The sequence below is a fragment of the Stutzerimonas degradans genome, assembly GCF_024448505.1.
GTDB classification, from domain to species: Bacteria; Pseudomonadota; Gammaproteobacteria; order Pseudomonadales; family Pseudomonadaceae; genus Stutzerimonas; species Stutzerimonas degradans.
Genome location: NZ_JAMOHV010000012.1, coordinates 1 through 114,269, shown reverse-complemented (window position 1 = coordinate 114,269; position 114,269 = coordinate 1). Strand labels below are relative to the sequence as shown.

The window sequence follows — 114,269 nt, the reverse complement described above, 5'->3', positions numbered from 1 at the left end:
CGACCAGCCATCGGCCAGTTCGCGCTCGATGCCTTCCACCGTGCGACGGATATAGGCCGGGCTGCACTGCTCGGTCAGCAGGTCGAACGAATAGGCCATGTGCAGCGTGTCGCCGCCGCTGGTGTAGGCGGCCATGGTGCGCAGCGATTCGTCGCAGCCGATCTCGGCCACCGAGGAGGCACCGGGATAGCGCTGCAGCAAGGCACGCAGACGGCGGAGGAATTCCAGATTTTCCGGCCGCGTCTTGTCGTAGATGTGCCGCTGATAGGCGTAGGGGTTGTCGGCGCGCACACCGATGCTGCCCTCGCGGATTTCACTGTTCGGCGGGTTGTCGCGCAGCTCGGCGTCATGGAAGTAGAAGTTCGCCGCGTCCAGGCGGAAGCCGTCCACGCCGAGCTTGAGCCAGAACTCCATGTCGTCGAGCAGCTGCGCCTGCACGGCCGGGCAGTGGAAGTTCAGGTCCGGCTGGCTGGCGAGGAAATTGTGCAGATAGTACTGCCGGCGCCGGCTGTCCCAGCTCCAGGCCGGGCCGCCGAATACCGACAGCCAGTTGTTCGGCACGCTGCCGTCCGGCTTGGGGTTGGCCCAGACGTACCAGTCGGCCTTGTCGTTGTCGCGGCTGGAACGGCTCTCGACGAACCAGGGGTGCTGGTCCGAGGAATGGTTGAGCACCTGGTCGATCAGCACGCGCATGCCGCGTTCGTGGCAGGCCTCCACCAGCCGGACGAAGTCATCCAGCGTGCCAAACAGCGGATCGACGCCGCGGTAGTCGGCCACGTCGTAGCCGAAATCCTTCATCGGCGAGGTGAAGAACGGCGACAGCCAGATGGCGTCGACGTTGAGGCTGGCGATGTAATCCAGCTTGTGCAGCACGCCGGGCAGGTCGCCCACGCCATCGCCGTTGCTGTCGAAGAAACTGCGCGGGTAGACCTGATAGATCACCCCGCCGCGCCACCAGTTCTGAAGTTGCTCGGACATACCACGTACCTTGAGTGAGCGTGAAGACGGGGTCACTCTAGGTGCGGCAAGCGGTCGCAACATCCTCCGGCGGCGGGCTCCTGCAGGCGTAAGGGCCGGGCGTAGACGGTCCGCTGGCCGAGGGCGTAGACGGCAACAGCGAGCCGGTCAGCGCACCCGCGCCGGGTTGCCGACCACGGTGGCGCCGGCCGGCACGTCGCGGGTGACCACGCTGCCGGCACCGATCACCGCATCGTCGCCCACCGTCACACCCGGGAGGATGATCGCCCCGCCACCGACCCAGACGTTGCGACCGATATGGATCGGCCGACCGAACTCCACACCCGAACGACGCGCCTCGGGGTCACGCGGATGGTCGGCGGTGTAGAGCTGCACCGCCGGGCCGATCTGCGCACCGGCGCCGATGTGCACCTTGACCACATCGAGAATCACGCAGTTGAAATTGAGAAAGGCGCCTTCGCCTAGGTGGATGTTGTAGCCGTAGTCGCAGTGGAACGGCGGACGGATCACCGCGCCGGCACCGACCGAGGCCAGCCGCTCGGCCAGCAGCGCCCGGCGCTCGTCTGGCGAGGCCGCCAGCGCCGCGTTGTAGCGCACCATCCAGGCCTTGGCCGCGGCCTGGTCGGCGAGGATTTCCGGGTCGCCGGGGCGGTACAGCTCGCCGGCCAGCATCTTCTGCTTTTCGCTCATCGTCATCGTGGCGCCTCCATCGCGGGAAGCCTCGAAGATGCCACAGACGGGCGCCGCTCTCCTCCTCCCCGGGCGTCCACTCGCGGGGAGGACGACCGGCGGTCAGCCAGACCAGCTAGTCGCCCTGAATCTTGCTCAGCAAGTCGCGCGCCAGCTGCACCGCTTCGCTGCGATGGGTGATGTTGAGCTTCTGGTAGAGGCTGCGGATGTGCGTCTTGATGGTGGTCGGCGCGACGTTGAGGTGATCGGCGATCTGCTCGTTGGACTGCCCGGCGTGGATCAGGCTCAGCACCTGCCATTCGCGCCGGGTCAGCGGCGAACGGCGGATCAGCTCGGGCACGTCGGGGCGGTTGATGATGTCCTGGATCACCGCCTCGTCCAGCGTGATGCGAATGGCGCGGCTGAAATCGCGCTGCTGCTGCGCCAGCTGGATCAAGCGCGCGGCGCGCTGGGCCTCGGCTTCATCGAGGGTGCGCTCGTGCAGCAGGCACTTGAGCATGCCGATGATCGGCTTGCCGACGCGCAGGAAGCTGCCGATGGCGCCGCTGCCGCTGGCCAGGGTCATGGCCCGCTGCAGGTGATCCAGCGCCTGCTGGCGCTCCTCGCGCAACCAGTGCAGCTGCGCCAGGAGGATGTGGTTGCGGTTGCGATCCATCTCCAGACCGTGGCGCTCGGCGTCGGTCAGCAGCTGGCGCAGGATCGGCAGCGCGCTGTCCAGCTGCCCCAGCGCCACGTGGGCACGGGCATGGTTGCGCGCGTTGAGCTGGGAGAAGTGGTTGGCGCCGGCGCTGACCGGCGGCGCGCTGATCAGCCATTGGCGAATCGCCTCACGATCCTGGCTGGAATCCCAGTAGGCGAGCATCACCGCATGGGCATTGGCCAACCAGTCGATGTGGTAGCGGTCGTCGGCGAGCATCGTCTGCATCTGGCTGATGTAGTCGGCACAGGCGTTCTGCTGGCCGCGGGCGTAGGCGACGCCGGCCAGCAGTGCGTGGCTCTGCAGGCGCCAGCGCTGGTCGCCGAGCTCGTCGAGAATCTGGATGCCCTGCAGCGCGCACTGCTCGGCAGCATCCAGCTGGTGCCATTCCAGCAGCACCTGGCCGCGCACCCGGTAGATGAACTCGACGATCGGCGTGGCCTGCAGGTTCTGCTGTTCGATGTACTGGATGGCGCGCTCCTGCAGGGTGTAGGCCTTCTGCAGATGCCCCTGGGCGATGGCGATTTCCGACAGCTGCCCGAGACTCCAGACCACCAGGTGCGAGGCATTGATCTCCCGCGCGCGGCGCTCGGCTTCCTCGTACTGTTTCTGCGCCTGCGGCAGTTCGCCCTGGACGAAATGCGCCTCGGCCAGGCCCGACATCGCCGCTACCCGTGAGGTGCGCATGATCAGCGGCTCGCGGGTCAACGCCTCCCGCGCCAGGGCGATGGCGCGCTGCTCGTCGCCCTGGTTCATCGCCACCTGCGCGCGTACGGCGTTGAACTCGCAGACGATGCGCGCCCAGTCCTGCTCCGAGCAGCTGCGCTGCAGCGCCAGCTCGCCGGCCTTGAACCAGCGCTCGACATGATCGAACTGATAGGAGTTCTGCGACACCCAGGCCTGCAGCAGGGTGAGCAGCGGCGAGCCGGCGATCACCGGTTCCGGCAGGGTTTCCAGGCACTGTTGCAACAACCCGAGACGACCCTGGCGATAGAACGCCCGGCCGTGGCGCTGCAGGATCTCGTCGACCTGCTGCGGGTCGCCGGCCTGCACGGCATGGCGCGCGGCTTCCTCGGGCATGTTCTCGGCCAGCAGCGCGGAGGCCGCACGCAGGTGCAGCTGGTTGACCCGCTGCGGCTGGTGGGTGCGCAGCTCGCCCTGCAGGAACACGGCGAACAGCGGGTGATAGCTGTACCAGCGGCGCAGGCTGTCCAGCGGCTGGATGAACAGGCCACCACGCTCGAGCCGTTCGAGCATCTCGCGGCCGTGACAGGCTTCGGTCAGACGATCGGCCAGGGCGGCGTCGAAGCGGTCGAGCAGGCAGGTCGCCTCGAGAAAACCGCGCAGGTCCTCGGGCAGCCCCTCGATCACCTGTTCGCGCATGTAGTCGCGGATGTCCGGGTGGCCGAGCTGCAGGTTCTCCAGGAACAGGTCCATGCCGCGGCTGGTCTGCACCTCCTGCAGGGCCAGCTGCAGCGCGCAGGGCCAACCACCGATGCGGCGGTTGAGACGCTCGACCTGCTCGCGATTGATGCTGACCGGCACGCCCAGCTCCAGCAGCGCCTGCACTTCATCATCCTCGAAGGCCAGCTGGCGCGCGTCGAGCAGCAGCAGCTGATGCTTGACCCGCAGCTCGGCGACTCCCAGTTCGGGCAGGCGTCGGCTGCATACCAGCAGGGTCATCCAGCTCGGCATGTGGCGCAGGAAGAAGCGCAGGCCGGCGATCAGCTCGGCGTCATTCAGCACCTCGAACTCGTCGAGCACGATCAGGATGGCCTCGTGCTCGTCCGGCAGCTCGGCCAGCAACTGGGTGAACAACGCGTCCAGCGATACCCGGCCCTGCTCGGCCAGCGCCACGGACAGAGGACAGCCGGCGTCCAGCTGGCGGTCCAGCGCCTGGGTCAGGTAGCGACCGAACTGCAGCCCCAGGTTGTCGCTGGCATGCAGCTGGAACCAGGCGATGCGGCCGTCGAAGGCTCGCGCCCACTGCACCGCCAGGGTGGTCTTGCCGAAACCGCTGGCGGCATGTAGCACCGCCAGGCGCACCTGCGGCAGGCGCTGCTGCCACTCGTCCAGGCGCGGCCGTTCGAGCAGGCCCGGCGGCAACATGGGAATCGCCAGCTTGGTGGGGATCAATGGCAGCAGTGGTGGCATCGCGGCATTCATGGGCGGTTCCCTGTTCTTGTTCTGCTCTTCTTATGGGGCCTGGCGCACCGGTTCGCATGGCATCCGCTCCCCGGTCTCGCGCCTCGTTTCAACTCACACGTCAGCCCTTCACCCCGCCGGCGGTCAGGCCACCGACGATCCACTTCTGGCAGTAGAGGAACACGGCGGTGATGGGCAGCCCGGAGAGTACCGCGGCGGCGGCGAAGTCGCCCCACAGGTAGTTCTGCGGATAGAGGTACTGCTGCGCGCCGACTGAGAGGGTGAGCTTGTCGACGTCCATCAGCAGCACCGAGGCGATGGGGTATTCGGTGACGCTGGTGATGAAGGCGAGGATGAACACCACCGCCAGGATCGGCACGCTCATCGGCAGCAGAATATGGAAGAACGCCTGCCAGGTGGTCGCCCCATCAACGATGGCAGCCTCCTCCAGCGAGGCGTCGATGCTCTCGAAGTAGCCCTTTATGGTCCAGATGTGCAGCGCCATGCCGCCCAGCGAGGCGACGATCACCGCGCCGTGGCTGTTCACCCCGAGCCAGCTGACGTGCTGGCCGAGCTGGTCGAACAGGGCGTAGATCGCCACCAGCGAGAGCACCGGCGGGAACATCTGGAAGATCAGCATGCCTTTGAGGATCGGCGCCTTGCCGCCGAAGCGCATGCGCGCGAAGGCGTAGGCGCTGGTGGTCGACAGGAGCAGGATCAGCGCCGAACTGACCAGGGCGATCTTCACCGAGTTCCACAGCCACAGCAGCACCGGGAACGGCGGGTTCGTCACGCTGCCGTCCTCGTGGGTGTAGGGAATGCCGAGGGCCAGCGACCAGTGCTCCAGCGTCGGGTTCTCGGGAAACAGGCTGCCGGTGGCGAAGTTGCCCTCGCGAAAGGAGATCGACACCACCATCAGCAGCGGGAAGAGGATTGCCGCGACGAAGGCCAGCAGCGCCGCGTGGGTCGCCCAGAGCCGGTAACGCGCGGATTTCGGTTGCACCATGGCCATGACCGTCTCCTTATACCTTCACTTTCGAGAGTTTGAGATTCAGCAGCGCCATGGCACCGACGAGGATGAAGATCATCGTGGCGATGGCCGCGGCCAGGGCGAAGTCCTGCCCGGAATCCTGGAAGGCGATGCGGTAGGTGTAGCTGACCAGCAGGTCCGTGGTGCCGGCCGGTGTGGTCGCGCCGATGATGTCCGGTCCGCCACGGGTCAGCAGGGTGATCAGCACGAAGTTGTTGAAGTTGAAGGCGAAGCAGGCGATCAACAGCGGCATCAGCGGCTTGATCAGCTGCGGCAGGGTAATGCGCAACAGGTTGTCCAGCGGACTGGCGCCATCGATGGCCGAGGCCTCGTACTGATCCCGCGGGATGGCCTGCAGCAAGCCCATGCACAGCAACAGCATGTAGGGGTAGCCGAGCCAGGTGTTGACGATGAGGATCATCGTGCGTGCCAGGGTCGGGTCGCTGAACCAGTCCGGTCGGATGCCGAACAGCCCTTCCAGCAGCAGGTTGATCTCGCCGAAGTTCTGGTTGAACAGGCCGCGGAACACCAGGATGGAAATGAACCCCGGCACCGCGTACGGCAGGATCAGCATCAGCCGGTAGAAGGCCTTGCCGCGCACCAGTTCCCATTGCAGCAGGCTGGCCAGCACCAGCCCCACGGCGAGGGTGAAGACCACGGTGAGCCCGGCGAAGGCGAAGGTCCAGGCGAAGATCTGCACGAAGGGTTCACGGATGCTCGGCTCGCTCAGCACCCGGGTGAAGTTGGCGAAGCCGGCGAACACGGTGAAGCCCGGCGGCACCGCCTTGCCCGTCTCGTCCACATAGAAGCCGCGCTCCATGTCGGCAGTCAGGCGTGCACCGCTGCGGGTGTCGACCAGCACACCGGGGCCATCCTGACGATAAACCGGCTCGACCGCCGCCACCTCGCGCAGGCCGTACAGCCGCAGCAGGCTGCCGTCCGGTGCCTGTAGTACCCATTGCTCCAGCGCCTTGCGCCGTTGGATCACCTCGCGCAACGGCAGCGCCTCGCCCAGCCCTTCGACGCTTTCAGCCGGCTGCAGCACCAGCGGCGCTTCCGCGTCCGGCTCGCCGGTCAGCGGCGGGCTGACGAACACGCCCTGTTCGCCCTTGTCGATGCGCAGGCGCTCGCCATCAGGGCTTGGATGCAGGCTGAAGCGGAAGCGCTCGCCGGCCAGGTAGGTCTGGCTCAGGTGATAGCGCTCGACCTGGGTCTGGCTGAGCAGGTGGCTGCCGCTGTAGTTGGTGAAACCGATGCCCACCGTGTAGAGCAGCGGAAAGATCACGAACACCAGCATGCCCGCCACCGACGGGAAGATGTAGCGCTGCGCGTACATCCGCCGGTTGATGAACAGGTAGCTGGCGATCGCGGTGATCACCAGCCCGAGCAGGGCGAAGGCCATCTGCTTCTGGACGTAGAGGGCGACCACCAGGTACAGCGCGAAGGCGTTGAAGGCAAGCCACGCCAGCCAGCGCGCGCCAGTGGTCAGGGAGCGGGGCAGGCCCCGGGAGGTCGTACGGGTCATGGCTGGGCTGGGCAACTCGGCACGGGCATTCACGGGAGCGAAACCTTTGAGAACGGAGCATAGTCCGCCGGCGCGCCCGAGGCGGCGGCCGGCGACGGGGTCAACGGACGATGCGCTTGGCGGCGGCGTCCAGGGCGGCATCGACGTTCTGCCGGCCGGATGAGATGTTGGTCAGCGCGGCTTCCATCGCCGACCAGAACGCGCCCATCTCTGGCACGTTGGGCATCGGCTCGCCCATCTGCGCGTTCTCGAAGGTCGCCTTGATGTGCGGGTTGGCGGACAGCTCTTCCATGTAGGCGGTGTTGGCCACCGCACCCAGCGGCACGTCGGCGTTCACCGTCTTCAGGCCGTCGACCTCGAGCAGGTAGTTCTCGAGGAATTCCACGGCCAGGTCCTTGTTCGGGCTGGCCGCGTTGAGCAGCGCGGCGGCGACACCGACGAAGGGCTTGCTCGGCTCGCCATCGACCGCCGGGATCGGTGCCACGCCGAAGTCGATACCGCTTTTCTCGATGTTCGACCAGGCCCAGGGGCCGCTGATCATCATCGCCGAGTCACCCTTGTTGAAGGCTGCCTCGGCCACGCTGTAATCGGCACCCTTGGGCATCACGCCCTTGTCGATCAAGTCGCGCAGCACCTGTGCACCGGCCTTGGCGCCGGCGTTGTTCACCCCGGTGGATTTGACGTCGTAGCCGCCGTCGGTCTGCTCGAACACATAGCCGCCCTTGGCCGACAGCAGCGGCCAGGTGAAGTAGGTGTTGTTGTAGTCCCAGAGGATGGCGCGCTTGCCCTGGGCGGCGAGCTTCTCGTTGAGCGCGAGAACGTCGTCGAAGGTCTTGGGCGGAGTGTCCACCAGCGCCTTGTTGTAGATCAGGCCGATGGTCTCCACCGAGATCGGGTAGCCCCACAGCTTGTTGTCGTAGGTCACCGCCTGCCAGGAGAAGTCGGCGATACCGGACTTGGTCTCGGCGCTGGGTGTGACCGGGGTGAGCAGGCCGCTCTTGGCCCATTCGCCGATGCGGTCATGGGCCCAGATGAAGATGTCCGGGCCGTTGCCGGTGGCCGCCGCCTGCTGGAACTTGTCGGTGGCGCTGTCCGGGTGGGCCACTTCCACCGGAATACCGGTCTCGGCGGTGAACCGCTTGCCAACCTCTGCCAGGCCCTTGTAGCCCTTGTCGCCGTTGATCCAGACGACCAGCTTGCCTTCTTCGATCGCTGCCAGCGCCGGCAGCGGCAGGCTGAAGGTGGCCGCCAGGCCAATGGTGGCGAGACACCAGAATTTCGTGTTCATGCTTCGCGTTCCTCGTGGCTTCTTATTAGTTGTTCCACCTGCTGCCGGCCTGAGGCTCTGACAGTCGTTCCATCCTCGGCATGTCCTGCGCCAAGTGCATCCTCCTCCTCTAGGGGGCGAAGGGCGTAGAAGCGGGGCGTAGATCGCCGCTGGCGACATCGCAAAATACGCTGCCAAGCCTAGCGCTTACGCCTGTTGCGGGCCGCCGATGCGCAGTCAAATGCAGCGAAATCATCACGGAGCCGCCTCGATGCCTGCCAATCTCTCGTTCGACCTGCTGCTAGCCCGCATGGAGCCGGATACTCGCCGCACCAGCCACGCACCAGGCACAGACAGCTGCCACCGCAACGAAGTGCCGCAAGCCGGTGAGCGCGGCGAGGCACGCCGCCAATGAGCGCTGCCTCGCTGAGCGCTTGGGCGCGGCGCCAGACCCAGCTCACCTTTCTCGCCAGCGGCACCGAATTTCGTCTGGGCCGTGCCGAGGATTGCCCGCTGCCACCGGCCGCGCTGGCCGCCGTCAGCGGCGATGAGCCCTGGGTGCGCGCCTGCCTCGATGATGGGCTAACGGCTCGCGTCTACCGCCTCCGGCTGGCTGGCCGCGACTGGGCGCTCAAGGTTGCCCGCCGCCCCTGTCGGGTGCAGAACCCCGACGGCCAGACGAGCTTTCTCAACGAACTGCAGCGCCGCCGCGACTTCGCCCGCTTGATGCGCACGCCGGAACAGGCCGAGCGTCTGGCCGGCATCGTGCCGACGCAATACGCCTCGCTGCAGCAGGGCATCATCCTCTCGCCGTGGGTCGAAGGCCGACGCATCGAGCGCTGGGACGAGCGTCAGCTCACCGAGCTGTTCGACCTGCTGATCGCCCTGCTGCTCGCCGGCCTGTTCGAGTGGGACCTGGCCGCCGGCAACACGCTGGACGACGGTCGCATCCGCCTGTTCGATTTCGGCTACCTCTACCCCTTCGACCCACTGCGCCAGTACAACAGCGACGGCCTGGCCTCACCGGGCTTCCACGTCGCCGAACGCTTCGAGACGCGGCAGCTGTTCGCCTGCCTGCTGCGGCTGGAGCGCGAGAGCGAGGCGCAGGCACTGGCCGATTTCGAGCTGGAGAAACGCATCGCGCTGGATGCCTACCAGCGCCTGCAGCAAGAACTCGCCGCCCGCGGCGCCAGCCAAGGGGTGCTGGACTGGCTGGACGACATCATGCGTCGCTGGCGCGCGGCGCTGACCGGCAATCTGGGCGCGCTGTACCTGCAGGAGGCCTGGCGCTCGCACTGGCTGGACGTGAAGGACGACCTCAGCGGGCAGAGCTGCACGCCGCTGACCCTGCAGCGTCTGGCCTGGCTCAGAGACAAAGCCACCACCCAGCATGCCGAGCTGCTCGCCGGCGGTGCGCTGGCCAACGAACGACGACCCGACCGCGAGGCGCTGCTCGACGACCTGCGCCAGGCCGAAGCGCAGGCGATTCGCTGGCAGCTGCGCGATACGCGGAGCGCCGAAGGGGTGTGAGCGGTGCGCAGATTGCGCCCCGGCGGAAAGGTATTGCGGCGGTGGGCTGAAGCCCACCACAACGGCCCCGGAAACAGCCGCGACCTTATCCACAACCCGCCGCTGCGCCCATGAGGCCCAAAAAAGCCCGCCTCCTATCGGCGAGGCGGGCCATCGCTACCGCTTAAGGCTAGAACCGCCCGGCCGTGGTGGCACCTTCGCTCGGCGTCAGGCTGTTGTTCGCCCCGCTCTGCCATTGCCGCACCTGGGTGGCGTTGGCCTCGTTGCGGATCAGGCATTTCCATTCCACCGTCTGCCCGGCCGGCACGGCGATGCTGCCCTTCCAGGTCGGATAGCTGCTGGTGTCGGTCAGCCGTACCGCGGAGGCCGGGCTCCAGTTGCCGAGCTGGCTGACGTTGCCCACCGCGTAGACGCTGTCGCCCATCTGCGTCACGCCGTTGTCGCAGCGAAAGTTCACATTGACCAAGCCACCCTCGCCGCCGTCATTCCCGCCGCCATCGCCGCTACCGCTGCGCCAGACGCGCACCTGGCCGTTGCTGGCGTTGACCGCCTCGCTGAAGCTGCCGCTAGCCACCTGGCCGGGGTTGGCCAGATCGGAGTTGAGCGCCACCACCAGGGTCTGCTGGCTGCCGCTGACGGTAGCGACCAGACCGCTGTAGCCGCTATGGAAGCTGATCGCCGAATCGGCGCGCACGCCGGCGGTGCGCCGCACCTGGATCAGTTGGCGGATGAAGTCGCGGTAGCCCCAGTCGTACATGTGCGACCAGTACACCACCGGCGTGCCGGGGCTGGTGAGGATGTAGGCGTAGGCCTGGCGGATCAGCCCGTCCTGCAGTGCCCAGTGGTGTTGCCCACCGTTCTGCCCGGGTGAGTAGCCGGTGTCGTGGTTGTCGACGAAGGTCACCGCCACCTCGCGCCAGCGCGGATCGGGGTTGCCGTTCAGGCCGTGCTTCCAGTCGGCGACCGAGCCGTTCTGCATGCGCTCCTTGAGGGCGAAGTCGAACACCGGGCATTTGGCCCGGTCGGACCAGTCCTTGATGATTTGCTGCCAACTGGCGGTGTTGCGCCAGTCCCAGCTCGGATATTCAGAGGGGCCTTTCCACAGCTCGCCGACGCAGAAGCTGCTGTCGGCGCTGTCGCTCATCCAGCTGTCGACCCGCTCGGGCGCGTAGCCACGGACGAAATCGAAACGAAAGCCGCCAGCGCCGTACTGACCGCGCAGGTTGGCGAGTTCGTCGCGGAACATGCCGTAGACCTGCGGATGACTGGTATTTAGGTCCGCATCGCCGCCGATGAAGCGGTCGCCGTCGTCGCAGTCATTGGGGTAGTTGCCCGGGTCGGCGCAGTCGTTGCGCCAGAAGCCCTGGCCGGCCGGCAGGTTGATTTCCTTGTTCGGGTAGCCGCGGTTCATGTGGTTGGGCACCACGTCGTAGAGCACCTTCACCCCGGCACCGCCGAGCGCGCCGGCGGCCTGGCGCAGCTGGGCGTCGCTGCCGTAGCGGCCGTTCTTGTTGAAGTCGTGCCAGAAGTAGCCCTCACCGCCGCCGGACTTGCCGCCGTCGGTCCAGCTGGAGAAGTCACGCCAGGGCACCGGCATCCAGATTGCCGAGAAGCCGTCGGCGGCGATGGTCGCGGCCTGCTGGCGGAGGATGTTGTACCAGTCGTTCGGCGCCTCGCGGACGACGTTCCAGTGGAAGCCCTGGAGGATGATTTCGTCGCCGCCGTGGTAGCGCACGGCGTTGGGGCTTTTGCCGGCCTGATCGGCCATTGCCGGCAACGGCAGCAGGATTGCCGCCAATACGGCGGCACGCAGGATGTGGCTCATCGCAATACTCCGGTTCTTGTGCTTGTACGGGTAGCCGACGGCAAAGCCGCCGGACGAGGATGAACGCCGGTCGGAGCATCGACCGGCCCGCGCAGGCTGCTCCTGCACGCCCCCGTCACCAACCTCCCCCGCCCAGTTGCCGGCGGCGTAGTGGCCAGGCCGAAGGCGGCTGGCAATCATCTGCGCCCCTCTCGTCCCAGCCCCGCCCCGGGGATTACGCCGCTCTCATGCTGATTACGCCCTGGCGCTGCGCCAGCGAAATCCGCGCCGCGGAGGATGCCGCCCCCGGTGCCATCCCCGAGGCTTTCGCCACCGCGCTGCACCGCCACCGGCCGACAGCGAAGGCGTGAACGTTCGGCATTAACAAGAAAAACAAGGACCTCGTCATGAAGCACACCGCGCACCCCAGCTTTGTTCTCAAACCCGCCTGCCTGCTCGCCGCCCTGCTGGTCGGCGGCCCGGCCCTGGCGGTCGATTTCCACGGTTACCTGCGTTCGGGCGTCGGCGCCACGGCCGGCGGCGGCGATCAGGCCTGCTTCCAGGCCGCTGGCGCACCGGCGAAATATCGCCTGGGCAACGAATGCGAAACCTACGCCGAGATCGGCCTCGGCCAGGAGGTGTGGAGCGAAGGCAACCGCAGCTTCTACGTCGACAGCATGATCGCCTACCGCTCCGACCAGGGTAACGACTGGGAAGCCACCGGCACCGATACCGATGGCGACGAGAACAACCCGTTCGACGAGGCCGGCACCACCTCCATCCGCCAGTTCCACGTGATCGGCAAGAACCTCATCCCGAGCCTGCCGGGCGCGGCGATCTGGGCCGGCAAGCGCTACTACAAGCGCCACGACGTGCACATCAACGACTACTACTACTGGGATGTCTCCGGCCCCGGCGCCGGTATCGAAGACATCGACCTGGGCTTCGCCAAGGCCAGCGTGGCGTGGATTCGCAACACCGACGGCGACTGGGTCTACCAGGGCTCGGGCACCGGCACCAACCTGGCCAACGACACCCTCGACTTCCGCCTCGGCGGGATCGACGTCAACCCGGGCGGCAAGCTGGAGATCGGCTACGACTACGGCAAGGCCAACCTCACCGACGAGCAGGAACGCGACCCCGGCTACGAGGACCAAAAGGGCCATCTGGTCACCCTCGAGCACACCCAGAGCAACTGGTTCGGCGGCTACAACAAGCTCGCCCTGCAATACGGCACCGACGGCATCATCGGCAGCAGCGGGCGCAACAGCACCGGTAACAGCGACGGCAAGATGTTCCGCCTGGTCAACCAGGGCGTGGTCGGCCTGACCGACAACATCGAGATGATGTACGTGCAGATCTACGAGGATCGCGATTTCGACAACGACTCCGGGCAGACCTGGGCCAGCTTCGGCGTGCGCCCGGTGTACAAGTGGAGCGACGTGATGAGCACCGCACTGGAGTTCGGCTACGACCGCGTCGATCCGCAGGCCGACGGCGAACGCACCCGCGACCTGAAGAAACTCACCCTGGCCCAGCAGTGGTCGGCCGGCAACAGCTTCTGGGCGCGTCCGCAGATCCGCGTGTTCGCCACCTATGCGCAGTGGGACGGCGGCCGCTATCAGGCCGCCAGCGAATCTATCGACGCCGGTGACGACGACGGCATCACCTTCGGCATCCAGGCCGAGGCCTGGTGGTAACCCGCGCCGGCTGAACGCCGTTGCAGGCAACGGCAGCCTTTCCGCTCCCACCGTCCAGACGGTGCCTTTGCCCCGGCTCTGGCAGGTCGGGGCATTTTTTATCCGGAGAATCGCCATGCACCCGTTATCTCTTCTCGCCGCCGGGCTGATCGCCCTGGCGCTCGCCGGCTGCAGCAGCGAACCGCTGCGCCGGGTCGACGCCCTCACCACCAGCCCCAAGCCACTGGAACGACCGATCGAACAGGCCCGTGCCGCACTGGCCGCCGCGCCGTCCTGCTGCAGCGGCCTCGACCAGCTGCCGTACGAGCCGCTCGAAGCCGGTTTCGCCGGTGACGTACTGATCGACAGCCAGGCACCGGCCTACCGCTTCGAGACCGGCAAAAGTTTCCTGCGCGCCTTCAAACTGCCGGCCGGCGGCCCGTCATTCGAGCTGCGTCTGTACAGCCAGGCCGGCAGCAGCGTGCTGGCACCCAATGCCATGCTGCTCGACAGCCGCATGCGCCCGACCCGCCTGCTGGATGCCGACGACTTCGTCTACGTGCCGCCGACCGGGCTCAAGGGCGACAGTCTGGACGCGCGCCTGCGCATCGACCGCTCGCAGCCCGAGCATCCGGGCAACGAGCGCTACCTGATCCTCTACACCAGCGACGCGCAGATGGCCGGCCAGACCACGCTCGAACACCCGGCCAAGGCCTACGCCAAGGCGCTGGGCAACGAACCGCCGAGCATCCCCGACCCGGTGGCGCAGCACTCGCCAGTAGGCGTGATCAAGCTGGTGATGATCCCCGACAGCGCCGCCGGCTCAACCGCCAAGGGCTACGTACCGGGTTACAGCATCGGCCAGGAGATGGGCAACGAACTGCCCGTCGCGCCGGCCCCCGCGGTGCTGCCGGAGACTTCGGCCTACTACCGCCAGGCGATCGATGCCGCGCTGGCGCAGAAGGATCTCGAGCGCGCGCTGCGTCTGGCCGACGAAGCGGCACGGGTGGGTGACAGCGCGGCGAAGCAGCACCTGCTCGAACGCATCGAGATTCGCTGATCGGTCAGCCGTCGCCGGCTGGGTAACGGTGCAAGGCCACAGCCGCCGGTAGCTGTGGCCTGACGTTCATTCGCCGCGGATGTACTGTTCGAGCTGCTGGATCAGGTTGTCCTGCTCGGCCATGGTTTCCTTGACCACGTCACCGATCGACAGCAGGCCGACGGTGCGGCCCTCGTCCAGCACCGGCAGGTGGCGCAGGTGCTTCTCGGTCATGATCTCCATGCACTCGCGGATACTCTGACGCGGCTCCACGGTGATGACCTTGCTGGTCATGATGGCGCTGACCGGGGTGACGAACGAGGAGCGCCCTTGGAGCACGATCTTGCGCGCGTAGTCGCGCTCGCTGACGATCCCCACCAACCGCCCCGAAGCATCGGCAACCGGCAGGGCACCGACGTTTTTCTCGGCCATCAGCTTGAGCGCGTCGAATACCGAATCCTCGGGGGCGATCATCACGATGCCTTGCGTCTGCTTGGCACCAATCACCTGCGCAACCGTTTTCATGGGACAGCTCCTTCCTGTTGGTTTTGGCGGAAATGCGGCCCATGCATCCCGCTTCGAGCAAGCCTGAGACAGAACATATAGCGTGGCCGCGAGCGCGGCAAAGCGTTTCCGCTCGCGCCGCGGCAAGCCTGTATGCAAATGCTTCCGCCGAGTCAGGCGCTCAGCTTCAGGCCGACCAGTCCGGCGAGCAGCAACAGCGCGCTGAGCAGTCGCGCCGGCGAAGCACTCTCGCCAAAGATGACAATGCCCAACGCTACGGTGCCCAACGCACCGATGCCGACCCATATCGCGTAGGCCGTACCAACCGGCAGCACCTGCATGGCGCGGGCGAGGAGGAAGAAGCTGCCAGCCATGGCCAAGACGGTGAGCACACTGGGCAGCGGACGGGTGAACCCTTCGGAAGCCTTGAGGCCAATGGCCCAGCCTACTTCCAGAAGGCCGGCAATGATCAGCATGATCCAGGCCGAATGCATGAGGATGACTCCATCAAAACGGCAGGGTCGTCCCCGCATGATCCGACACGCCGGCGGGTCGTCCCGCGGCGAATGCGACCCTAGCACAGCGGCGCACGGTGTTGGGCCGTTCAAAGCGGCCGTTGACCGTTGGCATTAGCGGCGTGACTGCGAAAGCACGGGCACGAACGAACATCGATGGATGGTACTTTTGGATCGGGTAAACGCCGACTCTCATCCCGGCGCAAATGCCATGCGGTGGATGGGTGAAGCGTCATCCACCCTACGAACCGCTCGCGTAGGGTGGAAAACTGCGAAGCATTTTCCACCGTTCCGCCCTCGCCAGCAGAGGGACGCCCTCTCCGCAAACAGTCTCAGGCCACAGCATGCCCGCGGGCCGCTTCGCTGAGGTAGAACCAGGCGGGACGCTCCAGCTCCAGTTCAGCGCCCAGCAGCGCCTCCTCGATTCGCTCCCAGCGCAGGCTGCCGAGGATCGGCACCGGCCGACCGGGCAGCTGCCGCAGCCAGGCCAGCGCCACCTGGTTGGGCGTCACGCCCAGATCGGCGGCGACTTCATCGAGTGCGCTGCACAAGCGTTCACCGAAGCGTCCTCCGCCCATGGGCGACCAGGCCAGCACCTGCAAGCCGGCAGCCTGCAACGCATGCAGACTGCCATCCCATACCCAGTGCTGGGCCTGCAGTGACAGCTCGATCTGGTTGCAGCGCAGCGGCACGCACTGCGCCAGGGCCTGGCAGTGCAGGATGCCGGCGTTGGACAGCCCCACCCAGCGGACCTTGCCGCTGGCGACCAGCCCGTTCAGCGTCTCGGCTACCTCGTCGACCTGCAGCAGCGGGTCCGGGCGATGCAGCAGGAAGCCATCGAGTCGTTCCACTCCCAGCCGCGCCAGGCTGTCGTCCACCGCTCGGCGCAGGTAGCGAGAACTGGAGTCGTAGTGCTTGACCCGCCAGCGCGAACGGTCCTGCCCCGCCGGCACGATGTCGGCCTTGCCGATGATCTGCAGGCGCTGGCGCAACCCGGGTGCCTGGCGCAGGGCCGCACCGAAGTGCGCCTCGCATTGCCCGCCGGCATAGATGTCGGCATGGTCGAAGCCGTTCAGCCCGCGCTCGATACAGCGTTCGATAAAGCCCAGCAGCGCCTGGGGTTCGCCCAGCTCGGGATATTCCAGCAGGCGCATCATGCCCAGCAACAGCGGCTGGGCGAGCACGGGTGCGGCCATCGTGGCGCTCCGTCAGAAGATGTAGTCGGTGGTCAGGAAGCTCGACTGGCGGTCACGAATGATCCGGTCGACCAGCTCCTTGTTGGCCTCGTTGAAGCGCGTCGCCACCAGGGTACGGATGGAGAACACGCGCAGGGCGTCATGTACCGACAGCGTGCCTTCGGCGGAATTCTTGCGACCATTGAACGGATAGCTGTCCGGCCCGCGCTGGCACTGGGCGTTGATGTTGATGCGCCCGACCTGGTTGACGAAGGCATCCACCAGCCGGCCTACCTGCGCCGGGTCGTTGCCGAAGATCGACAGCTGCTGGCCGTAGTCGGAGGCGGTGACGTAGTCGATCACCTCCTGCAGGTCGCGGTACGGCACCACCGGCACCAGCGGGCCGAACTGCTCTTCGTGATAGACACGCATGGTCGAATCCACCGGGCTCAGCACTGCCGGCTGGAAGAAGGTCTGGTGCGATTGGCCACCACCGGCGTTGATCACCCGCGCGCCCTTGGCTACGGCGTCTTCGAGTACGGCATGCAGGTAATCGGTCTTGCCCGGCTCCGGCAACGGCGTCAGCGCCACGCCCGGCTCCCAGGGCATGCCCGGCTTGAGCGCATTGACCCGCGCAGCAAGGCGTTCGAGGAAATCATCGAGTACCGTTTCGTGCACGAAGAGGATCTTCAGCGCCGTGCAGCGCTGGCCGTTGAACGACAGCGCGCCGGTCACCGCCTCCTCCACCGCGTTGTCCAGATCGACCTGCGGCAGGACGATGCCCGGGTTCTTCGCGTCCAGCCCCAGCGCGGCGCGCAGGCGGTGCGGACGCGGGTGCAGTTTCTTCAGGTCGGCGGCGCCCTTGTGCGTGCCGATAAAGGCGAACACGTCGACCTTGCCGCTGGCCATCAGCGCGCTGACCGTCTCGCGACCGCGGCCGTAGATGACGTTGATGACCCCCGCCGGGAAGCTGTCGCGGAAGGCTTCGAGCAGCGGGCGGATCAGCAGTACGCCGAACTTGGCCGGTTTGAACACTACGGTGTTGCCCATGATCAGCGCCGGGATCAGCGTGGTGAAGGTTTCGTTCAGCGGGTAGTTGTACGGCCCCATGCACAGCGCCACGCCCATGGGCACGCGGCGGATCTGCCCGAGGGTGCCCTGCTCCAGCTCGAAGCGGCTGGAGCTGCGGTCCAGTTCCTTCAGCGCATGGATGGTGTCGACGATGTAGTCGCAGGTGCGGTCGAATTCCTTCTCCGAATCCTTGAGGTTCTTGCCGATCTCCCACATCAGCAATTTGACCACCGCCTCGCGCTGCTCGCGCATACGCGCCAGGAAGGCCTCGACATGGGCGATACGCTCGGCCACGCGCATGGTCGGCCAGGCGCCGCGGCCGTTGTCGTACGCCGCGACCGCCGCATCCAGCGCCTCGAGCGCAGCGTCGGCATCCAGCAGCGGCGTGCTGCCCAGCACGACCTGGCGCTCGCTGCCGTCCGCCTCGCGCAGGAACACCGGGCTGCGCACTTCGGCCAGCGGGCCGTGCCAGTGCTTCAGCTCGCCATCGAGCAGATAGTCGCGCTGCTCGACCGGTGCATCCGGTTGGTAGGCAGCGGGAATCTCATCGAGACGGGGAAACAGCTCGGCAAGCGGGCGCGCGGTAGTCATGGAACCTCCAGGTAGCGAATCGGGATGATCGCGGCAGGCCCCACGCCCACCGCGACGGGGTCGGACGGATTACAGCTCGCGCTGTTCGGCGCGCTCGGCACGCAGATCGAAGTCGCGCGGCAGTTCGGCAGGCGCTGCGCTGTCCAGCGCCTGCAGGGCCTGGCGCGTGGCGCTTTCGATGGCGGCCCAGTCGCCGGCACGCACGGCCTTGGCATCGACCATCCAGGTGCCGCCGACACACATCACGTTGGACTGCGCCAGGTAGTCCCTGGCGTTGCGCGCGTTGACGCCACCGGTCGGACAGAAACGGATATTGCCGAACGGCCCTCCCAAGGCCTTGAGCGCGGCGACGCCGCCACAGACCTCGGCCGGGAACAGCTTGAAGCGGCGGTAACCCAGGGTGTAGCCGAGCATGATTTCCGAAGCGCTGGCCACGCCCGGCAGCAGCGGCAACGGGCTGTGCAACGCGGCATCCAGCAGCTCGCCAGTGCTGCCCGGAGAGACGATGAATTGCGCACCGGCCGCCTCGGCCTGGGCCAGCATGGCGGCATCCAGCACGGTACCGGCACCGACGATCAGTTCGGGGCGCTGCTCGCGCAGCAGGCGGATGGCACTCAGACCCAGGGCCGAGCGCAGAGTGATTTCCAGCACCTTGAGGCCACCGGCGGCCAGGGCGTCGGCCAGCGGCAGGATGTCCGCCTCACGCTCGATGGTGATTACCGGCAGGATGCGCGCAGCGCTGCACCACTGGTCGATCAGGGCGATCTTGTCGGTCATGCTGACGGCGCGGGTTTGGGTAGATGTCATAAAAGATTCCTTGCGGCCTCAGGGGCACCAGTAGATTTCGAGGGGACGGGCGAGGAAGGCGCGGATCGGCATCGCTTCGTAGGATTCGCCGGCCAGGGCCTGGTTGAGCGTGGCCAGCTTGCCCGGGCCGTGCAGGGCGAGCAGGGTCAGCCGCGCGCTGGCCAGCAGCGCCAGGGACATGCTCAGGCGCTGGCGCGGTACGCTCGTCGCCTGCATCGGCAGGCAGCGCCGCGCACCACGCAGGTCGAGCGCCGCTTCCAGGTTCGGGCTGTCAGGGAACAGCGAGGCGGTGTGGCCGTCCTCGCCCATGCCCAGCACCAGCACGTCGATCGGCGGCAATTCGGCCAATACGGCGTCGGCGCGTTCGGCGGCCTGCTCCAGGCTGGCCGCGCTCTGGTACAGGCCGACCAGGCGCGCCGCGGCGGCCGGCCCCTGCAGCAGATGGCGGCGCAACAGGCCTTCGTTGCTGTCGGGATGGCTGACCGGCACCCAGCGCTCGTCGGCGAGGCTGATGGTGACCTTGGCCCAGTCCAGTTCCTGCTGTGCGAGGCGATCGAAGAACGCGATCGGGCTGCGGCCGCCGGACACCACCAGGGTCGCCGCACCGCGCTCGGCGATCGCACTGCGCAGGGCGTTGCTCACCGTCAACGCCAGTTCGCCGGCCAGCTGGTCGGCGTTGCCGAGGCTGAAACCGAGGGTCTGCACAGGCAGATCGAGATTAGAGATCGTCATACCAACTCCTGCCGTCACGGCTGATCAGGGCAATCGAGGCAGCCGGTCCCCAGCTGCCTGCTGCGTAGGGTTTGGGAGGCGCGCCGACGCGTTGCCAGCCGTCGATCAGCTGGTCGCACCACTTCCAGGCGAATTCGATTTCGTCCTTGCGCACGAAGAGGTTCTGGTTGCCCTTCATCACTTCCAGCAGCAGACGCTCGTAGGCGTCGGGGATGCGCGGGCTCTTGTAGGTTTCCGAGAAGTTCAGCTGCAGCGGGCCGCTGCGCAGCTGCATGCCCTTGTCCAGGCCCTGGTCCTTGGTCATCACCAGCAACGAAATGCCCTCCTGCGGCTGCAGGCGGATGATCAGCTTGTTGCCGATCAGCTGGCGCTGCTCCGGGGCGAAGATGTAATGCGGCGGCGCCTTGAAGTGGATGACGATCTGCGAGAGCTTCTGCGGCATGCGCTTGCCGGTCCGCAGATAGAAGGGCACACCCGCCCAGCGCCAGTTGCAGATCTCGGCCCGCAGGGCGACGAAGGTCTCGGTGTCGCTCTGGGTGTTGGAGTTTTCCTCCTCCAGATAGCCCGGCACCTGGCGCCCGAGGATGCTGCCGGCCACGTACTGGCCGCGCACCAATTGCTGACCGAGGTGCTCCGGCGCAATGGGCGCCAGCGCCTTGAGCACCTTGACCTTCTCGTCGCGGATGCTGTCGGCTGAGAGGTCGCTGGGCGGGTCCATGGCGATCAGGCAGAGCAGCTGCAGCAGGTGGTTCTGGATCATGTCGCGCAGCTGGCCGGCCTGGTCGAAGTAGCCCCAGCGGCCCTCGATGCCGACGGTTTCGGCGACGGTGATCTCCACATGGGAAATGTGGTTCTGGTTCCACTGCGTCTCGAACAGGCTGTTGGCAAAGCGCAGGGCGATGAGGTTCTGCACCGTGTCCTTGCCCAGGTAATGATCGATGCGGTAGGTGCGGTCTTCCGGGAAGAAACGCGCCACCGCGTCATTCACCTCGCGGGACGACCCCAGGTCATGGCCGATGGGCTTTTCCAGCACGACGCGGGTGCGTTCGGCCAGCCCCGCCTCCGCCAGCCCGGCGCAGATCGCGCCGTAGACGGAAGCCGGCGTGGCGAAGAAGGCGACGATACGTTCGGCCTGGCCGGCCTTGTCCGCCAGCGCGGCGTAATCCTCGCGGCGGCCGAACTCCATGCTCAGGTAGTCCAGACGGGCCAGGAAACGCTGCAGAACGCTTTCCTCGAGTTCGCGCTCGGCCACATGGCGACGCAGGTGCTCGGCGATCAGCGCCAGATGCGAAGCCGGCTCGCCGCCGTCGCGGGCGAGGCCGAGAATGCGGGTGTCCGCCGGCAGCAGGCCGGCACGGTCGAGCTGATAGAGCGCGGGAAACAGCTTGCGCAGGGCCAGATCACCGAGGGCGCCGAACAGCGCCAGGGTGCAGGGTTCGACAGATAATGGCGTCATGATGTTTGTTCTTCTACTAACACTGCACTATGAATACACGCGAAGCCGCGTTTATTCAAGGATGATGTAGTAATAAAAACAACATTTAGCCAGAAAAGGAGATTCCGGTAGTCGCTCCGCAGCCCGCTCAGTAGCATAGGGCACCTCTGACCCGCCGCATCAGGATCGTCATGGACCGCGTACACAACCTGCTCGAGCAGATCCAGCGTCGCATCGAAGACCTCAACAAGGCCGAGCGCAAGGTGGCCGAAGTCATCCTGCGCAACCCTCAGCAGGCCACCCGTTTCAGCATCGCCACGTTGGCGCAGACCGCACAGGTCAGCGAGCCGACGGTGAATCGCTTCTGCCGCTCGTTCGGCGTTAGCGGCTACCCGGAACTGAAGATGCAGCTGGCGCAGAGCCTGGCCAGCGGCGCCGCCTATGTCAGCCAGGCGGTAGAGCCCGATGACGGCCCAGCGGAATACACACGCAAGATCTTCGGCTCGGCCATCGCCTCGCTGGACAGCGCCTGCCAGAGCCTCGATCCGCAGCTGGTCAGCCGCGCCGTGGACCTGATGATCCAGGCCCGCCAGATCCACTTCTTAGGCCTTGGCGCCTCGGCCTCGGTGGCGCTGGATGCGCAGCACAAGTTCTTCCGCTTCAACCTGGCGGTGACCGCGCATTCGGACGTACTGATGCAGCGCATGCTGGCCTCGGTGGCGCACACGGGCGAGCTGTTCGTGATCATTTCCTACACCGGACGCACCCGCGAACTGGTGGAGGTGGCACGCATCGCCCGGCAGAACGGCGCCTCGGTACTCGGCCTGACCGCCGCCGGCTCGCCGCTGGCGCAGGCCAGCACGCTGAGCCTGAACATTCCGCTGCCCGAGGACACCGACATCTACATGCCGATGACCTCGCGTATCATCCAGCTCACCGTGCTCGACGTGCTCGCCACCGGCATGACCCTGCGCCGCGGCGTGGATTTCCAGCCGCACCTGCGCAAGGTGAAGGAAAGCCTGAACGCCAGCCGCTACCCGGCGGATGAAGAGCCGAGCTGACGAAACCAGTACGAACGCAGGATGTTGCTATAACAACATCCTCCCATCACACACCCGAACCACCAGATCAGCGCACCAGCGCCTGCTCCAACGCCACACCGGCACCCTCCAGCCCCGGATAGTCCGCGGTAACCAGCCACACCGGCACATCGGCGAGATAGCCGCTCATGCAGCCCTTGCTGGTAAAGCCGCGGGCGAAACCACTGGCCGCGAAGAAATCAGCGAAACGCGGCACCACACCACCGACGATATACACCCCGCCGCGCGCACCGAGCGTGAGCACGTTGTTGCCGGCAACCCGGCCGAGCCACACGCAGAACTGCTCCAGGGTCGCCACCGCCACATGATCGCCCGCGAGCGCGGCCGCGGTGACTTCAGCCGGCGACGCCAGTCGCGGCGACAAACCAGCCAGGGCACAGACCGCCCGGTAGAGCAGCAACAGGCCACCGCCGCTGAGCACGTCTTCGGCACGCACATGGCCAAGCTGCGCGAAGAGCATCTGCCACAGCGCCGCCTCGTGCGCATCCGCCACGGGCAGATCGACGTGCCCGCCCTCCCCCGGCAACGCACGCCAGTTGCCATCAACCAAGGGCATCAACGCGGCGACGCCAAGCCCGGTGCCCGGCCCGATCACCAGCGCCGGCGCATCCGGCTCTGCCTCGCCCGCACAGATCGCGCGCCGCCCCGCTTCACCTACTCGCGTCATGCCTAGCGCCATCGCGGCGAAGTCGTTGATCAGCAGCAGCTCATCCAGCTGCAGAGCGCCGCAGAAGTCGCTTCGCGTCAACCGCCAGTGATTGTTGGTGAAGGTGAACTGCTCACCCTTGACCGGCCCGGCACAGGCCAGGCAGGCCGCACCGACGCTGCCCGGCGCAAGACCGAGCGATGCCAGGTAGTACTCGACTGCCAGCTCGGGCGTGGCGAAATCCGCCGTCGCCAGCACCCGCACCGACTCCAGCCGCGAGTCGCGCCACAGCGCGAAGCGCGCGTTGGTGCCACCGATGTCACCGACCAGCGCCAGCCTCATCGCAGCGCCTCCAGCCCAGCGGTGAACACGCTGGCGCCCTGTTCGGCGGAGCTGAACGACGCCCGCATGAAGCCGAACAGCTCGCGGCCGCAACCCTGCACGCCCGCCGCCGGCGCAGCAACAGGTGAGCGGTCAGCCAGCTCGACGGCATCCACCAGCACCTCGAGCACACCGGCCTGCCCATCCACACGCAACAGATCACCATCACGCAGCCGCGCCAGCGGCCCGCCATCGATCGCTTCCGGGCATACATGGATCGCCGCCGGCACCTTGCCCGACGCACCGGACATGCGCCCGTCGGTGACCAGCGCGACCTTGAAGCCGCGATCCTGCAGCACGCCGAGATAGGGCGTCAGCTTGTGCAGTTCGGGCATGCCATTGGCGCGCGGCCCCTGGAAACGCACCACGGCGACGAAATCAAGCTCCAGCTCGCCAGCCTTGAACGCCTCGACCAGCTCCAGCTGATCGGCAAAGACCCGCGCCGGCGCCTCCACCACCCGATGCTCCGGCGCCACGGCAGACACCTTCATCACGCCACGACCGAGATTGCCGCTCATCACCCGCAGCCCGCCTTCGGCCGAGAACGGCCGCGCCACCGGCCGCAGGATGCTCTCATCCAGACTCGTCGCAGCCCCTTCACGCCAGGTCAGCCGCCCCTCCTCGAGGAAAGGCTCCTGCGTGTAACGCCTGAGTCCTCGCCCCATCACGGTCTGCACGTCCTCGTGCAGCAGGCCGGCGTCGAGCAGCTCGCGCACCAGCAGCGCGACGCCGCCGGCAGCATGGAAGTGGTTGATATCGGCCGAACCGTTGGGATACACGCGCGCCAGCGTCGGCACCACCTCGGAGAGGTCGGCCATGTCCTGCCAGGTCAGCTGGATACCGGCGGCCTGGGCGATGGCCGGCATGTGCAGGGTGTGATTGGTCGAGCCGCCGGTGGCATGCAGGGCGACGATGGCATTGACCAGCACACGTTCATCCATCAACTCACCCAGCGGGGTGAAGCTGCCACCCTGCGGCGTCAGACGGGTGACCTGGCGCGCCGCCTCGGCAGTCAGCGCTTCGCGCAGGGACGTGCCCGGGTTGACGAAGGAGGAGCCCGGCAGGTGCAGGCCCATCACCTCCATCAGCATCTGGTTGGTGTTGGCGGTGCCGTAGAAGGTGCAGGTGCCGGGACTGTGATAGGCCTGCATCTCGGCAGCGAGCAACTCGTCGCGACCAGCCTTGCCTTCGGCGTAGCGCTGGCGCACCGCGGCCTTGTCCTTGTTGGCCAGGCCGGAGGGCATCGGCCCGGCCGGCACGAACACAGCGGGCAGATGACCGAAGCGCAGCGCACCGATCAGCAGGCCAGGGACGATCTTGTCGCAGATGCCGAGCAGCAGCGCCCCATCGAACAGGTTGTGCGACAGCGCCACCGCAGTGCTCATGGCGATCACTTCGCGACTGGCGATGGCCAGCTCCATGCCGGGCTCGCCCTGGGTGACGCCATCACACATCGCCGGCACGCCGCCGGCCACCTGCCCCACCGAGCCGATCTCGCGCAGCGCCTGGCGCAGACGTTCGGGATAGTCCTCGTAGGGCTGGTGCGCCGAGAGCATGTCGTTGTAGGCGGTGACGATGGCGACGTTGGCCGCATCAGGCAGGCGCAGGCGCTGCTTGTCCTGCGCGCCACAGCCGGCGACGCCGTGGGCGAAGTTCGCGCACTGCGCGCCGCTGCGCGCCGGTCCCCGCGCCGCCGCTCCTCGAATCAGCGCCAGATAGCGCTCTCGGGTTGGGCGACTGCGGGCGATCAAGCGCTCGGTAACGGCGAGAACACGAGGATGCATGCGGCTGACTCCAGATTATTTTTGTTGGTTTTATACCAACATAAGCCGAAGCCAGCAACGATTTACCGCATGCACAAGCAAATATATTGTTTTTATAACAAGATCATCGATTCAGCAGTTCGAGCTTTCGACGCAGCTGCGCCGCATGGGCCTTTTCCGCACGCAGCCCCGCAAAGAACTCGGCCTTCTCCCGCTCAAGGCGCTCGATGATCGCGCCAACGTTCATCAGCAGTTCGCGCAACACACGCAACTCGCTCTGCTGCCGGCGATAGCCGAACCCGAGTGCGCAAAGCGCGATCAGCACTACCAGAACGACACACAGCGACACTCCCATCACCAGCCAGGACATGCTCAGCGCTTCCATCTCTCCACTCCTTGTGCATTGGCAAAACGCCATCTTCGAGCGAGACGATATGTAGTCTCACAAGACAGGTCGATAATGTTTACTTGCACAGGTAAAGGAATGCAGCAGGTTAGCCAGGCCCAGGCGTGCCATCAGGCCCAACCCTGGAAGTCGCCGGCCGGCGGACGGCGCCGGCTGCCGGCATCAACGCCCACGCGTCGGCATACGCACGGATATGTCAGAAAACCGGACAGATGATTGACCGCCGCAGTGCCGTGCCTAGTCGCCCATCGGCAGCGCGCCGCGCCCCTCGCGGGGCTGGCTGCCGTCATGCCGCTTCAACTGCAGGAAAATGCCCGCGCCCGCCAGGCTCATGCCGCCGAGGCAGAGGAACGTCAGCTCGAAGGCATGCAGCACCTCGGCGCCCTGCGCACCCGGCACGGTGAAACCGCCCAGCAGCGCGCCTGCGGTCGCGACCCCGAGACTCATCGACAACTGCACCACCACCGAAAGCAGGCTGTTGCCGCTGCTGGCGTTGGCGTTGCTGAGGCCGATCAACGTCACGGTGTTCATCGCGGTGAACTGCAACGAGTTACCCACGCCGATCAGCCCCAGGTGCGCCAGCAGCAACAGGTAGGGCGTATCGGCATCCACCGTCGCCAGCCCGGCGATCAGCATGCCGAGCAGCGCGGTGTTGCCGATCAGCAGGTTGCGGTAGCCCAGGCGGTCGAGCAGCCCCTTGGCCAGCGGCTTGACCAGCATCGCGCCCACCGCCAGCGGAATCATGCTCATCCCCGCCTGCGCCGGCGAGTAGCCCAGCGCGACCTGCAGCAGCAGCGGCAGCAGGAACGGCAACGCACCGCTGCCCAGGCGGGCGAACAGATTGCCGCAGATGCCCACCGCGAAGCTGCGCGTATGGAACAGCCGCGGACTGAACAGCGGCGCCGGGATGCGTGCGGCACGCAGCCAGTACGCCGCCAGGCAGGCAGCGCCGGCAAACAGCAGCACCAGCACCCGTGCGTGCGGCATGTGCAGCTCGCCGAGCCCTTCCAGGGCGATGGTGATCAGCAGCATCGCCGCGCCGAACAGGATGAAACCGAGGGTATCGAAGCGCATCCGCTTGTCCGCGCGGAAATCAGGCATGAAGCGGAACGCCGCGATGCAGCCGATCACCCCGACCGGCAGGTTGATCAGGAAGATCCAGTGCCAGGAGGCGTACTGCACCAGCCAGCCGCCGAGCGTCGGCCCGAGCAGCGGCCCGACCATGCCGGGCAGCGCGATGAAGGTCATCACCCGCACGAACTCGCTGCGCGGGAAGGCCCGCAGCACCACCAGCCGTCCGACCGGCAGCATCAGCGCACCGCCGATAGCCTGCACGACGCGGGCGCCGATCAACTGATCGAGGCTGACCGACAATGCGCAGAGCAACGAGCCGAAAGTGAACAGCACCAGCGCCGAGAAGAACGTCTTGCGCGTACCGAAGCGGTCGGCGATCCAGCCGGATGCCGGAATCAGCAGCGCCACGGTGAGCATGTAGGCGATCACCACGCCCTGCATGCGCAGCGGGTCCTCGGCCAGGTCACGCGCCATTGCCGGCAGCGCCGTGTTGAGAATGGTGCCATCCAGCGTCTGCATGAAGAAGGCGATGGCGACCAGCCAGGGCAAGACACGGGCGGTGCGGGCATCCAGAACGGAGGTCGGCGGCATGGCGGACTCTACGGCGAAGGGTTCGTCATCTTAGAGGATTCGCCCGCGCAAGGTGCGCCGCGACCAGCGCCCGACGGTCGCGGCGCAGTTACCTGCGCCACGCTGCGACAACCGGACGCGGCCCGGCGCCAGCTCCCGTCGCTGCTGCGATCGCCGCTCGACAGCAGCTCGCCCGGCGCGGCCGTAACAAAATATTTCTTGGGAAATTGACACGAATCATTATCATTAGAAGCTGCAAGTGCGAGTCTGTTTCCGTACTTATCCCTACCGGAGGCTTCCATGCGTATCCCCGCCACCCTCGCGATCACCACCCTGCTGCTCACCCCGCTCGCCCAGGCCAAGGAATATCCCATCGGCGAGCCGCAGCAATGCGGTGGCATGGAAGTCGGCGCGGTCTATCTGCAGCCGGTGGAAATGGACCCGGCCGGCATGATGCTCGCGGCGGCCAAATCCGACGTGCACCTGGAAGCGGACATCTCCGCCACCGAAAACAACCGCAACGGCTGGCAGGAAGGCAGTTTCGTGCCCTACCTGAGCATCCACTACACGCTGCGCAAGAAGGGTTCGAGCGAAGTCATCGAAGGTGACTTCCATCCGATGGTCGCCAACGACGGTCCGCACTACGGCGACAACGTCAAGCTGCTCGGCCCGGGCAAGTACCAGCTGACCTACAAGATCCTGCCGCCGGGTTCGGGCCACGCCATGTTCGGCCGCCACGTCGACAAGGAAACCGGCGTCGCCCCGTGGTTCGAAGGTTGCGAGCTGAACTACGAGTTCACCTACGCCGGCATCGGCAAGAAAGGCGGTTACTGAGGCGGAGAAGGCCCATGCGTACATTCCTGCTCGGCGCCCTGCTGCTGACCGGCGCTGCCGGCAGCGCCCAGGCGGCACTGCCGACTTACGAGCTGACCATCCGCGACGGCCACTTCGAACCGGCCTCGATCGAAGTGCCGGCACGCCAGCGCTTCAAGATCGTCGTGCACAACGCCGGCAGCGGCCCGACCGAGTTCGAGAGCACGCCGCTGCGGGTGGAGAAGGTGCTGTCGCCGGGGGTGACCTCGTTCGTCGTGATCCATCCGTTGAAGCCGGGACGCTACCCGTTCTTCGACGAATTCCATCTGGACCTTCCCGAAGGCGAGATCGTCGCCAAGTAGTTCGCAGGAGCTAGTCATGGGCCAATCCATGTTCATCGTCTGGCGCGAGAGCGTCGAGGCACTGCTGGTGATCGGCATCCTGCATGCCTGGCTGCGCCAGCAGCCGGGCGCGGGCCACGCGCTGCGTATGCTCTGGGGCGGCGTCGCAGCCGGCCTGGGCCTGGCGGTCGCGCTGGGCTGGGGCGTGCTGCGCGCCGGCGACTGGCTGGCCGGCAGCGGCGGCGAGTGGTTCCAGTGCGGCATGCTGCTGGTGGCGAGCATGCTGATCCTGCACATGGTCGGCTGGATGCATCACCACGGTCGCACCCTCAAGAGCAGCCTGCAGAACAGCGCGGCGCAGAAGCTCAGCCAGGGCAGCGGCTTCGGCCTGTTGCTGCTCGCCATGCTCGCGGTCGGGCGCGAGGGCAGCGAAACGGTGGTGTTCCTCTACGGCATCGGCAACCAGCAGCAGGGCCACGACCTCACCGGATTCATCATCGGCGGCGCGCTGGGCTTCGTCCTTGCGCTGCTCAGCTACGCGGCGCTGCAGGCCGGTAGCCGCTTCTTCAGCTGGCGGCGCTTCTTCCAGGTCAGCGAAGTGCTCCTGCTGCTGCTCGGCAGCGCGCTGCTGATGGCCGGGCTGGATCGCTTCAGCGGCCAGCTGATGGGCATGGACGTGCCGGAGCAGTTCTACAGCTTCTTCGGCGATCCGCTGTGGGACACCTCGGCCTGGCTGGACGACGGCAGCGCGCTGGGCAGCACCATCGCCGGCCTCACCGGCTACCGCGCGATGCCGTCGCTGGCCGCGGCGCTGACCCTGCTGCTGTACTGGCTGGCGGTGTGGGCCTGGCTGCGCCCCGCGCGGCCGGTGGCGCTGGCGACGAGGCCGGCATGATCGCCCAGGCGCCCTGGCTGACGCGCGTCGGTGACTGGCTGCGCGAACACGCCAAAATCATCCGCGCGGTGCAGTGGCTGGTGGTGGGGTTCTACCTGGTGTTGCTGGTGATCCCCGCCGTGCTGCCGCTGCCGCCCGCCCAGGCGGGCATGCTCGATAACCTCACGCTGCTGGCGCAGTTCGTCTTCTGGGGCCTGTGGTGGCCCTTCGTGCTGCTGTCGATGGTGCTGTTCGGCCGCATGTGGTGCGGCGTGCTCTGCCCGGAAGGCTCGCTGAGCGAATGGATCAGCTGGCGCGGGCTGGGCCGCGGCACGCCACGCTGGATTCGCTGGGGCGGCTGGCCGACCGTGGCGTTCATCCTCACCACCGTCTATGGCCAGCTGATCAGCGTCTACGACTACGCCCAGGCTGCGCTGCTGATCCTCGGCGGCTCCACCGTCGCGGCGATGCTGGTGGGCTACCTCTACGGCCGCGGCAAACGCGTCTGGTGCCGTTACCTGTGTCCGGTCAGCGGCGTGTTCTCCCTGCTCGCACGCCTCGCTCCGCTGCATTACAAGGTCGATGAACAGCGCTGGCTGGAGAACAGCGGACCGCACCTGGCCACGCCCAACTGTGCGCCGCTGCTGGACATCCGCCGCATGCAGGGCGCCAGCGACTGCCATGCCTGCGGCCGTTGCAGCGGCCAGCGCGGCGCGGTGCAGCTCAGCGCCCGCTCGCCGAACCAGGAAATCCTCATCGTCGGCAACCAGCCGCAGCACAGCCACTGGGACAGCACCCTGCTGCTGTTCGGCGTGCTCGGTCTGGCGATGGGCGCCTTCCAGTGGACGGTCAGCCCGTGGTTCATCGCCCTCAAGCAGGCCGCCGCGGAATGGCTGGTCGATCACGAACTGTTCTGGCCGCTGGAAGCCGATGCGCCCTGGTGGCTGCTGACGCACTATCCGCAGGTCAACGATGCATTCAGCTGGCTCGACGGCGCGGCGATCCTGGCCTACATCGGCGGCAGCGCCGTGCTGGTCGGCGGCGCCCTGTGGCTGCTGGTGCAGGCCGCCGTACGGCTGATGGGCCGCAGCGGCAACGTGTTCCACCATCTGGCGCTGAGCCTGACGCCGCTGGGCGGCGCCGGGCTGTTCCTCGGCCTTTCCGCCACTACGGTCAAGCTGCTGCGCTACGAAGGCCTGCTGCTGAGCTGGGTACCGCTGGCACGCGCGGCGCTGCTGGTCGGCGCGATCATCTGGAGCCTGTATCTGGCCTGGAAGGTCATCGGCCGCCACGGCGCCAACGGTCTGCGCCGGCTGCTGGCATTCAGCTGCATGAGCGGCGCGGCCGCGCTGATCGGCTATGGCTGGTGGCTGCAGTTCTGGGGCTGGAACTGAGGCGCGCGCCCCGCACCCGCGCCGGCCACCTCAGCGCGCCGACAGCGGCGCGTCAACGGGGATGCCCTGCACCGGCGTGCCGAGCCCCAGCGCCCGCTCGGTGAACCAGCCGCGGTTGGTTTCCAGCGCGTAGCGCGCCGGTGCCTGGGCGCAACGCATCTCCCGGCTGAGCGGCTCGAGGTCGATCAGGTCGACGATCACGCCTCGCTCATCGAGGAATGCCGCCGACAGCGGCAGCGGCGTGTCCTTCATCCACAGGCAGTTGTGCCGCACCTCGTCGAAGCGGAACAGCATGCCGCTGTCGGCGGCCAGCTCGTGGCGCCCCATCAGGCCGAGCTGGCGCTGCTCGGCGGTCACCGCGTACTCGGCAGACAACTCATGTTCCCCCAGGCGCAATGCCAGCGGTTCGGCCGCCTGTACCAGCGGCGCCAGCAGCGACAACACAAGCGCAACACGCATCGAACATCCTCCCAAACCCGTAACGAATCGGCCGTGCCTGCCGACACCGACGTCCATGGCAACGCCGGCGATATTGGCCAGCATAGCCAGTGCGCAGACAGCCTGCGCTGCCCGCCGCGGCCGGCGCATGTCCATCCTGGCGGACATATGGGTCCAGTCCGGCGGACATCAAGGCCTGTCCGGATAACTGAACACCCGACCGAAAAGCCAGTCGGATCAAGCAGTTACCGATCTGGCACGGAACTCGCTAAATCGTTCGGGCGGCATCGTCCGCACGCCGAACAATAAAAACAACATGCCTGTCACCGCCGCGAAACTCCCGAATGCCCCGGCAGCATCCGGTCGCACGGCAACAGGCCAGGAGATCGTCCCGATGAGCGTCGTCATCGCCCTCGCCGCACTGGCCCTGCTGATGCTGGCGGCCTACCGCGGCTACAGCGTCATCCTTTTCGCCCCCGTCGCCGCCCTCGGTGCGGTGCTGCTCACCGATCCATCCGCCGTGGCCCCAGCCTTCACCGGCGTGTTCATGGAGAAGATGGTCGGCTTCATCAAGCTGTACTTCCCGGTATTCCTGCTCGGTGCCGTGTTCGGCAAGCTGATCGAGCTGTCCGGCTTCTCGCGCTCGATCGTCGCCGCGGCGATCCGCCTGCTCGGCACGCGCCAGGCCATGCTGGTAATTGTGCTGGTCTGCGCGCTGCTGACCTACGGCGGGGTTTCGCTGTTCGTCGTGGTGTTCGCCGTGTATCCGTTCGCCGCCGAGATGTTCCGCCAGAGCGACATGCCCAAGCGGCTAATTCCGGCGACCATCGCGCTCGGTGCGTTCAGCTTCACGATGGATGCCCTGCCCGGCACTCCGCAGATCCAGAACATCATCCCCACCACCTTCTTCGGCACCACCTCGTGGGCGGCGCCCTGGCTGGGCTTGATCGGCACGCTGTTCGTGTTCAGCGTCGGCATGTTCTATCTGCATCGCCAGCTGCGCAAAGCCAAGGCGCGCGGCGAAGGCTACGGCACCGAGCTGCGCAATGAGCCGGAGACCGCCGAGGACATCGCCCTGCCCAATCCCTGGCTGGCGCTGTCACCGCTGATTCTGGTGGGCGTGGCCAACCTGCTGTTCACCCGCTGGATTCCCGAGGTCTACGGCAAGACCCACAGCCTGCAACTGGCCGGCATGGCGCAGCCGGTGACCAGCGAAGTGGCCAAGCTGACCGGCATCTGGGCGGTGCAGGCGGCGTTGCTGCTGGGCATCCTGCTGGTGCTGATCTGCGGCTTTCGCGCAATCAAGGCCAAGCTCGCCGAAGGCACCAAGACTGCGGTCGGCGGCGCCCTGCTGGCGTCGATGAACACCGCGTCGGAATACGGCTTCGGCGCGGTGATCGCCTCGCTGCCGGGCTTCCTGGTGCTGGCCGACGCGCTGAAGAACATCCCCAACCCGCTGGTCAACGAAGCGGTCACCGTCACCCTGCTGGCCGGCATCACCGGCTCGGCCTCGGGCGGCATGAGCATTGCCCTGGCGGCCATGTCCGACACCTTCATCGCCGCCGCCAATGCCGCCAACATCCCGCTGGAGGTGCTACACCGAATAGCGTCGATGGCATCCGGCGGCATGGACACCCTGCCGCACAACGGCGCGGTGATCACCCTGCTGGCGGTGACCGGCCTGACCCACCGCGAGGCCTACAAGGACATCTTCGGCATCACCCTGATCAAGACCCTGGCGGTGTTCGTAGTGATCGGCGTGTTCTACGCCACCGGAATCGTTTGAGCCCGCGCGGCGAGGAGAGCAACACATGAATCTGCAAGGCAAGACCGCCCTGGTCACCGGCTCCACCAGCGGGATCGGCCTGGGCATCGCCCTCAAGCTGGCCGAGGCCGGCGCCAACCTGGTCCTCAACGGCTTCGGCGACGTCGACGCGGCGCTGGCGGCAATCCGCGCATGCGGCGGGCAGGCCATCCACCATCCGGCCGACGTGAGCGATCCCGAGCAGATCGCAGCGATGGTCGCCGCGGCCGAACAGCAGTTCGGCGGCGTCGACATTCTCGTCAACAACGCCGGCATCCAACACGTCGCGCCGGTGGAGCAATTCCCGGTCGAGCGCTGGGACGCGATCATCGCCATCAACCTGTCGTCGGCCTTCCACACCACGCGACTGGCGCTACCGGGCATGCGTCAGCGCGGCTGGGGGCGGATCATCAACCTCGCCTCGGTGCATGGCCTGGTGGGTTCGGCGCAGAAGGCCGCCTACGTGGCGGCCAAGCACGGGCTGGTCGGCCTGACCAAGGTGGTGGCGCTGGAAACCGCCACCACGGCGATCACCTGCAACGCCATCTGCCCCGGCTGGGTGCTCACGCCGCTGGTGCAGCAGCAGATCGACGAACGCGCCCGCGTCGATGGCGACACCCAGCGCGCGCGCCACGACCTGCTGGCCGAGAAGCAGCCGTCGCTGGACTTCGTCACCCCCGCGCAGCTCGGCGCACTGGTGCTGTTCCTCTGCAGCGAAGCCGGCGAGCAGGTGCGCGGCGCGGCGTGGAACATGGACGGCGGCTGGGCCGCGCAATAGCCGCTTTTCGCTGACCTGCGACAACGTCGCGGCGGGCCCGGCCCCGCTGCGGCTTGGCAAGCGCCCGGCGGCTGAGGCTAGATAGCCAGCATCTCCCAGCGAAAGTCCGCGCATGACCACCATTACCAGCGAAACGCCGAACAGCGGCAAAGCCCCGGTGCATCTGGCCCTGCGCCGGGTCGCCATCGACACCTACCGCGAGAACGTCGCCTACCTGCACCGCGATTGCGCGGCCTGCCGCGCCGAAGGTTTCCAGGCGCTGGCCAAGGTCGAGATCCGCGTCAACGGCAAGCGCATCCTGGCCAGCCTCAACGTCGTGGACGACTCCGCCATCGTCGGCTGCAACGAACTCGGGCTGTCGGAGGACGCCTTCGCCCAGCTCGGCGCAGAGCCCGGCGTGCCTGCCTCGATCTCCCAGGCCGAGCCGGCACCCTCGATCCCCGCGCTGCACCGCAAGATCGCCGGCGAGCGCCTGCGCCGCGAGGACTTCCACGCGATCATCCGCGACATCGCCGAGCACCGTTACTCGAAGATCGAACTGACCGCCTTCGTCGTCGCCTGCAACCAGGGTGAGCTGGACCGCGAGGAGGTGTACTTCCTCACCGACGCGATGATCCAGGTCGGCCGCCGCCTCGACTGGCGCGAGCATCCGGTGGTGGACAAGCACTGCATCGGCGGCATCCCCGGCAACCGCACCTCGATGCTGGTGGTGCCGATCGTCGCCGCCCACGGCATGCTCTGCCCGAAGACCAGCTCGCGGGCCATCACCTCGCCGGCCGGCACCGCCGACACCATGGAAGTGCTGGCCAACGTCGAGCTGCCCTTCGAGCGCCTCTGCGAAATGGTCCGCGAGGAACGCGGCTGCCTGGCCTGGGGCGGCAGCAGCGACCTCTCCCCGGCCGATGACGTGCTGATCGCCGTCGAGCGGCCGCTGTCGATCGACTCGCCGGGACAGATGGTCGCCTCCATCCTGTCGAAGAAGATCGCCGCTGGTTCCACCCATCTGCTGCTGGACATTCCCATCGGCCCGACCGCCAAGGTGCGCTCGATGGCCGAGGCGCAGCGCCTGCGCAAGCTGTTCGAGTTCGTGGCCACGCGCCTGGGCCTGACCCTGGACGTGGTCATCACCGACGGTCGCCAGCCGATCGGCAATGGCATCGGCCCGGTGCTGGAAGCGCGTGACGTGATGCAGGTGCTGCAGAACGACCCGGCAGCGCCGATCGACCTGCGTCAGAAGGCCCTGCGCCTGGCCGGACGCATGCTCGAGTTCGATCCCGATGTGCGCGGCGGCGACGGTTATGCGATCGCCCGTGACATCCTCGACTCGGGGCGGGCGCTGAAGAAGATGCACTCGATCATCGCCGCGCAGGGTGCCAAACCCTTCGACCATAACCAGCCGCCGCTGGCACGGCTCAGCTTCGACGTGCTGGCCGACCGCGACGCCGTGGTCACCGGCATCGACAACCTGCAGCTGGCGCGCATCGCCCGGCTGGCTGGCGCGCCGAAGGTACAGGGCGCCGGCGTCGACATCCTGCGCAAGCTCGGCGAACCGGTGCAGGCCGGTGACTGTCTGTATCGCGTTTACGCGGATTTTCCCGCCGACCTCGCCTTCGCCCGTCAGGCCACCGAACGCGCCAGCGGCGTCAGCCTCGGCAGCGCCGAGCAGGTCCCAACCGTATTCGTGGAGTTCTGATGCAAAGCCAACTGCTGTATTTCGATGACGAACGCGCCGCTGCCCTACGCCTGGCCGAGGCCTGTGGCCTGCCCGCTGCCGCGGTCGAGCGCCACCGTTTTCCCGATGACGAGCTGCGCCTGCGCCTGCCGCTGGCCGAAGGCGAAGCGATCGCCGAGCAACTGGTGCTCTACCGCGGCCTCGACCACCCCAACGAAAAGCTGGTCGAGCTGCTGCTGGTGGCCGGCGAAGCGCGCCGCCTGGGCGCCAAGCGGCTGATCCTGGTCACGCCTTACCTCGCCTACATGCGCCAGGACATCGCCTTCAACCCGGGCGAGGTGGTCAGCCAGCGGGTGATCGGCCAGCTGCTGGCCGACCAGTTCGACGCACTGATCACCGTCGACCCGCACCTGCACCGCGTCGCCACCCTGCAGGAGGCGGTGCCGCTGGCCGATGCCGTCACCCTCTGCGCGGCCCCGGCGCTGGCGCGACTGATCGCCGAACGGCATCCCGATGCGCTGCTGATCGGCCCGGATGCCGAGGCGCTGCAATGGATCGAGGCGGCCGCCGCCGAGCATGGTTTCGACTACGGCGTGTGCCGCAAGGTACGCCACGGCGATCATCAGGTGGACATCGCCCTGCCCGATCTGACGTTCGCCGTACGCCCCGTGGTGCTGCTCGATGACGTCGCCAGCTCCGGGCGCACCCTTGCCGAGGCCGCGCAGAAACTGCTGGCCGCCGGCGCCGCCTCGGTGGACGTGGCCGTGACCCACGCGCTGTTCGCCGGCGATGCGCTGCAGGTGATCCGCGCCGCCGGTGTCGGGCACGTCTGGAGCACCGACTGCATCGCCCATGAAAGCAACGCGGTGTGCATGGCGCCGCAGCTGGCCGAGGCGCTCAGGCCGCTGCTGCGCTGACAGGCAGGGTGAAAAACGCGCAGCTTTTCCACCGATACCCGGCGAGCCACCTCGGTGGCGACGGATCAACCGCGTGGACAAGGCTGCGCCGTTGTCCACCCTACGCCTCATCCATGGCCCTCGGTTCGTCGGCTCCGACCTGCGCGGAATCGCCGTAGCGCTTCTGGCAGCGCTCGCAGAAGAACGCCCGGCGCCGGCTGCGCCCCAGTTCTTTCACCTTCACCAGCGCAATCCGGCAGCGCACGCAGGTGCGCTTGCCGTGCGCCAGCCAGTTGGCCTTGAGCACGCCGGCCCGCTTCCAGTCGAGGAACTGGAAGCTGTAGGTACGCGCCTCGCGCACCAGTTCGCGTAGCTTGGCCGGCGGCAGTTCGCCGATCAGCGACAGCGGGTGCACGCGGATGCGATAGAGCACCTCGTTCTTGATGATGTTGCCGGAGCCGGCGAACAGCGTCTGGTCCAGCAGCGCATCACAGGCCAGCAACCGCGGGCGTTCGCGCAGGCGCTTGAGCGTCGTGCGCGGGCTCCAGGCCTCGCTCATCACATCCATGCTCCAGTCGTAGGCCGCATCCAGCGGCCCCTCGATGAACTGCACCGAACAGGCATAGAAGTTCAGCTCGCCGTTGGCGAAGCCGAGGCTCAGGCGCGGCGTGGAGTCCTTGCGCTCGTTGATGCGGTAGCTGCCGAACAGCAGCAGATGGATGCGCACGGACACATCCTCCAGTTCGATCAGCAGATGCTTGCCCCAGCTGTGAAAGCCACGCACCACCTGGCCGGCCAGCCGTGCCTTGTCCACCTTGGCACTGCCTTCGGCGCGCTCGATGCGTTGACCGGTGAACGCCGCGACTTGCTCGCGGAGAATGACGATGGATGGACCTTCGGGCATGGAGGCACCAGTGGCTGGCCTGTCTCGGTTGAGACTCGCCCCGGCGCTGAAGGTGCGTCCGCCGCCGTCACCACTCCAGCTGCAGGGTGCTCTCGAACTCGCGAAGTTCACCACTCAGCGGATCGCGAAAGCGCAATCCGCGCGCCAGTAGCTTGAGCGGCCGCGCGTAGTCGTCGGCCTCGCGCGCGCAGCGTTCGAGCAACTCGGGATAGAACGGATCGTTGCAGATACCGGCACCGAGGGTCGCCATGTGCAGGCGCAGCTGATGCTTGCGCCCGCTGATCGGCGTCAGCCCGTAGCGCCAGAGATCGCCGCGGCGTTCGAGCACCTCGATCAGCGTTTCGCTGTTGGGCTCGCCCTCACCTTCGCGCATGAGGAAGAACGGCTCGCCCGGCACCATGCGCAGGCGTCGGCGCAGCGGAAATTCCACATGCGGCAGCGCCGGGCAGATCGCCTCGTAGCGCTTGGCGATCTCACGCTCGCGGAACAGCGCCTGGTAGACGCCGCGGCTGTCGCGATTGGCGGAGAACAGCACCAGCCCGGCGGTGAGGCGGTCGATGCGATGAATCGGCACCAGATCGGCATTGCCCAGGCGTTTGCTCAGGCGCGCCAGCAGGGTTTCGTTGACGTATTCGCCGGCCGGCATCACCGAAAGAAAGTGCGGCTTGTCCGCCACCACCAGGTGCTCGTCGACATGGAGGATGCGCTCCTCGAACGGCACCGGCGTCTCGTTCGGCACCTCGCGGAAGTAGTGGATGCGCAGGCCGGCCCGGTAAGGCTGGTCGAGCGCAATCGGCTGCATGTCGGCGTCCAGCACCCGCTGGCGGTTTATGCGGTCGACCCAGGTTTCACGGTCGATGGCCGGAAAGTGCGCGCACAGACAATCGAGCACGCTGCGCCAGTCGCCCTGGGGCAGGTGCAGCGTGCTCGGTCGGGAATGGGAGGTGGACATGATGCGTGGCGCGGCAGTCGGGGGTGCAGATGATACCCGCTGCGCGCACCGCGCGATGGCTGGATGCGGCTGGAATCACTCCTGCTTGTCGCGAGTCACTTCGCCGGTCTTGCCGTCGATGCTGAACTCGTACTTCTTGCCGTCCTGCTTCATGCCCTCGCCTTCCCAACCATCGTCATCGGCCTCGATACCGTGCAGCTCGGTGTAGCCGGCGGCCTTGGCCTTCTCCACCGCCTGTTCGAGGGTGATCCAGTCGGCGCCCGGCTTGTCGGCGGCAATTGCGGCAGCGGAACCCGAACCGAGAATGGCGACGGCCAGGGCGGCGGTGAGTTTCTTGTTGTACATGGCGTTCTTCCTTCAGTAATGACGGACACTGAATCCGAGCCCAACCGCCGCGCTGAAGTTCAACCCGCGCGCCCGGCTACTGTTTGCGAATCGTGACAATGCGCGGGTCCATCTCGCCGTTGGTGAACTCGAACTCCACCGCATCGCCGACCGCCAGGCCCTCGAGCTGCCGCGCATCGATGCGAAACGGCATGACCATCGCCGGCCACTTCAGCTCGGCCACCGGGCCGAGGGCGATGGTCACGCTGCCCTGCGTCGCGTAAATGGCGCGCAGCGTGCCGCTGGCGCGGTGCGTGACTTCGGCCTCCAGGCTGCCGCTCGCGGCGCTGTCGTCGATGGGCGGCGGCACGGTTTCAGGCTTGAGCAGGTCTTCGGCCAGCGCCGGCTGCGTCAGGCAGAGCGCGGCGAGCATCGCGACGAGGTAGTTCATGAACGGGCTCCAATGACCGAGGCAACAGCAAGCCTAGTCCTTGCGCCTGCGCCCGCCCTCGCCCGAACGATGCAAAAAACCGCCGTGGATGACATTCAGTTTCATTTAAGCCAAGGCGCATAACCTGTGAACCGTCGAAACCAACCACAGGAATCCAGACATGAAAACCCTCACTACTCTGTTCACCGCTGCCACCCTCGTCTTCGGCGCCAACCTGGCCATGGCCAAGGACCTGGGCCCGGACGAAGCCCTGAAACTGCGCGACGCCGGCACCATCCAGTCGTTCGAGAAGCTCAACGAAGCGGCGCTGGCCAAGCACCCGGGCGCTACCATCGAGGACACCGAACTGGAAGAAGCCTACGGCCGCTACGTCTATCAGCTTGAACTGCGCGACGACAAAGGTGTGCAATGGGACGTAGAACTCGACGCCAAGACCGGCGAAGTACTGCAGGACCAACAGGACGACTGAATCCAGCCATGCGTGCCCCTCTCCTCATGACGCTCCCCTTGGCACTGCTGCTCGCCGCCAACCCGGCGGCGAGCCGCGACCTGGATCAGGACGAAGCCCTGCGCTTGCGTCGGGACGGCCTGATCCAGCCGCTGGAAAACCTCCTGCAGCAGGCGTTGCAGCGGCATCCCGGCGCCAGCCTGCTGGAAGCCGAACTGGAGGAAGAGGAAGGCCGCTACGTCTACGAAATCGAACTGCTGACCCGCGACGGCGTGGCCCGCGAACTGGAACTCGATGCGCGCGACGGCACGCTGCTCAAGGATGAGGTGGACTGATGCGCCTGCTACTGGTCGAAGACAGCGTACCGCTGGCCGACGAACTGACCGCCAGCCTCACCCGCCAGGGCTACGCCATCGACTGGCTGGCGGACGGTCGCGACGCCGACTACCAGGGCACCAGCGAACCCTATGACCTGATCATTCTCGACCTCGGTTTGCCCGGCAAACCGGGGCTGGAGGTGCTGCGCGACTGGCGCGCACGCGGCCTCGCCACACCGGTGCTGATCCTCACTGCACGCGGCTCCTGGGCCGAGCGCATCGAAGGGCTGAAAGCCGGTGCCGACGACTACCTGACCAAACCCTTTCATCCCGAAGAACTGCTGCTGCGCATCCAGGCGCTGTTGCGCCGCGCGCATGGCGTGGCCAATCAGCCGCTGCTGCAGGCCGGTGGCCTGGCGCTGGACGAAGCGCGCCAGAGCTGTCGCAAGGATGGCCAGGAGATCGAACTGACAGCCGGCGAATTCCGTCTGCTGCGCTATTTCATGCTGCATCCCGGCCAGCTGCTGTCTAAGACACAGCTGACCGAGCACCTGTACGACGGTGAAACCGAGCGCGACTCGAACGTCATCGAGGTACACATCAACCGGCTGCGCGGCAAACTCGGCCGCGAGCTGATCGAAACCCGCCGCGGCCAGGGCTACCGCTTCGGCAGTGCGCCTTGAAATCGATTCAGCGCAGTCTCAGTTTCGGCATGGTGGCGATCCTGGTGATCGTCGGCCTGCTGCTGTTGCAGACCAGCCTGTGGCTGTTCGAAGCCGGCCTCAAGCGCAGCCTGGAAACCGACCTGCGCGAAGAGGCCGAAGGGCTGCTGGTGGCCATGGTGCGCGGCCCCGATGGCATCCAGCTCGACACCAAGCGGCTCAACCCGCGCTACCACCGGGCCTTCTCCGGGCACTACTTCCAGATCGAGCTGCCGGATCGCCTGTGGCGCTCGCGCTCGCTGTGGGACGCCACGCCGGCGTGGCCAACCGAGCCCGGCATGGCCGCCGACCTGCTCGACGGCCCGCAGGAGCAACGCCTGCTCGCCTACCGCGCCGAGTATCAGCGCGACGGCCAGCCGATCGTCATTGCCGTGGCGCAGGACTACACACCGATCCTCGACAGCTTCGCCCGCGTACGCCTGAGCGGCCTGGGTCTGGTCGGCGTGGCGCTGCTGGTGTTCCTGCTGCTGCAACGCTACGCGGTGAGCCTGGCGCTGCGGCCGCTGGAGCGCGCCCGCCAGCAGATCGCCCAGCTGCAGCAAGGCCAGCGCCAGCAGCTGGAAGGCAACGTGCCACTGGAGCTGCAACCGCTGGTCGAGCAGATCAACCATCTGCTGCAGCACACCGACGACACCCTCAAACGCTCGCGCAACGCCCTGGGCAACCTCGGCCACGCCCTGAAGACTCCGCTGGCGGTGCTCGGCAGCCTGACCCAGCGCGATGAATTCGCCGCCCATCCGGAGCTGCAGTCCGCGCTGCAGGAACAGCTCGCGCAGATCCAGCAGCGCGTCAGCCGCGAACTGGGCCGTGCACGCCTGGCCGGCGACGTACTGCCCGGCGCGCATTTCGATTGCGACGTCGAGTTGCCCGCGCTGTTCGACACCCTGGCGACGATCCACCGGTCCGACCTCGACCTGCGCTGGCAGGCACCGGCGAGCTGCCGCCTGCCGTGGGACCGCGAGGACATGCTGGAGCTTCTCGGCAACCTGCTGGACAACGCCTGCAAATGGGCCGGCCACAAGGTCACGCTGAACATCACGCGCAGCGGCAGCGACTGGCAGATCGAAGTGAACGACGACGGCCCCGGCATCCCCGCGCCGCTGCGCGCCAAGGCGCTCGGCCGCGGCATGCGGCTGGACGAAGCGGCGCAGGGACATGGTCTGGGGCTGGATATCGTCGGCGACATCATCGCCGCCTGGCGCGGCAGCTGGGAGCTGGGCGAAAGCCCGTTGGGTGGCCTGCGCGTGACGATTCGTCTGCCGGCCGCGCAGCCAGCAGGCCGTAGCGGCTGACGGCGCGCTCAGCCCGAGCGGGCCAGCTCGTTGCGAATGTCTTCGAGCAGCGTCTCGACCAGCAGGGTGTTCTGCACCTGCCGCCCGCCAATCACACGGATCGCCTCGACGCCATTGATGGGATAGGACACCCGCACCAGCAGCTGTCCATCGGATTGCGGCTCCACACGCGTGCGGTATTGCGCGGAAAAATTCTCTGCCAAGTGGCGCGACATCGTTTTCATGCAGCATCTCGACACGGGAAGCCTGCAGACAAAGACCACGCGTTCTACTCGGAATCTCCCGCCGCTCATCGGGAAGCCACAACCACTCGTTCAACTGTCACCTAACGGCTCTAGGCAAGGGCTATCCGCCCTCGCGCTCGGCATACGCCAGCCAGGCCAGAAGCCCCATCGCGACCAGGGCGACGGATGACATACCCACGGCTTGCCACAACAGACTCATCGCGACCTCCTTCGGCTGAATCGGCTTGAATCACGCCCCGAATATATGTAGCGTCCGACGACACGTCGAGCATGCAGACATAGGCATGTAAAGTTTTCGAACGGAACCGCCACCATGAAAAGGGAACAATCGCTCAGCCACATCCGCTGGGACCTCGCCCTGCGCTACCGCCTGATCGAAACGGTCGCCTGGTGGGAAGGCCGCCTGACCACGGGCCATCTGATGCAGAGCTTCGGCATCAGCCGTCAGCAGGCGTCGAAGGACATCAACACCTACCTCAACGAACATGCGCCGAAAAACCTGACATATGACCGTCACCTGAAGGGCTACAAGCCGGCGAAGAACTTCCGCCCCCGCTTCATCGACGCCAGCGCCAGCGCCTACCTGCATCTGCTCGACCAGAACCGCATGCGCGCGCCGCACATCGAAGGCCTCGCGCTGGCCTACGCACACACCGAGGTGCTGCAGGTGCCCGACCGCAGCATCCGTCCGGAAGTGCTGCGACCGATCCTGCTGGCCTGCCGCGAGGGCCTGCGGCTAGAGACCGAATACGTTTCGCTGGCCAACCCGGCGGTGGAAATCCGCGTGATGGCGCCGCACACGCTGGTATTCACCGGCATGCGCTGGCACGTGCGCGCCTACTGCGAGAAGAACCGCGCCTACCGCGACTTCGTCCTCAGCCGCTTCCGCGGCGAGCCGGACCTGATGGACGCAAGCGAACACACCCGCGAGCAGGATGAGGCGTGGAACACGCCGGTGACCGTGCTGATCGAGCCGGACGCACGGCTGAGCGCCGCGCAGAAGGCGATCATCGAGGTGGACTACGGCATGGCCGACGGCCAGCTGCCGGTGGAGACGCGTGGCGCGCTGGTGCAGTACGTGCTGCAGCGCTTCGGCATCGACCCGAATACCGTGCAGGCCAATGCGGCGGCGCAGCAGCTGCAGGTGGGGAATCTGCAGGCGTTGAAGGGGTGGTTGTACTCGTGAGGGGTTGGCTTAGCTCGGCAGCGGCCACAGATTGCGCCTTGCACGACGCGTCACTTTTTCCAGTCATGGAAGCGGTCGTAGGGTGGAAAACGCCACACCCCAACATCGAACACCGCGCCCCGCCCCCCAAAATCTCCAAACAAATTGCGTCCCGTCCCAACGTCACGGCGCGCCCACCTTCGCTCAACGAGAGCCCAAAGCGCATGCGCCTGATCCATACCTCCGACTGGCACCTCGGCCAGACCCTCCACGGCCAGGACCGCGACTACGAACACGCGCAGTTTCTCGCCTGGCTCCTCGACCAGCTGATCACCCAGCGCGCCGACGCCCTGCTGATCGCCGGCGACGTGTTCGACACCGTCAACCCGCCACTCAAGGCTCAGGAACGCCTCTACGACTTCATCGTCCGCGCCCACGAAAAGCTCCCGCAGCTGGACATCGTCATGATCGCCGGCAACCACGACTCGGGCGGGCGCATCGAACTGCCGGCGCCGCTGATGAAGCGCCTCAATGCCCATGCCGTGGGTCGCATCAGCTGGGTCGCCGAGGGCCAGCTCGACCATCAGCGCCTGCTGGTGCCGCTGCATGACGCCAATGGCAACACCGCCGCCTGGTGCCTCACCCTGCCCTTCCTGCGCCCGGCCGAAGTCACCGGCGTGGAACTGGGCGACGACTACATGGCCGGTATCCGCCAGGTGCATGAGCGGCTGATCGCTGCCGCTGAGGCCACACGCCAGCCCGGCCAGGCGCTGGTCGCCATGAGCCATGCGCACATGGCCGGCGGTGCGGTATCGGAGGAGTCCGAGCGCAACATCGTCATCGGCAACGCCGAAGCGCTGCCGGCCAGCCTGTTTCCCGAATCGGTCGCCTACGTAGCCCTCGGCCACCTGCACAAGCCGCAGCAGGTGGCCGGGCAGGCGCGCATCCGCTACAGCGGCTCGCCGCTGCCGCTGTCGTTCGCCGAGGTCAACTACGCGCATCAGGTGTTGCTGGTCGAGCTCGAAGGCGAGACGCTGAAACAGGTCGACAGCCTGCCGGTGCCACGTGCGGTGGAGATGATCAGGGTCGGCCGCGCGCCGCTGGCCGAGGTCATCACCGCGCTGGAGGCGCTGCCGCCCACCGGGCTGTTCGACGAAAACCTGCCCTGGCTGGAAGTACGCGTGCTGCTCGACGAGCCGCTACCGGACCTGCGCCAGCGCATCGAAACCGCGATCGCCGGCAAGGCCTGCCGGCTGGTACGCATCGCCAGCGAATACGCCGGCCGACGCGGCGAAACGGAATCGGACGTGCTGCTCGGCCTCGACCAGATCAGCCCGCAGGAGCTGTTCGCCCGCGCCTGGGAAGAACAGTACGGCAATCCGGCGGACGAACAGGCGCTGGACGACTTCGCCACGCTGCTGCAACGGGTCGAGTTCGCCAGTGAGGAAATTGAGCGATGAAAATTCTCGCCATCCGCCTGAAGAACCTGGCCTCGCTGGCCGGCGAACAGGTCATCGACTTCACCGCCGAACCGCTGGCCAGCGCCGGGCTGTTCGCCATCACCGGGCCGACGGGCGCCGGCAAGAGCACCATTCTCGACGCCCTCTGCCTGGCGCTGTTCGGCAGCACGCCGCGGCTGGACAGCGTCTCGCCGCTGAACAAGGTCCCCGACGTCGAAGCCGAGATCGGCGGCGGCGACGAGCGCAACCTGCTGCGCCGCGGCTGTGGCAGCGGCTATGCCGAGGTGGACTTCGTTGGGGGCGACGGCCACCGCTACCGCGCCCGCTGGGAGGTCAAACGCGCCCGCGAAAAGGTCGACGGCCGCCTGCAGGCCAGCAGCCAGAGTCTCACCGACCTGGACAGCGGCACGCTCCTGGCCAGCGGCAAGAAGCGCGAGTTCAAGGAATTGCTCGAAGCCCGCCTGGGCCTGACCCTGGCGCAGTTCACCCGCGCCGTGCTGCTGGCGCAGAGCGAGTTCTCCGCCTTCCTCAAGGCCGACGACAACGAGCGCGGCACCCTGCTGGAAAAGCTCACCGACACCGACCTCTACAGCCGCCTCGGCCAGGCCGCGTTCGAGGCCGCCAAACAGGCGAAGGAAAGCCTGACCCGCCTGGAACAGCAGGCCGGCGGCTTGAAGCCGCTGGAACCGGAGCAGCGTGAAGCACTGCAGTGCGAACATCAGGCCCAGCTCGACGAACTGAAGCAGCTGCAACAGCAGCTCAAGATGCTGGAAGCCCAGCGGCAATGGCTCAGCGAGCTGCAGCGCCTGGAAGGCGAGCGCGAAACCGCCCGCCAGCAGTTGCAGGACGCTGAAGACGAGCGCGAGAGCCTGGCCGAGGCCCGCCGTATTCTCGAGCTGTTCGAATTGCTCGCGCCGCAGCGCCATCGTTTTCTGCGTCAGCAGGAGCTCGATCCGCTGCTGGGCAAAGCCGCCGAGAGCCTGACGCGCCTGCAGCACGAGGAAAAAAGCCTGCAACAACGTCTCGACAGCTTGCAGAGCCAATGCGCAGCAGCCGGCAATGACCTGCGTGCAGCCGAACAGGCGCGGCAGACGGCCGAGCCCAGGCTGGCGCAAGCGCGCCGTGAAGAGGAGCGCCTCAGCCATCTGAATGCCGACCTTGCCGCGATCCGCGAAGAAAGCGCCCAGGCCGATGCCGCAGCCAGCGCCGGCGAGGCAACGCTCAAGCAGCTCGGTGAACAGCAACAGCGCGCCGCCGAACAGCTCGCGACGCTGACCCAGCAACTCGAAACGAGCGCAGCGCTGCAACCGCTCTGTGCCGCCTGGGGCGGTTACCGACCACGGCTGCAACAGGCCGTACAGCTGGCGGCGCGGCTGCAGCAAGGTCAGGGCGAACTCCCCGCGCTGCAAGCGCAGGCCGAGGCTGCCGAAACCCAGCAAAGCCAGGCGCGCGCGGCGCTGGATAGCCTGCAAGGCGAACGCGACAGCGAGATCGGGCTGGCCGAACAGCTGGCCCGGTTGCATCGCCAATTCGACGATTGGCGCCAGGCCGAGCGCGAAACCGATGCGCTGCACCAGCTCTGGTCGCAGCAGCTCAGCCTCGTCGCCAGCCAGCGCGAACTGAGCGACGCCAACAGTCGCCAGCAGACCGAACTGGACAGCCTGGTGCCGCTGGGCAAACAGGTCCGCAGCGAGCGCGACGCCGCCGAGCAGGCGCTCAAGGTCACTCTCGCCCTGCTCGAACGCCAGCGCCTGGCGCGCAGCGAGAATGTCGAGGCGCTGCGCGCGGCGCTGGTCCCGGGCGAACCCTGCCCGGTCTGCGGCAGCGGCGAACATCCCTGGCACCAGACCGATGCGCTGGTCGCCAGCCTCGACCGCCACGATGACAGCGAGGCCGAGCGCGCACGCAAGGTTCTGCAGGAACAGGATCAGCGTCTGCAGGAACTGCGTGACCGCCACGTCGCCCTCAGCACGCAGTTGCGCCAGACGCAGCAGCGCCAGGGCGAAGTCGACGCGCAGCTGCAGGCTCTGGCACCGCGCCTGCTCGCCCTGCCCGCCCACGCCCAGCTACTTGAACAGCCGGAAGCCGAGCGTTCGCAATGGCTGGAAGCTCAGCTGACCAATCTCAAAGACCAGATCACCAGTGCCAGCCAGCGTCAGCAGCAACTGCTCGCCCTGCAACAGCGCAGCGAAACCCTGCAGCAGGCCTGGCAGGCCGCGCGCGAAGCCTGTGTCGAAGCAACTCAACAACTCGCCCGCCAACGCGATGCGCTCGCCCGCGACACTCAACAACTCGACGAGGAACTGCAGGCGTTTGCCGAACTGCTGCCCGCCGAGCACCTGCAGCGCTGGCGCGAAAACCCGGCGCAGACCTTCATGCAGCTGGACGCCAGCATCGACACGCGATTGCAGCAACTGCAGACGCAAGCCGAGCTGGCCGAGGAGCTGCGCCAGTGCGAGCAGCGCCGCAGCGACGAACAGCTGCAGCAGCGCCATCGTCAGGAGAAACAGGCAGGCTGCAGCGCGCGGCTGGCTGAGCGCGAAAAGCTTCTGCTCGCCTGCCAGCAGGCGCTGCGGACCAGCCTTGGCGAGCATGGCAGCGCCAGCGCCTGGCAACAGCAGCTGGACGCAACCATCCAGGCTGCGCGGCAAACCCAGGCCGAGATCGACCAGCAACTCAACGAGAGCAAACTTGGCCTGACGCGCCTGCACAGCGAGCAACAGAACTGTCGCCAGCGCCACGCCGAATTGCAGCAGGAACGCGACGCGCTGAACGCGGAACTGGACGCCTGGCGCGCCGCCCATCCGGCGCTGGACGACACCACCCTCGCCCAGCTGCTGCAGATGGACGACGCGCTGCTGGCCGAGGCGCGCCAGCGCCTGCAGCAGAACGCCGAAACCCTGACCCGCTGCCGCGAACGGCTGGATGGCTGCCTCAATCGGCTGGCCAGCCACCAGCAGCAACAGGCCGAGGCGCCGGAAGCCGAGCAGCTGCAACAGGCACATGCCGAACAGCTGCAGCGCTGCGAACAGGCCGAGCAGCGCTGCGCCGAAACCCGCGCCGCGCTGCTCGACGACGACAAGCGTCGTAGCCAAAGCCGGGCGCTGCTGGCGCAGATCGACGCCGCGCGGGCCGAGCATCGGCGCTGGGGCCGCATCGCCGCCTTGATCGGCTCAAGCGACGGCGGTGCCTTCCGCAAGATCGCCCAGGCCTACAACCTCGATCTGCTGGTGCAGCACGCCAACGTGCAGCTGCGCCAACTGGCGCGGCGCTACCGGCTCAAGCGCGGCGGCAGCCCGCTGGGGTTGCTGGTGATGGATACCGAAATGGGTGACGAGCTGCGCTCGGTGCATTCACTGTCCGGCGGCGAGACCTTCCTCGTCTCGCTGGCGCTGGCGCTGGGCCTGGCCTCGATGGCTTCGAGCAAGCTCAGAATCGAGTCGCTGTTCATCGACGAAGGCTTCGGCAGCCTCGATCCCGAGTCGCTGCAGATCGCCATGGATGCGCTGGACTCGCTGCAGGCCCAGGGCCGCAAGGTGGCGGTGATCAGCCATGTCGCGGAGATGCACGAACGCATTCCGGTACAGATCCAGGTGCAGCGCCAGGGCAACGGCCAGAGCGCGCTGAAAATCGTCGGTTGAGGTGCGCTGGCGCGGCAGGCCGGCTAAGTTTCGCTTAAGTTTCGCCGTCTAGAATCACCCTCCGTTACCCCTACGTGGAGCAGGTGAAATGAACGGTAAAACGGGTGTGGCGAGCTACGGACGGCTGTCCATCGGCTTGCACTGGTTGATGCTGCTGTTGATCGCGGCGGTCTACGCGACCATCGAGCTGCGGGTCAACTTCGCCAAGGGCAGCGAGCCGCGCGAGTTGCTCAAGCACTGGCACTTCATGCTCGGCATGGCAGTGTTTGCGCTGGTCTGGCTGCGACTGCTGGCGCGCTGGCTGCACCCGGCGCCGAAGGCAGTGCCGGGCGCCGGCTGGGAACAGGCGCTGGCGAAGCTGATGCACCTGGCGCTGTACGCACTGATGATCGGCCTGCCGCTGTTGGGCTGGCTGACGCTGAGCGCGGCCGGCAAGCCAATTCCGTTCTTCGGCCTTGAGCTGCCGGCGCTGATCGACGCCAACAAGGACCTTGCCGGTCAGTTCAAGGAGCTGCATGAAACCCTGGCGGTTGCCGGCTACTGGCTGATCGGCCTGCACGCCGCCGCCGCGCTGTTCCACCAGTACGTGCGCCGCGACGGCACCCTGCAGCGGATGCTGCCGCAGCGCCACCGGGCCTGACCCGCCGACGCCAAAACGCCCGGTCGACTCGTCATCGACCGGGCGTTTTCGTGTCTCAGCCGAGCAGTGCGCTGAACGGCAGGTACTCGACGGTTTCGCCCTCCTCCAGCGTGCGCTCGCGCTCGACGATGGCCAGGCCATCCGCCCAGCTGGCGGAGGTCAGCATCGCCGAGCCCTGACGCGGATGCAGGCAGACGCGCAGCTCGCCATCGACCTGCTCCAGCCGCGCGCGCAGGTACTGGCGACGGTTGTTGCGCTTGCGCCAGGCGAAGCCGGCGGTCAGGCGCAGCGGCGTCGGCAACACATCGCGACAGCCCTGCGCACGCAGCAGGAACGGCCGCGCCACCACCAGCGAGGTGATCAGCGCCGCCGCCGGGTTGCCCGGCAGGCCGATCCACGGCTTGCCGTTGACTTCACCGAAGGCCAGCGGCTTGCCCGGCTGGATCGCCAGGCGCCACAGGTGCAACTCGCCGAGCTCGCGGATCGCCTGCTTGAGGTGATCCTCCTCGCCCACCGAAACACCGCCGGAGGTGATCAGGATGTCCCACTCGGCTGCCGCCTGCGCCAGGGCCTTGCGACTGGCGTCGAGGTCGTCGACCAGCACTTCGTAGTCGTGCACTTCCAGCCCGAGGCTGCGCAGCACGCCGAGCAGGCAGTAGCGGTTGGAGTTGTAGATCTGCCCCGGTGCCAACGGCTGGCCGGGTTCGCGCAGTTCGTTGCCGCTGGACAGCAGGCCGACACGCAGACGCCGGTAGACCGACACGCGGGCGACGCCGAAGCTCGCCAGCAGCCCCAGCTCCTGCGGACGCAGGCGTTTGCCGGCTTCCAGCACCGGCGCACCGGCTTGCAGTTCCTCGCCCTGGCGCCGTACATGGGCGCCGAGGCTGACGCCGGGGAAATGCACGCGCTCGGCCTCGATCTGGCAATCCTCCTGCGCCACCACAGTGTCGGCACCCGGCGGCAGCGGCGCGCCGGTGAAGATACGCACCGCGTGGCCGGCCGGCAGTTGCTGGTCGGCGGCATCACCCGCGGCGATGCGCCCGGCGAGCGGCAGCCAGCCACCTTCGGCCGGCAGATCGGCGGCGCGCAGGGCGTAACCGTCCATCGCGCTGTTGTCCCACGCCGGCACCGGGAACGGAGCGGCGAGCGGCTCGGCCAGCACCCGACCGAGCGCATCGGAGAGCGCCACGTGCTCCACCGCCGGCAGCGCCGGCACCCGCGCCAGCAGCGCCTCGATGGCCTCGTCGACCGGCTTCAGTCCGCTGGTGTCGCAGCCGCAGGCGCTCATGAGCGTGGCCCGCAGTAGGCGACCGCCGAGGCCTTGAGGTGCGGCACGAAGTTGCACGGCTTGGTCCGACTGTCCAGCTGCTCGACGAGAATCTTGTTCCAGGCGGTGCGGCAGGCGTTGGTCGAACCCGGCAGGCAGCAGACCAGCGTGCCGTTGCTCATGCCGGCCAGCGCGCGCGACTGCACGGTGGAGGTGCCGATCTCGCCCAGCGAAAAGTGGCGGAACAGCTCGCCGAAACCATCGACGGACTTGTCCAGCAGCGGCTGCACCGCCTGCGGGGTGTTGTCGCGGGCGGTGAAGCCGGTGCCGCCGGTGATCAGCACGACCTGCACGTTCTCGCTGGCGATCCAGCTGCAGACGCGGGCACGGATCTGCCAGATGTCGTCCTTGACGATGGCGCGTTCGGCCAGGGTGTGGCCAGCGCTCGTGAGGCCGTCGATCAGCGCTTGGCCGGAGGTATCGGAATCGATGTTGCGGGTATCGCTCACCGTGAGCACGGCGATGTTCAGCGACTGAAACTCGGTGTTGGACAGGTGAGCCATTGCTCGAAACTCCATAGAAGAAGAGGTGGCGCAGGCCAGGCCTGCGGCTGCCCGGGGACCGTTCCCCGTGGCGGGTGGTTCGTGTCGCCGGCCTCGTTCGCGGGCCACGCGAGGTGTCGCTCAGCCGCCAGTGACCGGCGGAAAGAAGGCGATCTCATCGCCATCGTGCAACGTCTCGGCGCTGCTGCACAGCGCCTGATTGCGCGCGCACAGCAGATTGCGTTCGGCGAGCAGCGCCCAGGCGTGCCCGCGACGCTGCAGGTAGCGACGCAGGTCGTCGATGGTGGCGAACTCCGGCCGCCAGGGCAAACGTTCGAACTCGCAGCCAAGCAACTCACGGTAACGGGCGAAGTAGCTGATGCGCAGCATGGCACCCTCAGCCGCCGCTGGCGTTCATGAAGCGCAGCACCTGCACCTCGCCGCTGCTGGCGAACTCGTGGCGCAGCGGTTTGCGCTGCAGCGCGGCGTGGATGGCGTCGATGATCGGCTGGTCGCTGGTCGGATGGCGCCGCAGCAGACCGCGCAGGTCGATGGAATTCTCGTGGCCGAGGCACAGCAGCAGGCGGCCTTCGACGGTCAGCCGCACGCGATTGCAGGTGGCGCAGAAGTTGTGCGAATGCGGCGAAATGAAGCCGATGCGCGTCTGCGGATGCGCCGGCAGGCGCACGTAACGCGCCGGGCCGCCGCTCTGCTCGGCCGAATCGATCAGCGCATGGCGTTCGGCGATCAGCGCGCGCACCTCGTCGCTGGAGCAGAAGCTCTCGCCGCGCGAGCGACCGACGTCGCCCAGCGGCATTTCCTCGATGAAACTCAGGTCCAGCCCGCTGGCGATGGCGAAATCCACCAGATCGGCGACTTCCTCGGCGTTGCGACCCTTCATCACCACGGCGTTGAGCTTGATCCGCTCGAAGCCGGCGGCACGCGCCGCGGCGATGCCGTCGAGTACCTGCTGCAGCTCGCCGGTGCGGGTGATGGCATGGAATTTCTCCGCGTCCAGGCTATCCAGGCTGATGTTCAGCCGCTTGACTCCGGCGCGGGCCAGTGGCTCGGCGAGCTTGACCAGCTGCGAGCCGTTGGTGGTCATCACCAGTTCACGCAGGCCGGGCAATGCCGCGATGCGTTCGCAGAGGCCGACGATGCCCTGGCGCACCAGCGGCTCGCCGCCGGTGAGGCGAATCTTCTTCACCCCCAGGCCGACGAAGATCCGCGCGATGCGCTCCAGTTCCTCCAGACCGAGCACCTGCTGGCGCGGCAGGAAGGTCATGTCCTCGGCCATGCAGTAGACGCAGCGAAAGTCGCAACGATCGGTCACCGACATGCGCAGGTAGTCGATCTGGCGGTCGTGGGCATCGCGTAGTTGAGTCATCGCCAAGCTCTCTGTACGTCGTGGGGGATGGCGCGTCGCGAGACGGTGGATGGTCGAAACGCCATCCACCCTACCCGCCGTTACTGCATCAACGGCGTTTCCGCACCCTGGATGCGAATGCCTTCGATGTTCGCCGCAGCGACCAGGTTCTGCAGGTATTGGCTGACGCCGATCTGCCAGACGCGCTGATTGAGCTCCGCGCGGATGGTGCCGGCTACCGCCTCGTAAGGCAGTTGCTGGCCCTCGATGCGCTGGTCGACGAACACCAGATGGAAGCCGTAGCGGCTCTCCAGCGGCTGACCGCACAGCCCCTGCGGCAGGCGGAACAGCTGGCGCTCGAACTCGGGCACGGTCTGGCCCTTGCTGATCTGACCGAGCGCACCGCCCTGAGCCTTGGATGGGCAGGCCGAGTGCGCCTCGGCCAGTTCGGCGAAGCGCTGCGGCGCCTGCGCCAGTTGCTCGAGCAGTGCCTGCGCCTGTTCGCGCGCCAGGCTGCGGGCTTCGTCGTCATCCGCCGGGCAGGCGAGCAGGATGTGCCGCACGGCCAGCAGGGGGGCGCTGAAGAAGCGCGACTGGTTGCTCTGGTAATACTGCTGGCAGGTCGCGTCATCGGCCAGCGGTAGTGGAATCTCTTTTTCGATCAACGCACGGGTGGCGGCTTCTTCTTCGCTCTCACCGTTTTCTGCAGTCACCTGCAGGCCCAGCTCGGCGATGCGTTGCTGCAGCAGCTCGCGCAGCACCAGCGCCTGGGTGGCGAGGAATACCGCTTCGTTGCGCGTATCGGCCGGGTGGTATTGCAGTTCACGGGCAATCGCCTCGGGGCTGATCGCCACGCCGTTGACCTTGGCCCGCGGCCATTCCTGCTCGCTGGTGGCGATCAGCACCGGTGCGCCTTGCTGCACCTCATCGGCCTGTTCATCGCTCTCGTTGGGCAGCTCCTCGAACAGGGGCGCCTCCACCGGTAGTTCGACCGCTGGCCGCGTTTCGCCGCCGCAGCCACCGCCGCCACCCGTACCGCCGCATCCACAACCCATGATGGTTACCTCACTCAAGCTCGAAATTCGGTTCAGCCGTGGCGGCCGGTGTCAGGCACCGGCCGCCCATCGACTCAGTTCACGCCATCCTTGAGTTTGCCTGCGGCGAAGCCCGGCTGCGGAGCAGCCACACCGCTGGTGGCTGCCGGTGCCTCATAGCCACGCGGCCGCTGCGGGCGCGGCATGGCCGGCTTGACGCCCTTCTGCCGGACGATCTGGTAGCGCCGGCCCAGGTACCACACCGGCGCACTGACGATGTGTACCAGGCGGGTGAAGGGGAACAGCACGAACAGGGTCAGGCCGAGGAATACGTGCAGCTTGTACACCACGCTGACCGTCTCGATGGCGCCCGCGGCCTTGACCGGCTGCAGGGTAACGATGCTCTGCGCCCAGGTGCCCAGCAGCACCATCACCGAGCCGTCGAGGTGGCCGAGCGAGGCGATGATGGTCAGCAGGCCGAGGACCAGCTGAGCCAGCAGCACGAAGAGGATCGCGATGTCGGAACGACTGGACGAGGCGCGCACGCGCGGATCGCCGAGGCGGCGCTGGATCAGCATGACCAGGCCGATCAGGCAGAGGATGCCGAAGAAGCCACCGGAAACCATCGCCACCACCTGCTTCTGACCGCTGGTGATGAAGGAGTGGTACAGCGCTTCAGGCATCAGCAGGCCGACGAAGTGGCCGCAGAGGATGAAGATCACCCCGACGTGGAACAGGTTGCTCGCCAGACGCATGCCCTTGGGCTGGAGCATCTGGCTGGAGCCGGCCTTCCAGCTGTACTGCGACAGATCGAAACGCGCCCAGCTACCGATCAGGCAGATCGCCAGGGCGATGTAGGGATAGACCCCGAACAGCAGGAAATTGAAGTTAGACATTAACGCACCTCCTGGGCCAGCGCGGCTTGCCCGTCATGCTTGAAATCGGTCCAGTGCAGCGGCACCGGGCTTTCCTCGCGGACCTTGCCCGGCCCGCTCGGCATGGATGGACACCGGTCCTGCTGCTCGGCCTGGAGGAAGTTGACCTGCTCCTCCTCCCAGACCTTGTCCAGCGCTTCCAGCGAGTCGTCGCGCTCCTCCGCGGCGACCAGCTCGCGCAGTTCGCCGACGGCCTGTTCGACGGCCTCGCCAGCAATCTGCAGCAGCGCGTGGAAGCACGCCGCATGCGGGCTTTGGCGCTCTTCCAGACGCGCGGCGAGCAATGCCAGCAGGTGTGCCACGTCGGCCAGCCCCTCGCGGGCCTCGAGGTCCTCGCGGGTGGCGAGGTACTCGAGGTACAGCGGGATGTAGTCGGGCAGCTCGCGCACGCCGATGGCGAACCCGGCGGCCTCGTACTGCGCCATCAGGTCGACCATCGCCTGGCCACGGTCACGCGATTCGCCGTGCACGTGCTCGAACAGCAGCAGCGACAGCGTGCGACCGCGGTCGAACAGCTCGGTGTAGCGCTCCTGCACGTCCATCAGATCGCCGGCAGCCAGCTCGTCGAGCAGGCTGCGCAGCGCGGCGCGCTGCGCCGGGCTGATCTCGCGAGCCGCGGCGATGGCCTCGGCCAGCTCGGCATGGCCATCGCGCAGCGCCTGCTCGGGGTAGTCGAGCAGCAGGGAAATCACCTTGAGGATGCGCATGCTCAGTCCTCCCACAACTGGACGGTCTTGATCACGTCGCGACGGTTGGCCTTCTTCGCACCGAACATGTTGGTGTCCGAGGCGCCGGAGCAACCGCTGCCGAAGCTGAAGCCACAGCCGGAACGCTCGGCGAAGGCGTCGCTCATGGCTTCCTCGCGGTGCGCGGTCGGGATCACGTAGCGGTCTTCGTAGTTGGCAATGGCCAGGTAGCGGTACATGTCCTCGACCTGGGCAACCGACAAACCGACGCTCTCCAGCACCTTGAGGTCCTGCACGCCGTCGACCTGCTCGGCGCGCTTGTAGGCACGCATGGCGAGCATGCGCTTGAGCGCCAGCTTGACCGGCTTCTCGTCACCGGCGGTGAGCAGGTTGGCCAGGTAGCGCAGCGGAATGCGCAGGCTGTCGACGTCCGGCAGTACGCCATCCATGCTGACGTGGCCGGCACTGGCGGCGTTCTGGATCGGCGACAGCGGCGGCACGTACCAGACCATCGGCAGCGTGCGGTATTCCGGGTGCAGCGGCAGGGCCAGCTTCCAGTCCACCGCCATCTTGTACACCGGCGACTTCTGCGCGGCCTCGATCACCGACATCGGCACGCCGTCGGCCTGGGCCTGGGCGATGACCTTCGGATCGAACGGGTCGAGGAAGATGTCCAGCTGCTTCTGGTAGAGGTCCTGCTCGTTGGGCGTGCTGGCCACTTCGAGGATGCGGTCGGCGTCATACAGCAGCACGCCGAGGTAGCGGATGCGGCCCACGCAGGTCTCGGCGCAGACGGTCGGCATGCCGGCCTCGATGCGCGGGAAGCAGAAGATGCACTTCTCGGATTTGCCGCTCTTCCAGTTGAAGTAGATCTTCTTGTACGGGCAGCCGCTGATGCACATGCGCCAGCCGCGGCACTTCTCCTGGTCGATGAGGACGATGCCGTCCTCCTCGCGCTTGTAGATCGCACCGCTCGGGCAGGCCGCCGCGCACGCCGGGTTGAGGCAGTGCTCGCACAGGCGCGGCAGGTACATCATGAAGGTGTTCTCGTACTGGCCGTAGATGTCGGCCTGCACCTTGTCGAAGTTCTTGTCCTTGCGGCGCTTGGCGAACTCGGTGCCGAGAATCTCCTCCCAGTTGGGGCCCCACTCGATCTTCTCCATGCGCTGGCCGGAGATCAGCGAGCGCGGGCGTGCCACCGGCTGGTGATCGGAGATCGGCGCGGTATGCAGGTTCTGGTAGTCGAAGTCGAACGGCTCGTAGTAGTCGTCGATCGAGGGCAGGTCCGGGTTGGCGAAGATGTTCGCCAGCACGCGGAACTTGCCACCGATGCGCGGGTTGATGCTGCCGTCGCTGTTACGTACCCAGCCGCCCTTCCACTTGTCCTGGTTTTCCCACTCTTTCGGGTAGCCGATACCGGGCTTGGTCTCGACGTTGTTGAACCAGGCGTACTCCATGCCTTCGCGGCTGGTCCAGACGTTCTTGCAGGTGATCGAGCAGGTGTGGCAGCCGATGCACTTGTCCAGGTTCAGGACCATGCCTACTTGTGAACGAATCTTCATGGCCTTTTTCCTCAGATATCTTGCGGCAGGGGTTGCGGCAGTGCATCGCCGTTCGGGCCGTCGAGCCAGTCGACGTTCTTCATCTTGCGTACCACGACGAATTCATCGCGGTTGCAACCGACCGTGCCGTAGTAGTTGAAGCCGTACGCCAGCTGGGCGTAGCCGCCGATCATGTGGGTGGGCTTGAGCACCACGCGGGTCACCGAGTTGTGGTGGCCGCCGCGGGTCTTGGTGGTCTCGGAGCCGGGCACGTTCACGATGCGTTCCTGGGCGTGGTACATCATCACCATGCCTTCCATCACGCGCTGGCTGACCACCGCACGGGCGGTCAGGGCGCCGTTGGCGTTGAAGCACTCGATCCAGTCGTTGTCCTCGATGCCGACCTTCTTCGCGTCGATCTCGCTCATCCACACGATCGGGCCGCCACGGCTGAGGGTCAGCATGATCAGGTTGTCGGTGTAGGTGGAGTGGATGCCCCACTTCTGATGCGGGGTGATCCAGTTCAGCGCGATCTCCGGGTTGCCGTTGGACTTCTTGCCCTGCACGTAGCCGGTGGAACGGGTGTTGATCGGCGGCCGGTAGCTCATCAGCCCCTCGCCGAACGCCAGCATCCACGGGTGATCCTGATAGAACTGCTGGCGGCCGGTGATGGTGCGCCATGGGATCAGCTCGTGAACGTTGGTGTAGCCGGCGTTGTAGCTGACGTGCTCGTCTTCCAGGCCGGACCAGGTCGGGCTGGAGATGATCTTGCGCGGCTGCGCCTGGATGTCACGGAAGCGGATCGCCTCATGCTCCTTGGGCAGCGCCAGGTGGCTGTGGTCGCGGCCGGTGAATTCCGACAGCGCGGCCCAGGCCTTCACGGCGACGTGGCCGTTGGTTTCCGGCGCCAGCGAGAGGATCACTTCCGCCGCGTCGATGGCCGTTTCGATCTTCGGCCGGCCCTGGCTGACGCCCTCTTCGCGCACCTTGTAGTTCAGCTCGCCGAGGAACTCGACCTCGTGCTCGGTGTTCCAGTTGATGCCCTTGCCGCCGTTGCCCAGCTTGTCGAGCAGCGGGCCGAGCGAGGTGAACTTCTTGTAGGTGTTCGGGTAGTCGCGCTCGACCACGGTGATGTTCGGGCAGTTCTTGCCCGGCACCGGGTCCTTGCCCTCGGTCTTCCAGTCGGTGCCGCCGAACGGCTGCGCCAGCTCACCGGGGGTGTCGTGCAGCAGCGGCACGGTGACCAGGTCCTGCTCGACGCCCAGCTGCCCTTCGGCCATCTTGGAGAAGGCCTTGGCGATGCCCTTGTAGATCTCCCAGTCGGACTTGGCTTCCCAGGCCGGGTCGATCGCCGCGGACAGCGGGTGGATGAACGGGTGCATGTCCGAGGTGTTCATGTCGTCCTTCTCGTACCAGGTCGCGGTCGGCAGGACGATGTCGGAGTACACGCACGTGGAGGACATACGGAAGTCGAGGGTGGTGACCAGATCGAGCTTGCCGATGGCACCGTTGTCGACCCACTCGGCCTCGGTCGGCTTGAAGCCGTCGGCGCGCTTGCCGAGGTCTTCGTTCATCACGCCGTTCTTGGTCCCCAGCAGGTACTTGAGCATGTACTCGTGGCCCTTGCCGGAGGAACCCAGCAGATTGGAACGCCAGACGAACATGTTGCGCGGGAAGTTTTCCGGGCTGTCCGGCTGCTCGCAGGAGAAGCGCAGCGTGCCGTCCTTCAGCGACTTGGTGACGTAGTCGACCGGCGACATGCCGGCGGCCTTGGCGTCACGGCAGATCTGCAGCGGGTTGCGGTTGAGCTGCGGAGCGCTCGGCAGCCAGCCGGCACGTTCGGCGCGGATGTTGTAGTCGAGCATGTGCTCGGGGAACTGCGACTTGTCGGCCAGCGGCGAGAGCACTTCGTGGATGCTCATCTTCTCGTGACGCCACTGCGAGCTGTGGTTGTAGAAGAAGCTGGTGCCGTTCATCTGGCGCGGCGGACGGCTCCAGTCGAGGCCGAAGGCCAGCGGCAGCCAGCCGCACTGCGGACGCAGCTTTTCCTGACCGACGTAGTGGGCCCAGCCGCCACCGGTCTGACCCACGCAGCCACACAACATCAGCATGTTGATCAGGCCGCGGTAGTTCATGTCCATGTGGTACCAGTGGTTCATCGCCGCACCGACGATGATCATGGAACGACCCTTGGTCTTGTCGGCGTTGTCGGCGAACTCGCGGGCGATCTGGATCGCCTTCTCGCGCGCCACGCCGGTGATTTTCTCCTGCCAGGCCGGGGTACCCGGCACGCTGGCGTCGTCGTAGCTGGCAGCGACGTTGGCGCCGCCCAGGCCACGGGCGATACCCAGGTTGGCGGCCATCAGGTCGAACACGCTGGCGACCTTGGCGCTGCGGCCGTCGGCCAGGGTGACGCTGAGTACCGGCACGCGGCGCAGCTGGACTTCGTCGCCCTCGACCGCGGTGAAGTGCTCGTGAACCTGCCCGCCGAAGTAGGGGAAGGCAATCTCGGCGGTTTCGCCGCTGTCGATCTGGCTGAGTCGCAGATCGACGTCACGACCGGCGCCGCCCTCACGCGCCTCGATGTTCCACTTGCCCTTCTCGCCCCAGCGATAGCCGATCGAACCCTGCGGCGACACCAGCTCGCCGTTGGCGTCGACGGCAATGGTCTTCCACTCGGGGTTGTTGTCCTGGCCGAGGTTGCCGGTCAGGTCGGAGGCGCGCAGGAAGCGGTCGGCGATGAAGCTGCCGTCCTTCTCGTTGAGCAGCACCAGCATCGGCATGTCGGTGTAGCGCTTGGCGTAGTCGGTGAAGTAGGCGCTCGGCTTCTCGAGGTGGAATTCCTTGAAGATTACGTGGGCGAAGGCCTGTGCCAGCGCGGCGTCAGTGCCCTGCTTGGGGTTCAGCCACTGGTCGGTGAGCTTGGCCACCTCGGAGTAGTCCGGGGTGATCGACACGGTCTTGGTGCCCTTGTAGCGGACTTCGGTAAAGAAGTGCGCGTCCGGGGTACGCGTCTGCGGGACGTTGGAGCCCCAGGCAATGATGTAGTTGGAGTTGTACCAGTCGGCCGATTCCGGCACGTCGGTCTGCTCGCCCCACACCTGCGGCGAGGACGGCGGCAGGTCGCAGTACCAGTCGTAGAACGACAGGCACACGCCACCGATCAGCGACAGGTAGCGGCTACCGGCGGCGTAGGAAACCATCGACATCGCCGGAATCGGCGAGAAGCCGACCACGCGGTCCGGACCGTACTGCTTGACGGTGTAGACGTTGGCGGCGGCAATGATCTCGTTGACCTCGTCCCAGCTGGAGCGGATGAAGCCGCCCATGCCGCGCTTGCTCTTGTACGACTCGGCCTTGGCCTTGTCCTCGACGATGCTGGCCCAGGCATCCACCGGCGCCATGTTGCGGCGTGCCTCGCGCCAGAGTTTCAGCAGCGGCTTGCGCACCTTGGGGTACTTCAGGCGGTTGGCGCTGTAGATGTACCAGCTGTAGCTCGCGCCACGCGGGCAGCCACGCGGCTCGTGGTTGGGCAGGTCGTTACGGGTGCGCGGGTAGTCGGTCTGCTGGGTTTCCCAGGTGATCAGGCCGTTCTTCACGTAGATCTTCCAGGAGCACGAACCGGTGCAGTTCACCCCGTGGGTGGAACGCACGATCTTGTCGTACTGCCAGCGCGAGCGGTAGACGTTTTCCCAATCACGCGATTCGATGCGGGTTTCGCCGTGTCCGTCAGCGAACTCTCCTTGCTTGCGATTGAAAAAGCGCAGCTGGTCGAGTAGGTAACTCATCGTTTCTTTCCTCTCAGACTGAGCGCAGGTCGTGCCTGCGCTCTACTTTTAATCTCGAAGTCGACTCAGCAGGGGGTCTCGGCGCCTTTGCGCGAGTACCACCACCAGGTCACCAGAATGCAGGTCACGTAGTAGGCAACGAAGCCGTACATGGCCATCTCCGGGCCGCCGGTGAGGGCGATGGAGGAGCCGAACGACTTGGGAATGAAGAACGCACCGAAGGCGCCGATCGCCGAGCTGAAGCCCAGCACCGCAGCCGATTCCTTGCCGGCGGCACGCAGCGCTTCCTCACGGGCGGCGGCGTTCTTGCCGGCACGACGCTCGTGCAGCGTGCGGAAGATCACCGGGATCATGCGGAAGGTGGAGCCGTTGCCGATGCCGGTGGTAACGAACAGCAGCATGAACATGGCGAGGAAGCCGTAGAAGCTGCCGCCCTGTCCGGCCTCGGGCAGGAACTGCAGCACGCCGAACACCGCACCGATCATCACCACGAAGTTCCACAGGGTGACGCGCGCGCCGCCCAGCTTGTCCGCCACGAAGCCGCCCAGCGGACGCACCAGGGCGCCGACCAGCGGGCCGAGGAAGGCGAAGCTCAGTGCGTTGACTTCCGGGAAGGAGGTCTTGATCAGCATCGGGAACGCGGCGGCAAAGCCGATGAACGAGCCGAAGGTGGCCAGGTACAGCCAGCACATCAGCCAGTTGTGCTTGCGCTTGAAGATCACCGCCTGCTCGCTGAACGAGGCACGTGCCGACGACAGGTCATTCATGCCGAACCAGGCCGCGACGGTTACCGCGAGGATGAACGGCACCCAGATGAAACCGGCGTTCTGCAGCCACAGCTGACTGCCATCGGCCAACTCCTGCGGCTGGCCACCGGCGGCGCCGAACAGGCCCATGCCGATCAGCAGCGGCACGCTGAACTGCATCACCGACACGCCAAGGTTGCCCAGGCCGGCGTTCAGGCCGAGCGCGGTGCCCTGCTGCGCCTTGGGATAGAAGAAGCTGATGTTGGACATCGACGAGGCGAAGTTGCCGCCACCGAAGCCGCACAGCAGCGCGATGATCACGAACACGCTGTAGGGCGTCTCCGGGTTCTGTACGGCGAAGCCCATCCACAGCGCCGGGATGGCCAGCGACGCGGTGCTGATCGCGGTCCAGCGGCGGCCGCCGAACACCGGCACCATGAACGAGTAGAAGATGCGCAGCGTCGCGCCAGACAGCCCTGGCAGCGCCGCCAGCCAGAACAACTGGTCGGTGCTGAAGCCGAAACCGATGGCATTCAGCCGCACGATAACCGTGCTCCAGACCATCCACACGGCAAACGCCAGCAGCAGCGCGGGGATCGATATCCACAGGTTGCGCGTGGCGATGGCCTTGCCGGTGGCGGCCCAGAACTGAGCGTCTTCCGGGCGCCAGTCATGGATGACCGGTCCCTGTTTGGGCGGCCGTTTGGCCGCGGATGAATCGATGGCTGTCATGGACATGCTCCAGGTGGGATCAGGACGCGGAGGGCTGCTGGCCTTGGCCGGCCTTGCCCATCAGAGGGGTTTTGCGCACTTCGCTGAAGTACATCCAGATCAGGGAGACCCAGACCACGCCGTACAGCAGCATGAAGGCGGAGGAACGCACGCCGGTGAGGTCCACCAGGGCGCCGAACATGATCGGCAGCACGAAGCCGCCCAGGCCGCCGGCCAGGCCGACGATGCCGGAGATGACGCCCATGTTTTCGGGGTAGTCATCGGAGATGTACTTGAACACCGAGGCCTTGCCGAAAGCGAAGGCGATGCCGACGATGAACATCAGCGCGGTGAACACCCAGGCGTTGAGCCCGATGTGGAAGGTGCGCGAGCCCTCGACGGTCTGGATGGTGAAATCGGTCTGCGGGTAGGACAGCAGGAACAGGCACACCCAGCTCACCCACATCACCCACCAGGTCACGCTCTGCGCGCCCCATTTGTCCGACATCCAGCCGCCCACGGCGCGCAGCACGCCGCCGGGCAGCGAGAAGCAGGCGGCCAGCAGCGCGGCGGCCTGCAGGCTGAAGCCATACTCCTGCACGTAGTACTTGGTCATCCACAGCGCCAGCGCGACGTAGCCGCCGAAGACGATCGAGTAGTACTGGCAGTAGCGCCACACGGCCGGATCCTTCAGCGCCTGCAATTGGCTCTTGAGGGTGACGGTGCTGGCCACGCGGTGCGCCTTGTTCTCGCTGGTCAGGAACCAGAACAGCAGCGCGGTGATGAACATGATCGCCGAGTAGACCTTGGGCACCATCTGCCAGCTGCCGGCGGCGATGATCGCCGGGGCGATGAACTTGGTCAGCGCCGATCCGGCGTTGCCGGCGCCGAAGATGCCCATCGCCAGGCCCTGGTTGCTCTTGTCGAACCATTTGGCGACGTAGGCGATGCCGACCGAGAAGGAGCCGCCGGCCAGGCCGACGAACAGGCCCAGCACGAGGAAGTGCCAGTAGGCAGTCGCTTCGCTGATCAGGTAGATCGGCAGCACGCAGATCAGCATCAGCATGAAGAACACGATGCGCCCGCCGAACTTGTCGGTGAGCATGCCCAGCGGCAGACGCACCAGCGAACCGGTAAGCACCGGCGTCGCGGCGAGCAGGCCGAACTGCGTTTCGTTGAGCTGGAAGATCTCCTTGATCGGCACCCCGAGCACGGCAAACATCATCCAGATCATGAAGCAGATCGTGAATGCGACGGTGCTCATCCCCAGCACCAGCCCCTGTTGCATGTTCAACTTAGCCATTGTCGGACTCCCCCGAACGCTCGACCTGGCTTGCAAGCTATTAACGCGCGGGCCGGATTCCGTTGACTTGGATCAAGACGAAATTCCCGACCAAAAGAGTATGATTTGCCCGCTACCACCTTGGAGGTAGTTAGTTTTTTTGGTTTTTTTCCTTTCAAATTCAGCTAGTTATGCAATCAGAGCCCGAACCGGCAGGCGAAGCGGCGGTCCTGGAACTCTTTGGAGGTAGCGTGCGGATATTCCACTGGTTCCGTGGATCGCTGCCGGCAAGGGCCGGGGTCGCGGTCCTGCTGATCGGCACCCTCGCGCTGGGCAGCGCCGTCAGCGCCGGGCTGATCGCCTGGCTGAGCGAGGACGATGCCGCCGCGATCAATACCGCCGGTTCGCTGCGCATGTCGGTATACAAACTGAGCTGGCGGCTGCAGGCCGGCACCGACAACGCGGAAATCCAGCGCCAGGGCGACAACTTCCGCCACCGCCTGGAAAGCATCAACCTGACCCGCATCCTGCGCAGCGATCAGCAGTCGCCGCTCAATCAGGCCTATGCCGGCCTGCGCGAGCGCTGGCACAACCAGCTCGCGCCCGCGCTCGAGCGTGGCGATGTCGCGGTCTTCCATGCCAATGCCGACGGTTTCGTCGAACAGCTCAACCAGTTCGTCCTGCTGCTGCAGCGCCAGAGCGAGCGCAAGCAGAGCTGGCAGCTGGCGATCCAGGGCACCGCGCTGTTCGTCACGGTGATGGTGCTGATGGTCGGCATGTACAGCCTGCAGAGCAGCGTGCTCAGCCCGCTGCAGGAGCTGGTGCGCGCCACCGAGCGCTTCCGAGCCGGCGATCTCAGCGCGCGCGTGCAGTACCGCTCGGAGGACGAACTGGGGCACATGGCCAACAGCTTTAACGCGATGGCCGAGGCGCTGGAGCAATCGCATCACACCCTTGAGAGCCGCGTCGCCCAGAAAACCGCGCACCTCGCCCAGGCCAACGCCGCGCTGCAACTGCTCTATCAAGGCAGCCGCAGCCTGGCCAGCGGGCCGGCCAGCGCCGAATCGCTGGACAAGCTGATCGACAGTTTCCAGAACCGCCTGCCGGGCCTGCGCCTGACCCTGTGCCTGCACGGCGATCCGCGCGAACCGGCCGAGCAACTGATCGCCCTGCACGGCAGCGAGCTGCGCGAAATCTGCTCGCCGGGCGACTGCGCCACCTGCACCCTGCACCAGCGGCGCAATATCGTGGCCAGCCCGGTGGTCAACCAGGGCAGCGAGCTGGGCGAGCTGCGCGCCGCCTTCGCCGACGGCCGGCCGCCGCAGCAATGGGAGCTGGAGCTGATCGAGGCACTGGCCAACCTGATCGGCACCGCGCTGTCGCTGGAGCGTCGCCGCGAGCAAGACCACCGCCTGCTGCTGTTCGAGGAGCGCGCCATCATCGCCCGCGAACTGCACGATTCGCTGGCCCAGGCGCTGTCGTACATGAAGCTGCAGGTCAGCCGCCTGCAGACGCTGATGCACCGCGGTGAGCCGCCGGAGCAGCTGGAAAAGGTCACCGAGGAAATCCGCGACGGGCTGAACAACGCCTACCGCCAGTTGCGCGAGCTGCTCACCACCTTCCGCCTGAAGATCCAGGAAGGCGGGCTGCGCAAGGCGCTGGACGACACCGCGCGCGAATTCTCCGAGCGCGGCCAGTTCCCGGTGCAGCTGAACGTCAAGACGCTGCCGTTCGGCCTGTCGGCCAGCGAGCAGATCCACCTGCTGCAGATCGCCCGCGAGGCGCTGTCCAACTGCGCCCGCCACTCCGGCGCCAGCCATGTCTGGCTCACCGTGCAGCAGGTCGGGTCGGAAGTGGAAATGCTCATCGAGGACGACGGTTGCGGGGTTTCCCTGGATTTCGATCCGCGCCTGCACCACGGCCTGACCATCATGCTCGAGCGCTCCCGCAACCTGCACGGGCGCCTGCGCATCGAACAACGCGAGCCCAACGGCACTCGCGTGCAACTGAACTTCGCGCCGCAGTTCCTCGGCCGCGATCTCGAGAGAGACATCGCATGAACGACTCCCGCCACAGCATCCTGCTCGTCGACGACCACCCCATGATGCGTCGCGGCATGCGCCAGCTGCTCGAACTGGAAGACGACTTCGTCATCGTCGGCGAAGCCAGCGACGGCGAGGAGGCCCTGCGCCGGGTGCCGGAGCTGCAGCCGGCGCTGATCCTGCTGGACAACAACATGCCCACCCTCAACGGCATCGAGACGCTCAAGCGCCTGCGCCAGGACGGCTACGAAGGCAAGGTGCTGCTGTTCACCGTGTCCGATGCCGAGGAAGACGTGCGCGACGCACTGCGTTTCGGCGCCGACGGCTACCTGCTCAAGGACATGGAGCCGGAGAAACTGATCCAGCAGATCCGTGAGGTGCTGCAAGGCGACCTGGTGGTCAGCCCGGCACTGGCGCGGGTCATGGCGCAGGCGCTGCGCGTCGGCCAGCCGGTTGCGCCGGAGGTGGAGTTGACCGAGCGCGAGCGTCAGGTGCTGAAGATGATCGCCGGCGGTAACAGCAACAAGATGATCGGCCGCAAGCTGGGCATCACCGAGGGCACGGTGAAGGTCCACGTGAAGAACCTGCTGCACAAGCTCGGCCTGCGCTCGCGGGTCGAGGCCGCCGTGTGGGCGCTGGAAAACGAGCGCCAGCGCGGCTGACACGGCGTCGCAGGCCGGCCACCCTGGCGTACCCCCAAAGACATAGTCGACCGGCAGCCGCGCAAGGCGCGCCGGCCCTGCCTCACGGTGCGGCGTGCAGTACGCGCAGGCGCTTGTCGCGCCCGTCTCCGCCGCACCGGGGAATACCTCCTTCGACCCCGTACCGCTTGACTCGCATCATTGGCCAACGGGCAAAGGCTCCTATCGTTCGCGCCGTCTCGCACGCCGGTCCGCTGTCGCGGATACGGCAGCGACAGCCGAATCCACCCGGAAGGAGTCCACATGTTCCAACACCTGCTTCGCGGCATGCTGCTGCTCGGCCTGCTGCTCGGCGCCCTGCCCGGCCAGGCCGCCATCAGCGATGCCGAAGCCATCAACCGCGCCGGCCAGCAACGCATGCTCGGCCAGCGCATCGCCAAGAGCTACCTGATGATCGGCACCCAGACCCGCAGCGAACTCGCGCTGGCGCAGCTCGATGCCAGCGTCGCCAGTGTCGAGGAAAACAGCCAGCTGCTCGGCGACTACGCCTCCAGCGCCGCGATCCGCGGCGCCGCCGACGAAGCCGGGCTGACCTGGCAGCAGCTGCGCGAACAGGCGCTCGCCGCGCCGGACAAGTCGCGCTCGTTGGAGATGCTCAAGCTGGCCGAACGCTTCCTCGCGCAGAGCGAGACGCTGGCGCTGCGGATCGAACAGCACAACGGCAGCCAGCCGGCGCATCTGGTCAACCGCAGCGGCCGGCTGCGCATGCTCAGCCAGCGCATCGCCATGCTCTACCTGGCACTGAGCTGGAACCTGCCGGACGCCGAACTGCGGAGCAAATTCGATACGGCGGTGGAGGAATTCGACCAGGGCCTGGACGAGCTGCACGCGGCCAAGCAGAACACCGAGCAGATCAACGACCGCCTCGAACACATCAGCAACCAGTGGCGCTTCGCCCGCGTTGGTTTCAAGCTGACCGAGGACGGTCGCTACGTACCGACGGTGATCGTCACCACCGCCGAATCGCTGCTGCAGAAGCTGGAAGCGTTGACCGCCGACTACGCCCAGCTGGCCCAGGCAGCGCGCTGACTCACGGCTGGGGGTCGCCGCGGCGGAACGCTTGCGGCGTCGTGGCGTCCGCCGCCGGCGTCTCGGGCCGCGCATCTCCCACACGGAACGGCTGCGGCGGCTCGTCGACCAGCCGCCGCGTCGGCGGCTCGATCCGCTGCGCCGGGGCTTCATCGGCCTCCACCGCAGCCGGCTCGCGCAGCAACCACAGGGCCAGCGCCGCCAAAGCAGCAGCCAGCAGACGGTAGAGCAACGAGGCCAGGTCGAAGCCGATCAGCTCGCCGCCATCCAGAGCCAGCGCACCGAGGCGCCCCCCCACCAGCGCCAGCATGGTGATCACCAGCATCACCAGTGCCGCTCGCGCGCGCTCGGGCCCGCGCATGGCCCAGAACAGAAACAGCGCCAGCCCCAGCTGCAGGCCGCCGTAGTAGACCCGCATATGGCTGATCGACGCCGACTCCATCAGCAGCATGCCGTTGAGATTGGCCATTTCGTAGGGACGCAGCCAGTACGCCAGGCTGAGCGCAAACATGATCAGCGCCTGGATCGCCAGAACCAAACGGGCAAAACGCATCGAAAACTCCTGCTGTGCGACTTGGACTCCCGGTCGTCATCGGACCTTTCATCGGGCCTTTCGTTCGCCCTGCGGTGCCGGCTGGCGCATGCGCGAAGCGCGGCAAGCCTGACGTCCGCGTGCAGCTATTCTCTAGTCCAGCCGGTCTGATACCGGTAGTCGTCCAACAGAGGAAACACCACCATGCGCTGGAACCGGGCTCGTCGCAGCGACAACGTAGTGGATGCCAGAGGCCGCAGCGGCATGCGCCTTGGCGGTGGGCTGGGGCTGGGCGGCATCGCCATCGTGGTGGTGCTCGGCCTGCTTTCCGGCCAGGACCCGTTGCAGATTCTCGGCCAGCTGGCCAGTCAGGGCGGTCCGGCGGTGTCGCAGCAGGGCGAACAGCCCGCCGCTGACGATCCGCAGGTGGAATTCGTCCGCGCCGTGCTCGGCGATACCGAGGACACCTGGCGCGCGCTGTTCCAGCAGAGTGGCGCGCAGTACCGCGACCCGACCCTGGTGCTGTTTCGTGGCGGGGTGAACTCGGCGTGCGGTTTCGCCAGCTCGGCGGTCGGCCCGTTCTACTGCCCCGGCGACCAGCAGGTCTATCTCGACCTGCAGTTCTTCGATGACATGGCCCGGCGCTTCGCCGCCGCCGGCGATTTCGCCCAGGCCTACGTGATCGCCCATGAGGTCGGTCACCACGTGCAGACACTGCTCGGTGTTTCGCAACGGATGCAGACGGCCCGCCAGCGCGGCGCGCAGATGGAGGGCGACAACGGCCTGCTGGTGCGCCAGGAGCTGCAGGCCGACTGCTTCGCCGGCGTCTGGGCCTATCACGCGCAGCAACGCCTGGACTGGCTGGAGCAAGGCGATCTGGAGGAGGCGCTGAACGCCGCCAATGCCATCGGCGACGATCGTCTGCAGCAGCAGAGTCAGGGTCGCGTGGTGCCCGACGCCTTCACCCACGGCACCTCGGCGCAGCGCGTGCGCTGGTTCCGCGCCGGCTTCGAGCACGGCGAGCCGGGACGCTGCGACACGTTCAAAACGGCGCGTCTGTAGCGCGAACGGCCGGCAGAACTAGCGGCCGGCGCTTTTCAGCAGCGCGTGCAGCGCGCGGCAGTCGCGCGCGTACAGGTCGGCCAGCTCCGGCCAGGGATTCTCCGGCAGATTGACCAGCACGCTCCGCGCCCCGGCGGCGCGGGCACATTCCAGATCGAAGCGATAGTCGCCCACCATCATCATCGCGCACGGATCGATACCCCAGCGCGCGGCCAGCTGCAGCAGACCGCCAGGATGCGGTTTGGGCGGTGCCTCGTCGCGGCCGAGGATGTCTTCGGCGCGGAAAAAGTCGCCCAGGCCGACCGTTTCCAGCGTCACCAGCGCCAGCTCATGGGCATTGCGGGTGAGCACGCCGAGACGGCAATCGCGTTCGCGCAGCGCCTGCAACAACTCGAACGCCCCCGCGGCAGGGCGCGCCGCGCAGGCCAGCTCGCGCTCGTGCGCGAGCAGCCAGGCGCGCTTGGGCGCGGCCTGCTCCGGCGGCAGCGCAGCGAGGTGATGGAGGATGTCGTCGCTCTCGGGAATCTGCAGCGCGCGGCGGATCGCGGCGAAATCGTGCACGGCGATGGTCAACGTGCCGTCCATGTCGAACACCCAGTGGCGCGCACCGACGAGGTTCACATCCAGTCCTCGCGCACGCGGATCAAGCCTTCCTGCGCCACCGAGGCGACCAGCTGGCCCTGACGGTTGAAGATGCTGCCGCGGGCGAAGCCACGGGCATTACCGGCCCAGGGGCTATCGATGGAATACAGCAGCCAGTCGTCGATCTTCACCTCGCGGTGGAACCAGATCGCATGATCGAGGCTGGCCAGCTGGATGAACTTGCTCCACGAACTGACCCCGTGCGGCTGCAGCGCGGTGCCGATGAAGCTGAAGTCCGAGGCATAGGCCAGCAGGTACTTGTGCAGCGCCGGGTTGGCCGGCAGCGCGCCGTCGGCACGGAACCACAGATGGCGCACCGGCTCGATCGGCTGCGGGTTGGCCGGGTCCTGCACGGTAACCGGGCGGATCTCGATCGGCTTGGGCCGGCGCAGCTTTTCCATCACCCGCTCGGGCACCAGCGGCGAGAGCTTGTGCAGCAGGTCCCACTCGCTGGGCAGCTCGTCCGGGCCGACCACGTCGGGCATCGCCAGCTGGTGTTCGTAGCCGTGCTCGTCGGCCTGGAACGAAGCGATGCCGGTGAAGATGGTCTGGCCTTTCTGGATCGCGCTGACGCGGCGGGTCGAGAAGCTGCCGCCGTCACGCACGCGGTCGACGTCGTAGACCACCGGCTGATGCGAGTCGCCCGGGCGCAGGAAGTAGCCGTGCAGCGAGTGCACGTGGCGCGCGGCGTCGACCGTCTGGCTGGCGGCGGAAATCACCTGACCGAGTACCTGACCGCCGAACAGCTGAGGAAACCCCAGATCCTGGCTGGCGCCACGGAACAGATTCTCCTCGATGCGTTCCAGCGTCAGCAGGTTGACCAGGGTATCGAGTGTCTGGGTCATGGCGGGTCCTGGATATGCGTTGATGCGGGTCGGCGATATTACGGACTTCGCCGTCAACGCTCCACCAATAGCCGACATCTACGCCCATCGCAACGACCTGTCGCGCGCCGCGCAATCCTTGAGCGACGCACCGGGTGCCACGCATACTCATTCGCCACCGCCGCCCGATTGCATCGTCCATGTCGCTCCCGCTGGTCTTTCACGACGACTACAGCCCGCCGCTGCCACCCGGGCATCGCTTCCCGATGGAAAAGTTTCGCCTGCTGCGCGATCACCTGATCGACAGCGGCCTGACCACCGACGCCGCGCTGCGGCGCCCGATGCTGTGCCGCCATGACGTGCTCAACCTCGCCCACGACGCCGATTACGTCGCGCGCTACTGCAGCGGCGACATGAGCCCGGCGGAGCTGCGCCGGCTCGGCCTGCCGTGGAGCCCGGCACTGGCGCAGCGCACCGTGCGCGCCGTGGGCGGTTCGCTGCTCACCGCCGAGCTGGCGCTGCAGCATGGACTGGCCTGTCACCTGGCCGGCGGCACCCACCACGCCCATCGCGACCATGCCTCTGGCTTCTGCATCTTCAACGATCTGGCGGTGGTGGCGCTCTATCTGCTGGAAAGCGGGCGAGTCGGCCGCGTGCTGATCTTCGACTGCGACGTGCATCAGGGCGACGGCACGGCACGCATCCTCGACGGCGTGGCGGACGCGGTGACGGTGTCGTTGCACTGCGAGAAGAACTTTCCGGCACGCAAGGCCACCAGCGACTGGGACATCCCGCTGGCAGCGGGACTGGGCGATGCGGAATACCTGCGCATCGTCGACGACACGCTGAACTACCTGCTGCCGCTGTATCAACCGGACCTGGTGCTGTACGACGCCGGCGTCGACGTGCACCGTGACGATGCCCTCGGCCTGCTCGATCTCAGCGATGCCGGGCTGGCGGCGCGCGACAGTGCGGTGCTCGAGCATTGCCTAGGGCGCGACATTCCGGTGGCCGGGCTGATCGGCGGCGGCTACGACAAGGACCGCGCCCGGCTCGCCCGCCGCCACGCGCAGCTGCACATCAGTGCAGCGCAGGCCTGGCGACAGTTCGGTCTGGAATGAAGCTCGCCGCTACTGGCGCAGCCACGGCGGAGGCGGCGGCTCATCGTGCGGCGCATCGTCGGCATTGCGCAGCGCTTCGCGACGCGCCTGCTCGGCCAGCGTGGCCTTGATCTCACGCATCACCGCATCCAGATCGGCGGCGTCTTCCGGCTCGGCGAACTCGCCGGTCAGCTCGCTCTCCGGGGTCAGCTTGCCCTGCTGGTAGAGCGCCCACATCTCCTTGGCGTAGCGGGTGAATTTCAGCTCCGGCGCGAAACGCCCGAAATAGGCCGCCATGTTGCCGACATCCCGCTCGAGCATCTCGAAGGCGTGGTTGTTGCCGGCGGCGTCCACCGCCTGCGGCAGGTCGATGATCACCGGGCCGTGCTCGTCGAGCAGCACGTTGAACTCCGACAGGTCGCCATGCACCAGCCCGGCGCAGAGCATCTTGACGATCTCGTGGATCATGAAGGCGTGAAACTCGCGGGCATCGTCCGGGTGCAGCTCGACGTCATTGAGACGCGGCGCGGCATCGCCATCCTCGCCGGCGATCATTTCCATCAGCAGCACGCCGTCGAGAAAGTCATACGGCTTGGGCACCCGCACGCCGGCGTCGGCCAGACGGAACAGCGCGGCCACCTCGGCGTTCTGCCAATTCTCTTCCTTCTCCTTGCGGCCGTGCTTGGAACCCTTGGCCATGGCGCGCGCATCGCGGCTGCTGCGTACCTTGCGGCCCTCCTGATACTTCACGGCCTGGCGGAAGCTGCGCTTGTTGGCTTCCTTGTAGACCTTGGCGCAGCGCAGTTCATCGCCACAGCGCACCACATATACCGCTGCTTCCTTGCCGCTCATCAGCGGCCGCAGCACCTCGTCGATCAGGCCATCCTCGATCAGCGGTTCGAGTCGTTTAGGCGTTTTCATCAGCGGCTTGCAGGTCCTTCTCGGTGAATGCGGGGCTGCAGGTTACGGTAAACCCCGGCGGGCTTCCATGCTCGCCCGGCAGTTTGAAAGCGCGCTGCGGATTGGCGCTCGCACAGCGAAGGCGGACAATCACCCCAACTCTCATCGGAGCACCGCCATGCTCGACCATGACCGCTGCTGGGAAGCGCTCTGCGCGCGCGACGCGCGCTGTGACGGCGAGTTCGTCTTCGCCGTACGCTCGACCGGCATCTACTGCCGCCCCAGCTGTCCGGCGCGGCGACCGCGACGCGATCGCGTGCAGTTCTTCGGCACCGCCGAGCAGGCCGAAACCGCCGGCTTCCGCCCCTGCCGGCGCTGCTGGCCGCAGGCGCAAAGCCCGGCCGAGCAGCTCGATACGCTGGTCGCCGCCGCCTGTCGCCTGCTGGACGAAGCACCCGAGGCGCTGACGCTCGCCCAGCTGGCGGCGCGCATCGGCCTGTCGCCCTCGCACCTGGCGCGTGCGTTCAAGGCACGCACCGGCCTCACGCCCCGCGCCTGGGCCGCCGCGCGCCGGCGCGAGCGCCTGCAGGCACAGCTGCCCGCCGCCGATAACGTGCTCGATGCAGCGCTGGCCGCCGGCTACCCGAGCACCCGCGCGCTGTATGCCGAAGCGCAGGCGCTGAGTCCGGCCCAGCGCCTGCGCAAGGGTGTCGGGGAAACCCTGCGCTATGCCGTCGCCCCCTGCCCGCTCGGGCTGCTGCTGCTCGCCGCGAGCGAGCGCGGCGTCTGCGCGTTGCTGTTCGGTGACGACGAGCCGGCGCTGGAGCAGGAGCTACGCGAACGCTTCGCCGCCGCCCGGCTGCAGCGCGATCAGGCCGGTCTCGGAGACTGGCTGCAGGCCGTGGTCGGCCAGCTCGAAGAGCCGGAGCGCGCGGCCAGGTTGCCGCTGGATCTGCGTGGCAGTGCCTTCCAGCAACGGGTCTGGCAGGCATTGCAGGCCATTCCGCCGGGCCAGACGCGGCGTTACGGCGAACTCGCCAGCACCCTCGACAGCCACGCCCGCGCCGTCGCCCGTGCCTGCGCGAGCAACCCAGTCGGCCTGCTGGTGCCCTGCCATCGCGTGGTCGGCGCACAGCAGGCGCTGACCGGCTACCGCTGGGGGCTGGCACGCAAGGCCGCGCTGCTCGCTGGCGAAGCGCGGGAGAAGCCGGGAGACTGACGGCGTTTTCGCGGTCCGATGTTGTGTCGACACCTCTCGCTGCCGCACCGGACCCGCGCCATGACCGATCTGAAACACTACCGCATCCATTACCGCATCAATGGCGCACCCGCCTCGCTGCTGCTGAGCGCCTTCGAGGAACCGAGCCTGGAGCAGGCCGAGCTGGAAATCCTCCTCGCGCACGTACGTAACCCGCAGGCGGCGGTCGACGCGCCGTGGGAATCGCCGCTGCGCGCCAGCGAGCACAGCCGCATGGCCGAGCTGGGCGTCAGCGATATCCAGATCGAAGAAGAGTGCCGCTGAGCGTTAGCATGAGCGCCGAACCCGCCGCCATCGAGCGCAGACCGCCGTGCCACTGATCGACACCCACACCCATCTGGACTTCGAGGATTTTGACGCCGACCGTCAGGCCGTGCTGGCACGCTGTGCCGCCCTCGGCGTCGAGCGCATCGTCGTGCTCGGCGTGCATGCACAGAACTGGCAGCGCGTCTGGCAGCTGGCCAGCGAGCAGCCGGCCGTCTACGCCGCGCTCGGGCTGCATCCGGTGTACCAGCACCAGCACCGCGACGAGCACCTCACGGCGCTGGGCGAATGGCTGCAGCGCCTGCGCGGCGAAGCGAAGCTCTGCGCCATCGGCGAGATCGGCCTGGACTACTACATCGACGCGCCGGACCATGAACGCCAGCAGTACCTTCTCGAGCGCCAGCTCCAGCTGGCCAGCGACTTCGAACTGCCGGCGCTGCTGCACGTGCGCCGCGCCCATGCAGCGATGATCGCCACGCTCAAGCGCCATCGGCTGCACCGCGGCGGCATCGTGCATGCTTTCAGCGGCAGCTGGGAGGAAGCGCGCGAATATCTGAAGCTGGGTTTCAAGCTGGGCCTCGGCGGCGCCGGTACCTGGCCGCAGGCCCGGCGCATGCAGCGCGTGCTTGAGCAGTTGCCGCGGCACGGCATTGTGCTGGAAACCGACGCACCGGACATGCCACCGGCGGGCCACGTCGGCGAGCGCAACAGCCCGGAGCTGCTGCCGGAGATCTGCCAGCGGCTGGCCGAACTCAAGGGCATCAGCACCGCAGAACTGGCCGCCGCCAGCTATCGCAACAGCTGCGAACTGTTCGGCTGGCCGCTCGGCGACACCTAGTGCCCGGCTAGACGCGGAAAGCGCCGATCAGCTGCTGCAACTGCCCCACCAACTGGGTCAGTTCACGACTGGCCTGCTCGGTATGCCCGGCACCCTCGGCGGTGCGTTTGCCGGCTTCGTTGATCGCCACGATGTTGCGGTCGATGTCGTGCGCCACGGCCGTCTGCTGCTCAGCCGCCGCGGCGATCTGCTGGCTCTGGTCGACGATGCTGCCGACCGCGCCAAGAATGTGCTCCAACGCCTGCTCCACCTGCGCCGACTGGCTGACCGTGCCCTCGGCCAGCGCGTGGCTGGCGTGCATGGTCTTCACCGCCGCGCCGACACCGCCCTGCAAGCGCGCGATCATCTGCTCGATCTCTTCGGTGGACTGCTGCGTGCGCCGTGCCAGGTTGCGCACCTCGTCGGCGACCACGGCGAAGCCGCGGCCCTGCTCGCCGGCACGCGCCGCCTCAATCGCGGCGTTGAGCGCGAGCAGGTTGGTCTGCTCGGCGATGCCCTTGATCACGTCGAGCACCTGGCTGATCGCCGCGCTGTCGTCAGCCAGGCGGTTGATCACCTGCACCGACTGCGCGATTTCTTCGGCCAGCCGCTGGATGCCGCTGACCTGCGCGCTGACCAGACCACGACCGCTGACGGTTTCGGCGTTGACGTCCTGCGCACTGCCCACCGCCGCCTCGGCGCTGGTGGCCACCGCCTGGGCGGTGGCGGACATCTGATTCATCGCGGTGGCGACCTGCTCGATCTGGCTGCGCTGCTCGGAGACCGTCTGGTTGCTTTCGCCGGAGACGTTCTCCACGCGCCCGGCCTGACGCTCGACTTCGCCGACCGTCAGGCCGACCCGCTCGATCAGCTCGCGAATCCGTGCCACACCGTCGTTGAACAGCTGGCCCAGCTCACCCAGCTCGTCGCGGCTCTGCACCGTGTAACGCGCGGTCATGTCGCCCTCGGCGACGCACTCCATGACCCGCCCGAGCCCCCGCAGCGAGGCCCGCGTCGAAACGTAGAAGCCGCCGTAGAGATAGGCCACCAGCAGCAGCACGACGCCCAGCGCGCTCAGCAGCAGGGTCATCAGCAGGCGCTTCTGCGCCAGCCGCTCGGCGAGGTCGCCTTCGAGCAGCTGCAGGATCTGGTCGTTGAGCTGGTAGGTCTTCGCCATCTCGGCGCCGATACGGTCGTAGAACTGCGCCCAGGGCCGATCGAAGTCATCGGCCATGATCACCTCGTCCTGCAGAATCTCGCTGGCGAGCCCCAGCGAATCGCGGCTGGCATTGGCGTACTGGTCGAGCTGCGCGCGAGCCTCGGCACTGCCGGCGAGGCTGTCCTGCAGTTGCGCGGCGTACTGTGCCTGCAGCCGCTCCAGCTCGAGCACCAGATTGTCCAGCGTGTTGCTGGCATCGGAGTTGAGGTAGCCCTGGCCGAAGGTGTAGGAGCCCACCGCGCGCCCCTGGCCGAGCGTCGCGGTGATGGTCGGCGTCACGCTGGTCAGCAACTCGGCGAGCTGGCGCACTTCGCGCTGGGCGTCCTGACTGAGCCCGGACTGCCCGGCGATCAGCCGGATCATCACCTGCACACGCCCCAGCAGGCTCGCCGCCATCGCGGCCTTGGACTGCAGCGACTGCTCCGCCTGCGCGCTGCCCAGCGCCGTGCTCAGCTCGTCGCGGCGGGCGCTGAATTCGGCGATCTGCTCGGGATCGTCGCTCACCGGTTGCAGGGCCTGCAGGCGCGCCGCCAGCCGGGATTCGACCTGGCCGCGACGCTCGGCAAGGACCGCGGCATTCCCGGTCTGGCCGATGATCGCCTCGATCTGTACCAGGTCGTGCCAGTCCTCCACATCGCGGCGCAGCTGCAGCGCGGAGCCGAGCAGCGCAAGGCTCTGCAGTTCGTTGCGGGTACCGACGAACTCCCGGTACGAATCACGCACCAGGTAGAAGTTGGTCAGCAGCATGGGGACGAAGAACAACAGGCTGACGAGACTGAACTTCATGCCGAAGCTCAGCCGGTTCATGAACGCGACTGCGGGATACAACAGAGTTTTCACACGACGTCTCCCAATCTTATTGGTATGTGCTTGCGGCTGTTGCAGCCGCAGCGGGGCTCGTCAGAGAGAAGTAGCGGATCGAGTTATACGGGATATCGGTAGGCGCTTTTGTAACTTAAGGTAATGGCCTTATGGCATCGCAGCGCCGCCAGCCCGCAGTGCGGCGGCCCGCGGGTATTCGCGGGCGGCTATGGCGCATCATTCAGCCAGGTGGGGTGGTTCAGGCGAGTAGCGTCCACAGCGCGAGCGCCGCGTACCAGAGCACGCGCGCGCGCACCAGCAGCGCTCCGAGCGCGTCGAGCCGGGCGACACCCGCCTCGCCGGCGATCGGCGGCTCGAGATCGGCCGCCTGCGGACCAACCTCGGCGAGCAGCTGGCGCGCCGGCATGTCCCAGTCGAGCAAGCGGTGCAGCAGCGCGCGGTTGAGCGCGACGAAATTGCCGACCAGTGCGAAGCTGGCCAGCAGCACCCGTACCGCCAGCCAGTCGAAGGCGTGACGCACCTGGGCGGCGCGTTCGCGCAGCGGGTCCAGCTGGGCGTGCTCGACGGTCAGGGCGAGCAGCCGATAGGCCAGCGCCGCCATCGGTCCGAGCAGCACATACCAGAAGATCACCGCGAAAAAGCCCTCGTAGCTGCGCCAGAGCAGCAGGCCCTGTGCCGCCTGCAGCAGGCTCGCCGGCTCCGCTTCGCGCAGCTTCAGATCGCGCTCGGCCACCAGCGCCGCGGCCTCCTCGTCGCCACGCCGCCAGGCATCGCGAAACGGCCCCAGCTCACGCTTCACCGCGCCGCGTCCGAGGCTGTACAGCACTACCAGCACATGCAGCGGCAGGCTCAGCCAGCCATAGGCCAGCGGTTCGAGCAGCCACAGCACGCAACCCAGCAGCAGTACCGGCAACAGCACCAGCAGCGCGAGCGCCAGCCACGGCGATGCGGTCAGCCGCGGTCGCGCCTCCAGTCGGCGCAGCTGGGCAAGCCAGGCGCCATCGCGCTGCAGCCGATGCCGCCAATCGGAGAATTTCTCGATCAGCAGCACCAGCAGAATCACCAGAAAACTCATCGTCACGTCTTCGCTTCCTCGTTCAACAGGTGATGGCGGCGGCGCGCAACCGCAGCCAGTCGAATGCCGGACCGGGGTCGGTCTTGCGCCCCGGCGCGATGTCGCTGTGGCCGCAGATCCGCTCGCTGGTGATCGCCGGATAGGCTCGCTGCAGCAGCCGGCACAGCTCGATCAGCGCACCGTACTGCGCCTCGCTGTACGGCTGAAAATCGGTGCCCTCCAGCTCGATGCCGAGGGAAAAATCGTTGCAGCCCTCGCGCTCGCCGAAGCGCGACACCCCGGCGTGCCAGGCGCGATCGAGGCAGGAGACGAATTGGGTGATCGTGCCGTCGCGCTCGATGAGGAAATGCGCCGACACACGCAGCTCGGCGATCTCGGCGAAGAACGGATGCTCGCCGCACGGCAGGCAGTTCTGGAAAAACTGCTGGACACGGCCGGTGCCGAACTGGCCGGGCGGCAGGCTGATGTTGTGAATGACCAGCAGCGAGATCTCGCCGTCCGGGCGCTCGTTGAAGTTCGGCGATGGGCAATGGCGAACGCCCTCGCACCAGCCGGTCGCGCGATCCAGATACATGGGGTGACCTTGGTTGACGGCAGGCTGGCAGGCTAGCCGCAGCGGCCCCGCCGCCGCAAGTCGGCCTGCTACCGGCGCAGCCGCGCAGCAGCCGCCTTCTCATCCCTGCGCGAGGCCAGCCGATCGGCCAACCGGGTGGGTTCGGGCAGCCGGTAGCGGGTGACATACTGCATCACCAGCCGCGGTGCACTGGCCAGGCTGACGCGGTTGCCGGGCGACACGATCAGCGGACGCACGCGCTCCTTGCTGCGCAGCACCGTACCCAGCACCTCGCCGGTCTTGCGATCGCGCAACGGCACCTGCGCGCCGCGCGCCTCGCCCAGCTCCTCGTGTTCGCCAGTGAGAATCTTCTTCGCCACGCCGATGGTCGGTAGCCCGGTCACCACGCCCAGATGCGCGGCGATCCCCAGCCGGCGTGGATGAGCGATGCCGTGGCCGTCGGAGAAGATCAGGTCGGGTACCGCCGGCAGCGCTTGCAGTGCCTGCAAGACTGCCGGCAGTTCGCGAAACGACAGCAGCCCAGGTATGTAGGGCATCGAGGTGGGAATGCGCGTCAGGCTCTGCGCGACCACCTCCAGCGTCTGCGCATCGAGCAGCACGACGGCCGCCCGGGTGATCTGTCCCTGCTCCTCGAAGCCCACGTCGACACCGGCGATTAGCCGTAGTGGCGGGAAGTCGTCCACCAGCCGCACCTGCGCCGCCAGCGTCTGCTGCAGCGCGCGCGCGGCGGCGGGCGTGCCATCCCAATCGGCGAACGGTTGCGACGGATAGGGGCTGCTCATCGTTTTCTCCTCGGTGAAAATCATGCGCTCGATCGGGCGACGGACGGCAATGGCGGCTGGACAGTCAGGGAAAAACAGACGACGCTTGCGCCGCACGACGGCAGTTTCATCCTACAGCCGGTTTACCACACAACAATCAGAAACGCCCATGAACTCGCCCGCCCTCAGTCGCATCAGCATCCTGGCCACCGAAGGGGTCTTCGCTTCGACCCTCATGCACGCCAAGGATTTCTTTCACATGGCCAGCCTGCGCCGCGGCCGGCAGCGCGGCGCGGACCTCGCGCCCGCCTTCGAAACCCGCCTGGTCAGCCCCGACGGCCAGCCGGTGACCACTTTCAGCGGCACCACTATAGCCGTCGATGGCGCGCTGGAAGACGCCGACGTGGTGATCCTGCCCGCCTTCTGGGGCGACTTCGATGCACTCTGCGCGCGTTATCCGCAGGTGCTGACGTGGCTGCGGCATCGCCATGCGGCCGGCAGCACGATCTGTGGCGAGGCCACCGGGGCGTTCTGGATGGCTCAAGCCGGGCTGCTGGATCATCGCGAGGCGACGACCCACTGGCGCTTCGCCAGCGAGTTCGCCGAGCGTTTCCCGCAGGTACAGCTGAGCCCGGACAAGCACCTGACCGACAGCGATAATCTCTACTGTGCCGGCGGCACCACGTCGTCGTGCGATCTGTATCTGTACCTGGTCGAGCGCTTCTGCGGAGCTGCCGTCGCGCAAGGCATGGCGCGCGATGTGCTGTTCGAGGTGCAGCGCAGCTACCGGCCGGGGCGGCTCGGCTTCGGCGGCCAGAAGCTGCATCTGGACAGCCGCGTGCTGCAAATTCAGGAATGGCTGGAAGACCACTTCGCCGAGAAATTCCGCTTCGAGGACGTCGCGCTGCAGCACGGCATGAGCATCCGCAATTTCATGCGGCGATTCCAGGCCGCCACCGGCGACAAGCCGCTGCATTACCTGCAGCGCCTGCGCATCGAGACGGCCAAGAGCCTGCTGTCGACGACGCGCAAGAGCATCAAGACCATCAGCTATGAGGTGGGCTACGACGACGCCAGCTTCTTCGCTCGCCTGTTCCGCCAGCACACCGATGTGTCGCCGAACCAGTATCGGCAGCAGTATCGGCACAAGAGCAGCTGACGTCGGGAGGCTGTCCGAGCGGTCCGCCTCCCGCGCAAGGAACGCCCGATCGCGTTAGGGCTTGTGCGGCCGCGCGAGGTATTCGTGCGACTGCATCTCCAGCAAACGGCTGAGGGTGCGCTGGAACTCGAACTCCAGACGTCCGCCGGCATACAGGTCCTTGAGTTCGACCTCGGCGGAAAGGATCAGCTTGACGTTACGGTCGTAGAACTCGTCGACCATGTTGATGAAGCGCCGCGCCATGTCGTCCTTGGCCACGTTCATCTGCTCGATGTTGGATACCAGCACCGCCTCGAAGATCTTGCCCAGCTCGATGTAGTCGTTCTGGCTACGCGGGCCGTCGCACAGGGCGCGGAACTCGAACCAGGCAACATCATTGGCTACCCGGCGCGCCATGATCTCGCGGTTTTCGATCAGCAACGCCTCGTTTTCCAGCACCGTACAGTTTTCCGTCAGCAAGCTGCGGAAGCTCTTTTCCAGGCTCAGCTCGGCCTCGGCATCCAGCGGGAAGTGATACAGCTCGGCCTGTTCCAGCGCGCGCAGGCGGTAGTCGATGCCGCTGTCGACGTTGACGATCTCGGTGTGCTTCTTCAACAGCTCGATGGCCGGCAGGAAGCGCGCGCGCTGCAAACCGTCCTTGTACAGGCCGTCCGGGACGATGTTGGAAGTCGCGACCAGACTCACACCGTTCTTGAACAGCTCTTCGAGCAGGGTCGCGAGGATCATCGCGTCGGTGATGTCGGAGACGAAGAACTCGTCGAAGCAGATCACTCGTGCCTCATCGGCAAAACGCTTGCCGATGATGGTCAGCGGGTTCTTCTCGCCCTTGAGCGTGCGCATTTCCTCGTGCACGCGCTTCATGAAGCGGTGGAAGTGCGTGCGCATCTTCTGCTTGAACGGCAGCGCATCGAAGAACGTATCGACCAGGTAGGTCTTGCCGCGACCGACGCCCCCCCAAAAATAGATGCCCTTGATCGGCCCCTGCGGTTTCTTGCCGAAGAGCTTGCCGAACAATCCACTGCCGCCACGCTCGTCGGCTACCAGGTCGTCGTACAGCCGCTGCAAATGGCGCACCGCATTTTCCTGGGCGGCATCGTGGAAAAAGTCAGGACGTTGCAGGTCGGCCCGATAGCGCTCAAGAGGAGTCATGGCGGAGTCTGGGTAGTGAAACGGGGCCGACACTTTAGCGGCGCCCTCGGTCGTTGGCAATTTGCTCAGCTTGGTCAAACCTCTCGCCCTCCTCTATGGATCGGTCTCACAACGCACCGGCCGAACGCCGCGTGGTCCCGCTTACTCGGCCAGTGTCGCCAGCGCCGCACGCACGCGCAGCATGGCTGCATCCATGGCCTCGGCGGTGTCGTAGCTGGGGCTATCGGCGATGCACTCGTCGTCCAGCCACAGGGTGAACTGACTGCCTTCGTCCTCCCGCAGCTCCAGCGCATCCGGCCCACCGGCGATCAATCGCTGCGTCAACTGGCCGATCGCCTTCGGATTGCTCAGCGGCCGCGACAACAGCAGCTCCTCGCCATCGGCGGCGAAGAAGCGGAAGCGGAAGGCGCCGTCGGCTTCGCGAAAACTGGCGAAGCGCGCGACCTTGCCGGCCTTTTTCTTCGCCGGTGCCGCGCTCTGCGCCTGGCTGGAGAAATTGCGCAGACCTACTGCCTCGCGCAGCTCGCCGAGGAACGGGGTGGCGATCCGGCGCGCCTTGGCAGCGCCGGCCTGGAGAATTTCCTCGAGCTCGGCGGGCTTGGCGATCAGCTGACGATAGAGCTCGCGCGGCTCGCTCAGTTCATTGTCGAGCAGCTCGAACAGTCGCTGCTTGGCTTCGCCCCAGGCCAGGCCGTCACACAGCTCAGCCCGGAACGCGGCCAGTTGCGCCGGGGTGGCGAAGGCCTGGTAGAGCGTGAACAGGTGCGAGCTGTCCGGGTCCTTCGGCTCGCCCGGCAGCTTGGAGTCGGTGACGATGCGCGCTACCGCCGCCTTCAGCTCCTTGGCGCTGCCGAACAGCGGGATGGTGTTGTCGTAACTCTTGGACATCTTGCGTCCGTCGAGGCCCGGCAGCGTTGCCACGCTCTCTTCGATCACGGCCTCAGGCAGGGTGAACAGCTCGCGGCCCTGGCCGAACAGGTGGTTGAAGCGCTGCGCAATGTCACGCGCCATCTCGACGTGCTGGATCTGGTCGCGACCGACCGGCACCTTATGGGCGTTGAACATGAGAATGTCCGCCGCCATCAGCACCGGGTAGCTGTACAGCCCCATCGTCACGCCGGCGTCCGGGTCCTCACCATTCTCGACATTCTTGTCCACCGAAGCCTTGTAGGCGTGCGCACGGTTGAGCAGACCCTTGGCGGTGACACAGGTGAGCAGCCAGGTCAGCTCGGGGATTTCCGGCACGTCGGACTGCCGGTAGAAAGTCACGCGCTCGGCGTCCAGGCCGCAGGCCAGCCAGGTCGCGGCGATTTCCAGACGTGAGCGCTGGATGCGCAGCGGGTCATCGCACTTGATCAGTGCGTGGTAGTCCGCTAGGAAATAGAACGAGTCGGCCGAGGCCGCGCGGCTGGCGACCACGGCCGGGCGGATGGCGCCGGCGTAGTTGCCCAGGTGAGGCGTGCCGGTGGTGGTGATGCCGGTGAGAATTCGGGTCTTCATCGCGTTGATCTCATATCGATGCGATGCAGGCACGGACAAGGACGTGCCTGCGCGTGGCGGGCGAAAAGCTACAGGCGGGGTGCCACCAGCTCCTTCAGCTCCACCAGCTTGGCGTGGAAAAAGTGGCCGCATTCTGCCACTTTCCGCAGCTCATGGGGGCGCGTAAGCGCAGCCGAATAGGCGTACACCGAGGCGGGGTCGATCACTTCGTCCTGCTCCGGCTGAATGATGGTCAGCGAGCCCTTCGCCGCCGGCGTCTGGCCAGCCAGGCGCGACACCGCCGGCGCCACCAGAAACAGCTTATCCGGCGCGCGGCCCTGTGCCTCAAGACGCGCAGCCAGGGCAGCCGCCACGAACCCGCCGAAGGAAAATCCCAGCAGGCAGAGCGGCAGCTCGGGACGCTGCGCCGTCAGCCAGCGCAACGCAGCTTCGGCGTCGTCCACCTCGCCTTCCTGCATGTCGTGCTCGCCGGCGCTGCCGCCGACCCCGCGATAGTTGAACCGCAGCGTGCTGTAGCCCTGGTCGCGCGCCGTACGCTGCAAGGTCGAGACAACCTTGTTCAGCATCGTGCCGCCCTTGACCGGGTTGGGATGGCAGATCAGCGCCAGCCCTCGGGCCTGCGGTTGATCGAAGTACAGGGCTTCCAGCGCACCGCATGGGCCGTCGAGAGAGAGGGGGGTTTCGCGTTTCAGCAAGGGAAGGAACTCCGTGACCTTGGGACGAGTCGACTCGTCTTGCTTTACCAGTTGCCGAATGCCGCGGGCTTGCCACGGTGTACAGCGCAGGTATGAGAAGTTAACGTAAGCACAGCCGTTTTACATAGAAGGAAGGACTCGTGGAACAGACCCTCGCGACCTGGTTGCTCCCGATCGTCGGCCTCATCGCCGGCATCGCCATTGGCTACCTGGTGGCCCGCAACAGCGCGCCCAACCGTACGCAACGCCAGGTGGACGACCTGCAGGAGCGTTTCGATACCTACCAGAGCGAAGTGGTTACCCACTTCAACACGACTGCCGCCCTGCTGCGCAAGCTCACCAGCAGCTACCAGGACATTCAGGACCACCTGAGCGAAGGCGCCGACCGCCTGGCGCTCGACGAGCAGACCCGCGAGCGCCTGCTCGCCGCGCTGCGCAACGACGACCATTCCAGCCCGCGCGAACGTCTGAGCTCGCCGGCGTTCACCGAACCACCGAAGGACTATGCGCCCAAGGACGATGACGCCCCTGGCACGCTGCACGAAAACTTCGGCTTCAAGCAGCGCCACTGAAGCGCTGGCGGGAGCGCCATGGCGCTCCCGCATCCCTCCTCTTTTACTGCCGCAGACGCATCGACAGATCCACCGCGCGTACATGCTTGGTCAGCGCGCCGATGGAGATGTAATCGACCCCGGTCTGCGCAACCGCCAGCAAAGTCTCCTCGCCGATCCCGCCAGACGCCTCCAGCTTGGCGCGACCGCGTGCCAAGCCGACTGCCGTACGCATGTCGTCGAGGCTCAGCTCGTCCAGCATGACGATATCGGCGCCGGCCTGCAGCGCCTGCTCCAGCTCGTCGAGACTCTCGACCTCGACCTCGACCGGCTTGCCCGGGGCGATACGATGCGCCGCCACGATCGCCTGGGCGATACTGCCGCAGGCGGCAATGTGGTTCTCCTTGATCAGGAACGCATCGTAGAGGCCGATACGATGGTTGTGGCAGCCACCACAGGTCACCGCGTACTTCTGCGCCAGCCGCAGGCCTGGCAGCGTCTTGCGGGTGTCGAGCAGCTTCACGCCGGTACCCTCGACCAGATCGGCATAGTGCCTACAGCTGGTCGCAACGCCGGACAGCATCTGTAGAAAATTCAGCGCCGTGCGCTCACCAGTCAGCAGCGCGCGCGCCGGCCCCTCGAGATGAAACAGCACCTGATCGGCCTCGACTCGCTCGCCATCGGCCACTTGCCAGTGCACCGCGACCCGCGGATCAAGCTGGCGGAATACCGCATCGACCCATGCCACACCGCTGATTACCGCCGCCTCACGGGTGATGACCGAAGCGTGCGCCAGACGCTCTGCCGGAATCAGTTGCGCGGTGATGTCGCCGCTACCGATATCTTCCGCAAGCGCCCGACGAACGGTGGCATCAATTTCAGCGGAAAGATCGGCAAGTATCAGGTTAGGCATGGCAGACTCCACATGGTTTGATCCGAAGTATAAAGGCGGCCCGCAAAGGAGCGCGACCTCCGACATAGACCGCCTGCGCTGACCGTTCGGCAGAAACTCGCCAGGTATCTGTGACATGGATCATGCCGGGCAAAAATGCGGATTCGATTAGCCACACTGGTGGCCGATAATCCGCTTAATTATTCTGGCGCCACATAAATGACGCCTTTCAGCGCCTTTTGTTACCCTTGACGCCCACGAAGCGTACGTGACCGCCCGACCGGCCGGCGACCACAGGAGAGTCTCGATGCGAACCGATGCCAAAGTGGTGCACCTGAACAAGGCCACCCCTGAGCACAGACCAACGTCACCGGCCGCTAAGTTGCCGGTAGCGCTGATCAGCGTCCGCGACAAGGCTGCCCAGCAACTGCGCCAAGCGTTGCAGACACTGTTCGATAACGCCGACGATTCGCTGTTCGAGATCGCCGACCGCGCCACCAGCAATACCGAACAAAGCGCCTTCTTCGAAGCCATGCGCGACCTGCGCATGAAGCGACGCACCATCGAGCGCAGCTTTCTGCATCAGCTGTTCGAAGCCTTCGCCACGCTCAACCAGTACGAGATCGGCAAGCCCCAACCGCTCGAAGGCGTGACCTTCGACAGCCTCAGCCTGGTGCAGAACGACGAGCTGGAAGAATCCGTCGCAATCGACACGATGGTGACCAAAGTAACTGGGCGCACCATCCCTGCGCTCGGCCACCTGACGACCCGCATGAACGCGCTGGTCACCAGAAAGCTCGACGACAAGTCCAACCCGCTCGGCCCGAGCGCGATCTGCGACTACTTCCTTGCCGCTTGCAGCAGCCTCGGCGTGCCGATCAAGGTCAAACTGATCATTCTCAAGCTCTTCGAAAAGTACGTACTGACCGAGCTGGATCAACTCTACGCGGACGCCAACCTGACGCTCGCAGCAGCCGGCATCCTGCCCGAACTGCAATCGACCGTTCCACACCGCCCACACCGGCCGAGCGCTGGCGTCAGCACCAGCAGCTCCGCAAGCACGCATGCCAGCCAGACGAACATACACGAGAGCGGTCAGCAGGAAGCCGTCTTCAGTGCACTGCTTGATCTGCTTTCCGAAGCCCGCAACAGCAGCGCACTGGCCCCACGCAGCGCGCCCAGCGACGCGATCCCGATCTCCAGCAACGACCTGCTGCGCCTGCTATCGCACATGCAGGCACGCGCACCGCAAACCGTTGACGAGCACAACCTGCAAGGACAACTCGACCAGCTACTCCAGCGCGTGAGCGCCAAGAGCGGCAAGTCGCGTGTGGTTGGCGAAGTCGACGAAGACGTGATCAATCTGGTGTCGATGCTGTTCGAGTTCATTCTCGACGATCGCAATCTGCCGGATTCGCTCAAAGCCCTGATCGGCCGCCTGCAGATACCGCTGCTCAAAGTAGCGGTACTGGACAAGACGTTCTTCAGCCGCGGCAGCCACCCGGCTCGCCGCCTGCTCAACGAGATCGCCTCGGCTGCTCTGGGCTGGAGCGATCAGGACGAAGCGCAGCGCGACAGTCTGTATCAGAAGATCGAGCAGATCGTGGCGCGCCTGCTGAATGACTTCACCGACGACCCGAGCATCTTCTCCGAGCTGCTGGCGGATTTCCTCGCCTTCATCGGCGATGAGCGCCGGCGCAGCGAGCTGCTTGAGCAACGCACCCGCGATGCCGAGGAAGGACGCGCCAAGGCCGAGATCGCCCGTCAGGCCGTCGAACAGGCGCTCAATCAGCGTCTTCTCGGCAAGACTCTGCCCGAAGTGGTGGTACGCCTGCTACAGGAGGCCTGGAGCAAGGTCCTGCTGCTGATCTGCCTGAAGCATGGCACGCAGTCGTCGCAGTGGGACGATGCATTAATGACGATGGACGAGCTGATCTGGAGCGTGACGCCGCATGCCGATGAACAGTCGCGCGAGCAGCTCATGCAGCTGGTGCCCAACCTGCTCAAGTCCCTGCGCGAAGGCCTGACCAGCGCCGCGTTCGATCCGTTCTCCACCGGAGAGTTCTTCACCCAGCTGGAGGCCCTGCACGTACAGACACTGCAACGCTTCGAGCAGCCTGTAGCCGAAGCGGCCGCGAGCATGGACGCTGTCCAGCCCGCCACCCAAGCCGAAATCACCACTCCGCCAGCGCCCGTCATGGTCGAAGTGGTCGAGGAAATTCAGCTGCTGACGCCCGGCGAAAGTCGCGAGCGTCAACCCGAGGCCTGCCTGCCCGAGCACGATGCGGCGCTGAACCAGGTCGACAATCTGCGCGTGGGTAGCTGGGTAGAGTTCCAGGAAGACGAAGAGCACAAGCTGCGCTGCAAACTGGCCGCTGTGATCAAACCGACCGGCCGCTACATCTTCGTCAACCGCACCGGCATGAAGGTCCTGGAGAAAACCCGCATGGGCCTGGCCAGCGAGTTCCAGCGCGGCGCCATCCGTCTACTCAACGACACGCTGCTGTTCGACCGCGCACTGGAGTCCGTGATCGGCAACCTGCGCAAATTGAAGAACAACTAACCCCCCGTGACGCGAGCCCTTTACGGGCCTCGCGGCCACGCGCTTGGCATTTCACACAGCACGACTAGACTCAGCACACGCCATTCGAGGTGCTTATGTCCAGCCGCCTGAATCCCGAAGACCAGCAGCGCGTAGACGACTATCTCAGCGCACCACAGCATCAGGTCGAGCGCCAGCCGTTCCGCCCGTGGCTCCTGCTCGCGTTGGTACTGAGCGTGGTTCTAGGCCTCGGCCTGCTGAGCCGGCTGCTGGGCCGCCTGGTAACGTGAGGCAAGGCACTAGCGCGAGCGGAATCCTTCTTCACAAAAACGAGCCATAAAAAAAGCTGGATGCCATTTCTGACATCCAGCTTTCTATGGCTTCCTGCGAAGCCTTGTATGGTGGGTCGTGTAGGATTCGAACCTACGACCAATTGGTTAAAAGCCAACTGCTCTACCAACTGAGCTAACGACCCAAAAATGGTCGGGGTAGGGGGATTCGAACTCCCGACATCCTGCTCCCAAAGCAGGCGCGCTACCGGACTGCGCTATACCCCGATTGGAATTTGGCTCCGCGACCTGGACTCGAACCAGGGACCCAATGATTAACAGTCATTTGCTCTACCGACTGAGCTATCGCGGAACAACTTACATTCCAGCTCCTCGGCGGTACTTATGTTCCCGCTTCAGAGGCGCGCCATTTTACGGTTCCCGATAACGCTGTCAAGCCTGGAAATGCGATTCAGGACAATGTGTTGCACTCAGCCGAGGCAAATGAGGCATCGCTCGACAACCCAATGCCCGCGCAGCACCTCCGAGGCACCACGCAGGCCTGTTCCGTCAGCTCAGGCGAAAACCACCTGATCGCCCTCCACCCGCGCCTTGATCATGCTGCCTGGCGCGAACTGGCCGGCCAGGATCTGCTGCGCCAACGGGTTCTCGATCCAGCGCTGGATCGCACGCTTGAGCGGCCGCGCGCCGTATACCGGGTCGTAACCGACGGCAATCAGCTTGTCCATCGCCTCCTGCGTCAGCTCCAGGCTCAGCTCGCGCTCCGCCAGACGCTTGCGCAGGCGCGCCAGCTGAATTTCGGCGATGCCGGCGATCTGCTCGCGTGCCAGCGGATCGAATACCACCACCTCATCGATACGGTTGATGAATTCGGGACGGAAATGATGCCCCACCGCGTCCATCACCGCCGCCCGCTGGGCGTCGGGATCGCCGACCAGCTCCTGAATCTGCATCGAGCCGAGGTTGGAGGTCATCACGATCACGGTGTTCTTGAAGTCCACCGTGCGTCCGTGACTATCGGTGAGACGCCCGTCTTCCAGCACCTGCAGCAAGACGTTGAACACGTCCGGATGCGCCTTTTCCACCTCATCCATCAGCACCACGGAGTACGGTTTGCGCCGCACCGCCTCGGTCAGATAACCGCCCTCCTCGTAGCCAACATAGCCCGGCGGTGCACCGATCAGCCGCGCCACCGAGTGCTTCTCCATGAACTCGGACATGTCGATGCGGATCATTGCCTCCTCGGTATCGAAGAGAAACTCGGCCAGCGCCTTGCACAGCTCGGTCTTGCCGACACCGGTCGGGCCGAGGAAGAGGAACGAGCCGCTCGGCCGATTCGGATCGGCCAGGCCAGCGCGTGAGCGGCGCACCGCATTGGCCACCGCGACCACTGCCTCGTGCTGACCGATGACCCGCTGGTGCAACATATCCTCCATGCGCAGCAGCTTTTCGCGTTCTCCTTCGAGCATCTTCGACACGGGGATGCCGGTCCACTTGGAGACCACCTCGGCGATCTCTTCGTCGGTCACCTTGTTGCGCAGCAGCTGGTTCTCGGTCTTGCCGTGCTGATCGACCATCTGCAGGCTGCGCTCCAGATCGGGAATGATCCCGTACTGCAGCTCAGCCATGCGCGCCAGGTCGCCCTTGCGCCGCGCTGCCTCGAGATCGGCCTTGGCCTGCTCGATCTTCTGCTGCAGCTGGGCAGAGCCCTGCACTTCGGCCTTCTCCGACTTCCAGATTTCCTCGAGGTCGGCGTACTCCTTCTCCAGCTTGGCGATATCGTCTTCCAGCTTGGCCAGACGCTTGCGGGTCGCCTCATCGTCTTCCTTCTTCAGCGCCTCGCGCTCGATCTTCAGCTGGATCAGCCGGCGATCCAGACGATCCAGTGCCTCGGGCTTGGAATCGATCTCCATGCGAATACGGCTGGCCGCCTCGTCGATCAGGTCGATGGCCTTGTCCGGCAACTGGCGGTCGGTGATGTAGCGATGGCTGAGCTTGGCCGCGGCGATGATTGCACCGTCGGTAATGGTCACGCCGTGGTGCACTTCGTAGCGCTCCTTCAGGCCACGCAGGATGGCGATGGTGTCCTCCTCGCTCGGCTCGTCCACCAGCACCTTCTGGAAGCGCCGCTCCAGCGCCGCGTCCTTCTCGATGTACTGGCGGTACTCATCCAGCGTGGTGGCGCCGACGCAGTGCAGCTCACCGCGCGCCAGGGCCGGCTTAAGCATGTTGCCGGCATCCATCGCACCTTCGGCCTTGCCGGCACCGACCATGGTGTGCAGCTCGTCGATGAACAGGATCACCCGCCCTTCCTGCTTGGACAGCTCGTTGAGCACCGCCTTGAGGCGCTCCTCGAACTCGCCGCGGAACTTAGCACCGGCGATCAGCGCGCCCATGTCGAGCGCCAGCAGGCGCTTGTCCTTCAGGCCGTCAGGGACCTCGCCATTGACGATGCGCTGGGCCAGACCCTCGACGATGGCGGTCTTGCCCACGCCCGGCTCGCCGATCAGTACCGGGTTGTTCTTGGTACGCCGCTGCAGAACCTGGATGGTGCGACGGATCTCGTCGTCACGACCGATCACCGGATCGAGCTTGCCGTCCTCGGCACGCTTGGTCATGTCCACCGTGTACTTGTCCAGCGCCTGACGTGACTCCTCGGCGTTGGGGTCGTTGACCGCTTCGCCACCGCGCAAGTTGGCGATGGCGTTTTCCAGCGCCTTCTTCGATACACCTTGCGCCAGCAGTAGTTTGCCGAGACGGGTATTCGCATCGAGAGCCGCCAGCAGCACCAGCTCGCTGGAGATGAACTGGTCGCCCTTCTGCTGCGCCAGGCGGTCGGCCTGATTGAGCAGACGCGCCAGATCCTGGGACATGTTCATGTCGCCAGTCGGGTTCTGCAGCTTGGGTAGCTGATCGAGTTCTTTGGTCAGCGCCTGACGCAGCGCGGCGATATCGAAGCCCACCTGCATCAGCAATGGCCTGATCGAGCCGCCCTGCTGCTCCAGCAGGGCCTGCATCAGGTGCAGCGGTTCGATAGCCGGATGATCCAGGCCAACCGCAATGGATTGTGCATCGGAGAGCGCAAGCTGGAGCTTGCTGGTCAGACGATCGATACGCATGAACGTTCATCCTCAAGTGAAGCGGGCCGGCACACCGAGTCGCGCCATGACAAAAACCCGCGAGATGCAGAATAGATGAGGATGATTGTTGGCGATTCAAGCCAGACGGCATTGATGCATGTCATGCGGCAGGGCGAACCGGCGACAGGTCAGCGCGACCGGCCTCAGCGCGTCGCTCAGCCGTCGATCCACACCAGGCTGGCGAAGCGGCCGGTACGCGCGGCCCGACGGTACGAATAGAAGCGCGCGTCGCTGAACGTACACAGCCCACCGCCATAAACGGCGTCGACGCCGACCGCAGCCAGTCGAATGCGGGCCAGCTGGTACAGATCGGCCATGAAACGCCCGGCGTTACGGCTTGGCGTAAACGCCTCGGCCGCATCGACATGCTGCGCCACGAATGCCTCGCGCACCTCGGGTCCGACCTCAAACACCGCCGGACCGATGGCCGGCCCGAGCCAGACCAGCAGCTCCGCAGCCGGTACCGCCAGCGCGCCGAGCGTCATCTCGAGCACGCCGCCGGCCAGCCCCCGCCAGCCCGCGTGCGCCGCCGCGACGCGCGTGCCGGCTCGGTTGCAGAACAGTACCGGCAGGCAATCCGCAGTCAGCACTGCGCAGGCCTCACCCGGCACATCGCTCCAGCTGGCATCAGCCGTCGCGCAACTGCCGGCAACGGCCTTGATCGCCGTACTCGAATGCACCTGGCTCAACCAGACCGGTCGACAACCAAGCAGACCCTGCAAATGCTGGCGATTCCAGGCGACCGCCGACGGATCGTCGCCAACGTGATCGCCGAGGTTGAAGCTGTCGAACGGCGGCACGCTCATACCGCCCGTGCGGGTGGTCACGCAGGCACGGATCGTCGCCGGGGCCGGCCAGTCCGGCAGCAGCCAGCCGTGCGGCCAGCCGCTCACCCGACGAACGCCTCGCGATCCTGCTGCAGCAGCGTCAACAGCCAGACGAAGTCATCCGGCAGCGGCGACTCCCACTTCATCCGCTCGCCAGTGGCCGGATGATCCAGCTCGAGGAAACGCGCGTGCAGCGCCTGGCGCGGGAACTCGCGCAGGGTCTGCACCAGCGTCGGATTGGCCGCCGGCGGAATGCGGAAGCGTCCGGCATACAGCGGATCGCCCACCAGCGGATAGCCGATGTGAGTCATATGCACGCGAATCTGGTGGGTGCGCCCGGTTTCCAGCTTGACCCGCACATGGGTGTGCGCACGGAAGCGTTCAAGCACGCGGAAATGGCTGACCGCCGGCTTGCCGCCTTCCACCACTGCCATGCGCTGGCGCTGCTGACCGTGGCGACCAATCGGCGCATCGACGGTGCCGCCGGTGATGACCACACCGACCACGATCGCCTCATAGATGCGGCTGACGCTGCGCGCCTGCAACTGCTCGACCAGCCGTGTCTGCGCCTGCAACGTCTTGGCGACCACCATCAGGCCGGTGGTGTCCTTGTCCAGACGATGCACGATGCCGGCGCGCGGCACGTTGATCAGGTCAGGCACGTGGTGCAGCAATGCATTGAGCAGCGTGCCGTCGGCATGCCCGGCGGCTGGATGCACAACCAGCCCGGCCGGTTTGTCGATGACCAGGATGTGCTCGTCCTCGTAGACGATATCGAGCGGAATCTCCTGTGCCAGCCACTCGCCCTGCGCCTGCTGCTCGGCGTTCAATTCGAGGATCGCGCCGGCGTGCACCGTATCGCGCGGGCGCAGCACGGCGCCGTCGACCCTCAGCAGGCCGTCCTTGATCCAGGCAGCCAGGCGCGAACGCGAATGCTCGGAAAACAACTGTGCCGCGACCTGGTCGAGACGTTGGCCGCCGAGGTCGAACGGCACCTCGGCACGCATATGAATAGCCTGTTTGGAAATCTCGGACATAGGGGCACTGCGGCGGGGGCGCAGGCTTTGGTTTCGCCTGCACGCTTGTGTTTAAATACGGCGTCTTTGTCCCGGCTGACCGGGGCGCTCATCATAACAGGACGGCTCCGTGCGAGACAGCCAGCCGTCACAGGGACGCAAGCCGCCATGCAAGTGAAACACCTGCTGCTGATCGCCATCCTCGCCCTTACCGCCGCCTGCTCCTCCACCGAGACCGTCGACGAAAACCTGGGTGAAGTCGAACTGTATCAGCAGGCCCAAGCCGACCTGGACAACAAGGCTTATACCAGTGCGATCAGCAAGCTCAAGGCCCTGGAATCGCGCTATCCGTTCGGCCGCTTCGCCGAGCAGGCCCAGCTGGAACTGATCTACGCCTACTATCGCAACCTCGAACCGGAAGCCGCACGCTCCTCGGCGGAACGCTTCATCCGCCTGCACCCGCAGCATCCGAACGTCGACTATGCCTACTACCTCAAGGGTCTGGCCTCGTTCGACCAGGATCGCGGCCTGCTCGCCCGTTTCCTGCCGCTGGACATGACCAAGCGCGACCCCGGTGCCGCCCGCGATTCGTTCAACGAATTCGCCCAACTCACCAGTCGCTACCCCAACAGCCGCTACGCCCCGGACGCCAAGGCGCGCATGATCTACCTGCGCAACCTGCTGGCGGCCAACGAGATCCACGTCGCGCACTACTACCTCAAGCGTCAGGCCTACGTCGCCGCGGCCAACCGCGGCCGCTACGTGGTGGAAAACTTCCAGGGCACGCCGGCAGTCGCCGACGGCCTGGCGGTGATGACCGAGGCCTATCAGCGCCTGGGCCTCGAGGAGCTGGCAGCGACCAGCCTGCAGACCCTCGAAACCAACTACCCGGACCACGAGACGCTGGAAGAAGGCACCTTCACCCCGCGTGAAACCGAGGCCGACACCCGCGGCTGGCTGAGCCAGGCCACCCTCGGCCTGATCGAAAGCGAAGCGCCGCGCCCGGACACCTCACGCGCCAACCGGGACGTGATTCGTCAGTACGAAGCCGCCGCGCAGGACCTGCCGGAAGAGCTGCGCCCCGTGCTCAAGGAAGCCGAACAACCAAGCGAAGAACGCTCCTGGTGGAGCTACATGACCTTCGGCCTGTTCGACTGACACCCGCGTCAATAACCGTCTGGCCCGGTGAGCCCCAACGCCGCCGGGCGTTATGCAATCTCGTTGCGCATGTCAGGAAGGGATAAATGGGCCTGCTTCGCCTGCTGTTCTGGATCGCTCTGATCGCCGCCGCCTTCTGGCTGTGGCGACGCATGACGCGCAAGCCCGAGCGCAACCCCGAGCCGAGCGCGCAACCAATGGTGCGCTGCGCTCATTGCGGCGTGCACCTGCCGCGCACGCAGGCGGTACAGGGCAAGGAACACTGGTATTGCAGCCAGGCGCATCTGCAGGATGGCGAGGCTGGTGGGCACTGAGAACCTGGCCTTCCTGGGCGACCAGGGCCGGCGCATCCTGCGGCTGTATCATCTTTATCGCCTGACCATCGGCCTGGCGCTGGTGCTGCTGATCAGCAGCGACCTGCACGACAGCCTGCTGCAGATGAGCAATCCGGCGCTGTTCAGCAACGGCGCCTGGCTCTACCTGATCCTCAACATCATCGTGTCCGTGCTGGTGCAGAACCCGAAACGGGATCTGCCAGTGCTGGGCCTGGCGCTAATGGACGTGATCCTGCTGTCGGGGCTGTTCTACTTCGCCGGCGGCACCCCCAGTGGCATCGGCAATCTGCTGATCGTCGCCGTGGCCATCGCCAACATTCTGCTGCGCGGACGGGTCGGCTTCTTCGTCGCCGCGGTCGCGGCGATCGGTCTGATCTATCTGACCTTCTATCTCAGCCTGAGCAAGCCAGAAGCCGCGCGCCAGTTCGTCCAGGCCGCAGCGCTGGGCACCCTGTGCTTTGCCGCCGCCCTGCTGGTGCAGGGCTTGACCCGCCGCCTGCAGGCCAGCGAACACCTGGCGCGTCAGCGGGCCGAGGATGTCGCCAACCTGGAGGCATTGAACGCGCTGATTCTGCAACGCATGCGCACCGGCATCCTGGTCCTCGATCCGCAACGACAAGTGCTGCTGGCCAATCAGGGCGCGCAACAGCTGCTCGAGCAACCGGAGACCGGCGGAATGCCGCTCGCCGAATACTGCCCGGACCTGCTGAATCGTCTGCAGCAATGGCAAAGCAACCCGACCCTGCGCCCGGAGCCGCTGAAGATCGGCCAGAGCGGCCCGATCGTGCAGCCGAGTTTCGCCTCGCTGCAGCACGGCGAGAAACGCAACACGCTGGTGTTTCTCGAGGACAGCTCGCACATCGCGCAGAAGGCCCAGCAGCTCAAGCTCGCCTCGCTCGGCCGACTGACCGCCAGCATCGCCCACGAAATCCGCAACCCGCTTGGTGCCATCAGCCACGCGGCGCAGCTGCTGCACGAATCCGAATCCCTGGATGCTGCGGACCGGCGTCTGGCGCAGATCATCCAGGATCATTCGCGACGCATGAACCTGGTCATCGAGAACGTCCTGCAGCTCTCGCGCCGACGCCAGGCCGAACCGCAGCTACTGGATCTCAAGTACTGGCTGCACCGCTTCGTCAGCGAGCTGCGCAACACCCTGGCACCACAGCAGAGCGTGCACCTGGAAGTCATCGGCAGCTCCCTGCAGACACGCATGGACCCCAACCAGCTCACCCAGGTGCTGACCAACCTCGTGCAGAACGGCCTGCGCTACAGCGGCTTGCGCCATGCCCGCGCCCAGGTATGGTTGCGCCTGTATCGCGACCCGGCCAGCGACCTGCCGGTGGTTGAAGTCCTCGACGATGGCGACGGAGTGGCCACCGAGCAGCTGCAGAACATTTTCGAACCCTTCTTCACCACCGAGAGCAAGGGTACCGGGCTGGGCCTGTATATTTCCCGCGAGCTGTGCGAAAGCAACCAGGCACGCCTGGATTACCGCGAGCGCCCGGGGGGTGGCAGCTGCTTTCATATCGTCTTTGCGCATGCGAGCAAGACCGGCTGAACGCGCCTATCACGGGCGCACCCGATCACACAACGACCAACCCGGTATCCGCCAGGCCGAGCCGGGGCGTTAACATGACCCACCGCCGCCATCGGCGAACCGAACCAACGAAGCAGGACCCATGAGCGCCCGCCAGAAAGCACTGATCATCGATGACGAGCCCGACATTCGCGAACTCCTGGAAATCACCCTGGGGCGCATGAAGCTCGACACCCGCAGCGCCCGCAATCTCAAGGAGGCCCGCGAGTGGCTGGCGCGCGAACACTATGACCTGTGCCTGACCGACATGCGCCTGCCCGATGGCAGCGGACTGGAGCTGGTGCAGCTCATTCAGCAACAGCACCCACAGCTGCCGGTGGCGATGATCACCGCCTACGGCAGCCTGGACACCGCCATCAGCGCGCTCAAGGCCGGCGCCTTCGACTTCCTCACCAAGCCGGTCGACCTCAACCGTCTGCGCGAGCTGGTCAGCACCGCACTGCGCGTACGCAGCGCCCCCACCGAAGCGGCACCGGTGGACAGCCGCCTGCTCGGCAGTTCGCCGCCGATGAAGGTGCTGCGCAAGCAGATCGACAAGCTCGCCCGCAGCCAGGCGCCGGTCTACATCAGCGGCGAATCCGGCAGCGGCAAGGAGCTGGTGGCGCGGCTGATTCACGAACAGGGGCCGCGCAGCGAGCGGCCGTTCGTACCGGTCAACTGCGGAGCGATTCCGTCGGAGCTGATGGAGAGCGAATTCTTCGGCCACAAGAAAGGCAGCTTCAGCGGCGCCATCGAAGACAAGCCGGGGCTGTTCCAGGTAGCCAATGGCGGCACCCTGTTCCTCGACGAAGTAGCCGACCTGCCGCTGCCGATGCAGGTCAAGCTGCTGCGCGCCATCCAGGAAAAGGCCGTGCGCGCGGTTGGTGGCACTCAGGAAGTGCTGGTCGATGTGCGCATCCTCTGCGCCACCCACAAGGATCTCGCCAGCGAAGTCGCCGCCGGGCGCTTCCGCCAGGACCTGTACTACCGCCTCAACGTCATCGAACTGCGCGTGCCGCCGTTGCGCGAGCGTCGAGAAGACATCGCCCTGCTGGCCGATGCGATGCTGCGCCGCCTGGCGCAGGAATGCGGCGACAGCCCGGCGCACCTGCATCCCGACGCCCTGGCGAAATTGCTGGCCTATCGCTTTCCGGGCAACGTGCGCGAACTGGAGAACATGCTCGAACGCGCCTACACCCTGTGCGACGGCGACGAGATCAAGGCCGCGGACCTGCGCCTGGCCGACAGCCCGGGGCCGGGAGAAAGCGGAGAAGTCAGCCTGGCGCAGATCGACAGCCTGGAAGACCACCTGGAGGAGATCGAGCGCAAGCTGATCATGCAGGCGCTCGAGGAAACCCGCTGGAACCGCACCGCCGCGGCACAGCGCCTGGGCCTGACCTTCCGCTCGATGCGTTATCGACTGAAGAAGCTCGGCCTGGATTGAGCCGCCAGCAGGTCGCGCATCGCGCCTGTCGTCCGGCGCGATGCTGCCTGCCAGTCCTCACCCCTGCGAAAGCAGGTTGCGCAGATCGATGATCGCCGCGTTGGCACGCGAGATGTAGTTGGCCATCACCAGCGAGTGGTTGGCGAGCATCCCGTAGCCGCTGCCATTGAGCACTATCGGACTCCACAGCGGTTCCTGCACCGCCTCCAGTTCACGAATGATCTGCCGGACGCTGACAGTCGCGTTTTTCTTCGCCAGTACGTCGGCGAAATCCACCTCGATCGCCCGTAGCAGGTGCGACAGCGCCCAGGCCTGACCACGCGCCTCGTAGAACACGTTGTCGATCTGCAGCCAGGGCGTCTCGACCACCTGCTCGCGGACCTCGGGCACGACGCCGGCGCGCTCCTGCTCGGGCGCCAGGTTGGTATCCAGACGCACGCGACCAACGCTTGCGGACAGACGCTGCGACAGCGAGCCGAGTCGCGTCGCGACGTCACCCAGCCAGTTGTTCAGATTGTCGGCGCGGGTATAGAACAGCGCTTTCGGCGCCGGATCGCTCAGGCGCGCCAGATAACGATCCAGCGCGCGGATGCCGTTGCGGTATTCCGACTCGGACGCCGGCAATGCCCAGCTGCGATTGTCGAAATTGAACAGCGGCTCGCTCTTCGACAGATCGGGGTCTTCGGTCGACTGCGACTGCGAGCGGGTGAAGTCCTTGCGCAGCGCGCGGCTCAGGTCGCGCACCTGAACCAGCACGCCGTATTCCCAGCTCGGCATGTTGTCCAGCCAGAGCCCCGGCGGTGCGATGTCGTTGCTCAGGTAGCCACCCGGCTTGTCCAGCAAGGTGCTGGCCACACGCTTGAGGGTTTCGACGGTGGTGTAGCCGTTGACCAGCTGGCGTTGCGAGCTCGCTGCCGCCTCGCGTGCGTGCTGCGGAACCGGGAACAGTGCGGGTTCGCGACTCCAGTACCAGCCCACGATCAGCGCCGCCAGCAGAAGCAGCCCGACCACCACGGCAAGCGCCGACCACAGCGGGTTGCCCGCGCGCGAAACGGTTGCCGTCGAGCCGCCGCTCGAGCGGCCGAAACGGGCAAAGCGGTTCTTCCAGTCCAGCATGGGCAAAATGTCCTTCTCTCGGATTCAGAGGTTCTGACCGCCTGAGGCGGGCCACGTTGCGGTAAGGTTGCTCACTATAACGCAGCTCCCCGGCATCCTCTGCCGCAATTTGCGAACCACTACCGCCTGCGGCAGCCGCCAGGCCTGCATGCCAGTGATAGCATGGCGCCACCACAAAAAGGCGCTGACCCCGGATGGCCAGCGCAACGGAAAGGCTCATGGCGGACCAGGAAGAACTCAAGCAACACTTTGCCCAGCGCGTGATCCATCAGGCTCGCGAAGTGCTCGACGTCTGGCAGCAATTGCAGCGCGGCGAATGGAGCGAGCGTCACCACAGCGCGCTTGACGATGCCACGCAACGCCTGCGCCGCTTCGCCGAGCGTTTCGAGCAGCCCGAGCACAGCGCCCTGGCGATCGGCATCGAGGATTGCCTGGGCGATATCCGCGACAACCGCGGCCGGCTGTCCAGCGAGACCATCGCGACGCTCAGTCAACTGATCTACCGCCTGGCACGCACCGGACTGCGCCACAACGACCCGCTGACGCAGCCTTTCCTGCCGCCGCTGAGCAAACCGGTCTACCTGGCACTGCAGAATGACCAGCGAGCGGACTACCTGATGCGTCAGCTGGAGTTCTTCAGCATGTCGGCCCAGGCTTTCGACAGCGAGATGGCGTTTCGCGCCGCCATGCACCAGCGCCATCCCGCGGCGATCGTCATGGACGTCGACTTCACCGGCCCCGGCGCCGGACTGCGACTGGCCGAGCAGGTCCAGCAGGGGCTGGAAGACAAGCTGCCGATCCTGTTCTTCAGCCACAGTGAAACCGATACCCCGACACGCCTGGCGGCCGTGCGCGCCGGCGGCCTGGAGTTCTTCACCGGTACGCTGGACGCCTCGACCCTGCTGGAGAAGATCGAAATCTTCACCCGCACCGCGCACAGCGAACCGATCCGCGTACTGATCGTCGACGACTCCCGCGCCCAGGCCACGCACACCGAACGGGTGCTGAACAACGCCGGCATCATCACGCGCATGCTGATCGAGCCGATCCAGGCCATCGGCGCGCTGGCGGAGTTTCAGCCGGACCTGATCATCCTCGACATGTACATGCCCGACTGCATGGGCACCGAACTGGCCAAGGTGATTCGCCAGCACGAACGCTACGTCAGTGTGCCGATCATCTACCTGTCGGCCGAGGACGATCTGGACAAGCAGCTCGACGCGATGGGCGAAGGCGGCGACGACTTCCTCACCAAACCGATCAAGCCGAGCCATCTGATCGCCACCGTGCGCACCCGCGCCGCACGTGCCCGCAGCCTCAAGGCACGCATCGTGCGCGACAGCCTCACCGGCCTGTACAACCACACCCATAGCCTGCAACTGCTGGAAGACGCGCGCTTTCAGGCCCGCCGTGACAATCGCCCGTTGAGCTTCGCCATGCTCGACATCGACCACTTCAAGCGGGTCAACGACACCTACGGCCACCCGATGGGCGACCGGGTGATCCGCAGCCTGGCGCTGTTTCTCAAGCAGCGCCTGCGCAAGACCGACCACATCGGGCGCTATGGCGGCGAGGAATTCGCCGTGGTGTTGCCGGATACGCCGGTGGAAGCGGCGTGCAAGGTGCTCAACGACATTCGCCAGCGCTTCGCCGAGCTGCGCTTTCCCGCGCAGCCGCAAGACCTGAGCTGCACCTTCAGCTGCGGCATCAGCGAGCTGAGCGCCGACACCGACGTCAAGACACTCACCCAGCAGGCGGACGAGGCGCTGTACCGCGCCAAACGCAGCGGCCGCAACCGGGTCGAGCGGTTCTAGTCGATCGGCCGCGCCTAGCGGCTCACAAAAACGTGAGCCGGGCGCGGCTGTCACGCGAATGACATCAAATCGCCATATCTTGCTAGCCTCCCTGGCCTGCTCGAAGAGGCGATGATGCGCCTGAAGTCGCTCACCACGCTCAACACCCTCCTGCTCATCGCGGTTTGCCTGGCCCTCGGCGCCACGCTCTGGTGGTCGGAGCGGGCGATGGAGCGCCCCTATCAGCTGATGGCGCACTACCTGGGATTGTCCCAGCAGTTCCAGCACCAGGCCGCGGAGAACATCGGCGCCTACCTGGTCAGCGGCGACGCAGTGCGCCACAGCCAGGCGCAGAAAGCGCTCGAAACCCTGCAGCAGGACATCGCCGGACTACCGGCCGGATTCGCCGAACGGCTGCAGCCCAGCCTGGACGAGCTGAGCCGTTTCACCGCCAGCGATTTGCTCGCCGCCGGCAAGCTGGCGGGCGATCCACAGGGCTTGCTGCTGCAAGCCGAGCGCGAGATGGCCGGTGCACTGTCGCAGCTCGATCAGTACCGCAGCGCAGCCAATCATCCGAACGCAGCGGACTATCAGCCGCCGCTGTTTGCCGCCAGCCAGCAACTGCTGCGCCTCAGCCACGCCCGCGGCAAGCTGGTCGCCAGCGGCCGCGACGAACTGGCCGGCGAGGTCGAACAGGCACTGCAGGGCTTGCGGCAGGAGGTCAGCCGCCTCGACGCGCTGCCGCTGCTAGGTGTCGCCGCCGAACAGAAATCCGCCGCCAGCAGCTTCGCCGCGCTGCTCGAACTCGACGATTCGGCGAACCAGCAGCAGGCCGAAGACCGCGGCATTGCGCTCAAGCGCGAACTGGCCAGCCTGATCAAACGCTACCCGGCCGAGTTGCAGCGCACCCGCGAACTGATCCGCCAGCGCAGCGAACTGCACGACAGCAGCATGCGCAAAGTCGCCGCCGTGCAACAGGCACTGGCCGAACTGGAGCCGGCAGTGCGCGCCGAACATGGGCGCATCCAGAGCGAGGTACGGCTGATCCAGGGCGCGATCATTGTGCTGATCCTGCTCATCGCCCTGGCGGTCGATCGCCTGCAGCGCCAGCTCACCCGTACCCTCGGGCAGCTGGTGCCGGCCCTGTCGGCATGGGCTGAAGGCGACTTCAGCCGGGACGCGCGGATCGACTCGAAGATTCGCGAGATCATCGATATCGAAACCTCGCTCAACCGTCTGCGCAGCTACCTGCTGCAGCTGGTCGGCACCCTACGCCAGCAGGCCGAGCAGGTCGCTGCCAGCAGCCGCGATCTGGACGAAATGAGCAGCGACCTGCACGACGGAGCGCAACGCCAGACCGGCGACACGGCACAGATTCGCGATTCGCTCGGCGAGCTGGAGGCCACCATCCAGCAGGTGGCCGACGGCGCCGGCGAAGCGGCCGACGCCAGCCGCGCCGCGGCGCATGCCGTGCAGCAAGGTCAGCAGGTGATCGGCCAGAGCCTGACCGGGCTGCATGATCTGGTCAGCGAGGTGCAGGGCAATGCGGTGGCCATCGAACGCCTGGCCGCCGAAACCACCACCATCGGCAACGTGCTGACGGTGATTCGCTCCATCGCCGAGCAGACCAACCTGCTGGCGCTCAATGCTGCCATCGAAGCGGCCCGCGCCGGCGAGCACGGTCGCGGCTTCGCCGTGGTCGCCGACGAGGTGCGTTCACTGGCGCAGCGCACCAGCGGCGCCACCGCGGAAATCCAGCAACTGATTGGCGATCTGCAGCAGGCCGCCACCCAATCGGTCGAAGCCATGCGCAGCCAGGTCGCCCACGCCGAAGGCACCGCCAGTCTGGCGCAGAGCGCCGATCAGGCGCTGGGCGAAATCGTCGCCACCATCGCCACCATCAGCCGCATGGCCGAGCAGATCGCCCAGGCCACCGCGCAGCAGGGCGAGGCGGTCAGCGAGATTCGCGGGCATAGCGAGCGCATCCATCAGCTCGGCGATGCCAACCTGACGCACATCAGCCGCGGCCGCGAACAGAGCGCGCAGATGCTGCGCCTGGGCGGCGAACTGGATCAGGCGACCCAGGCGTTCAGGTTCTAGGTTCGACGGGGGCGCGCCGCTGCGCAGCGGCCTTCATGCCGGCGCGGCCGCGCGCCCGGGGAATCGGCTGACGGCATGCGTGCCGGCGCAAGGCGGCACGCATGCCGTCAGCGATGCGCGATCAGCGCGGCGCCACCGGCCGTTGCGGCTTGCGCCCCTTGCCGGCCGGCTTGCCGCTGCCATTGGCCGCCTTGCGCCGCGCCTCGGCGGCGGCCTTGGCCTGCTCGCGCTTGTCCCAGGCGTTGCCGTCGTGGCTACGCGGCGGCAGACCGGTGTGCTGGGTCAGAATCTTGCCGCCCTGCCCGGCCTTCTTGCTGCCCGCTGGCGTCGAGTTCTTGCGTCGCGCGCTCTGGTAGCCGCCTTCGCTGGCCGGCTGGTGCGCCGGGATCAGCTGATGCTTGCCCGAGCCGATCAGGTCGGCGCGGCCCATGCGGATCAGCGCTTCACGCAGCAGCGGCCAGCCCTTGGGATCGTGGTAGCGCAGGAACGCCTTGTGCAAACGGCGTTGCTCCTCGCTCTTGACGATGGTAACGCCCTCGCTCTTGTAGGTCACCTTGCGCAGCGGGTTCTTGCCGGTGTGATACATGGCGGTCGCCGAGGCCATCGGCGACGGATAGAACGCCTGCACCTGGTCGGCGCGGAAGCCGTTGGCCTTCAGCCACAGGGCGAGGTTCATCATATCCTCGTCGGTGGTTCCTGGATGCGCGGCGATGAAGTACGGGATCAGGTACTGCTCCTTGCCCGCCTCCTTGGAGAACTTGTCGAACATCCGCTTGAACTTGTCGTAGGTCCCGATACCCGGCTTCATCATCTTGTCCAGCGGGCCGCGCTCGGTGTGCTCCGGCGCGATCTTCAGGTAGCCGCCGACGTGATGGGTGACCAGTTCCTTGACGTATTCGGGCGACTCCACCGCCAGGTCGTAGCGCAGACCGGAGGCGATCAGGATCTTCTTCACGCCCGGCAGCGCGCGCGCCTTGCGGTACAGCTCGATGAGCGAGCTGTGATCGGTGTTGAGGTTCTCGCAGATACCGGGGAATACGCAGGACGGCTTGCGGCAGTGCTTTTCGATGTCGTGGCTCTTGCAGGCCAGGCGGTACATGTTGGCCGTCGGTCCGCCAAGGTCGGACACCACGCCGGTGAAGCCGCGCACCTTCTTCATTTCCTCGATCTCGTGGAGGATCGATTCGTGCGAGCGGCTCTGGATGATGCGCCCCTCGTGCTCGGTGATCGAGCAGAAGGTACAGCCGCCGAAGCAGCCGCGCATGATGTTCACCGAGAAGCGGATCATCTCGTACGCCGGAATCTTCGCCCCGCCGTACACCGGGTGCGGTACGCGCTGGAAAGGCGCGGCGAATACGTAGTCCATCTCCTCGGTGGTCAGCGGAATCGGCGGCGGGTTGAGCCACAGCTCGCGCTCGTCGTGGCGCTGCACCAGCGCGCGGGCGTTGCCGGGATTGGTCTCCAAGTGCAGCACACGGTTGGCATGGGCGTACAGCGCCGGGTCGTTGCGCACCTTCTCGAACGACGGCAGACGGATCACCGTGCGCTCGCGCGTGAGCTTGGGATGCGGCAACAGCTCGACCGGCCTGGCTTCCTCGGGATCGTCCTGCGGCGCCTTCTGCTGTTCGATGGAACAGGCGGACAGGTCCTGCGTGTTGACGTAGGGATTGATGATCTGATCGATCTTGCCGGGCCGATCGATGCGCGTGGAATCGATCTCGAACCAGCCTTCCGGCGTGTCCTTACGGATGAATGCCGTGCCGCGCACGTCGGTGATGCTCTCGACCGGCTCGCCACGCGCCAGCCGCTGCGCCACTTCGACGATGGCGCGCTCGGCGTTGCCGTAGAGCAGGATGTCGGCGGTGGCGTCCATCAGGATCGAGCGGCGCACCTTGTCCGACCAGTAGTCGTAGTGCGCGATGCGTCGCAGCGAGGCCTCGATGCCGCCGAGCACTACCGGCACATGCTTGTAGGCCTCCTTGCAGCGCTGGCTGTACACCAGGCTGGCGCGGTCCGGACGCTTGCCGGCCAGTGCGCCGGCGGTATAGGCATCATCCGAACGCACCTTGCGGTCGGCGGTGTAGCGATTGATCATCGAGTCCATGTTGCCGGCGGCGATGCCGAAGAACAGGTTCGGCTCGCCGAGCTTCATGAAGTCATCTTTGCTGTGCCAGTCGGGCTGGCTGATGATGCCGACGCGAAAGCCCTGCGCTTCGAGCAGGCGGCCGATGATCGCCATACCGAACGACGGGTGGTCGACGTAGGCATCGCCGGTGACGATGATCACGTCGCACGAATCCCAGCCGAGCTGATCCATCTCCTCCCTGCTCATCGGCAGGAACGGCGCCGGGCCGAAACACTCGGCCCAGTACTTGGGATAGTCGAACAGCGGCTTGGCGGCAGGCATGGCGGGAAACCGGGCTACGAAAACGGGCGCGGAATATAGCACAAAAAATGATCAGGAAGGCCGAGCGTGCAGCTCGGCCTTTGCCTGGCGGACGAAGGGAATTCTGTCCCGGCGGTCAGCCGCCGAGGTAACGACGCGGCACGCGACCGGTGACCTTGGTCAGCAACTCGTAGCCGATGGTGCCGCAGGCTGTCGCCAGTTCATCGATCGGCACCTGTGCGCCCCATAGCTCCACCGCGTCGCCGAGCTGCGCTTGCGGCAGGTCGGTCAGATCGACTGCGAGCATGTCCATCGATACGCGCCCGGCCAGCGGGACGCGCTGTCCGCGGATCACCACCGAGGTACCGGACGGCGCGCTGCGTGGATAACCATCGGCATAGCCGCAGCTGACGGTACCGATGCGCGACGGGCGCTGCGCCACCCAGCTGGCACCATAGCCGACGCTGTCACCGACCGGCACGTCGCGAATCGCAATCAGCGCGCCGGTCAGCGTCATCACCGGTTTGAGGCCGAGTTCCTGCGCGCTCAGCGTGGCGAACGGCGTGGCACCGTAGAGCATGATGCCGGGACGGATCCAGGCCATGTGCGCCTGCGGCAGCGTCAGTACCGCGGCGGAGTTGGCCAGCGAGCAGTTGTCGAACGCCAGCTCCAGCAGCTGGCCGTAGAACTCGAGCTGACTCTCGTTCAGCGAATGGCCACGCTCGTCGGCGCAGGCGAAATGGCTGATCAGGTTCAGTTCGCCCACCTGCGCCGCACCCTTCAGTCGGGCATGGCAATCTCGCAGGCCATCGACCGTGAAACCGAGCCGGTGCATGCCCGAGTCGAGCTTCATCCAGACGTTCAGCGGCCTCTCCAGCTCCGCATCCAGCAACCAGTCGGTCTGACGTAGATCCTGCACGGCTACATCCAGGCTCAGCTCGGCGGCACGTCGGTATTCGCAAGGCTCGAAACAGCCTTCGAGCAGCAGGATGCGGGCATCCGGGGCGCTGGCGCGCACCACCTCGGCCTCCTCCAGGCAGGCCACGGCGAAACCGTCGGCCACATCGCGCAGCGCCGTCACCACTTCGTGCGCACCATGTCCGTAGGCATTGGCCTTGACCACAGCGAAAGCCTTGCGCTGCGGCGCGCATTGCCTGGCGAGCAGATAGTTGTGGCGAAGCGCAGTCAGATCGACCGTGGCAACCAGCGGACGCATGGGATTTTCCTGTCGGCGAAGGTGAGGCGCAAATCTTAGGCCGATCCGCCGGACGCGGGAAGCGCGCGGACTGCCGCTCGCGCGCTGCGCTTACTCGTCGTCGAACTGATAGCTGCCCGGCGCGAGGTTCTCGAAGCGCGAATACTTGCCGAGGAAGGCCAGGCGGGTGGTGCCGATCGGACCGTTCCGCTGCTTACCGATGATGATTTCGGCGACGCCCTTGTATTCAGTTTCCGGGTGATACACCTCGTCCCGGTAGACGAACATGATGATGTCGGCGTCCTGCTCGATGGCGCCCGATTCGCGCAGGTCGGAGTTCACCGGGCGCTTGTTGGGCCGCTGTTCCAGCGAACGGTTGAGCTGCGACAGCGCGATGACTGGGCAGTTGAATTCCTTCGCCAGGCCTTTGAGCGAGCGGGAAATCTCGGAAATCTCGTTGACCCGGTTGTCGCCGCTGGAGCCCGGTATCTGCATCAGCTGCAGGTAGTCGACCATGATCATGGCGATCTCGCCGTGCTCGCGCGCCAGCCGCCGGGTACGCGCGCGCATCTCCGAGGGGCTGATACCGGCGGTATCGTCGATGAACAGCTTGCGGTCATTGAGCAGGTTCACCGCCGAGGTCAGCCGCGGCCAGTCGTCATCGTCCAGCTTGCCCGCGCGGACCTTGGTCTGGTCGATGCGCCCCAGCGAGGCGAGCATACGAATCACGATGGAGTCGGCGGGCATCTCCAGGGAAAACACCAGCACGGCCTTGTCGGTACGCAGCACGGCGTTTTCCACCAGGTTCATCGCAAAGGTGGTCTTACCCATCGACGGACGACCGGCAACGATGATCAGGTCGGCTGGCTGCAGACCGCTGGTGGCTTCGTCCAGATCGGTGAAGCCGGTGGACAGGCCGGTGATCGCCTCGCCGGCATTGAACAGCGTATCGATGCGGTCGATGGCCTTGACCAGGATGTCGTTGATGCCCACCGGGCCGCCTGTTTTCGGCCGCGCCTCGGCGATCTGGAAGATCAGCCGCTCGGCTTCATCGAGAATTTCCTCGCCGGTGCGCCCTTGCGGTGCGTAGGCGCTGTCGGCGATCTCGTTGCTGATACCGATCAGCTGCCGCAGCGTGGCCCGCTCACGGATGATCTGCGCATAGGCCTTGATGTTCGCCACCGACGGCGTGTTCTTCGCCAGCTCGCCAAGGTAGGCCAGACCACCGACCTGCGGCAGCTGCCCTTCCTTGTCCAGCTGCTCGGACAGCGTCACCACGTCGAACGGCGAGTTGCGCTCGGCCAGCTTGTAGATCGCCCGGAAGATCAGGCGATGATCGTGGCGGTAGAAGTCGCCATCGGAGACCTGGTCGAGCACGCGCTCCCAGGCGTTGTTGTCCAGCATCAGACCGCCCAGCACGGCCTGTTCGGCCTCGATGGAGTGCGGCGGCACCTTGAGCGCGGCGGTTTCCAGGTCGTACTGCTGGGGCACACTGATGTCGTTCATGATTCTTTCGCGATTCGAAACAGCAGAAAAACAAAGGGCACGTCCCGCTCGCGCGGAAACGTGCCCGATGTTACGCGTCAGGCACCGGAGGTGCCAGGCGACACCTTAGGCGGCGACGACGATCAGCTTGACAGTCGCTTCGACGTCGGTGTGCAGGTGCACGGCCACGTCGTATTCGCCGGTCTGGCGAATGGTGCCGTTCGGCAGGCGAACTTCGCTCTTGGCCACTTCAACGCCGGAGGCGGTCAGGGCATCGGCGATGTCGTGGGTACCGATGGAACCGAACAGCTTGCCTTCATCGCCCGCGGTTGCGGTGATGGTGACTTCCAGTTCAGCCAGCTGCGCAGCGCGAGCTTCGGCCGAAGCCTTCTTCTCGGCAGCAGCCTTTTCCAGCTCGGCGCGGCGTGCTTCGAACGCTGCGATGTTGGCAGCGGTCGCGGCAGTGGCCTTGCCTTGCGGCAGCAGGTAGTTACGGCCGTAACCGGATTTGACGTTTACCTTGTCGCCCAGGTTGCCCAGGTTGGCGATCTTTTCCAGCAGGATGACTTCCATTTGAGTCTTACCTCTTAACTTTTAACCTTCACCGTTCGCAGGTCCCGCGCCGTTCTTGCCGGCCGCGCGACCACGAAAATCAAACAGACTGTCGACGATGGCCAACACGGCCAGCAACGGATAGATCAACTGCATGAACAGCACCAGCGTAACGTACAGCCCCACCAGCCAGAACCGCGGCAGACGCCCCTGTGCCACCAGACCGTGCATCAGCGCAACCCCGGCGAACACCAGCGGCACGCTGCACAGCGGCGTCAGCACCGCGAACTGCGCACCGAGACTCGGGCCGAGCAACATGCCCACCAGCAGCATGATTGCCACCACCGGCGGAAAACGCAGCGCTCGAAACTCGCCCCCGAATCCACCCGGGTTGTACAGCGCCGCTTGCCAGTAACGCGCCAGCATCAGGCTGAGCAGCGTGACGATCTGCAGCAGCGCCGCCAGCAGGCCGGTCAGCACCGGAGCCAGCAGCGCGCCCAGACGCGCACGCTCCTCGTCGGAGAACTGCTCGTAGGCGCCCGACAACGTCTCGGGCAGGATCTTCTGCAGCTCCCCGGCCAGCGCAGCAATAGGCTCGCCGAATACCGCACCGAGACCCCAGACATACAGCAGTCCGAGGGCCACGCTGCACAGCATCACCCGCGCCCAGGACGCCTGGTTGCGCAGCAGAAGCGCCAGTCCCAGCGAACCGAGCAGCACCAGCAGCGTGCGCGGATCACCGAAGTACCACCACGCCAGCGCCGGCACAATCGCCCAGACCAGTACGCTCAGCGCGTCGTTGAGCCCTCTGCGAAGCAGCACCAGGCTGCCCGCGGCGGCACTGAGCCAGAACAGCATTGGCAGCGCGGCGGCAACACCAACCACCAGGATGGCCTGCATACGGCCACGCATGATGAATTCGGCCAGCGCACGCATACGCTCTATCTATCCCTTACGTTCGTCGACCAGCCCGATCAACGGCCGTGGCTGTCGGTGTAGGGCAGCAGGGCCAGGTAGCGGGCGCGCTTGATAGCGGTGGCCAGCTGACGCTGATAGCGGGCTTTGGTTCCGGTGATGCGGCTAGGAACGATCTTGCCGGTCTCGGAGATGTAGGCCTTCAGGGTGTTGAGATCCTTGTAATCGATCTCTTTCACGCCTTCGGCGGTGAAACGGCAGAACTTACGACGACGGAAAAAACGTGCCATGAAATAGGCTCCTCAATAGATCCGTGGATTACTCGTCAGCGCTGTTGTCGCTGTCGCTGTCACTGTCGGCGGAGCCGTCGGTGTTTTCAGGACGATCACGACGCTCGCGGCGCTCGCTACGGTTTTCCTCAGCCTTGAGCATCTCGGACTGTTCGGTCACGGCTTCGTCGCGACGGATAACCAGGTTACGGATGACGGCGTCGTTGTAGCGGAAGTTGTCTTCCAGCTCGGCCAGTGCCTTGCCGCTGCACTCGACGTTCAGCATCACGTAGTGAGCCTTGTGCACGTTGTTGATGGCGTAAGCCAGCTGACGACGGCCCCAGTCTTCCAGGCGGTGGACCTTGCCACCATCTTCTTCGATCAGCTTGGTGTAACGCTCCACCATGCCGCCGACCTGCTCGCTCTGGTCCGGGTGCACCAGAAAGATGATTTCGTAATGACGCATAACTGCTCCTTACGGGTTGCAGCCTGCCGACAATGCGGTCAGGCAAGGAGTGAATGACTTGTTGACCTTGCCGGCACGAAGGCGCGCGAGCGCCTGCCATGCAGGCAAGGGGCGCCATTCTAGAGAAGGGCCTGGACCGGCGCAAGGCGAAGTGGTGAAATTTTAACCACCCTCTCCCGCATGGTCGCGGCCCCGTTCGTGCGCGATCGTGTCCAGTAGCTCGCGCACCTGATGGATGTCGTAGGGCTTGAGCATGACCCGCAGCGAGTCGATACCCTCCTCACGCGCATCCACCGCATAGCCGGAGGCGATCACCAGGGCCAGCCCCGGGTGTCGCTGCTGCGCCTGACGGACCAGCTCGATGCCGCTCATGCCGGCCAAACCAACGTCGGTGAGCAGAACATCGAAGGGCTGCGCCGCCAGCTGCTCGAGCGCATCCTCGGCCGACTCGCTGAGCACGACCTGATGGCCGAGCTCAGCGATCACCTCGCCGGTAAGCATGCGCAGCGTCGGGTCGTCCTCGACGAAAAGCACTTTCAGCACGCTATCTACCTCCGTCGCCGCCGGCACGCTTGCTGTAGCATCGACATCGACATCGACATCGGCCTCCAAGCTGCGCGGCAGATAGAGGTGCACCGCCGTGCCGCTGCCCGCCTCGCTGTCTAGCGTGACGAAGCCACCGCTCTGCTTGACGAAGCCGTAGACCATGCTCAACCCCAGCCCCGAGGCACTGCCGGCCTGCTTGGTTGTGAAGAAGGGCTCGAAAGCTCGCTGGCTGACCTCAGGCTCCATGCCGCCGCCCTCATCAATCACGCTCAGCTGCACGAAATCACCCGTCGCGGGCTGGGCCTGCAGCTTGCGGTTGCGCAAGCGCACCAACAGCCGGCCGCTTCCGTTCATGGCGTCGCGCGCATTGGTAGCCAGATGGATGATCGCGCTCTGCAGATTGCCGATGTCGACCGATACCGGCCATAGCGCCTCGTCGGCATCGAGTTCGACACGTACTCCAGCACCAAGAGCGCCCTCTAGCAATTCGCGCATCTGCGTTACGGTTTGAGCGAGCTGCACCGGTTGCGGCCGCTGTGGCTGGCGGCTGGCAAAGGCCAGCAGTTGCGAGGCCAGGCGTGCGCCTTTCTCGACCCCGCCAACCGCAGAATCCAGCCTCCGCAGTGCAGACTCGTCGTTGCCCAGACTGCGGCGCAGCAGTTGCAGGTTGCCGCCGATGACCTGCAACATGTTGTTGAAGTCGTGCGCGATGCCGCCGGTCAGCTTGCCTATCGCCTCCAGCTTCTGCGCCTGTAGCAGAGCCTCTTCCGCTGCCTGGCGCTGCATTTCGCTGCGCGACAGCTCCTCGGTCGTGGACCCTACGAGCTCTTCTAGATGCCGGCGATAGCGATGCCGGTCCTCGTCACGCTCCGAGGCACTGTGCAGCGCGAGACTCTGCAGCAGCGCCACGACCTCGCCACGCTCGTCCTGCAGCGGTGTATGCACCAGTCTTGCACCATGCGCCCCCCCGACCACCGACGGCAGTGCATCGTTGGCCCTGCTATCAAGCGCACGCGCGCAGGATGCCCGCATTGCGGCAACATCGAAGCGCGCATCATCGGCGAACGCTTCGTCCAGCTGACGGCCACTCAGCTCATGGTGCGCCCGCCCGAGCAACGCCAGGGCGGCCGGGTTGACATCCACCACCCACAGCTGCGGATCGAGCAACAGGTAGGCATTCGGAGAAGCCCGAAACAGGCTTTCAAAAGACAGGCGTTGCATACAACCTCCATGATACGAGCCTGACGCCATTGTCTGGATTGCTCGTACGACATTCCCTGGCCGGGCGGCCGTCACAGGATGCAAGCGGATCGGAAAAAAGGCGCTGACTGCCGTCAGGCACAGGTCAGCCATTGACCGCGAAACGGGCAAAGCGTTTCCCTGGAGTGGAAAAAGCGTGCGGCAGCCATCTCTGCAGACAGCCGCCGCCGATCAGCCGCGTGTCGCGGCCGCGCTGCGCTGGCGCAGCGCCTCGAACAGACAGACGCCGGTGGCGACCGACACGTTGAGACTGCTCACGCTGCCTGCCATCGGCAACCGCACCAGATAATCGCAATGCTCACGGGTCAGCCGGCGCATACCCTTGCCTTCGGCCCCCATCACTAGCGCGATCGGCCCGGTCAGGTCCTGCGCATAAAGCTCCTGTTCTGCCTCGCCGGCAGTACCGACGATCCAGATGCCGCGCTGCTGCAGTTTTTCCAGCGAGCGCGCGAGATTGGTCACCGCCACCAGCGGAATCACCTCGGCTGCACCGCAGGCCACCTTGCGCACCGTAGCGTTGAGCGTCGCCGACTTGTCCTTCGGCACGATCACCGCCAGTGCCCCGGCGGCGTCGGCCGTGCGCAGGCATGCACCCAGGTTGTGCGGATCGGTCACCCCATCGAGCACCAACAGCAGCGGCGCAGCTTCGGCGCGATCCAGCAGCTCATCGAGCATCGCCTCGCCCCAGACCTGGCTGGGACTGACCTCGGCGACCACGCCCTGATGCACTCCTTCGACCCAGGCGTCCATCTCGCGGCGCTCGCACTGGCCGATGCGCACGCGCGCCTGGCCGGCCAGCTCGATCAGCGTCTGCACACGCGGATCGCCACGCCCTTCGGCCAGCCAAACCTGTTTGACCCGCCGGGGATGGTGACGCAGCAGCGCCTCGACCGCGTGCAGGCCGTAGATTTTTTCCAGGTCGCTCATGGTTTGGCCTTGCGTTTTCTCGCACCGGCAGGGCTCGAACCGCCGGGAGCCGGCTTGCCGTCAGCCTTGCGCTTCGAGCCGCCACGCTTGGGTTTTTCCGCGCCACGGTCGCGCCCGCTCTTGCCCTTGGCTTCGGACAGCAGCGCCTGCTTCAGCTCACGACTCTTGCGTACGCTGGCATCGGCCGGTTCCTGGCTGCGCGCCGGACGCCGATCATCACCAGCCTTGCCACGCGCCGCGCCGCCCTTGCGCGCACCGCCCTCGCCCACGCCGGCGACCTTGCTGCCGCCGCCGATCAGTTCGAAGTCGATCTTGCGTTCGTCCAGATCCACGCGCATCACCCGCACCTCGACGCTGTCGCCGAGACGGAAACTGCGCCCGCTCCGCTCGCCGGAGAGACGATGATGCAGCGGATCGAAATGGTAGTAGTCGCCCGGCATCGCCGTGACGTGCACCAGACCTTCGACATAGATATCAGTCAGCTCGACGAACAAGCCGAACCCGGTCACCGCGGTGATCACGCCGGGGAACGTTTCGCCGACACGATCGCGCATGAACTCGCACTTGAGCCAGTTGACGACGTCGCGGGTGGCCTCGTCGGCGCGCCGCTCGGTCATCGAACACTGCTCGCCGAGCTGCTCCAGCGCTGCCTCGTCGTAGGGGTAGATACGCGCTTTGGGCATGCTCGTCGCACCCTCGCGCCGCACGTGCGGCGTGTCGCGCCGCGAACGGATCACGCTGCGAATCGCGCGGTGTACCAGCAGGTCCGGATAGCGCCGGATCGGCGAGGTGAAGTGGGCGTAGGCTTCGTAGTTCAGGCCGAAGTGGCCATGGTTGTCGGCGCTGTAGACCGCCTGACTCAACGAACGCAGCATGACCGTCTGGATGACGTGAAAATCCGGACGATCCTGAATGCGCTCCAGCAGAGCCTGGTAATCCTTCGGCGTCGGACCCTCCTTGCCCTTGTGCAGACTCAGGCCCAGTTCGCCAAGGAAGGCGCGCAGCTTCTCCTGACGCTCCAGCGGCGGACCGTCGTGCACGCGATACAGGGCGGGGATGTCGTGCTTCTGCAGGAACGCGGCGGTGGCCACGTTGGCGCACAGCATGCATTCCTCGATCAGCTTGTGCGCGTCGTTGCGCTCGGTCGGCTTGATTTCGGCGATCTTGCGTCCGGCGCCGAAAACGATGCGTGTCTCCTGCGTCTCGAAGTCGATCGCACCCCGCGTGTGACGCGCCTTCAGCAGCACCTTGTACAGCGCATAAAGCTGCTTGAGATGCGGCAGCACCTCGGCGTACTCCTCGCTCAGCCGCTTGCCCTCGGGAGATTTGGGCCGCTCGAGCATATCGCTGACCTTGTTGTAGGTCAGCCGCGCATGGGAGTGGATCACCGCTTCGTAGAACTGGTAGTCGGTCATCTTGCCCGACTTGTTCAGGGTGATCTCGCAGACCATCGCCAGACGGTCCACACCAGGATTCAGCGAGCACAGGCCGTTGGACAGCTGCTCGGGCAACATCGGCACCACCCGCTCGGGGAAATACACCGAGTTACCGCGCACCTCGGCTTCGTGATCCAGCGCCGAACCAACCTTCACATAATGCGAGACGTCGGCGATGGCGACGTACAGGCGGAACCCACCGGTCAGCAGCTTCCAGCCGCCGGGCTTCTCGCAGTAGACCGCGTCGTCGAAGTCTCGCGCATCCTCGCCGTCGATAGTGACGAAGGGCAGATGCCGCAGGTCGACGCGCTTGAGCTTGTCCTTCTCGTCCACCTCGGGCTTGAGCCGCGCCGCTTCCTTGAGTACCGCCTCGGGCCACACATGGGGGATATCGAAGCTGCGCAGCGCCACGTCGATTTCCATCCCCGGCGCCATATAGTTACCGATCACCTCGACGATGTCCCCCTGCGGCTGGAAGCGCGGGGTGGGCCAGTGGGTAATCTTCACCTCGACGAACTGACCGGGCTTGGCATTCAGCGCGCGGCCCGGCGTGACCAGGACCTCCTGCTGAATCTTGGGGTTATCGGCTACCACGAAGCCGACGTCGCTCTCGATCTGATAGCGCCCCACGATGGTTTCATGGGCTCGACTGATGACCTCGACAATCGCCCCCTCGCGACGCCCACGCCGATCCAGCCCGGACACCCGCGCCAGGCAGCGATCGCCATCGAAGACCAGGCGCATCTGCGCCGGCCCGAGAAAGAGGTCGTCGCTACCGTCATCGGGAATCAGGAAGCCGAAGCCGTCGCGATGACCGCTGACTCGGCCACAGACCAGATCGAGCTTGTCCACTGGCGCGTAGGTTCCGCGCCGGGTGTAGATAAGCTGACCGTCACGCTCCATCGCGCGCAGTCGACGACGCAGTGCCTCGACGTCCTCATCGGAAACCAGGCCGAACTCTTCGACCAGCTGTTCGCGCGCGGCCGGCGAGCCACGCTCAGACAGGTGCCGGAGGATCAGTTCGCGGCTGGGAATGGGGTTATCGTACTTTTCCGCTTCACGGGCGGCCTCGGGATCGAGGGATTGCCAATCGGCCATTAAGAAATGTCACCTTTCTATTCAATTATCGAGACGGAACGTCATAAGTGTATTGAAGCGCGAAATGCCCGCGGGCGGCACCTTTACGCTGAATTATTTTTCGGGATCAGGGGTTTACAACCCTGAACCTCGCCCGTATAGTTCGCGTCCACAATGTCCAACAGACGTTGTATCACGGAAACGCTCAAGCAATACTGTTTCCC

At 66.1% G+C, this 114,269-nt stretch carries 101 protein-coding genes and 3 tRNA genes (1 of these 104 running past the window's edge); 40 read left to right on the top strand and 64 right to left on the bottom strand.

All coding sequences use genetic code 11. From position 1 onward, the window contains the following. The 6 genes from NAV27_RS15325 to malE form a co-directional block, all read right to left on the bottom strand. Positions 1-978 carry the 5' portion of an alpha-glucosidase gene (locus NAV27_RS15325; RefSeq protein ID WP_102827755.1) on the bottom strand. Its footprint begins 651 nt before the window's first position, so only the first 978 of its 1,629 coding nucleotides appear in the window; it begins with the start codon at positions 976-978; the stop codon falls past the left edge of the window. 147 nt (positions 979-1,125) lie between these two features. Continuing rightward, a complete protein-coding gene (locus NAV27_RS15320; protein ID WP_102827756.1) occupies positions 1,126-1,674 on the bottom strand; it encodes a sugar O-acetyltransferase in 549 nt (182 codons plus the stop codon). Between the two features lie 109 nt (positions 1,675-1,783). Beyond that, positions 1,784-4,531, bottom strand: coding sequence for an HTH-type transcriptional regulator MalT (gene malT, locus NAV27_RS15315; RefSeq protein WP_102827757.1), 2,748 nt, complete (start codon positions 4,529-4,531; stop codon positions 1,784-1,786). A 100-nt stretch (positions 4,532-4,631) separates the two neighbouring features. Then, complete coding sequence (gene malG / locus NAV27_RS15310) at positions 4,632-5,522, bottom strand: maltose ABC transporter permease MalG (RefSeq protein WP_003283570.1); 891 nt, start codon at positions 5,520-5,522, stop codon at positions 4,632-4,634. 10 nt (positions 5,523-5,532) lie between these two features. Beyond that, positions 5,533-7,098 carry a maltose ABC transporter permease MalF gene (gene malF, locus NAV27_RS15305; protein ID WP_175415050.1) on the bottom strand — a complete coding sequence of 522 codons (1,566 nt, stop codon included), beginning with the start codon at positions 7,096-7,098 and terminating at the stop codon, positions 5,533-5,535. A 67-nt stretch (positions 7,099-7,165) separates the two neighbouring features. Then, a complete protein-coding gene (gene malE / locus NAV27_RS15300) occupies positions 7,166-8,353 on the bottom strand; it encodes a maltose/maltodextrin ABC transporter substrate-binding protein MalE (RefSeq protein ID WP_102827758.1) in 1,188 nt (395 codons plus the stop codon). A gap of 250 nt (positions 8,354-8,603) precedes the next feature. Between malE and NAV27_RS15295 the strand changes: the two genes are divergently transcribed. Both NAV27_RS15295 and NAV27_RS15290 read left to right on the top strand, forming a co-directional pair. Further along, positions 8,604-8,747, top strand: coding sequence for a hypothetical protein (locus tag NAV27_RS15295; protein WP_180981401.1), 144 nt, complete (start codon positions 8,604-8,606; stop codon positions 8,745-8,747). Next, a complete protein-coding gene (locus NAV27_RS15290; RefSeq protein WP_054094616.1) occupies positions 8,744-9,862 on the top strand; it encodes a hypothetical protein in 1,119 nt (372 codons plus the stop codon). The genes NAV27_RS15295 and NAV27_RS15290 overlap by 4 nt, the downstream gene beginning before the upstream one ends. Positions 9,863-10,031: 169 nt before the next feature. Here the strand turns inward: NAV27_RS15290 and mta are convergent, their stop codons facing one another. Continuing rightward, positions 10,032-11,687, bottom strand: a complete 1,656-nt coding sequence (mta, locus tag NAV27_RS15285) for a glucan 1,4-alpha-maltotetraohydrolase (protein WP_102827759.1) — start codon at positions 11,685-11,687, stop codon at positions 10,032-10,034. Between the two features lie 227 nt (positions 11,688-11,914). Here mta and NAV27_RS15280 point away from each other — a divergent pair, with 227 nt between their 5' ends. The 3 genes from NAV27_RS15280 (at position 11,915) to NAV27_RS15270 (ending at position 14,405) form a co-directional block, all read left to right on the top strand. Next, positions 11,915-12,037, top strand: coding sequence for a hypothetical protein (locus tag NAV27_RS15280; protein WP_256055308.1), 123 nt, complete (start codon positions 11,915-11,917; stop codon positions 12,035-12,037). A 36-nt stretch (positions 12,038-12,073) separates the two neighbouring features. Continuing rightward, positions 12,074-13,366 (top strand): maltoporin, encoded by a 1,293-nt coding sequence (locus NAV27_RS15275; RefSeq protein ID WP_102827760.1) that lies wholly within the window; start codon positions 12,074-12,076, stop codon positions 13,364-13,366. A gap of 115 nt (positions 13,367-13,481) precedes the next feature. Continuing rightward, a complete protein-coding gene (locus NAV27_RS15270) occupies positions 13,482-14,405 on the top strand; it encodes a MalM family protein (protein WP_102827761.1) in 924 nt (307 codons plus the stop codon). 66 nt (positions 14,406-14,471) lie between these two features. Here NAV27_RS15270 and NAV27_RS15265 read toward each other — a convergent pair whose 3' ends face one another. The 7 genes from NAV27_RS15265 to zwf all read right to left on the bottom strand — a co-directional run bounded on the left by NAV27_RS15265 (position 14,472) and on the right by zwf (position 21,235). After that, positions 14,472-14,909 carry a CBS domain-containing protein gene (locus NAV27_RS15265; RefSeq protein WP_008569814.1) on the bottom strand — a complete coding sequence of 146 codons (438 nt, stop codon included), beginning with the start codon at positions 14,907-14,909 and terminating at the stop codon, positions 14,472-14,474. 152 nt (positions 14,910-15,061) lie between these two features. Then, positions 15,062-15,382 (bottom strand): quaternary ammonium compound efflux SMR transporter SugE, encoded by a 321-nt coding sequence (gene sugE, locus NAV27_RS15260; protein ID WP_102827762.1) that lies wholly within the window; start codon positions 15,380-15,382, stop codon positions 15,062-15,064. A gap of 353 nt (positions 15,383-15,735) precedes the next feature. Then, on the bottom strand, positions 15,736-16,599 hold the full coding sequence (locus NAV27_RS15255) for an aldo/keto reductase (protein WP_102827763.1): 864 nt from the start codon (positions 16,597-16,599) through the stop codon (positions 15,736-15,738). A 12-nt stretch (positions 16,600-16,611) separates the two neighbouring features. Then, positions 16,612-18,240, bottom strand: a complete 1,629-nt coding sequence (locus tag NAV27_RS15250; RefSeq protein WP_102827764.1) for an NADP-dependent glyceraldehyde-3-phosphate dehydrogenase — start codon at positions 18,238-18,240, stop codon at positions 16,612-16,614. Between the two features lie 69 nt (positions 18,241-18,309). Next, entirely contained in the window at positions 18,310-19,047 is a 738-nt protein-coding gene (locus tag NAV27_RS15245; RefSeq protein WP_102827765.1) for a bifunctional 4-hydroxy-2-oxoglutarate aldolase/2-dehydro-3-deoxy-phosphogluconate aldolase, read from the bottom strand. Positions 19,048-19,065: 18 nt separating this feature from the next. Then, positions 19,066-19,779, bottom strand: a complete 714-nt coding sequence (gene pgl / locus NAV27_RS15240; RefSeq protein ID WP_102827766.1) for a 6-phosphogluconolactonase — start codon at positions 19,777-19,779, stop codon at positions 19,066-19,068. Next, positions 19,766-21,235 (bottom strand): glucose-6-phosphate dehydrogenase, encoded by a 1,470-nt coding sequence (gene zwf / locus NAV27_RS15235; RefSeq protein ID WP_102827767.1) that lies wholly within the window; start codon positions 21,233-21,235, stop codon positions 19,766-19,768. The genes pgl and zwf overlap by 14 nt, the downstream gene beginning before the upstream one ends. Before the next feature lie 170 nt (positions 21,236-21,405). On the opposite strand from zwf, the gene NAV27_RS15230 reads away from it, so the two are divergent. Continuing rightward, complete coding sequence (locus NAV27_RS15230) at positions 21,406-22,275, top strand: MurR/RpiR family transcriptional regulator (protein WP_102827768.1); 870 nt, start codon at positions 21,406-21,408, stop codon at positions 22,273-22,275. Positions 22,276-22,342: 67 nt separating this feature from the next. Here the strand turns inward: NAV27_RS15230 and NAV27_RS15225 are convergent, their stop codons facing one another. The 4 genes from NAV27_RS15225 to mdtD all read right to left on the bottom strand — a co-directional run bounded on the left by NAV27_RS15225 (position 22,343) and on the right by mdtD (position 27,175). Beyond that, positions 22,343-23,302 (bottom strand): glucokinase, encoded by a 960-nt coding sequence (locus NAV27_RS15225; protein WP_102827769.1) that lies wholly within the window; start codon positions 23,300-23,302, stop codon positions 22,343-22,345. Beyond that, positions 23,299-25,125 (bottom strand): phosphogluconate dehydratase, encoded by a 1,827-nt coding sequence (gene edd, locus NAV27_RS15220; RefSeq protein ID WP_102827770.1) that lies wholly within the window; start codon positions 25,123-25,125, stop codon positions 23,299-23,301. Before edd ends, NAV27_RS15225 begins: the two co-directional genes overlap by 4 nt. A 103-nt stretch (positions 25,126-25,228) precedes the next feature. Then, a complete protein-coding gene (locus tag NAV27_RS15215; protein WP_054094607.1) occupies positions 25,229-25,489 on the bottom strand; it encodes a hypothetical protein in 261 nt (86 codons plus the stop codon). 258 nt (positions 25,490-25,747) lie between these two features. Further along, positions 25,748-27,175: a multidrug transporter subunit MdtD gene (gene mdtD, locus NAV27_RS15210; RefSeq protein WP_102827771.1), complete on the bottom strand. Its 1,428-nt coding sequence runs from the start codon at positions 27,173-27,175 to the stop codon at positions 25,748-25,750. 279 nt (positions 27,176-27,454) lie between these two features. On the opposite strand from mdtD, the gene NAV27_RS15205 reads away from it, so the two are divergent. Genes NAV27_RS15205 through NAV27_RS15190 form a run of 4 tightly spaced genes read left to right on the top strand, consistent with a single transcriptional unit; the run spans position 27,455 to position 30,576 of the window. Continuing rightward, positions 27,455-27,988, top strand: a complete 534-nt coding sequence (locus NAV27_RS15205; protein WP_003289031.1) for an iron transporter — start codon at positions 27,455-27,457, stop codon at positions 27,986-27,988. Between the two features lie 14 nt (positions 27,989-28,002). Beyond that, a complete protein-coding gene (locus NAV27_RS15200; RefSeq protein WP_003289033.1) occupies positions 28,003-28,329 on the top strand; it encodes a cupredoxin domain-containing protein in 327 nt (108 codons plus the stop codon). A gap of 16 nt (positions 28,330-28,345) precedes the next feature. Next, positions 28,346-29,203 (top strand): FTR1 family iron permease, encoded by an 858-nt coding sequence (locus NAV27_RS15195; protein WP_102827772.1) that lies wholly within the window; start codon positions 28,346-28,348, stop codon positions 29,201-29,203. Then, a complete protein-coding gene (locus NAV27_RS15190) occupies positions 29,200-30,576 on the top strand; it encodes a 4Fe-4S binding protein (RefSeq protein WP_102828253.1) in 1,377 nt (458 codons plus the stop codon). Before NAV27_RS15195 ends, NAV27_RS15190 begins: the two co-directional genes overlap by 4 nt. A 30-nt stretch (positions 30,577-30,606) precedes the next feature. On the opposite strand, the gene NAV27_RS15185 is transcribed toward NAV27_RS15190, so the two are convergent. Continuing rightward, complete coding sequence (locus NAV27_RS15185) at positions 30,607-31,035, bottom strand: DUF192 domain-containing protein (protein WP_102827773.1); 429 nt, start codon at positions 31,033-31,035, stop codon at positions 30,607-30,609. A gap of 373 nt (positions 31,036-31,408) precedes the next feature. On the opposite strand from NAV27_RS15185, the gene NAV27_RS15180 reads away from it, so the two are divergent. From NAV27_RS15180 to NAV27_RS15165, 4 genes are all read left to right on the top strand, one after another. Continuing rightward, positions 31,409-32,800 carry a GntP family permease gene (locus NAV27_RS15180; protein WP_102827774.1) on the top strand — a complete coding sequence of 464 codons (1,392 nt, stop codon included), beginning with the start codon at positions 31,409-31,411 and terminating at the stop codon, positions 32,798-32,800. A gap of 25 nt (positions 32,801-32,825) precedes the next feature. Next, positions 32,826-33,596 (top strand): 3-hydroxybutyrate dehydrogenase, encoded by a 771-nt coding sequence (locus NAV27_RS15175; protein ID WP_003289041.1) that lies wholly within the window; start codon positions 32,826-32,828, stop codon positions 33,594-33,596. Between the two features lie 112 nt (positions 33,597-33,708). Then, the gene (locus tag NAV27_RS15170) at positions 33,709-35,289 is read left to right on the top strand and encodes a thymidine phosphorylase family protein (protein WP_043298241.1); all 1,581 of its coding nucleotides are present in this window, start codon (positions 33,709-33,711) and stop codon (positions 35,287-35,289) included. Then, entirely contained in the window at positions 35,289-36,185 is an 897-nt protein-coding gene (locus NAV27_RS15165) for a ribose-phosphate pyrophosphokinase (RefSeq protein WP_102827775.1), read from the top strand. Before NAV27_RS15170 ends, NAV27_RS15165 begins: the two co-directional genes overlap by 1 nt. 100 nt (positions 36,186-36,285) lie before the next feature. Here the strand turns inward: NAV27_RS15165 and NAV27_RS15160 are convergent, their stop codons facing one another. From NAV27_RS15160 to NAV27_RS15145, 4 genes are all read right to left on the bottom strand, one after another. Beyond that, positions 36,286-37,068 (bottom strand): DNA-formamidopyrimidine glycosylase family protein, encoded by a 783-nt coding sequence (locus tag NAV27_RS15160; protein ID WP_054094600.1) that lies wholly within the window; start codon positions 37,066-37,068, stop codon positions 36,286-36,288. A gap of 67 nt (positions 37,069-37,135) precedes the next feature. After that, positions 37,136-38,020, bottom strand: coding sequence for a pseudouridine synthase (locus NAV27_RS15155; protein ID WP_102827776.1), 885 nt, complete (start codon positions 38,018-38,020; stop codon positions 37,136-37,138). Positions 38,021-38,095: 75 nt separating this feature from the next. Continuing rightward, entirely contained in the window at positions 38,096-38,365 is a 270-nt protein-coding gene (locus tag NAV27_RS15150) for a PepSY domain-containing protein (protein WP_102827777.1), read from the bottom strand. Between the two features lie 76 nt (positions 38,366-38,441). Further along, a complete protein-coding gene (locus NAV27_RS15145; protein ID WP_102827778.1) occupies positions 38,442-38,795 on the bottom strand; it encodes a copper-binding protein in 354 nt (117 codons plus the stop codon). Positions 38,796-38,955: 160 nt separating this feature from the next. Here NAV27_RS15145 and NAV27_RS15140 point away from each other — a divergent pair, with 160 nt between their 5' ends. From NAV27_RS15140 to NAV27_RS15125, 4 genes are read left to right on the top strand one after another with little or no spacing between them, the layout of a single operon-like run. Beyond that, on the top strand, positions 38,956-39,264 hold the full coding sequence (locus NAV27_RS15140; RefSeq protein WP_008569787.1) for a PepSY domain-containing protein: 309 nt from the start codon (positions 38,956-38,958) through the stop codon (positions 39,262-39,264). An 8-nt stretch (positions 39,265-39,272) separates the two neighbouring features. Continuing rightward, positions 39,273-39,578, top strand: a complete 306-nt coding sequence (locus NAV27_RS15135) for a PepSY domain-containing protein (RefSeq protein WP_043298252.1) — start codon at positions 39,273-39,275, stop codon at positions 39,576-39,578. Next, complete coding sequence (locus NAV27_RS15130) at positions 39,578-40,243, top strand: response regulator transcription factor (RefSeq protein ID WP_043298254.1); 666 nt, start codon at positions 39,578-39,580, stop codon at positions 40,241-40,243. The genes NAV27_RS15135 and NAV27_RS15130 overlap by 1 nt, the downstream gene beginning before the upstream one ends. Continuing rightward, positions 40,240-41,574, top strand: a complete 1,335-nt coding sequence (locus tag NAV27_RS15125) for a sensor histidine kinase (RefSeq protein ID WP_102827779.1) — start codon at positions 40,240-40,242, stop codon at positions 41,572-41,574. Before NAV27_RS15130 ends, NAV27_RS15125 begins: the two co-directional genes overlap by 4 nt. An 8-nt stretch (positions 41,575-41,582) precedes the next feature. Here the strand turns inward: NAV27_RS15125 and NAV27_RS15120 are convergent, their stop codons facing one another. After that, the gene (locus tag NAV27_RS15120) at positions 41,583-41,798 is read right to left on the bottom strand and encodes a DUF3509 domain-containing protein (protein WP_102827780.1); all 216 of its coding nucleotides are present in this window, start codon (positions 41,796-41,798) and stop codon (positions 41,583-41,585) included. 334 nt (positions 41,799-42,132) lie between these two features. Between NAV27_RS15120 and NAV27_RS15115 the strand changes: the two genes are divergently transcribed. From NAV27_RS15115 to NAV27_RS15100, 4 genes are all read left to right on the top strand, one after another. Further along, the gene (locus NAV27_RS15115; RefSeq protein ID WP_102827781.1) at positions 42,133-43,005 is read left to right on the top strand and encodes a helix-turn-helix transcriptional regulator; all 873 of its coding nucleotides are present in this window, start codon (positions 42,133-42,135) and stop codon (positions 43,003-43,005) included. Positions 43,006-43,208: 203 nt separating this feature from the next. Then, entirely contained in the window at positions 43,209-44,444 is a 1,236-nt protein-coding gene (locus tag NAV27_RS15110; RefSeq protein ID WP_102827782.1) for an exonuclease SbcCD subunit D C-terminal domain-containing protein, read from the top strand. After that, complete coding sequence (locus NAV27_RS15105) at positions 44,441-48,085, top strand: AAA family ATPase (RefSeq protein WP_102827783.1); 3,645 nt, start codon at positions 44,441-44,443, stop codon at positions 48,083-48,085. The genes NAV27_RS15110 and NAV27_RS15105 overlap by 4 nt, the downstream gene beginning before the upstream one ends. 88 nt (positions 48,086-48,173) lie before the next feature. Beyond that, positions 48,174-48,725, top strand: coding sequence for a cytochrome b (locus NAV27_RS15100; protein WP_102827784.1), 552 nt, complete (start codon positions 48,174-48,176; stop codon positions 48,723-48,725). Between the two features lie 55 nt (positions 48,726-48,780). On the opposite strand, the gene NAV27_RS15095 is transcribed toward NAV27_RS15100, so the two are convergent. The 11 genes from NAV27_RS15095 to NAV27_RS15045 all read right to left on the bottom strand — a co-directional run bounded on the left by NAV27_RS15095 (position 48,781) and on the right by NAV27_RS15045 (position 62,644). Then, complete coding sequence (locus tag NAV27_RS15095) at positions 48,781-50,013, bottom strand: molybdopterin molybdotransferase MoeA (protein ID WP_102827785.1); 1,233 nt, start codon at positions 50,011-50,013, stop codon at positions 48,781-48,783. Further along, positions 50,010-50,555, bottom strand: coding sequence for a molybdenum cofactor biosynthesis protein B (gene moaB, locus NAV27_RS15090; RefSeq protein WP_043299122.1), 546 nt, complete (start codon positions 50,553-50,555; stop codon positions 50,010-50,012). The genes NAV27_RS15095 and moaB overlap by 4 nt, the downstream gene beginning before the upstream one ends. 120 nt (positions 50,556-50,675) lie before the next feature. Further along, complete coding sequence (locus tag NAV27_RS15085) at positions 50,676-50,924, bottom strand: MoaD/ThiS family protein (RefSeq protein ID WP_043299124.1); 249 nt, start codon at positions 50,922-50,924, stop codon at positions 50,676-50,678. Between the two features lie 7 nt (positions 50,925-50,931). Further along, positions 50,932-51,921: a GTP 3',8-cyclase MoaA gene (gene moaA / locus NAV27_RS15080; RefSeq protein ID WP_102827786.1), complete on the bottom strand. Its 990-nt coding sequence runs from the start codon at positions 51,919-51,921 to the stop codon at positions 50,932-50,934. 80 nt (positions 51,922-52,001) lie between these two features. After that, positions 52,002-52,955: a peptidylprolyl isomerase gene (locus tag NAV27_RS15075; RefSeq protein WP_102827787.1), complete on the bottom strand. Its 954-nt coding sequence runs from the start codon at positions 52,953-52,955 to the stop codon at positions 52,002-52,004. 74 nt (positions 52,956-53,029) lie between these two features. Continuing rightward, positions 53,030-53,830 (bottom strand): respiratory nitrate reductase subunit gamma, encoded by an 801-nt coding sequence (gene narI, locus NAV27_RS15070; RefSeq protein WP_102827788.1) that lies wholly within the window; start codon positions 53,828-53,830, stop codon positions 53,030-53,032. After that, the gene (gene narJ / locus NAV27_RS15065; RefSeq protein WP_102827789.1) at positions 53,830-54,576 is read right to left on the bottom strand and encodes a nitrate reductase molybdenum cofactor assembly chaperone; all 747 of its coding nucleotides are present in this window, start codon (positions 54,574-54,576) and stop codon (positions 53,830-53,832) included. The genes narI and narJ overlap by 1 nt, the downstream gene beginning before the upstream one ends. A 2-nt stretch (positions 54,577-54,578) precedes the next feature. Next, complete coding sequence (gene narH, locus NAV27_RS15060; RefSeq protein WP_102827790.1) at positions 54,579-56,117, bottom strand: nitrate reductase subunit beta; 1,539 nt, start codon at positions 56,115-56,117, stop codon at positions 54,579-54,581. An 11-nt stretch (positions 56,118-56,128) separates the two neighbouring features. Continuing rightward, positions 56,129-59,884: a nitrate reductase subunit alpha gene (locus NAV27_RS15055; protein ID WP_102827791.1), complete on the bottom strand. Its 3,756-nt coding sequence runs from the start codon at positions 59,882-59,884 to the stop codon at positions 56,129-56,131. 65 nt (positions 59,885-59,949) lie between these two features. Beyond that, positions 59,950-61,362: a NarK family nitrate/nitrite MFS transporter gene (locus NAV27_RS15050; RefSeq protein WP_043299137.1), complete on the bottom strand. Its 1,413-nt coding sequence runs from the start codon at positions 61,360-61,362 to the stop codon at positions 59,950-59,952. A gap of 19 nt (positions 61,363-61,381) precedes the next feature. Beyond that, complete coding sequence (locus NAV27_RS15045) at positions 61,382-62,644, bottom strand: MFS transporter (protein WP_043299139.1); 1,263 nt, start codon at positions 62,642-62,644, stop codon at positions 61,382-61,384. A 236-nt stretch (positions 62,645-62,880) separates the two neighbouring features. Between NAV27_RS15045 and NAV27_RS15040 the strand changes: the two genes are divergently transcribed. From NAV27_RS15040 to NAV27_RS15030, 3 genes are all read left to right on the top strand, one after another. Continuing rightward, on the top strand, positions 62,881-64,683 hold the full coding sequence (locus NAV27_RS15040; RefSeq protein WP_180981412.1) for a histidine kinase: 1,803 nt from the start codon (positions 62,881-62,883) through the stop codon (positions 64,681-64,683). Continuing rightward, on the top strand, positions 64,680-65,327 hold the full coding sequence (gene narL / locus NAV27_RS15035; RefSeq protein ID WP_054094587.1) for a two-component system response regulator NarL: 648 nt from the start codon (positions 64,680-64,682) through the stop codon (positions 65,325-65,327). The genes NAV27_RS15040 and narL overlap by 4 nt, the downstream gene beginning before the upstream one ends. A gap of 282 nt (positions 65,328-65,609) precedes the next feature. Next, the gene (locus tag NAV27_RS15030; RefSeq protein ID WP_102827793.1) at positions 65,610-66,395 is read left to right on the top strand and encodes a type IV pili methyl-accepting chemotaxis transducer N-terminal domain-containing protein; all 786 of its coding nucleotides are present in this window, start codon (positions 65,610-65,612) and stop codon (positions 66,393-66,395) included. A gap of 1 nt (position 66,396) precedes the next feature. On the opposite strand, the gene NAV27_RS15025 is transcribed toward NAV27_RS15030, so the two are convergent. Then, complete coding sequence (locus tag NAV27_RS15025) at positions 66,397-66,948, bottom strand: DUF4345 domain-containing protein (protein WP_008569763.1); 552 nt, start codon at positions 66,946-66,948, stop codon at positions 66,397-66,399. Positions 66,949-67,131: 183 nt separating this feature from the next. Here NAV27_RS15025 and ypfJ point away from each other — a divergent pair, with 183 nt between their 5' ends. Continuing rightward, the gene (ypfJ, locus tag NAV27_RS15020) at positions 67,132-67,989 is read left to right on the top strand and encodes a KPN_02809 family neutral zinc metallopeptidase (protein WP_102827794.1); all 858 of its coding nucleotides are present in this window, start codon (positions 67,132-67,134) and stop codon (positions 67,987-67,989) included. Positions 67,990-68,007: 18 nt separating this feature from the next. On the opposite strand, the gene NAV27_RS15015 is transcribed toward ypfJ, so the two are convergent. Continuing rightward, a complete protein-coding gene (locus tag NAV27_RS15015) occupies positions 68,008-68,574 on the bottom strand; it encodes an HAD family hydrolase (RefSeq protein WP_102828254.1) in 567 nt (188 codons plus the stop codon). Positions 68,575-68,606: 32 nt separating this feature from the next. After that, on the bottom strand, positions 68,607-69,476 hold the full coding sequence (gene tesB / locus NAV27_RS15010) for an acyl-CoA thioesterase II (protein ID WP_043299150.1): 870 nt from the start codon (positions 69,474-69,476) through the stop codon (positions 68,607-68,609). Positions 69,477-69,655: 179 nt separating this feature from the next. Between tesB and NAV27_RS15005 the strand changes: the two genes are divergently transcribed. Next, positions 69,656-70,576: a histone deacetylase family protein gene (locus tag NAV27_RS15005; RefSeq protein ID WP_102827795.1), complete on the top strand. Its 921-nt coding sequence runs from the start codon at positions 69,656-69,658 to the stop codon at positions 70,574-70,576. A 9-nt stretch (positions 70,577-70,585) separates the two neighbouring features. On the opposite strand, the gene NAV27_RS15000 is transcribed toward NAV27_RS15005, so the two are convergent. After that, positions 70,586-71,476: a PA4780 family RIO1-like protein kinase gene (locus NAV27_RS15000; RefSeq protein WP_054094583.1), complete on the bottom strand. Its 891-nt coding sequence runs from the start codon at positions 71,474-71,476 to the stop codon at positions 70,586-70,588. A gap of 157 nt (positions 71,477-71,633) precedes the next feature. Between NAV27_RS15000 and ada the strand changes: the two genes are divergently transcribed. Genes ada through NAV27_RS14985 form a run of 3 tightly spaced genes read left to right on the top strand, consistent with a single transcriptional unit; the run spans position 71,634 to position 73,815 of the window. Then, positions 71,634-72,674, top strand: a complete 1,041-nt coding sequence (gene ada / locus NAV27_RS14995) for a bifunctional DNA-binding transcriptional regulator/O6-methylguanine-DNA methyltransferase Ada (protein WP_102827796.1) — start codon at positions 71,634-71,636, stop codon at positions 72,672-72,674. A 60-nt stretch (positions 72,675-72,734) separates the two neighbouring features. Then, positions 72,735-72,977, top strand: a complete 243-nt coding sequence (locus NAV27_RS14990) for a hypothetical protein (protein WP_102827797.1) — start codon at positions 72,735-72,737, stop codon at positions 72,975-72,977. Positions 72,978-73,023: 46 nt separating this feature from the next. Continuing rightward, positions 73,024-73,815, top strand: a complete 792-nt coding sequence (locus tag NAV27_RS14985; RefSeq protein ID WP_102827798.1) for a TatD family hydrolase — start codon at positions 73,024-73,026, stop codon at positions 73,813-73,815. A 7-nt stretch (positions 73,816-73,822) separates the two neighbouring features. Here the strand turns inward: NAV27_RS14985 and NAV27_RS14980 are convergent, their stop codons facing one another. The 4 genes from NAV27_RS14980 to nfi all read right to left on the bottom strand — a co-directional run bounded on the left by NAV27_RS14980 (position 73,823) and on the right by nfi (position 78,266). Continuing rightward, positions 73,823-75,853, bottom strand: coding sequence for a methyl-accepting chemotaxis protein (locus NAV27_RS14980; protein ID WP_102827799.1), 2,031 nt, complete (start codon positions 75,851-75,853; stop codon positions 73,823-73,825). Between the two features lie 220 nt (positions 75,854-76,073). Then, on the bottom strand, positions 76,074-76,910 hold the full coding sequence (gene ampE, locus NAV27_RS14975) for a regulatory signaling modulator protein AmpE (RefSeq protein ID WP_102827800.1): 837 nt from the start codon (positions 76,908-76,910) through the stop codon (positions 76,074-76,076). 22 nt (positions 76,911-76,932) lie between these two features. Beyond that, positions 76,933-77,484, bottom strand: coding sequence for a 1,6-anhydro-N-acetylmuramyl-L-alanine amidase AmpD (gene ampD, locus NAV27_RS14970; protein WP_102827801.1), 552 nt, complete (start codon positions 77,482-77,484; stop codon positions 76,933-76,935). Positions 77,485-77,552: 68 nt separating this feature from the next. Next, positions 77,553-78,266, bottom strand: coding sequence for a deoxyribonuclease V (gene nfi / locus NAV27_RS14965; RefSeq protein ID WP_102828255.1), 714 nt, complete (start codon positions 78,264-78,266; stop codon positions 77,553-77,555). Positions 78,267-78,414: 148 nt separating this feature from the next. Here nfi and NAV27_RS14960 point away from each other — a divergent pair, with 148 nt between their 5' ends. Further along, positions 78,415-79,404, top strand: a complete 990-nt coding sequence (locus tag NAV27_RS14960; RefSeq protein ID WP_077682094.1) for a GlxA family transcriptional regulator — start codon at positions 78,415-78,417, stop codon at positions 79,402-79,404. Positions 79,405-79,458: 54 nt separating this feature from the next. On the opposite strand, the gene zapE is transcribed toward NAV27_RS14960, so the two are convergent. The 3 genes from zapE to NAV27_RS14945 form a co-directional block, all read right to left on the bottom strand. Next, positions 79,459-80,553: a cell division protein ZapE gene (gene zapE / locus NAV27_RS14955; RefSeq protein WP_043299411.1), complete on the bottom strand. Its 1,095-nt coding sequence runs from the start codon at positions 80,551-80,553 to the stop codon at positions 79,459-79,461. Between the two features lie 141 nt (positions 80,554-80,694). After that, positions 80,695-82,053: a tryptophan--tRNA ligase gene (locus NAV27_RS14950; RefSeq protein WP_102827802.1), complete on the bottom strand. Its 1,359-nt coding sequence runs from the start codon at positions 82,051-82,053 to the stop codon at positions 80,695-80,697. 68 nt (positions 82,054-82,121) lie between these two features. After that, complete coding sequence (locus tag NAV27_RS14945; protein ID WP_102827803.1) at positions 82,122-82,748, bottom strand: alpha/beta hydrolase; 627 nt, start codon at positions 82,746-82,748, stop codon at positions 82,122-82,124. Positions 82,749-82,888: 140 nt separating this feature from the next. On the opposite strand from NAV27_RS14945, the gene NAV27_RS14940 reads away from it, so the two are divergent. Further along, entirely contained in the window at positions 82,889-83,320 is a 432-nt protein-coding gene (locus NAV27_RS14940) for a Z-ring associated ZapG family protein (RefSeq protein WP_008569745.1), read from the top strand. Between the two features lie 43 nt (positions 83,321-83,363). Here NAV27_RS14940 and nadC read toward each other — a convergent pair whose 3' ends face one another. After that, a complete protein-coding gene (nadC, locus tag NAV27_RS14935; RefSeq protein WP_102827804.1) occupies positions 83,364-84,212 on the bottom strand; it encodes a carboxylating nicotinate-nucleotide diphosphorylase in 849 nt (282 codons plus the stop codon). A 286-nt stretch (positions 84,213-84,498) separates the two neighbouring features. Here nadC and NAV27_RS14930 point away from each other — a divergent pair, with 286 nt between their 5' ends. Both NAV27_RS14930 and NAV27_RS14925 read left to right on the top strand, forming a co-directional pair. Then, positions 84,499-86,754 (top strand): DUF1631 domain-containing protein, encoded by a 2,256-nt coding sequence (locus tag NAV27_RS14930; protein ID WP_102827805.1) that lies wholly within the window; start codon positions 84,499-84,501, stop codon positions 86,752-86,754. A gap of 95 nt (positions 86,755-86,849) precedes the next feature. Next, positions 86,850-87,023 carry a DUF3094 family protein gene (locus tag NAV27_RS14925; RefSeq protein ID WP_008569742.1) on the top strand — a complete coding sequence of 58 codons (174 nt, stop codon included), beginning with the start codon at positions 86,850-86,852 and terminating at the stop codon, positions 87,021-87,023. A gap of 109 nt (positions 87,024-87,132) precedes the next feature. Here the strand turns inward: NAV27_RS14925 and NAV27_RS14920 are convergent. From NAV27_RS14920 to rluD, 6 genes are all read right to left on the bottom strand, one after another. Beyond that, positions 87,133-87,208: transfer RNA gene (locus NAV27_RS14920), tRNA-Lys, on the bottom strand. Between the two features lie 5 nt (positions 87,209-87,213). Next, positions 87,214-87,290 (bottom strand) — tRNA-Pro (locus NAV27_RS14915). A gap of 9 nt (positions 87,291-87,299) precedes the next feature. Continuing rightward, positions 87,300-87,375 (bottom strand) — tRNA-Asn (locus NAV27_RS14910). Between the two features lie 202 nt (positions 87,376-87,577). Then, positions 87,578-90,142: an ATP-dependent chaperone ClpB gene (clpB, locus tag NAV27_RS14905; protein ID WP_102827806.1), complete on the bottom strand. Its 2,565-nt coding sequence runs from the start codon at positions 90,140-90,142 to the stop codon at positions 87,578-87,580. A 176-nt stretch (positions 90,143-90,318) separates the two neighbouring features. Next, complete coding sequence (gene pgeF / locus NAV27_RS14900; protein ID WP_102827807.1) at positions 90,319-91,056, bottom strand: peptidoglycan editing factor PgeF; 738 nt, start codon at positions 91,054-91,056, stop codon at positions 90,319-90,321. Next, a complete protein-coding gene (gene rluD / locus NAV27_RS14895) occupies positions 91,053-92,027 on the bottom strand; it encodes a 23S rRNA pseudouridine(1911/1915/1917) synthase RluD (protein WP_102827808.1) in 975 nt (324 codons plus the stop codon). Before rluD ends, pgeF begins: the two co-directional genes overlap by 4 nt. Before the next feature lie 147 nt (positions 92,028-92,174). Here rluD and NAV27_RS14890 point away from each other — a divergent pair, with 147 nt between their 5' ends. The 4 genes from NAV27_RS14890 (at position 92,175) to NAV27_RS14875 (ending at position 96,522) form a co-directional block, all read left to right on the top strand. Continuing rightward, positions 92,175-93,164 carry an outer membrane protein assembly factor BamD gene (locus NAV27_RS14890; RefSeq protein ID WP_008569738.1) on the top strand — a complete coding sequence of 330 codons (990 nt, stop codon included), beginning with the start codon at positions 92,175-92,177 and terminating at the stop codon, positions 93,162-93,164. Between the two features lie 86 nt (positions 93,165-93,250). After that, on the top strand, positions 93,251-93,478 hold the full coding sequence (locus NAV27_RS14885; protein WP_102827809.1) for a PP0621 family protein: 228 nt from the start codon (positions 93,251-93,253) through the stop codon (positions 93,476-93,478). Beyond that, positions 93,468-95,060, top strand: coding sequence for a sensor histidine kinase (locus NAV27_RS14880; RefSeq protein WP_102828256.1), 1,593 nt, complete (start codon positions 93,468-93,470; stop codon positions 95,058-95,060). Before NAV27_RS14885 ends, NAV27_RS14880 begins: the two co-directional genes overlap by 11 nt. Positions 95,061-95,181: 121 nt before the next feature. Then, positions 95,182-96,522 carry a sigma-54-dependent transcriptional regulator gene (locus NAV27_RS14875; protein ID WP_077682103.1) on the top strand — a complete coding sequence of 447 codons (1,341 nt, stop codon included), beginning with the start codon at positions 95,182-95,184 and terminating at the stop codon, positions 96,520-96,522. 57 nt (positions 96,523-96,579) lie between these two features. Here the strand turns inward: NAV27_RS14875 and NAV27_RS14870 are convergent, their stop codons facing one another. Further along, complete coding sequence (locus tag NAV27_RS14870) at positions 96,580-97,638, bottom strand: DUF2333 family protein (RefSeq protein WP_102827810.1); 1,059 nt, start codon at positions 97,636-97,638, stop codon at positions 96,580-96,582. 218 nt (positions 97,639-97,856) lie between these two features. On the opposite strand from NAV27_RS14870, the gene NAV27_RS14865 reads away from it, so the two are divergent. Together NAV27_RS14865 and NAV27_RS14860 are read left to right on the top strand one after the other, a co-directional pair. Next, positions 97,857-99,452 carry a response regulator gene (locus NAV27_RS14865; protein ID WP_102827811.1) on the top strand — a complete coding sequence of 532 codons (1,596 nt, stop codon included), beginning with the start codon at positions 97,857-97,859 and terminating at the stop codon, positions 99,450-99,452. Positions 99,453-99,566: 114 nt separating this feature from the next. Beyond that, a complete protein-coding gene (locus NAV27_RS14860; protein ID WP_102828257.1) occupies positions 99,567-101,531 on the top strand; it encodes a methyl-accepting chemotaxis protein in 1,965 nt (654 codons plus the stop codon). A gap of 121 nt (positions 101,532-101,652) precedes the next feature. On the opposite strand, the gene NAV27_RS14855 is transcribed toward NAV27_RS14860, so the two are convergent. The 10 genes from NAV27_RS14855 to rnr form a co-directional block, all read right to left on the bottom strand. Then, positions 101,653-103,938 carry a YgiQ family radical SAM protein gene (locus NAV27_RS14855; protein ID WP_102827812.1) on the bottom strand — a complete coding sequence of 762 codons (2,286 nt, stop codon included), beginning with the start codon at positions 103,936-103,938 and terminating at the stop codon, positions 101,653-101,655. A 115-nt stretch (positions 103,939-104,053) separates the two neighbouring features. Beyond that, on the bottom strand, positions 104,054-105,133 hold the full coding sequence (alr, locus tag NAV27_RS14850) for an alanine racemase (protein ID WP_102827813.1): 1,080 nt from the start codon (positions 105,131-105,133) through the stop codon (positions 104,054-104,056). 90 nt (positions 105,134-105,223) lie between these two features. After that, entirely contained in the window at positions 105,224-106,618 is a 1,395-nt protein-coding gene (gene dnaB / locus NAV27_RS14845) for a replicative DNA helicase (protein ID WP_008569729.1), read from the bottom strand. Positions 106,619-106,723: 105 nt separating this feature from the next. Further along, positions 106,724-107,170: a 50S ribosomal protein L9 gene (gene rplI, locus NAV27_RS14840; RefSeq protein WP_003288134.1), complete on the bottom strand. Its 447-nt coding sequence runs from the start codon at positions 107,168-107,170 to the stop codon at positions 106,724-106,726. 21 nt (positions 107,171-107,191) lie between these two features. Beyond that, positions 107,192-108,085 (bottom strand): YybS family protein, encoded by an 894-nt coding sequence (locus NAV27_RS14835; RefSeq protein WP_102827814.1) that lies wholly within the window; start codon positions 108,083-108,085, stop codon positions 107,192-107,194. A 38-nt stretch (positions 108,086-108,123) separates the two neighbouring features. After that, positions 108,124-108,354: a 30S ribosomal protein S18 gene (gene rpsR / locus NAV27_RS14830; RefSeq protein ID WP_003283112.1), complete on the bottom strand. Its 231-nt coding sequence runs from the start codon at positions 108,352-108,354 to the stop codon at positions 108,124-108,126. A gap of 28 nt (positions 108,355-108,382) precedes the next feature. After that, positions 108,383-108,799 (bottom strand): 30S ribosomal protein S6, encoded by a 417-nt coding sequence (gene rpsF / locus NAV27_RS14825; protein WP_008569726.1) that lies wholly within the window; start codon positions 108,797-108,799, stop codon positions 108,383-108,385. Between the two features lie 162 nt (positions 108,800-108,961). Beyond that, positions 108,962-110,566 carry an ATP-binding protein gene (locus tag NAV27_RS14820; RefSeq protein ID WP_102827815.1) on the bottom strand — a complete coding sequence of 535 codons (1,605 nt, stop codon included), beginning with the start codon at positions 110,564-110,566 and terminating at the stop codon, positions 108,962-108,964. Positions 110,567-110,776: 210 nt separating this feature from the next. Next, entirely contained in the window at positions 110,777-111,532 is a 756-nt protein-coding gene (gene rlmB / locus NAV27_RS14815; protein WP_102827816.1) for a 23S rRNA (guanosine(2251)-2'-O)-methyltransferase RlmB, read from the bottom strand. Further along, the gene (rnr, locus tag NAV27_RS14810) at positions 111,529-114,066 is read right to left on the bottom strand and encodes a ribonuclease R (protein ID WP_102827817.1); all 2,538 of its coding nucleotides are present in this window, start codon (positions 114,064-114,066) and stop codon (positions 111,529-111,531) included. The genes rlmB and rnr overlap by 4 nt, the downstream gene beginning before the upstream one ends. Positions 114,067-114,269 lie beyond the last annotated feature (203 nt).

Coding starts and splice junctions, on each gene's coding strand:
- NAV27_RS15100 (WP_102827784.1), top strand. CDS start 48,174: ATGAACGGTAAAACGGGTGTGGCGAGCTACGGACGGCTGTCCATCGGC.
- tesB (WP_043299150.1), bottom strand. CDS start 69,476: ATGACCCAGACACTCGATACCCTGGTCAACCTGCTGACGCTGGAACGC.
- rlmB (WP_102827816.1), bottom strand. CDS start 111,532: ATGAGCGACCTGGAAAAAATCTACGGCCTGCACGCGGTCGAGGCGCTG.
- NAV27_RS15200 (WP_003289033.1), top strand. CDS start 28,003: ATGCGTACATTCCTGCTCGGCGCCCTGCTGCTGACCGGCGCTGCCGGC.
- NAV27_RS15245 (WP_102827765.1), bottom strand. CDS start 19,047: ATGACATCTACCCAAACCCGCGCCGTCAGCATGACCGACAAGATCGCC.
- NAV27_RS15265 (WP_008569814.1), bottom strand. CDS start 14,909: ATGAAAACGGTTGCGCAGGTGATTGGTGCCAAGCAGACGCAAGGCATC.
- NAV27_RS15160 (WP_054094600.1), bottom strand. CDS start 37,068: ATGCCCGAAGGTCCATCCATCGTCATTCTCCGCGAGCAAGTCGCGGCG.
- pgl (WP_102827766.1), bottom strand. CDS start 19,779: ATGACGATCTCTAATCTCGATCTGCCTGTGCAGACCCTCGGTTTCAGC.
- NAV27_RS15215 (WP_054094607.1), bottom strand. CDS start 25,489: ATGGAAGCGCTGAGCATGTCCTGGCTGGTGATGGGAGTGTCGCTGTGT.
- NAV27_RS15295 (WP_180981401.1), top strand. CDS start 8,604: ATGCCTGCCAATCTCTCGTTCGACCTGCTGCTAGCCCGCATGGAGCCG.
- NAV27_RS15120 (WP_102827780.1), bottom strand. CDS start 41,798: ATGAAAACGATGTCGCGCCACTTGGCAGAGAATTTTTCCGCGCAATAC.
- NAV27_RS15055 (WP_102827791.1), bottom strand. CDS start 59,884: ATGAGTTACCTACTCGACCAGCTGCGCTTTTTCAATCGCAAGCAAGGA.
- NAV27_RS15225 (WP_102827769.1), bottom strand. CDS start 23,302: ATGAGGCTGGCGCTGGTCGGTGACATCGGTGGCACCAACGCGCGCTTC.
- narH (WP_102827790.1), bottom strand. CDS start 56,117: ATGAAGATTCGTTCACAAGTAGGCATGGTCCTGAACCTGGACAAGTGC.
- NAV27_RS15050 (WP_043299137.1), bottom strand. CDS start 61,362: ATGACAGCCATCGATTCATCCGCGGCCAAACGGCCGCCCAAACAGGGA.
- NAV27_RS15170 (WP_043298241.1), top strand. CDS start 33,709: ATGACCACCATTACCAGCGAAACGCCGAACAGCGGCAAAGCCCCGGTG.
- edd (WP_102827770.1), bottom strand. CDS start 25,125: ATGCATCCTCGTGTTCTCGCCGTTACCGAGCGCTTGATCGCCCGCAGT.
- NAV27_RS15180 (WP_102827774.1), top strand. CDS start 31,409: ATGAGCGTCGTCATCGCCCTCGCCGCACTGGCCCTGCTGATGCTGGCG.
- NAV27_RS14885 (WP_102827809.1), top strand. CDS start 93,251: ATGGGCCTGCTTCGCCTGCTGTTCTGGATCGCTCTGATCGCCGCCGCC.
- NAV27_RS15000 (WP_054094583.1), bottom strand. CDS start 71,476: ATGAAAACGCCTAAACGACTCGAACCGCTGATCGAGGATGGCCTGATC.
- malT (WP_102827757.1), bottom strand. CDS start 4,531: ATGAATGCCGCGATGCCACCACTGCTGCCATTGATCCCCACCAAGCTG.
- mta (WP_102827759.1), bottom strand. CDS start 11,687: ATGAGCCACATCCTGCGTGCCGCCGTATTGGCGGCAATCCTGCTGCCG.
- NAV27_RS15290 (WP_054094616.1), top strand. CDS start 8,744: ATGAGCGCTGCCTCGCTGAGCGCTTGGGCGCGGCGCCAGACCCAGCTC.
- NAV27_RS14960 (WP_077682094.1), top strand. CDS start 78,415: ATGAACTCGCCCGCCCTCAGTCGCATCAGCATCCTGGCCACCGAAGGG.
- ampD (WP_102827801.1), bottom strand. CDS start 77,484: ATGTATCTGGATCGCGCGACCGGCTGGTGCGAGGGCGTTCGCCATTGC.
- malG (WP_003283570.1), bottom strand. CDS start 5,522: ATGGCCATGGTGCAACCGAAATCCGCGCGTTACCGGCTCTGGGCGACC.
- NAV27_RS14855 (WP_102827812.1), bottom strand. CDS start 103,938: ATGCCTGCCGCCAAGCCGCTGTTCGACTATCCCAAGTACTGGGCCGAG.
- NAV27_RS15270 (WP_102827761.1), top strand. CDS start 13,482: ATGCACCCGTTATCTCTTCTCGCCGCCGGGCTGATCGCCCTGGCGCTC.
- NAV27_RS15280 (WP_256055308.1), top strand. CDS start 11,915: ATGCTGATTACGCCCTGGCGCTGCGCCAGCGAAATCCGCGCCGCGGAG.
- NAV27_RS15190 (WP_102828253.1), top strand. CDS start 29,200: ATGATCGCCCAGGCGCCCTGGCTGACGCGCGTCGGTGACTGGCTGCGC.
- ampE (WP_102827800.1), bottom strand. CDS start 76,910: ATGAGTTTTCTGGTGATTCTGCTGGTGCTGCTGATCGAGAAATTCTCC.
- NAV27_RS15255 (WP_102827763.1), bottom strand. CDS start 16,599: ATGGCCGCACCCGTGCTCGCCCAGCCGCTGTTGCTGGGCATGATGCGC.
- nfi (WP_102828255.1), bottom strand. CDS start 78,266: ATGAGCAGCCCCTATCCGTCGCAACCGTTCGCCGATTGGGATGGCACG.
- NAV27_RS15105 (WP_102827783.1), top strand. CDS start 44,441: ATGAAAATTCTCGCCATCCGCCTGAAGAACCTGGCCTCGCTGGCCGGC.
- NAV27_RS14925 (WP_008569742.1), top strand. CDS start 86,850: ATGTCCAGCCGCCTGAATCCCGAAGACCAGCAGCGCGTAGACGACTAT.
- nadC (WP_102827804.1), bottom strand. CDS start 84,212: ATGCCTAACCTGATACTTGCCGATCTTTCCGCTGAAATTGATGCCACC.
- NAV27_RS15320 (WP_102827756.1), bottom strand. CDS start 1,674: ATGACGATGAGCGAAAAGCAGAAGATGCTGGCCGGCGAGCTGTACCGC.
- NAV27_RS15085 (WP_043299124.1), bottom strand. CDS start 50,924: ATGCTGCGCATCAGCTACTTCGCCCGTTACCGTGAGTTGCTTGGCTGC.
- NAV27_RS15045 (WP_043299139.1), bottom strand. CDS start 62,644: ATGGCTAAGTTGAACATGCAACAGGGGCTGGTGCTGGGGATGAGCACC.
- NAV27_RS15140 (WP_008569787.1), top strand. CDS start 38,956: ATGAAAACCCTCACTACTCTGTTCACCGCTGCCACCCTCGTCTTCGGC.
- NAV27_RS15025 (WP_008569763.1), bottom strand. CDS start 66,948: ATGCGTTTTGCCCGTTTGGTTCTGGCGATCCAGGCGCTGATCATGTTT.
- NAV27_RS15075 (WP_102827787.1), bottom strand. CDS start 52,955: ATGGGTTGTGGATGCGGCGGTACGGGTGGCGGCGGTGGCTGCGGCGGC.
- NAV27_RS15005 (WP_102827795.1), top strand. CDS start 69,656: ATGTCGCTCCCGCTGGTCTTTCACGACGACTACAGCCCGCCGCTGCCA.
- NAV27_RS14835 (WP_102827814.1), bottom strand. CDS start 108,085: ATGCGTGCGCTGGCCGAATTCATCATGCGTGGCCGTATGCAGGCCATC.
- narI (WP_102827788.1), bottom strand. CDS start 53,830: ATGTCTAACTTCAATTTCCTGCTGTTCGGGGTCTATCCCTACATCGCC.
- sugE (WP_102827762.1), bottom strand. CDS start 15,382: ATGCATTCGGCCTGGATCATGCTGATCATTGCCGGCCTTCTGGAAGTA.
- NAV27_RS15185 (WP_102827773.1), bottom strand. CDS start 31,035: ATGCGTGTTGCGCTTGTGTTGTCGCTGCTGGCGCCGCTGGTACAGGCG.
- NAV27_RS14930 (WP_102827805.1), top strand. CDS start 84,499: ATGCGAACCGATGCCAAAGTGGTGCACCTGAACAAGGCCACCCCTGAG.
- ada (WP_102827796.1), top strand. CDS start 71,634: ATGCTCGACCATGACCGCTGCTGGGAAGCGCTCTGCGCGCGCGACGCG.
- malE (WP_102827758.1), bottom strand. CDS start 8,353: ATGAACACGAAATTCTGGTGTCTCGCCACCATTGGCCTGGCGGCCACC.
- ypfJ (WP_102827794.1), top strand. CDS start 67,132: ATGCGCTGGAACCGGGCTCGTCGCAGCGACAACGTAGTGGATGCCAGA.
- rluD (WP_102827808.1), bottom strand. CDS start 92,027: ATGTCCGAGATTTCCAAACAGGCTATTCATATGCGTGCCGAGGTGCCG.
- narL (WP_054094587.1), top strand. CDS start 64,680: ATGAACGACTCCCGCCACAGCATCCTGCTCGTCGACGACCACCCCATG.
- NAV27_RS14870 (WP_102827810.1), bottom strand. CDS start 97,638: ATGCTGGACTGGAAGAACCGCTTTGCCCGTTTCGGCCGCTCGAGCGGC.
- NAV27_RS15275 (WP_102827760.1), top strand. CDS start 12,074: ATGAAGCACACCGCGCACCCCAGCTTTGTTCTCAAACCCGCCTGCCTG.
- mdtD (WP_102827771.1), bottom strand. CDS start 27,175: ATGCCGCCGACCTCCGTTCTGGATGCCCGCACCGCCCGTGTCTTGCCC.
- NAV27_RS15195 (WP_102827772.1), top strand. CDS start 28,346: ATGGGCCAATCCATGTTCATCGTCTGGCGCGAGAGCGTCGAGGCACTG.
- NAV27_RS15015 (WP_102828254.1), bottom strand. CDS start 68,574: ATGGACGGCACGTTGACCATCGCCGTGCACGATTTCGCCGCGATCCGC.
- narJ (WP_102827789.1), bottom strand. CDS start 54,576: ATGCGCATCCTCAAGGTGATTTCCCTGCTGCTCGACTACCCCGAGCAG.
- NAV27_RS14865 (WP_102827811.1), top strand. CDS start 97,857: ATGGCGGACCAGGAAGAACTCAAGCAACACTTTGCCCAGCGCGTGATC.
- NAV27_RS14890 (WP_008569738.1), top strand. CDS start 92,175: ATGCAAGTGAAACACCTGCTGCTGATCGCCATCCTCGCCCTTACCGCC.
- NAV27_RS15135 (WP_043298252.1), top strand. CDS start 39,273: ATGCGTGCCCCTCTCCTCATGACGCTCCCCTTGGCACTGCTGCTCGCC.
- rpsF (WP_008569726.1), bottom strand. CDS start 108,799: ATGCGTCATTACGAAATCATCTTTCTGGTGCACCCGGACCAGAGCGAG.
- NAV27_RS15145 (WP_102827778.1), bottom strand. CDS start 38,795: ATGAACTACCTCGTCGCGATGCTCGCCGCGCTCTGCCTGACGCAGCCG.
- rpsR (WP_003283112.1), bottom strand. CDS start 108,354: ATGGCACGTTTTTTCCGTCGTCGTAAGTTCTGCCGTTTCACCGCCGAA.
- NAV27_RS15250 (WP_102827764.1), bottom strand. CDS start 18,240: ATGACTACCGCGCGCCCGCTTGCCGAGCTGTTTCCCCGTCTCGATGAG.
- clpB (WP_102827806.1), bottom strand. CDS start 90,142: ATGCGTATCGATCGTCTGACCAGCAAGCTCCAGCTTGCGCTCTCCGAT.
- NAV27_RS15115 (WP_102827781.1), top strand. CDS start 42,133: ATGAAAAGGGAACAATCGCTCAGCCACATCCGCTGGGACCTCGCCCTG.
- dnaB (WP_008569729.1), bottom strand. CDS start 106,618: ATGAACGACATCAGTGTGCCCCAGCAGTACGACCTGGAAACCGCCGCG.
- zapE (WP_043299411.1), bottom strand. CDS start 80,553: ATGACTCCTCTTGAGCGCTATCGGGCCGACCTGCAACGTCCTGACTTT.
- alr (WP_102827813.1), bottom strand. CDS start 105,133: ATGCGTCCGCTGGTTGCCACGGTCGATCTGACTGCGCTTCGCCACAAC.
- NAV27_RS14860 (WP_102828257.1), top strand. CDS start 99,567: ATGCGCCTGAAGTCGCTCACCACGCTCAACACCCTCCTGCTCATCGCG.
- NAV27_RS15165 (WP_102827775.1), top strand. CDS start 35,289: ATGCAAAGCCAACTGCTGTATTTCGATGACGAACGCGCCGCTGCCCTA.
- NAV27_RS15230 (WP_102827768.1), top strand. CDS start 21,406: ATGGACCGCGTACACAACCTGCTCGAGCAGATCCAGCGTCGCATCGAA.
- zwf (WP_102827767.1), bottom strand. CDS start 21,235: ATGACGCCATTATCTGTCGAACCCTGCACCCTGGCGCTGTTCGGCGCC.
- NAV27_RS15150 (WP_102827777.1), bottom strand. CDS start 38,365: ATGTACAACAAGAAACTCACCGCCGCCCTGGCCGTCGCCATTCTCGGT.
- rnr (WP_102827817.1), bottom strand. CDS start 114,066: ATGGCCGATTGGCAATCCCTCGATCCCGAGGCCGCCCGTGAAGCGGAA.
- rplI (WP_003288134.1), bottom strand. CDS start 107,170: ATGGAAGTCATCCTGCTGGAAAAGATCGCCAACCTGGGCAACCTGGGC.
- NAV27_RS14820 (WP_102827815.1), bottom strand. CDS start 110,566: ATGCAACGCCTGTCTTTTGAAAGCCTGTTTCGGGCTTCTCCGAATGCC.
- moaA (WP_102827786.1), bottom strand. CDS start 51,921: ATGACTCAACTACGCGATGCCCACGACCGCCAGATCGACTACCTGCGC.
- NAV27_RS15175 (WP_003289041.1), top strand. CDS start 32,826: ATGAATCTGCAAGGCAAGACCGCCCTGGTCACCGGCTCCACCAGCGGG.
- NAV27_RS15110 (WP_102827782.1), top strand. CDS start 43,209: ATGCGCCTGATCCATACCTCCGACTGGCACCTCGGCCAGACCCTCCAC.
- NAV27_RS15095 (WP_102827785.1), bottom strand. CDS start 50,013: ATGAGCGCCTGCGGCTGCGACACCAGCGGACTGAAGCCGGTCGACGAG.
- NAV27_RS14875 (WP_077682103.1), top strand. CDS start 95,182: ATGAGCGCCCGCCAGAAAGCACTGATCATCGATGACGAGCCCGACATT.
- NAV27_RS15155 (WP_102827776.1), bottom strand. CDS start 38,020: ATGTCCACCTCCCATTCCCGACCGAGCACGCTGCACCTGCCCCAGGGC.
- NAV27_RS14950 (WP_102827802.1), bottom strand. CDS start 82,053: ATGAAGACCCGAATTCTCACCGGCATCACCACCACCGGCACGCCTCAC.
- NAV27_RS14990 (WP_102827797.1), top strand. CDS start 72,735: ATGACCGATCTGAAACACTACCGCATCCATTACCGCATCAATGGCGCA.
- NAV27_RS15030 (WP_102827793.1), top strand. CDS start 65,610: ATGTTCCAACACCTGCTTCGCGGCATGCTGCTGCTCGGCCTGCTGCTC.
- NAV27_RS15205 (WP_003289031.1), top strand. CDS start 27,455: ATGCGTATCCCCGCCACCCTCGCGATCACCACCCTGCTGCTCACCCCG.
- NAV27_RS15130 (WP_043298254.1), top strand. CDS start 39,578: ATGCGCCTGCTACTGGTCGAAGACAGCGTACCGCTGGCCGACGAACTG.
- moaB (WP_043299122.1), bottom strand. CDS start 50,555: ATGGCTCACCTGTCCAACACCGAGTTTCAGTCGCTGAACATCGCCGTG.